General features: G+C 70.3%; 95 protein-coding genes, 3 tRNA genes and 8 pseudogenes (1 of these 106 only partly in view). 49 read left to right on the top strand and 57 right to left on the bottom strand.

Annotated features, from left to right (window positions below):
• Positions 1-772 carry the 5' portion of an MFS transporter gene (locus OG883_RS24230; RefSeq protein WP_266544525.1) on the bottom strand. It extends 683 nt beyond the left edge of the window, so 772 of the gene's 1,455 nt are visible here — the first part of the coding sequence; it begins with the start codon at positions 770-772; the stop codon falls past the left edge of the window.
• 52 nt (positions 773-824) lie between these two features.
• On the opposite strand from OG883_RS24230, the gene dusB reads away from it, so the two are divergent.
• The 3 genes from dusB to OG883_RS24215 all read left to right on the top strand — a co-directional run bounded on the left by dusB (position 825) and on the right by OG883_RS24215 (position 6,681).
• Entirely contained in the window at positions 825-1,976 is a 1,152-nt protein-coding gene (gene dusB, locus OG883_RS24225) for a tRNA dihydrouridine synthase DusB (RefSeq protein WP_266544522.1), read from the top strand.
• A gap of 394 nt (positions 1,977-2,370) precedes the next feature.
• Positions 2,371-5,079, top strand: a complete 2,709-nt coding sequence (gene ppdK, locus OG883_RS24220; protein ID WP_266544519.1) for a pyruvate, phosphate dikinase — start codon at positions 2,371-2,373, stop codon at positions 5,077-5,079.
• A gap of 582 nt (positions 5,080-5,661) precedes the next feature.
• Positions 5,662-6,681, top strand: coding sequence for a helix-turn-helix transcriptional regulator (locus tag OG883_RS24215; RefSeq protein ID WP_266544516.1), 1,020 nt, complete (start codon positions 5,662-5,664; stop codon positions 6,679-6,681).
• On the opposite strand, the gene OG883_RS24210 is transcribed toward OG883_RS24215, so the two are convergent.
• A complete protein-coding gene (locus OG883_RS24210) occupies positions 6,651-7,808 on the bottom strand; it encodes an alkaline phosphatase PhoX (RefSeq protein ID WP_266544514.1) in 1,158 nt (385 codons plus the stop codon). The two genes, OG883_RS24215 and OG883_RS24210, sit on opposite strands and share 31 nt — an antisense overlap.
• A 315-nt stretch (positions 7,809-8,123) precedes the next feature.
• On the opposite strand from OG883_RS24210, the gene OG883_RS24205 reads away from it, so the two are divergent.
• A complete protein-coding gene (locus OG883_RS24205) occupies positions 8,124-8,540 on the top strand; it encodes a VOC family protein (RefSeq protein ID WP_266544504.1) in 417 nt (138 codons plus the stop codon).
• Between the two features lie 73 nt (positions 8,541-8,613).
• Here OG883_RS24205 and OG883_RS24200 read toward each other — a convergent pair whose 3' ends face one another.
• The 6 genes from OG883_RS24200 to OG883_RS24175 all read right to left on the bottom strand — a co-directional run bounded on the left by OG883_RS24200 (position 8,614) and on the right by OG883_RS24175 (position 15,242).
• Positions 8,614-9,375: an SDR family NAD(P)-dependent oxidoreductase gene (locus OG883_RS24200; RefSeq protein ID WP_266544501.1), complete on the bottom strand. Its 762-nt coding sequence runs from the start codon at positions 9,373-9,375 to the stop codon at positions 8,614-8,616.
• 189 nt (positions 9,376-9,564) lie between these two features.
• A complete protein-coding gene (locus tag OG883_RS24195) occupies positions 9,565-10,149 on the bottom strand; it encodes a TetR/AcrR family transcriptional regulator (protein WP_266544498.1) in 585 nt (194 codons plus the stop codon).
• A gap of 33 nt (positions 10,150-10,182) precedes the next feature.
• Complete coding sequence (locus OG883_RS24190) at positions 10,183-10,959, bottom strand: AraC family transcriptional regulator (protein ID WP_266549389.1); 777 nt, start codon at positions 10,957-10,959, stop codon at positions 10,183-10,185.
• 134 nt (positions 10,960-11,093) lie between these two features.
• Complete coding sequence (gene nirD / locus OG883_RS24185) at positions 11,094-11,453, bottom strand: nitrite reductase small subunit NirD (RefSeq protein ID WP_266544496.1); 360 nt, start codon at positions 11,451-11,453, stop codon at positions 11,094-11,096.
• Positions 11,450-14,047 (bottom strand): nitrite reductase large subunit NirB, encoded by a 2,598-nt coding sequence (gene nirB / locus OG883_RS24180; protein WP_266544493.1) that lies wholly within the window; start codon positions 14,045-14,047, stop codon positions 11,450-11,452. The genes nirD and nirB overlap by 4 nt, the downstream gene beginning before the upstream one ends.
• A gap of 1 nt (position 14,048) precedes the next feature.
• The gene (locus OG883_RS24175; RefSeq protein WP_266544490.1) at positions 14,049-15,242 is read right to left on the bottom strand and encodes an NAD(P)/FAD-dependent oxidoreductase; all 1,194 of its coding nucleotides are present in this window, start codon (positions 15,240-15,242) and stop codon (positions 14,049-14,051) included.
• Between the two features lie 178 nt (positions 15,243-15,420).
• Between OG883_RS24175 and OG883_RS24170 the strand changes: the two genes are divergently transcribed.
• From OG883_RS24170 to OG883_RS24160, 3 genes are read left to right on the top strand one after another with little or no spacing between them, the layout of a single operon-like run.
• Complete coding sequence (locus OG883_RS24170; RefSeq protein WP_266544487.1) at positions 15,421-16,014, top strand: hypothetical protein; 594 nt, start codon at positions 15,421-15,423, stop codon at positions 16,012-16,014.
• A 21-nt stretch (positions 16,015-16,035) separates the two neighbouring features.
• Positions 16,036-17,289 carry a sensor domain-containing protein gene (locus tag OG883_RS24165; protein WP_266544484.1) on the top strand — a complete coding sequence of 418 codons (1,254 nt, stop codon included), beginning with the start codon at positions 16,036-16,038 and terminating at the stop codon, positions 17,287-17,289.
• A gap of 12 nt (positions 17,290-17,301) precedes the next feature.
• Positions 17,302-17,952 carry a response regulator transcription factor gene (locus tag OG883_RS24160; RefSeq protein WP_266544482.1) on the top strand — a complete coding sequence of 217 codons (651 nt, stop codon included), beginning with the start codon at positions 17,302-17,304 and terminating at the stop codon, positions 17,950-17,952.
• A gap of 265 nt (positions 17,953-18,217) precedes the next feature.
• Here OG883_RS24160 and OG883_RS24155 read toward each other — a convergent pair whose 3' ends face one another.
• Positions 18,218-19,018: a putative protein N(5)-glutamine methyltransferase gene (locus OG883_RS24155; protein ID WP_266544479.1), complete on the bottom strand. Its 801-nt coding sequence runs from the start codon at positions 19,016-19,018 to the stop codon at positions 18,218-18,220.
• Between the two features lie 310 nt (positions 19,019-19,328).
• On the opposite strand from OG883_RS24155, the gene OG883_RS24150 reads away from it, so the two are divergent.
• A complete protein-coding gene (locus OG883_RS24150) occupies positions 19,329-20,114 on the top strand; it encodes a TSUP family transporter (protein ID WP_266544476.1) in 786 nt (261 codons plus the stop codon).
• On the opposite strand, the gene OG883_RS24145 is transcribed toward OG883_RS24150, so the two are convergent.
• Positions 20,111-20,266 carry a 2-dehydropantoate 2-reductase N-terminal domain-containing protein gene (locus OG883_RS24145; protein WP_266544469.1) on the bottom strand — a complete coding sequence of 52 codons (156 nt, stop codon included), beginning with the start codon at positions 20,264-20,266 and terminating at the stop codon, positions 20,111-20,113. The genes OG883_RS24150 and OG883_RS24145 overlap by 4 nt on opposite strands.
• Entirely contained in the window at positions 20,263-21,282 is a 1,020-nt protein-coding gene (locus OG883_RS24140; RefSeq protein WP_266544466.1) for a zinc-binding dehydrogenase, read from the bottom strand. The genes OG883_RS24145 and OG883_RS24140 overlap by 4 nt, the downstream gene beginning before the upstream one ends.
• 90 nt (positions 21,283-21,372) lie before the next feature.
• On the opposite strand from OG883_RS24140, the gene OG883_RS24135 reads away from it, so the two are divergent.
• Positions 21,373-21,720, top strand: coding sequence for a helix-turn-helix transcriptional regulator (locus OG883_RS24135; protein ID WP_266544463.1), 348 nt, complete (start codon positions 21,373-21,375; stop codon positions 21,718-21,720).
• Positions 21,721-21,828: 108 nt separating this feature from the next.
• Here OG883_RS24135 and OG883_RS24130 read toward each other — a convergent pair whose 3' ends face one another.
• Both OG883_RS24130 and OG883_RS24125 read right to left on the bottom strand, forming a co-directional pair.
• Positions 21,829-22,455: a class F sortase gene (locus tag OG883_RS24130; RefSeq protein WP_266544460.1), complete on the bottom strand. Its 627-nt coding sequence runs from the start codon at positions 22,453-22,455 to the stop codon at positions 21,829-21,831.
• 92 nt (positions 22,456-22,547) lie between these two features.
• Positions 22,548-22,760 (bottom strand): hypothetical protein, encoded by a 213-nt coding sequence (locus OG883_RS24125; protein ID WP_266544457.1) that lies wholly within the window; start codon positions 22,758-22,760, stop codon positions 22,548-22,550.
• A gap of 429 nt (positions 22,761-23,189) precedes the next feature.
• On the opposite strand from OG883_RS24125, the gene OG883_RS24120 reads away from it, so the two are divergent.
• The 5 genes from OG883_RS24120 (at position 23,190) to OG883_RS24100 (ending at position 28,504) form a co-directional block, all read left to right on the top strand.
• Positions 23,190-23,891: an NADPH-dependent FMN reductase gene (locus OG883_RS24120; protein WP_266544453.1), complete on the top strand. Its 702-nt coding sequence runs from the start codon at positions 23,190-23,192 to the stop codon at positions 23,889-23,891.
• 12 nt (positions 23,892-23,903) lie between these two features.
• Entirely contained in the window at positions 23,904-25,637 is a 1,734-nt protein-coding gene (locus OG883_RS24115) for an ABC transporter ATP-binding protein (RefSeq protein ID WP_266544450.1), read from the top strand.
• Positions 25,634-27,487: an ABC transporter ATP-binding protein gene (locus tag OG883_RS24110; RefSeq protein ID WP_323180959.1), complete on the top strand. Its 1,854-nt coding sequence runs from the start codon at positions 25,634-25,636 to the stop codon at positions 27,485-27,487. Before OG883_RS24115 ends, OG883_RS24110 begins: the two co-directional genes overlap by 4 nt.
• Positions 27,488-27,692: 205 nt before the next feature.
• Positions 27,693-28,052 carry a divalent-cation tolerance protein CutA gene (gene cutA, locus OG883_RS24105; protein ID WP_266544447.1) on the top strand — a complete coding sequence of 120 codons (360 nt, stop codon included), beginning with the start codon at positions 27,693-27,695 and terminating at the stop codon, positions 28,050-28,052.
• Entirely contained in the window at positions 28,049-28,504 is a 456-nt protein-coding gene (locus OG883_RS24100) for a gamma-glutamylcyclotransferase family protein (protein WP_266544444.1), read from the top strand. The genes cutA and OG883_RS24100 overlap by 4 nt, the downstream gene beginning before the upstream one ends.
• On the opposite strand, the gene OG883_RS24095 is transcribed toward OG883_RS24100, so the two are convergent.
• From OG883_RS24095 to OG883_RS24085, 3 genes are all read right to left on the bottom strand, one after another.
• Positions 28,494-30,857, bottom strand: a complete 2,364-nt coding sequence (locus tag OG883_RS24095) for a molybdopterin oxidoreductase family protein (protein WP_266544440.1) — start codon at positions 30,855-30,857, stop codon at positions 28,494-28,496. The genes OG883_RS24100 and OG883_RS24095 overlap by 11 nt on opposite strands.
• 208 nt (positions 30,858-31,065) lie before the next feature.
• A complete protein-coding gene (locus OG883_RS24090; RefSeq protein WP_266544437.1) occupies positions 31,066-31,647 on the bottom strand; it encodes a TIGR03086 family metal-binding protein in 582 nt (193 codons plus the stop codon).
• 144 nt (positions 31,648-31,791) lie between these two features.
• Complete coding sequence (locus OG883_RS24085) at positions 31,792-32,406, bottom strand: vancomycin high temperature exclusion protein (protein ID WP_266549387.1); 615 nt, start codon at positions 32,404-32,406, stop codon at positions 31,792-31,794.
• A gap of 278 nt (positions 32,407-32,684) precedes the next feature.
• On the opposite strand from OG883_RS24085, the gene OG883_RS24080 reads away from it, so the two are divergent.
• The 6 genes from OG883_RS24080 to OG883_RS24055 all read left to right on the top strand — a co-directional run bounded on the left by OG883_RS24080 (position 32,685) and on the right by OG883_RS24055 (position 41,365).
• Positions 32,685-33,509 (top strand): hypothetical protein, encoded by an 825-nt coding sequence (locus OG883_RS24080; protein ID WP_266544434.1) that lies wholly within the window; start codon positions 32,685-32,687, stop codon positions 33,507-33,509.
• A 430-nt stretch (positions 33,510-33,939) separates the two neighbouring features.
• On the top strand, positions 33,940-34,836 hold the full coding sequence (locus OG883_RS24075; protein ID WP_266544430.1) for a sirohydrochlorin chelatase: 897 nt from the start codon (positions 33,940-33,942) through the stop codon (positions 34,834-34,836).
• Positions 34,837-35,005: 169 nt separating this feature from the next.
• Positions 35,006-36,346, top strand: a complete 1,341-nt coding sequence (locus tag OG883_RS24070; RefSeq protein ID WP_266544428.1) for a deoxyguanosinetriphosphate triphosphohydrolase — start codon at positions 35,006-35,008, stop codon at positions 36,344-36,346.
• Positions 36,347-36,546: 200 nt separating this feature from the next.
• On the top strand, positions 36,547-37,809 hold the full coding sequence (locus OG883_RS24065) for an NAD(P)/FAD-dependent oxidoreductase (RefSeq protein ID WP_266544425.1): 1,263 nt from the start codon (positions 36,547-36,549) through the stop codon (positions 37,807-37,809).
• Between the two features lie 34 nt (positions 37,810-37,843).
• Positions 37,844-39,754 carry a DNA primase gene (gene dnaG, locus OG883_RS24060; protein ID WP_266544422.1) on the top strand — a complete coding sequence of 637 codons (1,911 nt, stop codon included), beginning with the start codon at positions 37,844-37,846 and terminating at the stop codon, positions 39,752-39,754.
• 339 nt (positions 39,755-40,093) lie between these two features.
• On the top strand, positions 40,094-41,365 hold the full coding sequence (locus tag OG883_RS24055; protein ID WP_266544419.1) for an RNA polymerase sigma factor: 1,272 nt from the start codon (positions 40,094-40,096) through the stop codon (positions 41,363-41,365).
• 105 nt (positions 41,366-41,470) lie between these two features.
• Here the strand turns inward: OG883_RS24055 and OG883_RS24050 are convergent, their stop codons facing one another.
• The 5 genes from OG883_RS24050 to OG883_RS24030 all read right to left on the bottom strand — a co-directional run bounded on the left by OG883_RS24050 (position 41,471) and on the right by OG883_RS24030 (position 47,389).
• Positions 41,471-41,764: a hypothetical protein gene (locus OG883_RS24050; protein WP_266544417.1), complete on the bottom strand. Its 294-nt coding sequence runs from the start codon at positions 41,762-41,764 to the stop codon at positions 41,471-41,473.
• 39 nt (positions 41,765-41,803) lie between these two features.
• Positions 41,804-43,759 (bottom strand): ABC transporter ATP-binding protein, encoded by a 1,956-nt coding sequence (locus tag OG883_RS24045; protein ID WP_266544416.1) that lies wholly within the window; start codon positions 43,757-43,759, stop codon positions 41,804-41,806.
• Positions 43,756-45,489: an ABC transporter ATP-binding protein gene (locus tag OG883_RS24040; RefSeq protein ID WP_266549385.1), complete on the bottom strand. Its 1,734-nt coding sequence runs from the start codon at positions 45,487-45,489 to the stop codon at positions 43,756-43,758. The genes OG883_RS24045 and OG883_RS24040 overlap by 4 nt, the downstream gene beginning before the upstream one ends.
• A 118-nt stretch (positions 45,490-45,607) precedes the next feature.
• Positions 45,608-47,053, bottom strand: coding sequence for an FGGY family carbohydrate kinase (locus OG883_RS24035; RefSeq protein ID WP_266544413.1), 1,446 nt, complete (start codon positions 47,051-47,053; stop codon positions 45,608-45,610).
• A 36-nt stretch (positions 47,054-47,089) separates the two neighbouring features.
• Positions 47,090-47,389 carry a YtxH domain-containing protein gene (locus OG883_RS24030; RefSeq protein WP_266544410.1) on the bottom strand — a complete coding sequence of 100 codons (300 nt, stop codon included), beginning with the start codon at positions 47,387-47,389 and terminating at the stop codon, positions 47,090-47,092.
• A gap of 174 nt (positions 47,390-47,563) precedes the next feature.
• Here OG883_RS24030 and OG883_RS24025 point away from each other — a divergent pair.
• From OG883_RS24025 to OG883_RS24015, 3 genes are all read left to right on the top strand, one after another.
• Positions 47,564-47,636: transfer RNA gene (locus tag OG883_RS24025), tRNA-Asn, on the top strand.
• A 5-nt stretch (positions 47,637-47,641) separates the two neighbouring features.
• A tRNA-Asn gene (locus OG883_RS24020) sits at positions 47,642-47,714 on the top strand.
• Between the two features lie 178 nt (positions 47,715-47,892).
• A tRNA-Ile gene (locus OG883_RS24015) sits at positions 47,893-47,969 on the top strand.
• 152 nt (positions 47,970-48,121) lie between these two features.
• Here the strand turns inward: OG883_RS24015 and OG883_RS24010 are convergent.
• From OG883_RS24010 to OG883_RS24000, 3 genes and pseudogenes are all read right to left on the bottom strand, one after another.
• Positions 48,122-48,880, bottom strand: coding sequence for a tyrosine-type recombinase/integrase (locus OG883_RS24010; RefSeq protein ID WP_323181025.1), 759 nt, complete (start codon positions 48,878-48,880; stop codon positions 48,122-48,124).
• 506 nt (positions 48,881-49,386) lie between these two features.
• Positions 49,387-49,777 (bottom strand): annotated as a pseudogene (locus tag OG883_RS24005) (endonuclease/exonuclease/phosphatase family protein).
• 4 nt (positions 49,778-49,781) lie between these two features.
• On the bottom strand, positions 49,782-49,907 hold the full coding sequence (locus tag OG883_RS24000) for a hypothetical protein (protein ID WP_266544406.1): 126 nt from the start codon (positions 49,905-49,907) through the stop codon (positions 49,782-49,784).
• Positions 49,908-50,236: 329 nt separating this feature from the next.
• Here OG883_RS24000 and OG883_RS23995 point away from each other — a divergent pair.
• Positions 50,237-50,515 (top strand): annotated as a pseudogene (locus OG883_RS23995) (Tn3 family transposase); the annotation flags it as partial.
• 26 nt (positions 50,516-50,541) lie between these two features.
• Here the strand turns inward: OG883_RS23995 and OG883_RS23990 are convergent.
• The gene (locus tag OG883_RS23990) at positions 50,542-51,660 is read right to left on the bottom strand and encodes a serine hydrolase (RefSeq protein ID WP_266544404.1); all 1,119 of its coding nucleotides are present in this window, start codon (positions 51,658-51,660) and stop codon (positions 50,542-50,544) included.
• A 185-nt stretch (positions 51,661-51,845) separates the two neighbouring features.
• Between OG883_RS23990 and OG883_RS23985 the strand changes: the two genes are divergently transcribed.
• Positions 51,846-52,505 carry a TetR/AcrR family transcriptional regulator gene (locus tag OG883_RS23985; protein ID WP_266544402.1) on the top strand — a complete coding sequence of 220 codons (660 nt, stop codon included), beginning with the start codon at positions 51,846-51,848 and terminating at the stop codon, positions 52,503-52,505.
• 37 nt (positions 52,506-52,542) lie between these two features.
• Here OG883_RS23985 and OG883_RS23980 read toward each other — a convergent pair.
• A pseudogene (locus OG883_RS23980) lies at positions 52,543-52,713 on the bottom strand (IS30 family transposase); the annotation flags it as partial.
• On the opposite strand from OG883_RS23980, the gene OG883_RS23975 reads away from it, so the two are divergent.
• Positions 52,639-53,607 (top strand): recombinase family protein, encoded by a 969-nt coding sequence (locus OG883_RS23975; protein WP_266544399.1) that lies wholly within the window; start codon positions 52,639-52,641, stop codon positions 53,605-53,607. The pseudogene OG883_RS23980 and the gene OG883_RS23975 sit on opposite strands and share 75 nt — an antisense overlap.
• Positions 53,608-53,916: 309 nt before the next feature.
• On the opposite strand, the gene OG883_RS23970 is transcribed toward OG883_RS23975, so the two are convergent.
• Positions 53,917-55,899 (bottom strand): galactose oxidase early set domain-containing protein, encoded by a 1,983-nt coding sequence (locus tag OG883_RS23970; protein WP_266544397.1) that lies wholly within the window; start codon positions 55,897-55,899, stop codon positions 53,917-53,919.
• 343 nt (positions 55,900-56,242) lie between these two features.
• Between OG883_RS23970 and OG883_RS23965 the strand changes: the two genes are divergently transcribed.
• Positions 56,243-58,504 (top strand): Dyp-type peroxidase, encoded by a 2,262-nt coding sequence (locus OG883_RS23965; RefSeq protein WP_266544394.1) that lies wholly within the window; start codon positions 56,243-56,245, stop codon positions 58,502-58,504.
• Between the two features lie 437 nt (positions 58,505-58,941).
• Here the strand turns inward: OG883_RS23965 and OG883_RS23960 are convergent.
• Positions 58,942-59,669: pseudogene (locus OG883_RS23960) on the bottom strand (helix-turn-helix transcriptional regulator); the annotation flags it as partial.
• A 162-nt stretch (positions 59,670-59,831) separates the two neighbouring features.
• Positions 59,832-60,269 (bottom strand): hypothetical protein, encoded by a 438-nt coding sequence (locus OG883_RS23955; RefSeq protein ID WP_266544391.1) that lies wholly within the window; start codon positions 60,267-60,269, stop codon positions 59,832-59,834.
• A 557-nt stretch (positions 60,270-60,826) separates the two neighbouring features.
• Here OG883_RS23955 and OG883_RS23950 point away from each other — a divergent pair.
• Positions 60,827-62,596, top strand: coding sequence for a sodium:proton antiporter (locus OG883_RS23950; protein ID WP_266544388.1), 1,770 nt, complete (start codon positions 60,827-60,829; stop codon positions 62,594-62,596).
• A 57-nt stretch (positions 62,597-62,653) separates the two neighbouring features.
• On the opposite strand, the pseudogene OG883_RS46835 reads toward OG883_RS23950, so the two are convergent.
• Positions 62,654-62,773 (bottom strand): annotated as a pseudogene (locus OG883_RS46835) (glycoside hydrolase family 15 protein); the annotation flags it as partial.
• Positions 62,774-63,054: 281 nt separating this feature from the next.
• Here OG883_RS46835 and OG883_RS23945 point away from each other — a divergent pair.
• A complete protein-coding gene (locus OG883_RS23945; protein ID WP_266544385.1) occupies positions 63,055-64,353 on the top strand; it encodes a DUF2254 domain-containing protein in 1,299 nt (432 codons plus the stop codon).
• Between the two features lie 190 nt (positions 64,354-64,543).
• Here OG883_RS23945 and OG883_RS23940 read toward each other — a convergent pair whose 3' ends face one another.
• Complete coding sequence (locus OG883_RS23940) at positions 64,544-65,911, bottom strand: cellulose binding domain-containing protein (RefSeq protein WP_266544383.1); 1,368 nt, start codon at positions 65,909-65,911, stop codon at positions 64,544-64,546.
• A 122-nt stretch (positions 65,912-66,033) separates the two neighbouring features.
• On the opposite strand from OG883_RS23940, the gene OG883_RS23935 reads away from it, so the two are divergent.
• Entirely contained in the window at positions 66,034-67,659 is a 1,626-nt protein-coding gene (locus OG883_RS23935; protein WP_323180958.1) for a glycosyltransferase family 2 protein, read from the top strand.
• Positions 67,660-67,672: 13 nt separating this feature from the next.
• A complete protein-coding gene (locus tag OG883_RS23930) occupies positions 67,673-67,867 on the top strand; it encodes a hypothetical protein (RefSeq protein ID WP_266544378.1) in 195 nt (64 codons plus the stop codon).
• A gap of 253 nt (positions 67,868-68,120) precedes the next feature.
• Here the strand turns inward: OG883_RS23930 and OG883_RS23925 are convergent, their stop codons facing one another.
• A complete protein-coding gene (locus OG883_RS23925) occupies positions 68,121-68,591 on the bottom strand; it encodes a molybdopterin-binding protein (RefSeq protein WP_266544375.1) in 471 nt (156 codons plus the stop codon).
• 122 nt (positions 68,592-68,713) lie between these two features.
• Between OG883_RS23925 and OG883_RS23920 the strand changes: the two are divergent.
• Both OG883_RS23920 and OG883_RS23915 read left to right on the top strand, forming a co-directional pair.
• Positions 68,714-69,142: pseudogene (locus OG883_RS23920) on the top strand (TOBE domain-containing protein); the annotation flags it as partial.
• 431 nt (positions 69,143-69,573) lie between these two features.
• Positions 69,574-71,559 carry an RICIN domain-containing protein gene (locus tag OG883_RS23915; RefSeq protein WP_266544372.1) on the top strand — a complete coding sequence of 662 codons (1,986 nt, stop codon included), beginning with the start codon at positions 69,574-69,576 and terminating at the stop codon, positions 71,557-71,559.
• Positions 71,560-71,588: 29 nt separating this feature from the next.
• Here the strand turns inward: OG883_RS23915 and OG883_RS23910 are convergent.
• From OG883_RS23910 to OG883_RS23900, 3 genes and pseudogenes are all read right to left on the bottom strand, one after another.
• Positions 71,589-72,385 (bottom strand): annotated as a pseudogene (locus OG883_RS23910) (VOC family protein).
• Positions 72,386-72,577: 192 nt separating this feature from the next.
• The gene (locus OG883_RS23905) at positions 72,578-72,973 is read right to left on the bottom strand and encodes a DUF5994 family protein (protein ID WP_266549381.1); all 396 of its coding nucleotides are present in this window, start codon (positions 72,971-72,973) and stop codon (positions 72,578-72,580) included.
• A gap of 207 nt (positions 72,974-73,180) precedes the next feature.
• Positions 73,181-73,327 (bottom strand): hypothetical protein, encoded by a 147-nt coding sequence (locus tag OG883_RS23900; RefSeq protein WP_266544369.1) that lies wholly within the window; start codon positions 73,325-73,327, stop codon positions 73,181-73,183.
• A 269-nt stretch (positions 73,328-73,596) separates the two neighbouring features.
• On the opposite strand from OG883_RS23900, the pseudogene OG883_RS23895 reads away from it, so the two are divergent.
• Together OG883_RS23895 and OG883_RS23890 are read left to right on the top strand one after the other, a co-directional pair.
• Positions 73,597-74,127: pseudogene (locus OG883_RS23895) on the top strand (MFS transporter); the annotation flags it as partial.
• A 10-nt stretch (positions 74,128-74,137) separates the two neighbouring features.
• Positions 74,138-75,940: a hypothetical protein gene (locus OG883_RS23890; RefSeq protein ID WP_266544366.1), complete on the top strand. Its 1,803-nt coding sequence runs from the start codon at positions 74,138-74,140 to the stop codon at positions 75,938-75,940.
• A gap of 396 nt (positions 75,941-76,336) precedes the next feature.
• Here OG883_RS23890 and OG883_RS23885 read toward each other — a convergent pair whose 3' ends face one another.
• Complete coding sequence (locus tag OG883_RS23885; RefSeq protein WP_266544364.1) at positions 76,337-77,245, bottom strand: oxidoreductase; 909 nt, start codon at positions 77,243-77,245, stop codon at positions 76,337-76,339.
• A 70-nt stretch (positions 77,246-77,315) separates the two neighbouring features.
• Here OG883_RS23885 and OG883_RS23880 point away from each other — a divergent pair, with 70 nt between their 5' ends.
• Positions 77,316-78,323 (top strand): DUF5937 family protein, encoded by a 1,008-nt coding sequence (locus tag OG883_RS23880; RefSeq protein ID WP_266549379.1) that lies wholly within the window; start codon positions 77,316-77,318, stop codon positions 78,321-78,323.
• Here the strand turns inward: OG883_RS23880 and OG883_RS23875 are convergent.
• The 4 genes from OG883_RS23875 to OG883_RS23860 form a co-directional block, all read right to left on the bottom strand.
• On the bottom strand, positions 78,320-78,973 hold the full coding sequence (locus OG883_RS23875; RefSeq protein ID WP_266544361.1) for a LysE family transporter: 654 nt from the start codon (positions 78,971-78,973) through the stop codon (positions 78,320-78,322). The genes OG883_RS23880 and OG883_RS23875 overlap by 4 nt on opposite strands.
• Before the next feature lie 121 nt (positions 78,974-79,094).
• Entirely contained in the window at positions 79,095-80,303 is a 1,209-nt protein-coding gene (locus OG883_RS23870) for an IS110 family transposase (RefSeq protein WP_266534610.1), read from the bottom strand.
• Between the two features lie 323 nt (positions 80,304-80,626).
• The gene (locus OG883_RS23865; RefSeq protein WP_266544358.1) at positions 80,627-81,670 is read right to left on the bottom strand and encodes a rod shape-determining protein; all 1,044 of its coding nucleotides are present in this window, start codon (positions 81,668-81,670) and stop codon (positions 80,627-80,629) included.
• Between the two features lie 142 nt (positions 81,671-81,812).
• Positions 81,813-82,406: a hypothetical protein gene (locus tag OG883_RS23860; protein WP_266544355.1), complete on the bottom strand. Its 594-nt coding sequence runs from the start codon at positions 82,404-82,406 to the stop codon at positions 81,813-81,815.
• Positions 82,407-82,529: 123 nt separating this feature from the next.
• On the opposite strand from OG883_RS23860, the gene OG883_RS23855 reads away from it, so the two are divergent.
• Complete coding sequence (locus tag OG883_RS23855) at positions 82,530-83,273, top strand: hypothetical protein (RefSeq protein ID WP_266544353.1); 744 nt, start codon at positions 82,530-82,532, stop codon at positions 83,271-83,273.
• Between the two features lie 86 nt (positions 83,274-83,359).
• On the opposite strand, the gene OG883_RS23850 is transcribed toward OG883_RS23855, so the two are convergent.
• Positions 83,360-83,803 (bottom strand): MarR family winged helix-turn-helix transcriptional regulator, encoded by a 444-nt coding sequence (locus tag OG883_RS23850; protein WP_266544350.1) that lies wholly within the window; start codon positions 83,801-83,803, stop codon positions 83,360-83,362.
• A 90-nt stretch (positions 83,804-83,893) separates the two neighbouring features.
• On the opposite strand from OG883_RS23850, the gene OG883_RS23845 reads away from it, so the two are divergent.
• Both OG883_RS23845 and OG883_RS23840 read left to right on the top strand, forming a co-directional pair.
• The gene (locus OG883_RS23845; RefSeq protein WP_266544347.1) at positions 83,894-84,913 is read left to right on the top strand and encodes an NADP-dependent oxidoreductase; all 1,020 of its coding nucleotides are present in this window, start codon (positions 83,894-83,896) and stop codon (positions 84,911-84,913) included.
• Positions 84,914-84,979: 66 nt separating this feature from the next.
• A complete protein-coding gene (locus tag OG883_RS23840; protein WP_266544345.1) occupies positions 84,980-85,408 on the top strand; it encodes an organic hydroperoxide resistance protein in 429 nt (142 codons plus the stop codon).
• Positions 85,409-85,575: 167 nt separating this feature from the next.
• On the opposite strand, the gene OG883_RS23835 is transcribed toward OG883_RS23840, so the two are convergent.
• Positions 85,576-88,134, bottom strand: coding sequence for a M14 family zinc carboxypeptidase (locus OG883_RS23835; RefSeq protein WP_266544342.1), 2,559 nt, complete (start codon positions 88,132-88,134; stop codon positions 85,576-85,578).
• A 159-nt stretch (positions 88,135-88,293) separates the two neighbouring features.
• Between OG883_RS23835 and OG883_RS23830 the strand changes: the two genes are divergently transcribed.
• Positions 88,294-89,115, top strand: coding sequence for an EI24 domain-containing protein (locus OG883_RS23830; RefSeq protein ID WP_266544339.1), 822 nt, complete (start codon positions 88,294-88,296; stop codon positions 89,113-89,115).
• A gap of 30 nt (positions 89,116-89,145) precedes the next feature.
• Here the strand turns inward: OG883_RS23830 and OG883_RS23825 are convergent, their stop codons facing one another.
• The 3 genes from OG883_RS23825 to OG883_RS23810 form a co-directional block, all read right to left on the bottom strand.
• Positions 89,146-89,862, bottom strand: coding sequence for a carbon-nitrogen hydrolase family protein (locus OG883_RS23825; protein WP_266544336.1), 717 nt, complete (start codon positions 89,860-89,862; stop codon positions 89,146-89,148).
• 196 nt (positions 89,863-90,058) lie between these two features.
• Positions 90,059-91,324 carry a pyroglutamyl peptidase gene (locus OG883_RS23820; RefSeq protein ID WP_266544333.1) on the bottom strand — a complete coding sequence of 422 codons (1,266 nt, stop codon included), beginning with the start codon at positions 91,322-91,324 and terminating at the stop codon, positions 90,059-90,061.
• A 698-nt stretch (positions 91,325-92,022) separates the two neighbouring features.
• Positions 92,023-92,934, bottom strand: coding sequence for an SGNH/GDSL hydrolase family protein (locus OG883_RS23810; RefSeq protein WP_266544330.1), 912 nt, complete (start codon positions 92,932-92,934; stop codon positions 92,023-92,025).
• Between the two features lie 260 nt (positions 92,935-93,194).
• Here OG883_RS23810 and OG883_RS23805 point away from each other — a divergent pair, with 260 nt between their 5' ends.
• Complete coding sequence (locus tag OG883_RS23805) at positions 93,195-93,689, top strand: DUF3145 domain-containing protein (protein ID WP_266544327.1); 495 nt, start codon at positions 93,195-93,197, stop codon at positions 93,687-93,689.
• Between the two features lie 728 nt (positions 93,690-94,417).
• Here the strand turns inward: OG883_RS23805 and OG883_RS23800 are convergent.
• From OG883_RS23800 to OG883_RS23780, 5 genes are all read right to left on the bottom strand, one after another.
• Entirely contained in the window at positions 94,418-95,680 is a 1,263-nt protein-coding gene (locus OG883_RS23800; protein WP_266544324.1) for a beta-ketoacyl synthase, read from the bottom strand.
• Positions 95,681-95,759: 79 nt separating this feature from the next.
• Positions 95,760-96,008 carry an acyl carrier protein gene (locus OG883_RS23795; protein ID WP_024490626.1) on the bottom strand — a complete coding sequence of 83 codons (249 nt, stop codon included), beginning with the start codon at positions 96,006-96,008 and terminating at the stop codon, positions 95,760-95,762.
• Positions 96,009-96,063: 55 nt separating this feature from the next.
• Positions 96,064-97,068 carry a ketoacyl-ACP synthase III gene (locus OG883_RS23790; RefSeq protein ID WP_266544320.1) on the bottom strand — a complete coding sequence of 335 codons (1,005 nt, stop codon included), beginning with the start codon at positions 97,066-97,068 and terminating at the stop codon, positions 96,064-96,066.
• An 18-nt stretch (positions 97,069-97,086) separates the two neighbouring features.
• Positions 97,087-97,998, bottom strand: coding sequence for an ACP S-malonyltransferase (locus OG883_RS23785; RefSeq protein ID WP_266544317.1), 912 nt, complete (start codon positions 97,996-97,998; stop codon positions 97,087-97,089).
• Positions 97,999-98,087: 89 nt separating this feature from the next.
• The gene (locus tag OG883_RS23780) at positions 98,088-99,272 is read right to left on the bottom strand and encodes a CdaR family transcriptional regulator (RefSeq protein WP_266544315.1); all 1,185 of its coding nucleotides are present in this window, start codon (positions 99,270-99,272) and stop codon (positions 98,088-98,090) included.
• A gap of 139 nt (positions 99,273-99,411) precedes the next feature.
• On the opposite strand from OG883_RS23780, the gene OG883_RS23775 reads away from it, so the two are divergent.
• The gene (locus tag OG883_RS23775) at positions 99,412-100,068 is read left to right on the top strand and encodes a pirin family protein (RefSeq protein WP_266544312.1); all 657 of its coding nucleotides are present in this window, start codon (positions 99,412-99,414) and stop codon (positions 100,066-100,068) included.
• Between the two features lie 162 nt (positions 100,069-100,230).
• On the opposite strand, the gene OG883_RS23770 is transcribed toward OG883_RS23775, so the two are convergent.
• Together OG883_RS23770 and OG883_RS23765 are read right to left on the bottom strand one after the other, a co-directional pair.
• Positions 100,231-101,043, bottom strand: coding sequence for a serine hydrolase (locus tag OG883_RS23770; RefSeq protein WP_266544310.1), 813 nt, complete (start codon positions 101,041-101,043; stop codon positions 100,231-100,233).
• A gap of 20 nt (positions 101,044-101,063) precedes the next feature.
• Positions 101,064-101,534, bottom strand: a complete 471-nt coding sequence (locus OG883_RS23765; protein ID WP_266544308.1) for a GNAT family N-acetyltransferase — start codon at positions 101,532-101,534, stop codon at positions 101,064-101,066.
• A gap of 86 nt (positions 101,535-101,620) precedes the next feature.
• Between OG883_RS23765 and OG883_RS23760 the strand changes: the two genes are divergently transcribed.
• Positions 101,621-102,085, top strand: a complete 465-nt coding sequence (locus OG883_RS23760; RefSeq protein ID WP_266544306.1) for a MerR family transcriptional regulator — start codon at positions 101,621-101,623, stop codon at positions 102,083-102,085.
• Positions 102,086-102,091: 6 nt separating this feature from the next.
• Positions 102,092-103,108 (top strand): aldo/keto reductase, encoded by a 1,017-nt coding sequence (locus OG883_RS23755; protein ID WP_266544304.1) that lies wholly within the window; start codon positions 102,092-102,094, stop codon positions 103,106-103,108.
• Between the two features lie 257 nt (positions 103,109-103,365).
• Here OG883_RS23755 and OG883_RS23750 read toward each other — a convergent pair whose 3' ends face one another.
• From OG883_RS23750 to OG883_RS23740, 3 genes are all read right to left on the bottom strand, one after another.
• Positions 103,366-104,316 (bottom strand): DUF4429 domain-containing protein, encoded by a 951-nt coding sequence (locus tag OG883_RS23750; protein WP_266544302.1) that lies wholly within the window; start codon positions 104,314-104,316, stop codon positions 103,366-103,368.
• A 75-nt stretch (positions 104,317-104,391) separates the two neighbouring features.
• Complete coding sequence (locus tag OG883_RS23745) at positions 104,392-105,603, bottom strand: alpha/beta hydrolase (RefSeq protein WP_266544300.1); 1,212 nt, start codon at positions 105,601-105,603, stop codon at positions 104,392-104,394.
• 207 nt (positions 105,604-105,810) lie between these two features.
• The gene (locus tag OG883_RS23740; protein ID WP_266544298.1) at positions 105,811-106,449 is read right to left on the bottom strand and encodes a TetR family transcriptional regulator; all 639 of its coding nucleotides are present in this window, start codon (positions 106,447-106,449) and stop codon (positions 105,811-105,813) included.
• A 111-nt stretch (positions 106,450-106,560) separates the two neighbouring features.
• On the opposite strand from OG883_RS23740, the gene OG883_RS23735 reads away from it, so the two are divergent.
• The 3 genes from OG883_RS23735 to OG883_RS23725 all read left to right on the top strand — a co-directional run bounded on the left by OG883_RS23735 (position 106,561) and on the right by OG883_RS23725 (position 109,204).
• On the top strand, positions 106,561-108,174 hold the full coding sequence (locus OG883_RS23735; protein ID WP_266544296.1) for an MFS transporter: 1,614 nt from the start codon (positions 106,561-106,563) through the stop codon (positions 108,172-108,174).
• 268 nt (positions 108,175-108,442) lie between these two features.
• Complete coding sequence (locus OG883_RS23730; protein WP_266549377.1) at positions 108,443-108,832, top strand: peptidase inhibitor family I36 protein; 390 nt, start codon at positions 108,443-108,445, stop codon at positions 108,830-108,832.
• 63 nt (positions 108,833-108,895) lie between these two features.
• The gene (locus tag OG883_RS23725) at positions 108,896-109,204 is read left to right on the top strand and encodes a small hydrophobic protein (RefSeq protein ID WP_266544295.1); all 309 of its coding nucleotides are present in this window, start codon (positions 108,896-108,898) and stop codon (positions 109,202-109,204) included.
• A gap of 137 nt (positions 109,205-109,341) precedes the next feature.
• Here the strand turns inward: OG883_RS23725 and OG883_RS23720 are convergent, their stop codons facing one another.
• The gene (locus OG883_RS23720) at positions 109,342-110,127 is read right to left on the bottom strand and encodes a potassium channel family protein (protein WP_266544293.1); all 786 of its coding nucleotides are present in this window, start codon (positions 110,125-110,127) and stop codon (positions 109,342-109,344) included.
• Between the two features lie 144 nt (positions 110,128-110,271).
• Complete coding sequence (aceE, locus tag OG883_RS23715) at positions 110,272-113,004, bottom strand: pyruvate dehydrogenase (acetyl-transferring), homodimeric type (RefSeq protein WP_266544291.1); 2,733 nt, start codon at positions 113,002-113,004, stop codon at positions 110,272-110,274.
• Positions 113,005-113,479: 475 nt separating this feature from the next.
• On the opposite strand from aceE, the gene OG883_RS23710 reads away from it, so the two are divergent.
• Positions 113,480-113,917 carry a DUF3052 domain-containing protein gene (locus tag OG883_RS23710; protein ID WP_266544289.1) on the top strand — a complete coding sequence of 146 codons (438 nt, stop codon included), beginning with the start codon at positions 113,480-113,482 and terminating at the stop codon, positions 113,915-113,917.
• 112 nt (positions 113,918-114,029) lie between these two features.
• Positions 114,030-114,488, top strand: a complete 459-nt coding sequence (locus tag OG883_RS23705; protein WP_266544287.1) for a peroxiredoxin — start codon at positions 114,030-114,032, stop codon at positions 114,486-114,488.
• Positions 114,489-114,496 lie beyond the last annotated feature (8 nt).

Here is a 114,496-nt window from a genome sequence, read left to right as displayed (position 1 = left end):
GATCGATGAGGGGCTCGGCGCGCCTGGGTTCGTACAGCAGCAGTCCGGCGAGCGAGAGGACCGTGACCACACCGAGGGTGAGGATCAGCGGCGAGGTCCAGCCTGCCGTGGGCGCTTCGATGATCGCGTACGTCAGTGAGCCGAGCAGCGCGATGACCAGCAGCTGGCCGACCGGGTCGGAGCGGCGCGGCCGGGGCGCGCGGGACTCCTGTACATAGCGCCAGGTGAGCAGCATCGCCGCGATTCCGACGGGCAGATTCACCCAGAAGACAGAGCGCCATCCGACGGTGTCGACCAGGATTCCGCCGACGAGCGGCCCCGCGGCCATGGAGATGCCGACGACCCCGCCCCACACTCCGATGGCACGGGCGCGCTCGCGCGGCTCGGTGAAGGTGTTGGTGATGATCGACATCGCGACGGGGTTGAGCATCGAGCCGCCGACGGCCTGCACCATGCGGAAGACGACGAGCGATTCGAGGCTGGGGGCGAGGGAGCAGAGCAGCGAGCCGAGGGTGAAGAGAGCGAGCCCGGTCTGGAAGACCTTGCGACGGCCGATCCTGTCGGCGGTGGAGCCGGAGAGCATCAGCAGGGAGGCGAGGACCAGGGTGTAGGCGTCGATGGTCCACTGCATGCCGGCGACGGAGGCGTTCAGCTCCTTCTGCATCGCGGGCAGGGCGGCATTGAGGATGGTGTTGTCCAGGCTGACGATCAGCAGGCTCATGCAGCAGATCGCCAGCACCAGCATCCGCCGCCGGTGTGTGAGCTCGGGCATACGCGGATCGTACGTCTGACGAACGACTCCGGCAGTGCGCGACAATGGGCGGATGACCACGCTCGCCCCGTCCACGTCCTCGATGCTCAGGATCGGCCCGCACGCCGTCCAGCCGCCGGTGGTGCTCGCGCCCATGGCCGGCATCACGAATGCGCCCTTCCGCACTCTCTGCCGTGAGTTCTCCGGCGGCAAGGGGCTGTTCGTGAGCGAGATGATCACGACGCGGGCGCTGGTCGAGCGCAATGAGAAGACCATGCAGCTCATCCACTTCGACGAGACCGAGACGCCGCGCTCCATCCAGTTGTACGGAGTGGATCCCGCGACGGTCGGCAAGGCCGTACGGATGATCGTGGACGAGAACCTGGCGGACCACATCGATCTGAACTTCGGCTGCCCGGTGCCGAAGGTGACGCGCAAGGGCGGCGGCTCCGCCCTTCCGTACAAGCGGCCGCTGCTGCGCGCGATCCTGCACGAGGCGGTCACCGGTGCCGGGGATCTGCCGGTGACGATGAAGATGCGCAAGGGCATCGACGACGACCACATCACGTATCTCGACGCGGGCCGGATCGCGGTCGAGGAGGGCGTGACGGCGATCGCGCTGCACGGGCGTACGGCGGCGCAGCACTACGGCGGTACGGCCGACTGGGACGCGATCGCACGGCTGAAGGAGCACGTCCCGGAGATCCCGGTGCTGGGCAACGGCGACATCTGGTCGGCGGACGACGCGCTGCGGATGATGCGCGAGACGGGCTGCGACGGGGTGGTCGTGGGGCGCGGGTGCCTGGGGCGGCCGTGGCTCTTCGGCGATCTGGTGGCGGGCTTCGAGGGGACGGGGACGTACGCGACGCCGACGCTCAAGGAGGTCGCGGTCGTGATGCGGCGGCACGCGGAGCTGCTGGGGGAGTGGATCGGCGACGAGGCGCGCGGCGTGATCGACTTCCGTAAGCATGTGGCCTGGTACCTCAAGGGGTTCTCGGTCGGTTCGGAGATGCGCAAGAAGCTGGCGATCACCTCTTCGCTCGCTGAGATAGACGCTCATCTGAGCGAGCTCGATTTGGACCAGCCGTGGCCGGTGGGCGCGGACGGGCCGCGCGGGCGCACGTCGGGCAACAACCGGGTCGTGCTCCCGGACGGCTGGCTGAAGGATCCGTACGACTGCGCCGGTGTCGGTGCGGACGCGGAACTCGACACGTCAGGCGGCTGACCGGCCCCGGCGCGGGTCCGGATGATGGAATTTCGCCCGGCCGAGCGGCGTGATTCTCGCCACCCTTGATAGGGGGTCCGCTCAGATGAGCACTTTGCGGACGGCTGCATCTCTCAAAGGGTGGCACTGAGTGCCATCCCTTTGGTCTTCAGATGATCGATCAAAATGTGACGCTGCGTATGCGGTATCGGTTGATCATGCCACCGCACGTAGTGATGTCTTCAAGAGTTGAATCAAAGGGTCCATGCCTTCGCCCTCCCCAGGTGCTTTCGATCTGCTGGCGGACGAGTGGTTAAGGCCGTATGACGCTCGAGTGGACATACCCAGACGCCTTCGATCTGGGTATGTTCCTCGCCGTCAGGGCAGCCACCGAGTCCTCGAGGAGTCGAGACCCGTGTCGGAAAACAAAGATCAGAAGTTCGTCTACGACTTCACCGAGGGCAACAGGGACCTCAAGGACCTGCTCGGCGGTAAAGGTGCGAACCTCGCCGAGATGACCAACCTTGGGCTCCCCGTCCCTCCCGGCTTCACGATCACCACCGAGGCGTGCAAGGGCTACCTCGACAGTGGTGACGAGCCCGCCGCGCTGCGCGACGAGGTGAGCGCCCACCTGGACGCCCTCGAGCAGACCATGGGCAAGAAGCTCGGCCAGGCCGACGACCCGCTTCTGGTATCCGTACGTTCCGGCGCGAAGTTCTCCATGCCCGGCATGATGGACACCGTTCTCAACATCGGGCTCTCCGACGAGTCGGTGGCCGGGCTCGCGCAGCAGGCCGGCGACGAGCGCTTCGCGTGGGACTCGTACCGCCGCCTCATCCAGATGTTCGGCAAGACCGTGCTGGGCGTCGACGGCGAACTCTTCGAGGAGGCGCTCGAGGAGGCCAAGGCCGCCAAGAAGGTCACCGTCGACACCGACCTCGACGCCGGCGATCTGAAGAAGCTGGTCAAGCAGTTCAAGAAGATCGTCTCCCGCGACGCCGGGCGCGACTTCCCGCAGGACCCGCGCGAGCAGATGGACCTCGCGATCCGCTCGGTCTTCGAGTCGTGGAACACCGACCGCGCCAAGCTCTACCGCCGCCAGGAGCGCATCCCCGGCGACCTGGGCACGGCCGTCAACATCTGCTCCATGGTCTTCGGCAACCTCGGCCCCGACTCCGGCACCGGCGTCGCCTTCACCCGCGACCCCGCCAGCGGCCACCAGGGCGTCTACGGCGACTACCTGCAGAACGCCCAGGGCGAGGACGTCGTCGCGGGTATCCGCAACACCGTGCCGCTCGCCGATCTGGAAAGCATCGACAAGAAGTCGTACGACCAGTTGATGCAGATCATGGAGACCCTCGAGACGCACTACAGGGACCTGTGCGACATCGAGTTCACCATCGAGCGCGGCCAGCTGTGGATGCTCCAGACCCGCGTCGGCAAGCGCACCGCCGGTGCCGCCTTCCGTATCGCCACCCAGCTGGTCGACCAGGGCCTCATCGACGAGGCCGAGGCGCTCCAGCGCGTCAACGGCGCGCAGCTGGCGCAGCTGATGTTCCCCCGCTTCGACGACCAGGCCAAGACCGAGCTGCTCGGCCGCGGTATCGCCGCCTCTCCGGGCGCGGCCGTCGGCAAGGCCGTCTTCGACTCGTACACCGCGGTCAAGTGGTCGCGCTCCGGCGAGAAGGTCATCCTCATCCGCCGTGAGACCAACCCCGACGACCTCGACGGCATGATCGCCGCCGAAGGCATCCTGACCTCGCGCGGCGGCAAGACCTCGCACGCCGCCGTCGTCGCCCGGGGCATGGGCAAGACCTGTGTCTGCGGCGCCGAGGAGCTCGAGGTCGACACCAAGCGGCGCCGGCTCACGGTCGGCGAGACCGTCATCGAGGAGGGTGACGTCGTCTCCATCGACGGCTCCACCGGCAAGGTCTACCTCGGTGAGGTACCGGTCGTGCCGTCCCCGGTCGTCGAGTACTTCGAGGGCCGGATGCACGCGGGCGCCGACGACGCCGACGAGCTCGTCGCCGCCGTGCACCGGATCATGGCGTACGCGGACCGAGTACGGCGGCTGCGCGTACGCGCCAACGCCGACAACGCCGAGGACGCGCTGCGCGCACGGCGGTTCGGCGCGCAGGGCATCGGCCTGTGCCGCACCGAGCACATGTTCCTCGGTGAGCGCCGCGAGATGGTCGAGAAGCTGATCCTCGCCGACACCGACGACGAGCGCGAGCAGGCGCTGGGCGCCCTGCTGCCGCTCCAGAAGAAGGACTTCATCGAGCTGTTCGAGGCGATGGACGGGCTGCCCGTCACCGTCCGGCTGCTCGACCCGCCGCTGCACGAGTTCCTGCCGGACATCACCGAGCTGTCGGTACGTGTCGCCCTCGCCGAGGCCCGCAAGGACCACAACGAGAACGACCTGCGCCTGCTTCAGGCCGTGCACAAGCTCCACGAGCAGAACCCGATGCTGGGCCTGCGCGGCGTACGTCTGGGTCTGGTCATTCCCGGCCTGTTCGCGATGCAGGTACGGGCGATCGCCGAGGCCGCGGCCGAGCGCAAGAACGCCAAGGGCGACCCGCGGCCGGAGATCATGATCCCGCTGGTGGGCACCGTCCAGGAGCTGGAGATCGTCCGCGACGAGGCCGAGCAGGTCATCGCCGAGGTCCAGGAGGCCACCGGCATCGACCTCAGGCTCAAGCTCGGCACGATGATCGAGCTGCCCCGCGCCGCGCTGACCGCCGGTCAGATCGCCGAGGCCGCGGAGTTCTTCTCCTTCGGGACGAACGACCTCACCCAGACCGTGTGGGGCTTCTCCCGCGACGACGTCGAGGCGAGCTTCTTCACCGCGTACCTGGAGAAGGGCATCTTCGGGGTCTCCCCGTTCGAGACGATCGACAAGGACGGCGTCGGCAAGCTCGTACGGGACGCGGTGGAGGCCGGCCGGGCCACCCGCCCCGATCTGAAGCTGGGCGTCTGCGGTGAGCACGGCGGCGACCCCGAGTCGGTGCACTTCTTCCACGAGGTGGGCCTGGACTACGTGTCCTGCTCGCCGTTCCGTATCCCGGTGGCGCGGCTGGAGGCGGGCCGCGCGGCGGCCCAGTCGACCGGCAGCGACTCCCGGTAGACCGCCGGAGCCGTCACCGGGGTCCAGGGGCCTGCCCCCGGATGACCGGTACCTCAACCCTCACCGGTCCGGTGGCGGCTCCGGAACACCAAAGAGGATGGGGCGGGCGCCTGTGCGGGGCGCCCGCCCCATCCGCTTGTCCTGCCGCTTGTCCTTTTGCGGCGCGGCCCCGGTCGCGACGGCCCGATTCGCTACAGGCTGATTCGCCGGCACACGCCGATTCCCTGTTGAATTACGTACGTCCAACAGCAATCGAATTTCTGCCATTCATTGCGCAAAGAACTGGGCGGAGCGCGGCCTGCGGATCCCCACCCGCCGACCGCGCCCCATTACCCGTGCCGGACACGGAGCCGCAACCTCCGTCAACCGCCGCCGGACGCGCAAAGCCCCCCACGGCCTTCGCGACGTCACATCGGTGACACAGGTTTCGTGCCCGACGTCGTACAGCCTTTCGGTTGGACACCTGACCCCGCGAGGCGTTTCAACTGTGGCTGAAACTCCGTGGTGACGTCCTGTGATGGCATGCATACTCAGTGATCGGGGCGATTGCGGATGCAACAGATGCAACCAGGTGGGGGTTCGGTGCTGCGTATCCATTTCACTGCGGACGACCTAGCGAGAGTGAGGATGGCGGCCAGACCGGATGTTTTGTGGGAAACGATTCTCAGCTTTCACCGATTGAGGGACCGGCGCGGCGCCACCGTCTTCGGGGAATGGCGCTCGGAAACGCGCGCCCGGTTGAATGGTGAAACACGCTTGCTTGCCGCGCTGGTTCCCCCACGGGGCTATTTCCCGGACTTTCTGACGCCCCCCGAGGCGCGGCACGGGCTCGACGCGGGGCTGGAGGCGCTGCGTGCCACGGCACCCGGGCGCCTGCACACCGAGCTCGCTCTGGTGGCCGCGCGCCGCGGCTCCGTGCCAGTACTGCCCGGCCGGCTGGCCGCCCTCGCGGAGGGCAGGTCCGAGCCGCTCGCGCGGCTCATCGGAGTGCTGCGCAGCTACTACCGGGCGGCCGTGGAGCCGTACTGGCCGCATCTCCAGGCCAGGGTCGAGGCGGACCGCGCCGTCAGGGGCCGCGCGCTGCTGGACGGTGGCGCGGACGAACTGCTCGCCTCGCTGCCCCCGGTGCTGCGCTGGCGGCCGCCGGTCCTGGAGGCCGACTACCCCGTCGAGCGCGAACTGCATCTGAACGGGCGGGGTCTGCTGCTCCAGCCGTCGTTCTTCTGCCGCGGCACCCCGGTGGTCTACCGCAACTCCGCGCTCCCGCCGGTCCTGGTCTACCCCGTCGCCCACGCCTGCGAGCCGGCGTTCGGCGAGGCCTGCGGCACTTCGCTCGGCAAGCTCGTCGGCCACACCCGCTCCGCCGTCCTGCAGGCCATCCGCAACGGCGGTACGACCAGTGAACTGGCCCGCAGGGCAGGAGTGTCCCTCGCCTCCGCCAGCCAGCATGCGGCGGTCCTGCGCGAGGCCGGCCTGGTGGTGACGCTGCGCCACGGCAACGCCGTCCTGCACACGCTCACTCCGCTGGGCGCCGCCCTCCTGCGGGGCGGCGCCGCACCGGAGGCCGCGGGCTACGCCCGGAACGGTCCGGTCACCTCGTAGGTGATGCCGCCCGACGACGAGCCGCTCGTGCCGCGCTGGCTGGAGAAGTACAGCCGTGTGCCGTTGGGCGAGAAGGCCGGTCCGGTGATCTCGGACCCGGACTGGCCGTTGATCCGCAGGAACGGCGCGACGACGTCGTCCGGCGTGATGATGCAGATCTCCATGCTGCCGCCGTCCTCCGCGACGTACAGATCGCCGGAGGAAGCGCCGGTGATGTTGTCGACGCCGGTCAGCGGTGCGCTGCCGCTGACCAGTGAGTCGTCGTAGGCCAGCTCGTAGGTGCTGTTCGTCAGATTCAGCTGCCAGACACGGTTGTCGCCCTTGGTGGTGAACCACACCTTGTCGTCGGCGTAGTGGCAGCCCTCCCCGCCGTTGAACTTCTTGGAACCGGAGACCTGGCTGCGGGTCGCGGTCGGGGAGCCGTCGGGGTCGGGCACGTTCGCCCAGGTGAAGCTGCCCGAAGTGGCCGTGCCGGCCTTGAGTACCTGGAGCGTGCCGAAGGCGAGGCTGCCCCAGGTGGTGGGGACGAACCGGTACAGGCAGCCGTTGGACTCGTCCTCGGTCAGATAGATCACCTGGCGGACCGGGTCGGCGGCGGCCGCCTCGTGCTTGAACCGGCCCATCGCGTCACGGCGGACGGCGGCGTTCACACCCCACGGGTCGGCTTCGTAGACATAACCGAGGCTGACCTCCTCGCAGGACAGCCAGGTGTTCCACGGCGTCTTCCCGCCCGCACAGTTCTGCCGGGTGTTCGACAGGATGCGGTACGCGCCGGTGATGGCCCCGGAGGAGGAGAACCTGATCGCGCCGGCGCCGCCGGAGGGGTTGATCTCCGAGTTGGAGACATAGATCCAGCCGGAGCCGTCGGTGTAACAGGCGCCGCCGTCGGGTGCGTTGTGCCAGGTGTACGCGGTGCCGCTGACGGTCTGCCCGGAGCGGGCGACGACCCTGCTGGTGAACCCGCCGGGCAGCTGGATGCCGTTGGCGTCCGCCGAGCCGAGTGCCCCGTAAGGACCGGCGCCCGGCTGGGCGGGGTCGGCGTGCGCCGCTCCGCGCCACAGGGTGCCGCCGAACGCGGCGGCGGAGGTGCTGATGACCGCTCCGCGCAGGAAACTGCGACGTTCCACTTGTCACTCCAGGGGGCTGGTGACCGCCCCGCAGCACCGGCCGGCGCGCGGGGTCGCGCGCTTCCGGAACCTAAGACTGCCGAATTGACAGAGCCTCAACAACCGGTGACATGCAGCGGTCGAGTCATCGGGGTCCCGGCGCCGTCCCGCCGTCCCGTCGCGCCGGCCGTGGCAGTGACAGTGACTACGTGGCGACGTGGCGACATGACGACATGACGAGGTTCTTTCGGGGTGAGCGATGAGTCTCGCGCCGCCCCGCGGTCTACCCCTTCGACGGCAACACCAGAGCACGCCGATGAGAGAAGAGAGACAGCCATGTCCCAGCTGATTTTCGTCAACCTGCCGGTGAACGACCTCGAGACCACCAAGTCGTTCTGGAGCAAGCTCGGCTACTCCTTCAACCCGCAGTTCAGCGACGAGACCACGGCATGTCTGGTCATCAGCGACACGATCTTCGCCATGCTGATCACCCAGCCGCGGTTCAAGGAGTTCACCAAGAAGGAGATCGCGGACGCCTCCACGTCCACCGAGGTCATCCTCTGTCTGAGCGCCGACAGCCGCGAGAAGGTCGACGAGCTGGCCGACGCGGCCCTTGCTTCCGGCGGCTCCCCCGCCAACGAGCCCATGGACCACGGCTTCATGTACGGCCGCTCGTTCCAGGACCCCGACAACCACCTGTGGGAAGTCGTGTGGATGGACGTCGAGGCGGCCACGGCCGAAGGCCAGTGCTGACACCCCCGCCGGCCGGTCGCCCCCACGGGTACGAGGGCCTCAGGCCATGAGGCCCTCGTACGTCACCGTGTGGTCAGGCCGAGGAGCCACTGTCGACGACGAGGTCGGTGCCGACGGCCGCACCCGCGTCCGGCGAGGCGAGGTAGAGCACCGCGGCCGCCACCTCGGCCGCCTCCGCGGCCCTGCCCAGCGGGGTCTGCGACTTCATCCGCTCGGCGCGGTCCGCCTCGCTCTCGCCGGACCGCAGCGACATGGGGGCGACGGACGCGCCGGGGCTGACCGCGTTGATCCGGATGCCCTGGTGGATGTGGTCGAGCGCGGCGGCGCGGGTCAGCGCGGTGACGGCGGCCTTGGAGGTGATGTAGGCGGCGAGGTTCGGGATCCGCAGATGCGTGCCCAGATTGGAGGAGATGTTGACGATCGAGCCGCCGCCGTTCTCCTTCATGTGGGCGATCTGGTGCTTCATGGCGAGCCAGACGCCGGTGACATTGGTGCGCAGCACGGCGTCCCAGTCCTCCTCGCTCACCTCGCCGACGGGCACGGTGCCGCGCAGGATCCCGGCGTTGTTGACGGCGATGTCCAGCCCGCCGAAGCGGTCGACGGTGGCCCGCACCAGGTCGCGTACATCGTCGGAGCGGGTGACGTCGGCGATGACGGCTGCGGCCGTGCCGCCCTCCTTCTCGATCAGCGCGACGGTCTCGCCGAGGGTGCCGGCGCTGCGGCCCGCGGCGACGACCGAGGCCCCTTCGGCGGCGAAGGCGAGAGCGATGGCGCGGCCGAGACCGGTTCCGGCGCCGGTGACGAGGACGGTCCTGCCGGTGAAGCGAGCGGACATATCGGTAACTCCCCTGGTGGATATGTGTATGTGTATGTGGATGTGTGTATGTGATGCGCAGGTACGGAAGTGCGGAGGTGCGGGCGGACGAGTGCGGAGAGGAGGGTGAAGGCAGCCGCGACCTCCCCTTTTTTGACTGATCGTTCCATTATTGGGGCAGACGAAAAGGCGCCCGATGGCGTCCGTCGATCAGTCCAGCAGGGTCAGTGCCTGCTCGGCCGCGTCCCCGACCCTGCCCGGGTCGCCGGACGTCTTGCCGACCACCCGCATGCCCTGCATGAGAACGAGCAGCATCCGGGCGAGCGCCCGCGGTTCGCGGTCCTTGTCCAGCTCCCCCTGGGCCTGGGCCCGCACCAGCGCCGAGTGGATCAGTGTCTCGATGTTCTCCCAGCTGATCTCGACCCGGCGGGCCGCGTCCGCGTCGTGCGGGCCCAGTTCGGCCGCGGTGTTCGTCACGAAACAGCCGTTCCGGCGGCCCTCGTCGGCGGTGGACTCGGTAGCGAACCGCCGCACCACCGCGCGCACGGCGGGCAGCGCGGGCCCGGGCTGTGAGAGTTCGTCGAACAGTTGCGGGTGGCACGTCTCGGCGTACCGGTCCATCGCCTTCAGGTACAGCGCGTGCTTGTTGCCGAAGGTGGCGTAGATGCTGGCGCGGCCGATGCCGAGATGCTCGACCAGGTCCGCCATCGACGTCGCTTCGTATCCGCGCCGCCAGAACAGCTCGAGAGCCGCCTGGAGCGCGGCGTCCGGATCGAATTCCTTGGTCCTGGCCACGGAAGGAACCGTAGCCCTATCTGGAACGAGCGGTCAAGATAGATGGGCCTTCCGGTACGCGCCCGGGGTCACCCCGAAGCAGCGCACGAACCAGCGGTGGAAGTGACTCTGGTCGGTGAAGCCGGATGCTGCCGCCGCATCCGCGGCCGAACTGCCGCCCGCCAGCAGCCTGCGCGCCCGGCGCAGCCGCAGCAGCCGCTGACAGTCGCTGGGCGACATGCCGTACTCGGTGTGGAAGGCGCGGTACAGCGCGAAGCGGCTGCAGCCGGCGGCCTCGGCGAGCCGCTGGGCCGGGATCTGCTCCGCGTACGCCTCGTCGAGCAGCGCCCGCGCCCGGCGCGCGGCAGTCCGGGTCCGGCCGCCCTGCGCCGGTTCAGGCGCCCGCAGCGGACGCGTCGCGCTGCGCCGGACCATCGCCGTGACGGTCGCGGTCAGCCGCTCGTCCCGTACCAGCGGATCCGCCTCGCCGACGAGCGCGGTGTGCAGCCTCAGCAGCGCGGTCCGCAGCTCGGGGTCGTGCAGCGCGGGCTGCGCGAACAGCGGCATCGCGCCCCGGCCTTCGGTCGCGTCGGCGAGTACGTCGCGTACGAGATCGGGGCCGATGTGCACGATCCGGTACTGGTATCCGAGGTCGGCCGCTGCCCGCCCGTCGTGTGCGTCGTCCGGGTTGAACGCCATGACCATGCCCGCGCCGCTGATGTGCGCCCCGCCCCGGCAGCTGAAGCGCTGGGCACCCGCCTCGGTGATCCCGAAGGAGTACGCGTCATGGCTGTGCGGGTGGTAGACGTGCTGGAAGAAGTGCGCGTGCATGGCCTCCAGCGGGCGGTCCGGGTCGCGCCAGTACCGAGCCCAGCCGTCGCCTCGTGGTGGGGTCTTCGCGGTGTCCACCCGCCCATTGTCGTCGCCGTGCCGGCCCGACGACGGCGTGAGGGGTGTGCCGCTTTTCACCCCATCCGCACCTCGTAGGCGGTCACCGATACCGTCTCGTCGTCCAGGCAGCGGCCCGTCTCCAGGTCGAAGCGCTGCTTGAGCAGTGGCGAGGCGACAAAGGGGCGGCCGGACGACGAGCCGACCAGCCCCCGGGACAGCACCCGGGCGCCGGAGAACGGGTCGCGGTTGTCGATGGCGTACGGTGTGCCCGCGCGGTCCAGGAAGACCGCCACCTGGCGGCCGTCCGGCAGCAGGGCCGCGACCCCGCGGCCCGGGGTGAGCTGGGACAGTGCGCAGAGCGGGAACCACTCCCCGCCCAGGCGGAGCTGGACCTGTGTATCCGTCTTCTCGGGCTTCTCAGCGGCGATCGTCATCGGGCGGCGGTACCTTCCAGGGCTTGCAGCGGACGGATGGACAGCAGCGGCAGATCGGGCTTGACCTGGTCGCGCTCGGGCACGAACTTCACTGTCGGGTCGGGGACTTCGGGTGCGTTGACGAAGGAGACGAAGCGGCGCAGCCGCTCGGGGTCGTTGATGGTCTCGGACCACTCGTCGCGGTAGCCGGCGACATGGGCCGCCATCAGCGCCTCGAGCTCCGCGCAGATGCCCAGCGAGTCATGGACGACCACGTCCCGCACATGGTCGAGGCCGCCCTCGATCCGCTCCAGCCAGGTCGAGGTGCGCTCGAGACGGTCGGCGGTGCGGATGTAGAACATCAGGAACCGGTCGATGAGCCGGACCAGTTCGGCGTCCGAAAGATCCTGGGCGAGCAGATCCGCGTGGCGCGGGGTCGCGCCGCCGTTGCCGCCGACGTACAGGTTCCAGCCGTTGGCGGTGGCGATGACCCCGAAGTCCTTGCTCTGCGCCTCCGCGCACTCGCGCTGGCAGCCGGAGACCGCGGACTTCAGCTTGTGCGGGGAGCGCAGGCCCCGGTAGCGGAGCTCCAGGTCGATGGCCATCTTGACCGAGTCCTGCACGCCGTAGCGGCACCAGGTCTGCCCCACACAGGACTTGACCGTACGCAGTGCCTTTCCGTACGCATGCCCCGACTCGAAGCCGGCGTCCACCAGCCGAGCCCAGATCTGCGGGAGCTGGTCGACGCGTGCGCCGAACAGGTCGATCCGCTGGCCGCCCGTGATCTTCGTATAGAGGTTGTAGTCGCGGGCCACCTCACCGATCACGATCAGTTTCTCGGGGGTGATCTCGCCGCCCGGGATGCGCGGCACGATCGAGTACGAGCCGTTCTTCTGCATATTGGCGAGGAAGTGGTCGTTGGTGTCCTGGAGCGCGGCCTGCTCGCCCTCCAGTACGTAGCCGTCGGCGCCGATCGTCGGCGCCAGCGAGGCGATGATCGAGCCGATGGCCGGCTTGCAGATCTCGCAGCCGTTGCCGCCGCGGGCCGGCTCGCGGCCGTGCGAGTCGAGAAGCTGCTCGTACGAGGTGATGCGCAGCGCCCGGACGATCTCGTACAGCTCCTGACGGGTCTGGCCGAAGCAGCCGCACAGGCCCTTGTCGACCTCGACGCCCGATGCCTCCAGCTCGGCGTTGACCAGCTGGCCGAGCACCTTGACGCAACTGCCGCAGCCCGTACCGGCCTTGGTGCACTTCTTCACCTCGGGCACGGTCGTGCAGGAGTGCTCGGTGACCGCGCCGCGGATGGTGCCCTTGGTGATGTTGTGGCAGGAGCAGATGACCGCGTCGTCCGGCAGCGAGGACGGGCCGAGAGCGGCGGGTGCGCCCGCGCCGGCCGGCAGCACCAGCTGCTCGGGGGAGACGGGCAGCACGGACCCGGTGAGCGGGCGCAGCATGCCGTACGAGTCGGCGTCGCCGACCAGCACGCCGCCGAGCAGCGTGCCCTCCGGGTCGACCACCAGCTTCTTGTAGATGCCGGAGCGGGAGTCGGAGTACACGACGTCGAGGCAGCCCTCGGCCGTGCCGTGCGCGTCACCGAAGGAGGCCACGTCCACGCCGAGGAGCTTGAGCTTGGTCGACATGTCGGCACCGGTGAAGGTCTTGACCTCGCCCTCCAGCGCGGCGGCCGCGGTCTCGGCCATCTCGTAGCCGGGCGCGACCAGTCCGTACACCCGGCCGTCCGATGCCAGCGCGCACTCGCCGATCGCGAACACCGCGGGGTCGGACGTACGGCACTGCTCGTCGACCACGATGCCGCCGCGCTGACCCACCTCCAGGCCCGCGTCGCGGGCGAGCTGGTCGCGGGGCCGTACGCCCGCCGAGAAGACCACAAGATCGGTGGCCAGGACCGAACCGTCCGACAGGGCCATGCCGTTGACCGCCCCCGTCTCGTCGACGGTGACCTCCTGGGTGCCGGTGCCCGTGTGGACGCTCAGCCCCATCCGCTCGATGGTGCGCAGCAGCGCCGCGCCGCCTCCGTCGTCCACCTGCACCGGCATCAGCCGGGGCGCGAACTCCACGACGTGCGTCCGAAGGCCCAGGCCCTTGAGGGCACCCGCCGCCTCCAGGCCGAGCAGCCCGCCGCCGACGACCGCGCCGGTGCGGGCCGTCTTGGCGTACTCCTCGATCGCGAGCAGATCCTCGATCGTGCGGTAGACGAAACAGCCCTCGGCGTCCTTGTTCGGCACCGGCGGCACGAAGGGGTACGAGCCGGTGGCGAGGACGAGCGTGTCGTACGTGAACGTCCGGCCGGCCCGCGAGGTGACCGTGCGGGCCGCCCGGTCGAGGGTCTCGGCCGGGTCGTCGAGATGCAGCTCGATGCCGTGGCGCTCCATGAAGTCCCCCTCGACGAGGGAGAGATCGTCGGGAGTGCGGCCCGAGAAGTAGGAGGTGAGCTGGACCCGGTCGTAGGCCGGGCGGGGCTCCTCACAGAGTACGACGATCCGGGCTCGCCCGGCCACGCCCCGCTCGGCGAGGGCCTCGAGGAATCGCTGGCCGACCATGCCATGGCCGACGACCACGATGGTGGGAGTCGTGGGGGTGGACATCGCAGGCATGTCAGAGGCCTCCATCATTGGTGAGCAGGTGGAGCAGGGGCACGGAGTCCGGCAGGGCCTCGTCGCCCTCCCAGGCACGGGCGAGCGCGCCGACTGCGGCGAGATCCCCGAGCAGTACCCCGCCGACGAGCCGGTCCCCGCGGACGACGACCTTGCGGTACGCGCCCCGGGTGGCATCGGCGAGCTGGACGACGTCGTCCCCGGGGCGGGGCGTCGGATCGCCGAACGCGGCGAGATCGAGCGGGCCGGCGGAGGCGGCACCCTCCCCGGTGAGGGTCAGCCGGGTCAGGGCGCGGGTGCCGGTGTAGCGGGCGGCCGTCCCGGTGAGCACGGACGCCAGGACGTCCGCCTGTTCCAGCGCAGGGCCCGCCAGGCCCTGGACGACCCCCGCGTGTTCCGCGCAGTCGCCGATGGCGTGGATGCAGGGGTCCGAGGTGCGCAGCTCGTCGTCGACGACGATGCCTTTGCGGACGTCCAGCCCGGCGTCCAGCGCAAGGGTGACCCGGGGACGTACGCCGCATGCCAGCACGACGAGTTCGGAGGCGAGGACGTACCCGTCGGCGAGCTCGACGTTCGTGCCGTGCAGGCCGCGTACGCGGCACTCCGTGTGGATCTCCACACCCAGCGCTTCGAGGTGGTCACGCAGCAACACCGACGCGGAAACGTCGAGTTGGCGCTCCATGAGGTGCTCGCCCTGCTGGGCGAGCACCACCTTGGCGCCGCGCGAGGCCAGGGCGCGGGCTGCCGAGACACCGAGCAGCCCGCCGCCGACGACGACCGCGCGGATGCCCGGTCGTACGGCCGCCGACAGCGCCGCGCAGTCGTCGAGAGTACGGAAGGGATGCACGCCGTCGGGCAGCCCGCCGGAGATTCCGCGCAGCGGCGGCAGCACCGGGTTGGAGCCGGTCGCGAGCACCAGCCGCTCGTACGGAACCGAGGTGCCGTCCGCGCAGTGCACCAGCCGCAGGTCCCGGTCGATGGAGGTCGCCCGCACACCGCGCCGTACCGGCACCTCGGGCAGAGCGATCACCTCGGGGCCGTACCGCCCGGCGAGGACCTCCGCGAGCAGCACCCGGTTGTACGGGGCGTGCGGCTCCTCGCCGAGAACGGTGACGGAGATGCCCGCGCCGCCGAGCCGGCGCGCCAGCTGTGCGCCCGCCGTCCCGCCGCCGATCACCACGATCTCTGAAGCCATGCCTGCAGCGTGCGTCGTCGGTGTTACCCGGCAGGTCCCCGTCTGTTTCCCGCGGGGAACGCTGCCCTCAGCATGCCGGGGGCTCGGGTGTGAGGGCGGCGGGGGTTCGGTTTACCCCACCTGCCACCTCCGTACTGGCACGATCGATGCGGGGCCGCCCGGGCGGGAACCTTGGCGCATGGACACCACACAGCAGCCGCCGGCCGTCGAGAGCCGGACGCGCGAGATCCTCCGCGCCCCTTTTACGGCCGACACCTGGAAGAGGGTCGCGTACGTCGTGCTCGCCCTTCCGGTCGGCATCCTGTGCATCCCCCTCGCCCTCGTCGGCGGCCCGGCCGGGCGCATACAGCGGGGGCTCGCCGGGCGACTTCTCGGACTGGAGACCGGGGAGCCGGCCCGCACCGGCCCGCTCGCCCTCGCGCACGCGGTGATCAGCCTGCCGATCAATGTCGCAGCAGCCACGGTCACCTGCTATTTCTGGCTGGTCGTGGCGATCAACCTCGGCTTTCCACTGCGGCCCGACAACGACCCCACCCAGTCGTGGGGCGGCCCCACCATGGCCGGCGCCTGGGCCGTGCACGGAATCAGCGGCGGCGTGCCCTTCCTGTTCCTCACACCGTGGGTCGTCAAGGGGTTCACCACGGTGCAGGCGCGGCTGGTCACCGGCCTCCTCGGCACGGACCGCTCCGGACTCTTGCGGACCACCGGGATCGCGCTGGGCATCGCCGCGCTGTGCTCCGTCCTGTCCGTCCCCATCATCCACCAGTTCTAGGTCAGTTCTAGGTTGAGCCTCATGCATCGACTGCGTGCCCTCCTCTACGCCCTCCTGGCACTGCCCCTCGCCCTGGTGGGCATGCTGCTCGTCCTCGTCGGGCTGCTGGTGGGCGGCCTGCTGTCGGTGACGCCGCTCGGGCCGTGGCTGATCGCCCTGAGCGTGCGCGGCGCGCTGGCCCTCGGCGCGCTCCAGCGCACGCTTGCCCGCGCCCTGCTCGGGCTCGACATCGAGCCGCCCGTACGACGCGACGAGCCGGGGGCGTTCGGCTGGCGGCGGGCGGTGCTGGGGGACCGGGCCGGGTGGCGCGCGGTCCGATGCGCGCTGGCCGCGCCGCTGACCGCAGTGCTGCCGTTCGCCGCCGTGGTGGCCGGCTGTGTATACGGGCTGCTGTTCCTTCTCCATCCGATCCTCAAGCACTGGAACTACACGACCGTGCGCGAGCCGGACGGCTCCGTACGCCAGGTGTCGCTCCAGTTCTTCGGCGTGCAGTTCGACTCCTGGCCACGGTGGCTCGCGGTCGTCGCGGCGGGCGCGCTGCTGCTGTACGCCGCTCCCTGGCTGCTGCGCCACGCCCTCGTCCCGCACCGGCTGATGCTGAGCTCCCTGCTCGGCCCGGACGGGACGGGCCGGCGCATTCGCACACTGGAGGAGACCCGGGCGCTGGCCGTCGACGACGCGGCGGCGACCCTGCGCCGCATCGAGCGGGACCTGCACGACGGCACGCAGGTGCGGCTCGTCGGGCTCGGGATGCACCTGACCCTGATCGGCGAGCTGATCGCGGCGGACGCGGACCGGGAGCGGGTGCTGGGCGTGGTGGAGACGGCCCGTACGAACGCGACGCAGGCGGTCGCGGATCTGCGGCATCTGGTGCGGGGCATCCATCCGCCGGTCCTGGACCAGGGTCTGGACGCGGCGCTGGCCACGCTCGCGGCGGATGTCGCCCTGCCGGTCTCGCTCACCGCACACATCCGTGAACGGCCTTCCCCCGCGCTGGAGTCCATCGCCTACTTCTGCGCAGCGGAACTCCTCGCGAACGTGGTCAAGCACGCGCACGCCACGCAGGGGGAGATCGAGGTGTCGTGCGGGAACGGTGAACTGCGGCTGTCCGTACGGGACGACGGGCGCGGGGGAGCGGCGGTGGGCGCGGGCAGCGGGCTGACCGGGCTGCTCGCCCGGGCCCGTACCGTCGACGGGGCGCTGACCTGCGACAGCCCGGCGGGAGGCCCTACGGTGGTCACCGTCGTACTTCCGTACCGCCTCCCGGACCGATGAAGGATGCCGCCCATGCGCGTGGTCATCGCCGAGGACTCCGCGCTGCTGCGCGAGGGACTCGTCCAACTCCTCACCCTGCGGGGGGTGGAGGTGGCCGCGGCGGTGGGCGACGCGGCCTCACTGCTGGCCGCGGTCGCCGAACACCGCCCGCAGGCGGCGGTCGTCGACATCCGGCTGCCCCCGGACCACACGGACGAGGGCCTGCGGGCGGCTGTGGAGATACGGCGCTCATGGCCGGGGGTCGGGGTGCTGATCTTCTCCCAGTACGTGGAGACGAGGTACGCGACCCAGCTGCTGGGCAACGGTGGCGCGGGCGTCGGCTACCTGCTGAAGGAACGGGTCGTGGACATCGGCGAGTTCGTGTCGGCGCTGGAGCGGGTCGCGTCGGGCGGCACGGCGCTCGATCCGGAGGTCGTCGCCCAGCTCTTCGGCGCGAGCCGCCGCACCTCGGCACTGGACACGCTGACGCCGCGGGAGCGTGAGGTGCTGGGCCTGATGGCCGAGGGCCGTACGAACCACTCGATCGCGGAGAGCTTCGTGGTGTCGGAGCGGGCGGTGGAGAAGCACATCGCGAACATCTTCACCAAGCTGGGCCTGCCGCCGGGGGAGTCGGGGCACCGCAGGGTCCTTGCGGTGCTGCGGTACCTGGACGCCCGCCCCTGAAACTTCGCCCCGCCCCTGAGCTTTGCGCGGCCCTGAGCTTCTTGGGCCCCTGAGCTTTGCGCGGCCCTGAACTTCCTGCGCCTCTGAACTTCCTGCGCCCCTGAGCTTCTTGGGCCCCTGAGCTTCTTGGGCCCCTGAGTTTCTTGGGCCCCTGAGTTTCGTCCCGCTCCTGAGCTTCGCCGGCCGCTTGCCGCTGGTTGCCGTCCGTGCTCAGGTGCAGGAGGCACGGGCGGCGATCACCGGGAAGACGGGAAGGCGCCGCCGGTCAGGGCTTCGTCGAGGGCCTCGTTGCGATGACGACGGTGGCGTACAGCTCGTCGGAAGTGACCACGCGCGGGATCAGCCCGCTGCGGGCGACGGTTTCGACCGCGTGCGGCGCCTGGCGCTCGCTCGTCTCGAACAGCAGGCTGCCGCCCGGTGTCAGCCACCGCGACGCTGCGGCGGTCACCCGCCGTAGGACGTCCAGCCCGTCCGAGCCACCGTCGAGCGCCACCCGCGCCTCGTGGATGCGGGCCTCGGCGGGGAGCAGCTCGATTTCTTCGGTGGGTACGTAGGGCACGTTGGCGAGCAGGACGTCGACGCGGCCCCGCAGTGCGGCGGGCAGGGGCTCGTAGAGATCCCCCTCGTACACCTGGCCACCGGCGGCAGCGACATTGCGGCGGGCGCACCGTACGGCGGCGGGGTCGATGTCGGCGGCGTACAGCTCGACCCGGTCCAGGGCCGCGGCCAGTGCCGCGCCCAGCGCGCCCGAGCCGCAGCACAGGTCGACGACGACGGCGCGGGGCGGGGCGAGGACGGCGGCTCGGCCGACGAGGAACTCGGTGCGTCGCCGGGGTACGAACACACCGGGGTCCATCATGATCCGCAGACCGCAGAACTCGGCCCAGCCCAGGACGTGTTCGAGGGGCAGGCCATCGACCCGCCGGTCCACCATGGTGGCGAGGTCGTCCGGTGTCCGTGCCGTGGAGATGAGCAACTGCGCCTCGTCCTCGGCGAATACGCAGCCGGCGGCACGAAGCCTGGTGACGATGACGGAGTGGGGGAGAAGTGAGGGTGAAGCCGACATAAGAGCCTTCCGGGGCGCCTGAGGGCGCTCCCGCGGTCACCTAATGCCGGATGAACCGCGCGGCCGTGAGGGGGAGCACCCAGCCTGATACAGCGGTAATGGGTCCCACCTCCTCGGTCGTTCACTGCTGAAGTCGGCAACACTACCCGATCGCGGGGGTACGGGAAGTGAGGATTCCGTGGCCGTTGCCCGGGCCACTCGTCGCTCGCGGCCCACCCGCCCCGCGGGCCCGCCGCAGGAACCTCAGAGGCCGCTCAACTCTCCCGGGATCGATGGACGGCACACCGATCCGCTTCGTAGGGTCGCGATCATGCCCGACATATCGCTGACCACCCTCGTGTTCCTCTGCCTCGCCGCAGCCGTGGCGGGCTGGATCGACGCGGTGGTGGGCGGGGGAGGGCTGCTGCTCCTGCCCGCCCTCCTGCTCGGCCTGCCGCAGGTCCCGGCCGCGCAGATCCTCGGCACCAACAAGGCCGTTGCCATCGTCGGTACCTCGGGCGCCGCCGTCACCTATGTCCGCAAGGCGCCGGTGCAGGTGAAGACGGCGGTACGGATCGGGCTCGCGGCCCTTGCCGGCTCGATGGGCGGCGCGTTCTTCGCGGCCGGCATCAGCAGCGACGTACTCCGCCCCGTGATCATGGTGGTGCTGCTCGGCGTCGCGGCCTTCGTCATGCTGCGCCCCTCTTTCGGCACCGCGGCGGACACGGGCAAAGGCCCTGTCACCCGGGCCCGCGCCATCACGGCGATCGTCCTTGTCGGCGGCGGGATCGGCTTCTACGACGGTCTGTTCGGGCCCGGCACCGGCACCTTCCTGGTCCTCGCGCTCACCGCCGTACTCCATCTCGACCTGGTGACCGCCTCAGCCACCGCCAAGATCGTCAACGTCTGCACCAATGGCGGGGCGCTGGGGATGTTCGCCTACCAGGGCACGGTGATGTGGCAACTGGCCGCGGTGATGGCGGTGTTCAACCTGGCGGGCGGCATGTTCGGCGCCCGCATGGCGCTCAGGAAGGGCAGCGAGTTCGTCCGTGGCGTGCTGCTCGTCGTCGTCTTCTCACTGGTCGCCAAGCTGGCCTTCGACCAGTGGACTGCCTAGGTGTTCTGTCCGGGGATCTTCGCGGCGCGGGTGTCGGCGCGGGTGTCGGCGCGGTGCGGGCGGACCGGGAAGGTGACATCCCGTCCTGCCCGGACGAGGCGGGCGCCTGAGAAGCCTCCCGTGGCTGCGGCGCCGACGACCAGGATCCTCATGCGGGTGATCCTTCCGCAGCGGGCCCGGCGTCGGCGACCCGCAGCAGCAACTTGCCGGTGGAGGTGCGCCCGCCCATCAGCGTGTGGGCCGCCGACGCCTCCGACAGAGGGAACTCCGCGGTGACCGGAAGCTCCACGACTCCGTCGACGACGGTGCGGAACGCGCGCTCGGCGAGAGATCGCACTGCCTCGGGAGCCGACTGGGCGAGCGCCAGGATGGAGAAACCCGCGACCGAACGGCCCCGCGCATAGAGCTCGGGCGGCCCGGCCTGCCACGGCTCTGCCCCACTCGCGTTGCCGAAGGACACCAGGCGTCCGAAGACGGCCAGCGCGTCGATGCCGCGGCGGAGGGTGTCGCCACCCACCGGGTCGAGCACCAGGTCGACCCCCCTGCCGCCGGTGGCGCGGCGGATCTCCTCGCCGAGACCGTCCGTGAAGGAGTCGCTCACGAACACCTCGTCGTAGCCGTACTTGAGGGCGTGCCCGGCCTTGGCCGCCGAGGAGACCACGCCGTACACCGCGCCCGCGCCCGCCGCCCGGGCCAACTGCCCGGCCACCGTGCCGACAGCGCCTGCCGCGCCGTGCACCAGCACGCTCTCTCCGGCGCGCAGCCGCCCCACCTCGTGCACCAGCGCATGCGCGGACGGCAGCACGGTGGGGAGTGTGGCCGCGGTCCGCAGGTCGACGCCCTCCGGGAGGGGGAAGACGGTGACGGCCTCGGCAACCACGACCTCCGCGTACGCGCCGCCGCCGGTGAGGGCGGCGACTTCCTGCCCCGGCCGCAGCCCCTCGACGCCCTGGCCGACGGACCGGATCCGTCCCGAGACTTCCAGGCCGGGGACGTAGGGCAGGGATTCCACCCGGTAGCCCACGGCCCGCGCCTTGAGGTCGGCGAAGTTCACGCCGGCGTATACGGCGTCGATGGTGACCTGGCCCGGCCCCGGCACGGGGATCTGGGCCTGTACGAGCTTCAGTACCTCGGGACCGCCGTACTCGTGGAACTCGACCGCACGCATGGCAGCACGCACCCTTCGATATGTGTTCAATGGAAAGCGAACACTCGGAGTGTAAGATCGCCATCGAACACTTCGCAAGAGGAGAGTGGAATGCCGGACCAGATGGCGGGCGGCGGAGGGCACCGCGCCGCACCGGTGCACACGGATCCCGAAAAGGTGTCCCTCGTGACCGCGCTGTCCGCGCTCGCCGATCCCGTACGCATCCAGTTGATTCGCGAGCTGGCGGGCTCGCCCGACTGGACGCGCCGCTGTGGCAGCTTCGACGTCCCTGTCGGCAAGGCGGCAATCAGCCACCACTTCACGGTGCTGCGCGGCGCCGGCCTGGTCGAACAGCGTGATGAGGGGCCCAAGCGGGTCAACCGGCTGCGCCGCGGGGAATTCGATGCGCGCTTCCCCGGGCTGCTCGACCTGGTCCTGCGCCCCGACAGCCTCGACTAGGCCTCACGCCGGGACCCATGCCGGTCCGGGGCGCATGCCGGTTTGGGGTGCATGCCGGTCCGGGCGACATCGGTCCGGGGCGACGCCGGTCCGGAGGCAGCCCTCGCCCTAGGCCGGCCGCACCCCGAGGAGATGCGCGTACGCCACCACATTGCCCTGGTGGCCGGTCTTCTTCGAGCGCCCGCCCCCGCAGGTGATCACCCGCAGCTCCGCCCGGTCCCTCGGCCCGTAGACCTTCTCGTCCGGGAAGTCGTCGGACTCGTACACCTCTACGGCGTCGATGGTGAACACCGCGGTGCGGCCGTCCTTGCGGGTCACGTCGATCCGGTGGCCCTTTTTCAGCGTGCCCAGGTCGTGGAAGACGGCGGGGCCCTGCGTGTTGTCGACGTGTCCGGCGACGATCGCCGTGCCCTTGGCGCCCGGGGGAGTGCCGTCCCCGTACCAGCCGGTGACGTTGCGGTTGCCGGTCGGCGGGACGTCCAGGCTGCCGTTCCGGCCCAGTCCCAGCCGCATCACCGGGGCGTCGACGCCGATTTCGGGTATGCGAAGCCGTACGGGCGCGGACGGCGGCATCGGGTCGGCGGCCGCATCCGTGTGGCGCCCGGGCCCGGCGGCGAAGGCCTCGGCGGCGGACGGTACCGGCGGGGTCGTCACGTCCTTGGAGCCGTTCTGCACCAGCCACACCCCGACACACAGGGCGATGGCCATGCCCCAGCCCCTGCTCTTGGCGGTCATGGCTCCTCCGGGTGAATCTCCCCCGCTCCCGCCGGCTCGGGGCCTGGCGGGAGCGGGGACATGGCGGTACGAGGGACGGTGGAGGCCTGCCCTCAACTGCCCTGCGCGCCGCTCGCCCGGCGGCGCAGGAGCATGGTCCCGCCGACGGCGGCCGCGGCCAGTACGGCCGCACCCGCCGCGATCTGGGTGGTCGCCGGGTTCACCTCCGGCGACTCGGAGTCTCCCGCGTGCGCCCCGGGGCCGGCGAAGCCCGTGCAGGCGACTGCCGACGCGGTACCGGTCAGCAGGCGGGCGGTGGTACGCATGGCGGTCCTCCGGGGAAGCGCGGTGGTGCACCGGATCGTCTTCTCTACCGAGGTAAGGCGCAGCCGTCACACCCTGCCTGCTGATGGGCAATCAGATTCACCGGCCCGGTGCGGCGTGTCGCACTGGACGGGAAGTGTCCCCGCAGGTCATCGGCGGTGACAAGGGATCGGATGGCCTGAGGGGCCAGGCGTGCTGAACGGGTGAGGGAGCGAAGGGGGAGAGGGGACGAGGTGAACGGGTGAACGAGTGAACGGGGGAAGAGGTGAAAGGGGAAGGGCGCCGGAGGCGCCGGCCGTCGGATCAGGTCCCACTCCACTGCGTCGTACGCAGCCCGCACCGTCTTCATCGGATCCGCGTCGGCCGCGTGCTCCACCTCGTCGCAAGAGCCGCTTGACCTCAACCAAGCTTCAGGTACGAGGCTCTTCTCCATGGACACCACGCCGCAGGAAAACACGCAGGAAATCACGCAGGAAAGCACCGGGGAGACCATCCCGAGCGCCGCGGAAAGCGCCCCGGAAAGCATCCCGGAAGGCACCCGGGAGAGCCCCGCCACCGCTCCTCTGAAGCTCGCCGTCATCCTCAGCAGCAACCGCGAGGGCCGTTTCGGTCCCGTCATCTCCGACTGGTTCCTCTCCCGGGTCGCGGAGCGCGACGACTTCACCGTCGAGCTGGTCGATCTGGCCGCGTCGGAGCTGCCCAGCGCCCTCTCCTTCAGGCCCACCCCCGAGGTGCAGGCCGAACTCGCCAAGGTCTCCCCGAAGCTGGAGGACGCCGACGCCTTTGCCGTCATCACACCCGAGTACAACCACTCCTTCCCCGCCTCCCTCAAGTCCCTCATCGACTGGCACTTCGGCGAATGGCAGGCCAAGCCCGTCGGCTTCATCTCGTACGGCGGAATGTCCGGCGGGCTGCGCGCCGTCGAGCAACTGCGCCAGGTCTTCGCCGAAATGCACGCCGTCACCGTCCGCGACACCGTCTCCTTCCACAACGCCGCCACGCACTTCGACAGCAACGGGCAGCACAAGGACCCCGCCGCCCCCGATGCCGCCGCAAAGGCGATGCTCGACCAGATCGCCTGGTGGGGCCACGCCCTGCGGAACGCCAAGTCCACGCACCCGTACGCGGGTTGAGGGCCACGGACCATGTTGATCAGGCTCCTGGGCGAACGGCTGCGCCCCTACTCCAGGACGATCGTGCTGGTCGTTCTCCTCCAGCTGACCCAGACCCTTTCCACCCTCTATCTGCCCACCCTCAACGCCGACGTCATCAACAACGGCGTACTCACCGGCGACACCGGCCATGTGCTGTCCATGGGCGGGGTGATGGTCGCCGTCACCCTGCTCCAGATCCTGTGCGCCGCGGCAGCCGTCTACTTCGGTGCCCGCGTCGCCATGGGCGTCGGCCGTGATCTGCGCTCCGCCGTCTTCACCCGCGTCCAGGACTTCTCCGTACGGGAGATGAGCCGATTCGGCGCCTCCTCCCTCATCACCCGCACCACCAACGATGTGACACAGGTGCAGACGCTGACGGTGCTCGGCCTGACCATGCTGGTCGCCGCCCCGCTGACCTGCCTCGGCGGCATCGTGATGGCGGTCAACCAGGATGTGCCGCTCTCGCTGCTGCTCCTGATCTTCGTGCCGCTGCTCGGTGGGGCCATCGGGCTGATCATGCGGCGGATGCCGCCGCTCTTCCGCGGTATGCAGAAGCGCATCGACCAGGTCAACCGGATGATGCGGGAGCAGATCACCGGCATCCGCGTCGTACGGGCCTTCGTCCGCGACGCGCACGAGCAGCGGCGCTATGCCGACGCCAACCAGGACCTGATGACCGTCGCCCTGCGGGCCGGCAGGCTCCAGGCACTGATGTTCCCGACCGTCGTCATCGTCTGGGAACTCGCCATGGTCACGATCATCTGGTTCGGCAGTCACCGCCTCGACTCGGGCGATATGCAGGCCGGTTCGCTGATCGCCTTCCTCAGCTATCTGATGCAGATCCTGATGGCCGTGATGATGACGGCCTTCCTGCTGATGCAGGTACCGCGGGCCCAGGTCAGTGCCGAGCGCATCCAGGAGATCCTGGACACCGAGCCGTCCGTCACCCCGCCCGCCGCCGCGGTGACCGAACTGCGCGGAGCAGCCCGACTGGAGATCCGAGGCGCCGACTTCAGCTACCCGGGCGCCGAGGAGCCGGTCCTGCGCGGCGTCGACCTGATCGCCCGCCCCGGCCGCACCACCGCGGTCATCGGATCCACCGGCAGCGGCAAGACCACCCTGCTCAACCTGGTGCCCAGGCTGTTCGACGCGACCGGCGGGGACATCCGGGTGGGCGGTGTGGACGTACGGGACGTGGAGCCCGGACTGCTGGCCCGCACCGTCGGACTCGTACCGCAGAAGCCGTACCTCTTCTCCGGCACCGTCGCCTCCAATCTGCGCTACGGAAACTCCGCCGCGAGCGACGAGGAACTGTGGCGAGCCCTGGAGACCGCGCAGGCCGCCGACTTCGTACGGGAACTGACGGAAGGCCTGGACGCACCGGTCGCCCAGGGCGGCTCCAACCTCTCCGGCGGACAGCGCCAGCGCCTCGCCATCGCCAGGGTGCTCGTCACCCGCCCCTCCGTCTACCTCTTCGACGACTCCTTCTCCGCACTCGACTACGCCACCGACGCGGCCCTGCGAGCCGCCCTGGAGCGGGAGACCGCAGACTCGACCGTCGTCATCGTCGCGCAGCGTGTCTCCACCATCCGCGGCGCCGACCTGATCGTCGTCCTCGACGAGGGCCGGGTCGTGGGCTCCGGCACCCATGAAGAGCTCATGCGGTCCAACCCCACCTACCGGGAGATCGTCCTCTCCCAGCTGACCGAGGAGGAAGCCGCATGAGTGCTGTCCCCGAGCGCCGGGGGCCCGCGCCGGTGCGCGGTCCGGGAGCCATGAGCACCCCCGCCCTGGAACGCTCCCTCGACTTCCGCGGCTCCGGCCTGCGCCTGCTGCGGATGATGGCTCCCGAACGTGCTCTGCTCCTCGCCGTCCTCGCCGCCGGCACGGCAGGCGTCGCCCTCTCCGTACTGAGCCCGAAGATCCTCGGCCACGCCACCGACCTCGTCGTCTCCGGTGCCGGAGGCCCGAGCGGCGTCGACTTCCCGGCGCTGGCCCAGGTCCTGGCCGTCGTCATCGGTGTGGTCGTTGTGTCCGCCGCCTTCACCTGGGTGCAGTTGCGACTGGCGATGGTCATGGTGCAGCGCGTCGGCTACCGGCTGCGCGAGCAGGCCGAGACCAAGCTGGCGCGGCTCCCGCTCTCCTACTTCGACAAGCAGCCGCGCGGCGAGATCCTCTCCCGCACCACCAACGACATCGACAACATCACCCAGACCATGCAGCAGGCCTTCATCCAGATGGTGCGGGCCTTGCTGACCATCGTCGGCGTACTGGCGATGATGTTCTGGATCTCGCCGCTGCTGGCGCTGGTCGTGCTGGCGACCGTCCCGCTGTCGGTGCTGCTGGCGGTACGGATCGGCAGGCGGGCCCAGCCGCAGTTCGTACGGCAGTGGTCCGTCACCGGCAAGCTGAACGGCCATATCGAGGAGATGTACACCGGCCATGCCGAGGTGCTGGTCTTCGGCCGCAGGAAGGAGGCCGTGCAGACCTTCGACGAGCTCGGCGAGAAGCTGTACGAGGCGAGCTTCAGGGCCCAGTTCATCTCGGGTGTCATCCAGCCCGCGATGACCTTCGTCGGCAACCTCAACTATGTGCTGATCGCGGTGATCGGCGGGTTGCGGGTCGCCTCGGGATCGCTCTCCATCGGCGATGTGCAGGCCTTCGTCCAGTACTCGTACGAGTTCAACGGGCCGATCACACAGGTCGCGGCGATGGCCAACCTCCTCCAGTCGGGGGTGGCCTCCGCGGAGCGCGTCTTCGATCTGCTCGACGCGGAGGAGGAGTCCCCGGCGCCCGCCTTCCCGCAGCGCCCCGACCGGGTCACCGGCAGGGTCTCCTTCGAGAAGGTCGCGTTCCGGTACGAGCCGGACAAGCCGCTCATCGAGGATCTGTCGCTGAGTGTGGAGCCGGGGCACACGGTGGCGATCGTCGGGCCGACGGGGGCCGGGAAGACGACCCTGGTGAATCTGCTGATGCGGTTCTACGAGGTGACCGGCGGCCGGATCACTCTGGACGGCGTGGACATCGCGAAGATGTCGCGTGAGGAGCTGCGTTCCGGGATCGGGATGGTGCTCCAGGACACCTGGCTGTTCGGCGGCACGATCGCGGACAACATCGCGTACGGGGTGCCGGGCGAGGTCTCGCGCGAGCGGATCGTCGAAGCGGCCATGGCCACCCACGCCGACCGGTTCATCCGTACGCTCCCCGGCGGCTACGACACCGTGGTCGACGAGGAGGGCGGTGGCCTGAGCGCGGGCGAGAAGCAGCTGATCACCATTGCTCGGGCGTTCCTCACCGAGCCGTCGATCCTGGTGCTGGACGAGGCGACCAGCTCGGTGGACACCCGTACCGAAGTGCTCATCCAGCGCGCGATGTCGTCGCTGCGCCGGGGCCGTACGAGCTTTGTGATCGCGCACCGGCTCTCCACCATCAGGGACGCGGACGTGATCCTGGTGATGGAGGCGGGACACATCGTCGAACAGGGCACGCACGAGGAGCTGCTGGCGGCGGGAGGGGCATACGCCCGGCTGTACGCGGCTCAGTTCGCCGCGGCCTCAAGTCCGTCCGGCGTTTGAGGCGTCCCCTCAGGGGGCTGGGGCGAAGCCCCGGCAGGGCGGGCGGCCGGGACGTGCTCATCACGAACAGCGGGACGTGGTGCAACAGCCGTGCGTACGGTGGCGTGAGTGATCAGTAGGAGACTTGGATCCCGTCCCTGCGAGCCCTGACGACCGCTGAACCAACCTCGACGACCGCTGACGACCCTGACGAGGAGCCTGTCCTGTGTCCCTGGCACCGACCGCACCGACCGCACCGACAGTACTGGCTGCTCTGACCGTACTGACCACGACCGACAGCGCCGAGAAGGCGGAAGCGCTGGCGCGGGGCGCGGTGGAGGCGCGGCTGGCCGCCTGCGCCCAGATCTCCGCCCCGGTCACGTCCGTCTACCACTGGCAGAACGCGATCGAGACCGCCGAGGAGTGGCAGGTTCTGTTCAAGACGTCACAGGCCCGCTACGCCGAGCTGGAAGCGCATCTCGTGGCTGCCCACGACTACGACACCCCGGAGATCATCGCGACGCCGGTGGTGCGCGGCAGCGCGGCGTACCTGGCGTGGATCGACGCGGAGACCGCTGCGCCGTGACCGGGTCCACGTCGGTGTCCAGAACCGAGGGGCAGCTCCCGTTCTTCGTCTACGGCACGCTGCGTCCCGGCGAGTGCAACCACGAGCTGTTCCTGCAGGGCCGCACGGCGGTGGAGGAGCCGGCGCGGCTGGTGGACGCGGTGCTCTACGAGGGCCCGGGCTATCCGTACGCGGTCGATGATCAGGGCGGCGGCACGGTCGCGGGTGAGGTGGTGACGGCGGCGGAGGGGGAGTACGGGGAGCTGCTCGCCGTACTCGACCACCTCGAGGAGTACGTCGCGCCGGGCCACCCGCGCAATCTGTACGAGCGGGTGGCGCGCGACGTCGTCCGTCCGGACGGCACGGCGGTACGGGCGTGGGTCTACGTCGCCGCGCCGAGCGTCGCCGGGAAGCTGAGGGCGACCGGCACCCCCGTCCCCGGCGGCGACTGGAGTGGCCGGCTCAGCCGGTGACCAGGGCTTCTGCGGGTGCAGGCTGCTCCGCGCGCTCCACTCGTACCGCGCACACCTTGAACTCCGGCATCCGCGAGGTCGGGTCGAGCGCCGGGTTCGTCACCGAGTTGACCCGGCCCTCGCCCGGCCAGTGGAAGGGCATGAAGACGGTGTCCGGCCGGATCTTGGTGGTGATCCGGGCGGAGCCGACGGCCCGCCCGCGCCGCGAGACGACGGCGAGGGGCTCACCCTCGGTGGCGCCGAGGCGCTCGGCGAGCTGCGGATGAAGCTCGACGAAGGGCCCGGGGGCAGCGGCATTGAGCTCGTCGATCCGCCGGGTCTGTGCCCCCGACTGATACTGGGCGACGACCCGTCCGGTGGTCAGCAGTACGGGATAGTCGGCATCGGTCTCCTCGGCGGCGGCCCGATGCCCCACGGCAACGAACCGAGCCCGCCCGTCAGCTGTGGCAAACCGCTCGAGAAAGAGCCTGGGCGTCCCGGGGTGGGACCCGGGGCCGACACCGGGCGCACGATCGCCTGACCCGCCTGACCCGCCTGACCCGCCTGACCCGCCTGACCCGCCTGACCCGCCTGACCCGCCTGACCCGCCTGACCCGCCTGACCCGCCTGACCCGCCTGACCCGCCTGACCCGCCTGACCCGCCGCCGGGCCGGACCACGGCCCCGGGCCCCGGGGCGTCGGCGCGGGTGCCCGGATCGCCGGTCGCGGCTTCCTCCGTCGCATCCGCTTCCCCCGTCGCATGCGCTTCCTCGGGGCAGGGCCAGAACACCCCGTCCTCCTCCGCGATCCTGCGGTATGTGATGCCCGAGTAGTCCGCCGGGCCGCCCGCCGACGCCCTGCGCAGTTCCTCGAAGATCTCCTCCGCGTCCGACGGGAAACCCTTCTCGTGGCCCAGCAGCGCCGCCAGCCCGCCCAGTACCTCCAGGTCGCTGCGGACTCCCGGGGGTGCCTGTACCGCCTTGCGGCGCAGCAGGACCCGGCCCTCGAGGTTCGTCGTCGTGCCCGTCTCCTCCGCCCACTGCGTGACCGGGAGCACCACATCGGCGATCGCCGCCGTCTCGGACAGCACCACATCCGCGACCGCGAGGAAGTCCAGCGAGCGCAGCCGCCCCTCCACATGCGCGGCGCGCGGCGCCGACACCAGGGGGTTCGAGCCCATCAGCAGCAGCGACTTCACCTCCCCGCCCAGCGCGTCCAGCAGCTCGTACGCACTGCGCCCCGGCCCCGGCAGTGTCTCCGGCTCCACGCCCCACACCCGTGCAACATGCTCCCGCGCCGCCGGGTCGTCCAGTTTCCGGTAGCCCGGCAGCTGGTCCGCCTTCTGGCCGTGTTCGCGGCCGCCCTGTCCGTTGCCCTGACCGGTCAGACAGCCGTAGCCGGACAGCGGCCGCCCCGCCTGCCCCGTCGCGAGGCAGAGATTGATCCAGGCGCTGACGGTGTCCGTGCCCTTGGAGTGCTGTTCGGGGCCGCGCGCCGTGAGCACCATCCCGGTCGGCGCGTCACAGAACATCCGTACCGCTTCCCGCAGTTCGGGAACACCGACGCCGGTGATCCGCTCGACGAACTCGGGCCAGTGCGCCATCGCCGCCGCCCTGGCTTCTCCCCATCCGCTCGTACGGTCCCGGATGAACTCCTCGTCCGTACGCCCCTCCGCCACCACCACATGCAGCAGCCCGAGCGCGAGCGCCAGGTCCGTCCCCGGCCGGGGTGCCAGATGCAGATCGGCCTGCTCCGCGGTCCTGGTCCGGCGCGGATCGACGACGATCAGCTTGCCGCCGTTCCCCCGGAGCTCGGTCAGATAGCGCAGCGCGGGCGGCATCGTCTCGGCGAGGTTCGAGCCGACGAGGATCACGCAGCCGGCGCGCGGAATGTCCTCCAGCGGGAACGGCAGCCCGCGGTCGAGGCCGAACGCCCGCTGGTGCGCCGCGGCGGCCGACGACATGCAGAAGCGTCCGTTGTAGTCGATCTGCGACGTGCCGAGCACCACGCGGGCGAACTTGCCGAGCGTGTACGCCTTCTCGTTGGTCAGGCCCCCGCCCCCGAAGACGCCCACCGCATCGGGTCCGTACTCCGTCCGCGTACGCCGCAGCCCCTCCGCGACCGTCCGAAGGGCCTCCTCCCAGGTGGCCGGCTCGAGCCTGCCTGTGGCGGGGCGTCGGACCAGGGGCTCGGTCAGGCGCACCCGGGAGGAGAGCAGCGCGGGGGCTGTGCGGCCCTTGCCGCACAGCGCACCCCGGTTGACGGGGAAGTCGGGGCGCTCCACCACCTCGACCGCCTCGGATCCGCCGCGCAGATTCATGCCGCACTGCAGAGCGCAGTAGGGACAGTGGGTCGGGGTGGTCTCGTCGGGCATACAGCCAGCGTGCGACGTCTGTGTTACGCGGACGGGCGCTCCGGATTACGGCCGGGGTACGCCCACCTCCGCCGTCCCTCTCCGCTCCCGTGAGGTGCTGCCCGCCTCTGCTGCCCGGTTCGCCCGCCCCGCCCGCCGGCCGCCCCGCCTGCCGGCCTGCCCGGTAGGTCGGCCTGTCCGGTAGGTCGGTCTGTCTGTCGGCGCCGCTTCAGGCGCGGCGGCCCAACAGGGCGAGCAGCCTCGTCTGCGGGCTGTCGCCCGGTGGCGGCTCGATGGGCGCGGCGAAGAGGCCGGATTTCGACAGGCCCGCTGCGTACGGTGTGACCTCGTCCAGCGCGAAATGCACCAGCACGTCCGGCAGCCGCTCGTCCGCGCCGATCGCGCGGGACAGATCCCAGGTGTGTACGACGGCGTCCGTGATCATCTGCGCGCAGTACGCGACGGCCGGGGTCTCCCCGTACGACAGCTCGACGGTCTGCTCCAGCGCGCCCTCGGCGGCGAAGGCCTTGCGCGCGGCGCGGGCGGCGGCGTCCCAGGTGGCCCGCGGGTTCCGGCCGAGGACATCGCCGTCGTAGGAGTCGCCGATGTCCTCGATGGTGGCCCCGTCGCTCACCAGGTCGGGGACCCACAGCTGTTCCCCGGTGAGATGGTTGACGAGATCGCGTACGGACCAGTCGGTGCAGGGCGTCGGGTCGTCCCACTGGTCGGCCTGCACGGAGTGGACGCGGTCGGTGAAGAGCGCGAGCGCTTCGGTGTGCCGGGCGAGCAGGGCTGCCACATCGTTTTCCATACAGTCACTGTTCCCTGCCGGGGATGCCGGCGCGAGATCTGTCGGCCCGGTGTGGCTGTCGTGTCGCCACGGGGCATCACCGCGTCACGCCGCCTGCCGCCGCGCGCCGCCGCGGGGCACCCGTGTCACACCCTGCGCGCCGGGTCAGCGACCGGCCGCGGCGAGCGCGTCCCGCACACCCGCCTCCTCGGTCCCCAGGAACCGCGGATCCGGTGTGAGCACCGCATCCAGCGCCGCCTTGCCGGCCGCGAACAGCTCCCGCGCCCCGCCGTAGAACCAGGTCGCGTCGTGAGGCTCGGCGACCCCGACTCCGTACGATTCGACCCCTGCCGCTTGGCAGAGCGCGACGGCCCGCCGGATGTGGAATCCCTGAGTCACCAGGACCGCCCGCTCCACCCCGAAGATCTTCTTGGCGCGTACGCACGAGTCCCAGGTGTCGAACCCGGCGTAGTCGCTGACGATCCGCCCGTCCGGCACCCCGCGCTCGGTGAGATACGTGCGCATGGCGTCGGGCTCGTCGTACTCCACCCGGCTGTTGTCCCCGGTGACCAGCACGACCTTGACCTTGCCCGCCCGGTACAACTCGGCGGCGGCGTCGAGCCGGTGAGCGAGATAGGGCGTGGGGCGGCCCTGCCACAGCCCTGCCCCGAAGACGACGGCGACGTCCTGTGCCGGGACCTGCGCGACGGTACGGACGCGGCTGTCGGCCACGGCGTGCATCCAGGTCGCGGGCGCGAGCGCGAGGACGCACCCGAGCATGACCGCCTGCACGCCTCGCCGCTGGGCGCGCCGGGTGCGCGGCAGTCCCGGGAGAGCCGGCCGCTTCACTCGGGGCCTCTTCGATGTCTTCACGCCTGGTCAGACGCCGACCGGGGCGGATCGGTTCGGTCGGCGCCCACCCGAACCGGCCAACGGGAACCGCGCCGGCCGGAGACCTGTCGCGACCTGTCGCGCGGACCGCGGCAACCGGAGACCGCGGCACGCGAACCCGACCTCGCACTGGCCATCGCGGCATGCGCCGGGCCATGATCTGCTTCATGATCACGGGAATCGACAAGGACTCGTGGGTGCGTACGGCCGCCCGCAACAACGCCGAGTGGTGCGACGCCATGTGCCGTGCTCACGGGCTCCCGGGTACGTTCGGCGACCGCGCCTGGGCCAGCGCGCGGCGGACCCCGCCGCTGTACCCCGACGCCGTGACGCTGGTCGCGGACGCGTCGGAGGGGGAGGTCCTGGGCGGGATCGACACCGGCGCGCCGGGGTGCTCGGTCAAGGACAGTTTCGCGTGTCTGGACCTGGCCCAGGACGGCTTCGAGGTGCTCTTCGAGGCGGAGTGGCTGTACCGGCCGGCGGGTCTGGCGGCTCCCGTAGGGCCGCGGGGGATCCAGTGGGCGAGGCTGCGGACGGCGGAGGAGCTGCTTGCCTGGGACGCGGCCCGGGACGGCGGACAGGGCCTGACCGGCCTGTTCCGGTCGGAGCTGCTGGCCGACGTCGCGACGTCGGTTCTCGCCGCGCACGACACCGACGGGCGGATGGTCGCGGGCGCGGTGGCGAGCCGGAGTCCGGATGCGACGGGCATCTCCAATCTGTTCACCGTGAACGGCGATCCGGGCAACGGGACAGGCGACGCATCGGGCAACGAGCCCGGCGGGGGCCTGGACGGCGCCTGGGCCGGGTGTCTGGCGGCGGTGGCCCGGTGGTGGCCGGGGGTGCCGGTCGTCGGGTACGAGCAGGGCGAGGATCTGGCCGCGGCGGTTCGTCATGGCTGTGTGCCGGCCGGTCCGTTGCGGGTGTGGCTCGCATCCGGGCCGGGTGCCGGCCAGGAGGCGGGCAACGGGGGACCGGCCGCCGCCGAGTCGTAGACCGCGGTCCCGGGCCGGCCCGCCGCGAAGGCGTCCGAACCGGCGGGCAGAGAAGCGGGTCGAAGGCGTGCGCCCCGGGCGGACAGCAGCGGGCCGGGGCGTCACGGCGGCGGCCCGCGGGCCGGGCTGCTGCCCGCCACATCCGCGTTCGGCCACTCCGCGCGTCCGGGCCCCCGGCAGCGGCCGCGAACGCATCCACCGGGTATCCACCGGCTCGGTCCGGCTCGGTCCGGCTCGGTCCGGCCCATGGCGGGACCGCCTCCCCCGCCCCTCCCGTCCCGACCCCTTCCCGACTCGATGCTCCCCGTCCCGATGTCGGTCGCAGTGGGTGAGGTGTCTGACAGTGCCGCCGGGGAGCCCGTGAGGCCATGGAAAACACCCGTCACCCTCACGCAATGACCCGGCAACCTGCGCCCGGCAGGATCGGTCCATGACGGAGCCGGCACACCTTCGTGAGTCCCTGCCCCTCGACAGCACGGCGCAGCTGCTCTCGCGCATCACCACGCAGCTCGGCACCCAGCTGAGTCACGTCAGACTGAACGGAACCCGCATGCGCATGCCTCCCACCGCAGGGCCCGCCCACCGGCCGACCCTCGTCGCCGTCGCCCACGGCAGCCGTGACCCGCGCGCCCTGCACACCGTCACCACCCTCCTCGACCGGGTCCGCGAACTGCGCCCCGGTCTCGATGTCCGCCTCGGCCACATCGAACTGAACGAGCCCCTGCTGCCCGACACCCTCGCTTCGCTGGACACACGGCCCCACCGGGCCGTTCTCGTACCGCTGATGCTGGGCCGCGGCTACCACGTCAAGCACGATCTGCCGGAGGCCGCCGCAGCCGTCCCCGGTGCCGACATACGCATCGCTGCCCCGCTCGGCCCCCACCCGCTCCTCGTCGAGGCGCTCTGCTCCCGGCTGACCGAGGCGGGCTGGCGCCCCGAGGACGGCACCAGCCGTAGCGCCGGAGTCGTCCTGGCCGCCGCCGGCTCGCGCGACCCCGACTCGGCCGCCGACGCCCGGCGCACCGCCGACCTGCTCAGCGAGCGCCTCGGCGGGGTGCCCGTCGTCCCCGCGTACGCCTCCGCCGCCGCGCCCGCCGTCCCCGCGGCCGTGCGCGCGCTGGCCGCCCGCGGCCGGCACCGGATCGCCGTGGCCTCCTACTTCGCCTCCCCGGGCCTGTTCGCCACCCGCAGCGCCGCCGCCTCGCCGTGGATCGCCGCCGCCCCGCTCGGCGCGCACCCGGCCCTGGCCCGGCTGCTGCTGCACCGCTACGAGGAGGCGCTGACCACGTCGCACCCCACTCAGCACCGCGAACTCGCCTCTGCCTAGGGGGTGTCTTCCGGATCGTGCCGGGCTGCCCCCGCCTGATCCCGCCTGACCCCGCCTGTCCCCGCCTGATCCAAAGGCACCCCTGGCCACCGCACTCAGCGGCGCGAACTCGCCCGTGCGCAGCCACCACCGTCACCCGCCTGTCACCGGCTCCGGATACCGTCGGTGCATGGAAGGCACCACCAGCACCACCTCATACGATTCATACGACCCCGATGTGTACGACGAGGCGGCCACCGTCCGGTGGGCGGCCGAGCCGGACAAACGCCCCGGCCGTACCGCCTTCCAGCGCGACCGCGCGCGCGTGCTGCACTCCTCCGCACTGCGCCGCCTCGCCGGCAAGACCCAGGTGGTCACCCCCGGCACACGCACCCAGGTCTGGGACGCCAGCCCGCGCACCCGGCTGACCCACTCCCTGGAATGCGCCCAGGTCGGGCGCGAACTGGGCGCGGCGCTCGGCTGCGACCCCGATCTGGTCGAGGCCGCCTGCCTCGCCCACGACATGGGCCATCCGCCCTTCGGGCACAACGGTGAGCAGGCCCTCAACGACTTCGCCAAGGACTGCGGCGGCTTCGAGGGCAACGCCCAGTCGCTGCGGCTGCTGACCCGGATCGAGCCCAAGCGGTTCGTCCACAGCGACGCTGTGGCATCGGGTGCTGCCGCGACCGAGGGCGAGCTGGTCAGCGTCGGCCTCAATCTCACCCGGGCCACCCTGGACGCCGCCACCAAATATCCCTGGCCGCGCGGCGGGCACCCCACCGAGCCCGGCTCGGTGAAATTCGGGGTGTACGAGGACGACCTGCCGGTCTTCGAATGGGTCCGCCGGGGCGCACCCGAGCACCGCAAGTGCTTCGAGGCCCAGGTCATGGACTGGTCGGACGATGTGGCGTATTCGGTGCACGACTTCGAGGACGGCCTGCACGCCGGCCATGTCGACCCCGGCGCCCTCCTCTCCGAGCAGGAGCGCAGCGCCATCTGGGCGGTGGCGATCGGGCGGTACGTCCCCGAGGACACCGACCCGCAGGAGCTCGCCGACGCCCTCGACCGCCTCGTCGGCCAGGAGTGGTGGCCGCACCACTACGACGGCTCAGCCGTCGCCCAGGCCCGGCTGAAGGACGCGACGAGCCAGCTCATCGGCCGTTTCTGTCTTGCCGCCGAGGGCGCAACCCGCCGGGCGTACGGCACCGGGCGGCTCACCCGGTACGCCGCCGAGCTGGTCGTCCCGCTCGCCACCCGCAACGAATGCGCGGTCCTCAAGGCCGTCGCCGACCGTTATGTGATGCAGCGCTCCGAGCAGGAGGCCCTCCGCGCCGATCAGCGCATCGTGCTGGCCGAGCTCGCCGAGGCTCTCACGGCCCGCGCCCCCGAAGGCCTCGACCCGCAGTTCCGGGCCCTGTTCGAGACGGCACCGGACGACAGGGCGCGCAAGCGGGTGATCGTCGACCATATCGCCTCCCTCACGGACGCCTCGGCGCGCGCCCTGCACGCCCACCTCACGGGCCGCCGCTGACGTCGCGCCGCGCCTGATCCGCGCCGCCCCCTGATCCGCGCCGCGCTCACGTTGCGCCGCTGTCCTGATCCCCCTGGTCCACCCTGAGACCGTTATGCCCGATATGACACGCCCAGGAATCACTCCCTCTTCCGCCTTCACGCTCCGTGCGGGACGCTCGCTGAAGGCTGTGCAGCGTAGAAGCAAAGAGGAGGCATCACGTGGTCGACGCACATCGGACATTCGTCATCGTCGGCGGTGGACTGGCCGGGGCCAAGGCGGCCGAGACCCTCCGTGCCGAAGGGTTCACCGGACGAGTGATCCTCATCGGTGACGAACGCGACCACCCCTATGAACGCCCGCCGCTGTCCAAGGGCTATCTGACGGGCAAGGAGGAGCGCGACAGCGTCTTCGTCCATGAGCCGGCCTGGTACGCACAGGCCGACATCGAACTCCACCTCGGCCAGACCGTCGTCGCCATCGACCGCGACGCGAAGTCGGTACGCCTGGGCGATGCCACCGTCGTCCACTACGACAAGCTGCTGCTCGCCACCGGTGCCGAGCCGCGCCGACTCGACATCCCCGGCACGGGCCTCGCCGGTGTCCACCATCTGCGCCGGCTCGCCCACGCCGACCGGCTGCGCCGGGTACTCACCGCCCTCGGCCGCGACAACGGGCATCTGGTCATCGCGGGCGCCGGCTGGATCGGTCTGGAGGTCGCGGCGGCCGCCCGCGGCTACGGCGCCGAGGTCACCGTCGTCGAACCGGAACCCACCCCGCTCCACCAGGTCATCGGCCCGGAGCTGGGCCAGGTCTTCACCGAACTGCACGCCGAGCACGGCGTCCGCTTCCACTTCGGCGTCCGCCTCACCGAGATCACCGGACAGGACGGCGTGGTGCTCGCGGCCCGTACGGACGACGGCGAGGAACACCCGGCCCACGGTGTCCTCGCCGCAATCGGTGCCGCGCCGCGCGCCGCGCTGGCCGAAGCCGCCGGGCTCGCCCTCGCCGACCGGGCCCACGGTGGCGGCATCGCCGTCGACGCGAGCCTGCGCACCTCCGACCCGGACATCTACGCGGCGGGCGACGTGGCGGCCGCCCACCACCCGCTCCTCGATGCCCGGCTGCGCGTCGAGCACTGGGCGAACGCCCTCAACGGCGGCCCGGCCGCCGCCCGCGCCATGCTCGGCCAGGACGTCTCCTACGACCGCATTCCGTACTTCTTCTCCGACCAGTACGACCTGGGCCTGGAGTACTCGGGCTGGGCACCGCCCGGCTCGTACGACCAGGTGGTCCTGCGCGGCGACGTCGGAAAACGGGAGTTCATCGCCTTCTGGCTCAAGGACCGCCGGGTGCTTGCCGGGATGAACGTCAATGTGTGGGACGTCACCGAGCCCATCCAGCAGTTGATCCGTACCGGAGCACCGGTGAACCCCGATGCCCTGGGCGACCCGTCCGTACCGCTCACATCTCTCGACGGCTGACAGGAGTGTCACCGCGCCACCGTAGACTTCACGCGTGGCAGGCAGGATCAACGACGACGACGTGAAGGCGGTACGGGACGCGGTCCCGATCGACGCCGTCGTGTCCGAATACCTCCAGCTGCGCAACGCCGGCGGCGGAAACCTCAAAGGCCTCTGTCCCTTTCACGATGAGAAGTCCCCCTCCTTCCAGGTCAGCCCGAGCAAGGGTCTCTTCCACTGCTTCGGCTGCCAGGAGGGAGGAGACACCATCGCCTTCGTGATGAAGATCGACCATCTCTCCTTCTCGGAGACGGTCGAGCGCCTCGCCGGGACGGCGGGCATCACCCTGCGCTACGAGGAGGGCGGGTACAACCCCACCCACCAGCGGGGCGAGCGCATCCGTCTGGTCGAGGCACACAAGGCCGCCGCGCTGTTCTACGTCGAACAGCTGGACGGCCCCGAGGCGGAGATCGGCCGGAAGTTCCTCGCCGGTCGCGGCTTCGACCAGGGGGCCGCCCAGCACTTCGGCGTCGGCTACAGCCCGGCGGGCTGGGACCATCTCACCCGCTATCTGCGCGGCAAGGGCTTCAGCGACAAGGAGCTGATCCTCTCCGGCCTCTCCCAGGACGGCCGCCGCGGCCCCATCGACCGTTTCCGCGGCCGTCTGATGTGGCCGATCCGCGACATCACCGGCGAGGTCGTCGGCTTCGGCGCCCGCAAGCTGCGCGACGACGACAACGGCCCGAAGTACCTGAACACCCCCGAGACGGCGATCTACAAGAAGTCCCAGGTGCTGTACGGCATCGACCTCGCCAAGAAGGAGATCGCCAAGAGCAGCACGGCCGTCGTCGTCGAGGGGTACACCGACGTCATGGCCTGCCATCTCGCGGGCGTCACCACGGCGATCGCGACCTGTGGCACGTCCTTCGGCGGCGACCACATCAAGATCCTCCGCCGGCTCCTGATGGACAACGCCACCGCCGAGGTGATCTTCACCTTCGACGGTGACGCGGCCGGCCAGAAGGCCGCACTGCGCGCCTTCGAGGACGACCAGAAGTTCGCCGCGGAGACCTCCATCGCGATCACTCCCGGGGGCATGGACCCCTGCGAGCTGCGTCTGGCGGAGGGCGACGGCGCGGTGCAGAAGCTCGTCGAAACCCGCACCCCGCTCTTCGAGTTCGCGATCCGCCATGTCGTGACCCGCCACAATCTGGAGACGCCCGCGGGCCGTGCCGCCGCACTGGACGAGGCCGCCCCGATCGTCGCGGGCATCAAGAACATCGCCATTCAGCACGAGTCGGCCGTGCAGCTGGCCGGCATCCTCGGCATTCTCGACACCCAGTTCGTGGTCAAGCGGGTCGCCCAGCTCGCGCGGTGGGCCCGCGACCGCGGCGGCCGCGGCCCGGCGGCCCCGTCCCGCGCCACCTCCTCGTACGAGAACCAGAACGCCCAGCAGACTCCGGCAGGACCCGCCGGCCCCGCGCTCAATCTGCGCAGCCCCGCCCACCGCACCGAGCGCGAGCTGCTCAAGCTCGCCCTCCAGCACCCGGGCCTGGTCTCCCCGGCCTTCGACGCGTACGGCATCGACGAGTTCACCGCACCGCCGTACGCCGCGGTGCGCCAGACCATCGCGGAGGCGGGCGGCGCCGAAGAGGGCACCCAGGACGCCCCCGACTACCTCGCGCGGGTCCGCGAGGCCGCACCGAACGACACCGTGCGCGCCCTGGTCACCGAGCTCGCCGTCGAAGCCGTCCACGCGCGGACGGTCGACGAGACGTATGCGGGCATGCAGCTCGTCCAGGTCCGGCTGCGTGCGGTCGACCGCCGTATCCGCGACGTCCAGGGCACCCTCGCCCGCCTCGGACCGAACGCGGACCCGGAGCGCCACACGGCCGTGGCGAACGAACTGTGGGTGCTCCAGCAGTACGGCCGGTCCCTGCGCAACCAGGGCGCGGACGCTCTCTAAGGGGGTGTCGTTTGGATCTTGCCGGGCTCGCGTGCCCTGGCACGGCACCTCGCTGCGTTGTCGTCAGTCGCCGGCGCTCCGCATGGACTCTCCCCCTGCCTTCGGCGGGGGGACCCCCATCCTCCGCCTTGCGATCCTCCCCCGTAGCCCTTCGGGCACGGGAGGTGTCCCCATCGCCGGACCCCGCTCACTGATCCAGCCTGATCCAAACGACACCCCCTGAGCCTCACCCACCGCTTGAAGATCCTGCTGGGGTAACCGCCCGGTCACGCACGGGACTCAGAAAGTCACCGCACGCCCCTCGTGGCAGCGATGTGTCGTACCCCACACTGGGGTGCGGTGCCTGAGTCCCCGGAGCGCGGCCGGTCCACCCACAGTGGCCCTCTCACCCCCGCGGATCCGCTCAACGTGTACGGGACGGAATGCGGCCCGGCCGCCTCCGTCCCGCTGCCGCACACCCCCGACCCGGCAGCGATCACCCTGGAGGTCGCCCCCGTGCAGACCCAGACCCTGACCGAGACCGATACTGTCGCGGCCGTCCCCGCGCAGTCCGTCCCCGCGCAGGTCCCCGCGCAGAGCCGGGCCGTACATCACCCCGAGGCGGTGCCGGGAGCGGTCCCGGAGACCGTCGTCGAGGATCCCGTGGAAGTTCCGGAGCCTGCGGTACGGCGGTCCGGCAGCCGTGCGGACAACAGCGGGCCCTCCTCCGACCTGTTCCGCCAGTATCTGCGGGAGATCGGCAGGATTCCGCTGCTCACCGCCGTCGAGGAGGTGGAGCTGGCGCGCCGCGTCGAGGCGGGGCTGTTCGCCGAGGAGAAACTCAGCATCACTCCCGACCTGGACGACTCCCAACTCGCCGTCGATCTCGACAAGCTGGTCGTCATGGGCCGGATGGCCAAGCGCCGGCTGATCGAGGCCAACCTCCGCCTCGTGGTCTCCGTGGCCAAGCGCTACGTCGGCCGCGGACTGACCATGCTCGACCTCGTCCAGGAGGGAAACCTGGGCCTGATCAGGGCAGTTGAGAAATTCGACTACGCCCGCGGCTACAAGTTCTCGACCTACGCCACCTGGTGGATCCGCCAGGCCATGTCCCGGGCGCTGGCCGACCAGGCGCGGACCATCCGCGTCCCGGTCCATGTCGTCGAGCTGATCAACCGGGTCATACGGGTTCAGCGCCGGATGCTCCAGGAGCGCGGTTACGAACCCACTCCCCAAGAGGTCGCCGGCCAGCTGGACCTGCCCTCGGAGCGGGTCAGCGAGGTGCTGCGGCTGGCCCAGGAGCCTGTCTCCCTGCACGCTCCCGTGGGGGAGGAGGACGACGTCGCCCTCGGGGACCTGATCGAGGACGGCGACGCCGCCTCGCCCGTCGAGTCCGCCGCCTTCCTGCTGCTGCGCGAGCACCTCGAGGCCGTGCTCTCCACCCTCGGCGAGCGCGAACGCAAGGTCGTCCAGCTGCGGTACGGACTGGTCGACGGCCGGCCGCGCACGCTCGAAGAGATCGGCCGGATCTTCGGCGTGACACGCGAACGCATCCGCCAGATCGAGTCCAAGACCCTCAGCAAGCTGCGCGACCACGCCTTCGCCGACCAACTCCGCGGCTATCTGGACTGACGCGCCTCCCGCCGCGCGGGCCCGTACCACCCCGCCCCTTCCCGCAACTGGGCTCCGTCCCGGCCCCGCGCTCCAGGCGCGGGGCCCGGCCGCGGATTCCCGGGCTTACACGTCCTCGCCCGAAGCCCCCGAAGCCCCCGAAGAGTCCGAAGCCCCCGAAGCCCCCGAAGAGTCCAAAGAGCCCGAAGCGTCCGGCTCGCGCTTCTTGCGCGCCGCATCGATCCCCGCGCCGACGGCCACCCCGAGGCACATCCCCAGCCCAAGGCCCAGACCCAGGTTGTCGAAGACGAGCAGTCCGAGGACGATCCCGGCGCACAGCCCCAGCGACAGTCCCGCCGCCATAGCCGTGCCCACCGGACTCCCGTTGCCTGCCTTGCCGTCCTTCGTGCTGTTCTCCACGCTTGCGGTCCCCCGTGTTCCCCGTCATGTGCCGGTGCTTCAGTCGACCTCGGCCACCGCCTGCGCGAACTGCGCCGCGTACAGGCGCGCGTACGCGCCCTCGGCCGCCAGCAGCCCGTCATGCGTGCCCTGTTCGACGATCGAGCCATTCTCCATCACCAAGATCACATCTGCGTCCCTGATGGTGGAGAGCCGGTGCGCGATCACAAAGCTCGTACGCCCATGGGCCAGACGCGCCATCGCCTTCTGGATCAGCACCTCGGTACGGGTGTCCACCGAGCTGGTCGCCTCGTCCAGCACCAGGATCACCGGGTCGGACAGGAACGCCCGAGCGATGGTGATCAGCTGCTTCTCGCCGGCGCTCACGCCCGAGCCCTCGTCGTCGATCACCGTGTCGTAGCCGTCGGGCAGGGTCCGTACGAAACGGTCGGCGTGGGCCGCCCGCGCCGCCTCCTCGATCTCCTCGCGCGTCACCTCGCGGGCGGAGCCGTACGCGATGTTGTCCGCGATCGTGCCGCCGAACAGCCAGGTGTCCTGGAGCACCATCCCGATCCCGGAACGCAGCTCCTCACGCGACATCTTCGCGATGTCCACGCCGTCCAGAGTGATCCGGCCGCCGGTCACCTCGTAGAACCGCATCAGCAGATTCACCAGGGTCGTCTTCCCGGCCCCCGTCGGCCCGACGATCGCCACCGTGTGCCCCGGCTCCACACTCAGCGACAGATCCTCGATGAGCGGCTTGTCCGGCTCGTACCGGAACGCGACCTCTTCCAGTGAGACCTGCCCCAGCGGCCGGCCCGCCGACTCGGCCGAAGACGGGGCCTCCCCGGCGAAGGCAAAGGCAGGGGCAGCGTCGGGCTCCTGCTCCTGAGCGTCCAGCAGCTCGAAGACCCGCTCGGCCGAAGCGACGCCCGACTGCACCAGATTCGCCATCGAGGCGACCTGCGTCAGCGGCATCGAGAACTGCCGCGAATACTGCACGAACGCCTGCACATCTCCGATCGACAGTGCGCCGGACGCGACCCGCAGCCCGCCGACGACCGCCACCAGCACATAGTTGAGGTTGGAGACGAAGAACATCAGCGGCTGCATGACCCCGCTGTTGAACTGGGCCTTGAAACCTGCCTGGTACAGCGCCTCGTTCTGCTCGGCGAAGGCCTCGGCCGACTCGTCCTGCCGCCCGAAGACCTTCACCAGCGCATGACCGGAGTACATCTCCTCGACATGGGCGTTGAGCTTGCCCGTGGACTTCCACTGCTGCACGAACTGCGGCTGCGAGCGCTTGCCGACCTGCGTCGCGACGAACACCGAAACCGGCACGGTCACCAGCGCGACCAGCGCCAGCAGCGGCGAGATCCAGAACATCATCGCCAGTACGCCCACGATGGTCAGCAGCGAGTTGATCAGCTGCCCCATCGTCTGCTGCATGGTCTGCGAGATGTTGTCGATGTCGTTCGTCGCCCGGCTGAGCACCTCGCCGCGCTTGGCCCGGTCGAAGTACGACAGCGGCAGCCGCGAGAGCTTCGCCTGTACATCCGCCCGCATCCGGTACATCGTCCGGTTGATCACCCGGATCGACAGCCGTGTTGACACCAGCATCAGCAGCCCGGCGGCCACGTACACCACCAGCGCCATCAGCAGCACCTCGCGTACGGCGCCGAAGTCGATGCCGTGGCCGGGCACGAAGTCGACCCCGGAGAGCATCTCGGCCAGCCCGCCGTCGCCCTCGTCCCGCAGCGCGTCGATCGCCTGGGCCTTGCTGGTCCCGTCCGTCATCTCGCGGCCGACGACCCCCGCGAAGACCAGATCGGTCGCCCACCCCAGGATCATCGGCCCGACCACCGAGAACGCGACGCTCAGCACACCCGCCGCGAGCATCACCCCCAGCGTGGCCCGCTCCGGCGCGAACCGCCGCAGCAGCCGTCTGCCCGAGCCCTTGAAGTCCATGGACCGTTCGGCGGGGCCCATCATCATGCGTCCACCCGGCCCGCTCATGCGGCCTCCGCCTCCGTCAGCTGCGAGAGCACGATCTCTCGGTAGGTCTCGTTGCCCGCCATCAGCTCGTGATGGCTTCCGCTCCCCACGACCTGCCCCTCGTCCAGTACCACGATCCGGTCCGCGTCACGGATGGTGGACACCCGCTGGGCGACGATCACCACCGTCGCCTCGGCGGTCTCGCGCGCCAGCGCCCCGCGCAGCGCCGCGTCCGTGGCGTAGTCCAGCGCCGAGAACGAGTCGTCGAACAGATAGATCTCCGGACGCTGCACCAGGGTCCTGGCGATCGCCAGGCGCTGCCGCTGCCCGCCCGAGACATTGATGCCGCCCTGCGCGACCGGCGCGTTCAGCCCGCCCTCCAGCTCGCGTACGAAGTCGGCGGCCTGTGCCACCTCGAGCGCCTGCCACAGTTCCTCGTCGCTCGCTCCCGGTTTTCCGTACCGGAGATTGGTGGCGACGGTCCCCGAGAAGAGATACGGCTTCTGGGGCACGAGCCCCACCGTCCGCGCCATCAGCGCCGCGTCGAGCTCGCGCACATCCACCCCACCGACGAGCACCTCGCCGCCCGTCACATCGAACAGCCGCGGTACGAGCCCGAGCAGGGTCGACTTACCGCTGCCCGTCGACCCGATGATCGCGGTCGTCTCGCCCGGCCGCGCCTGCAGACCGACGCCGCGCAGGACCGACTCCTCGGCCCCCGGATAGCGGAAGTCGACGTCCCGTATCTCCAGATGGCCGTGCCGCCGCAGCTGCCCTACGGGCTCGGCCGGCGGTACGACGCTCGAATCCGTGCCCAGGACCTCCTCGATGCGCTCGGCACAGACCTCGGCACGCGGCACCATCATGAACATGAAGGTGGCCATCATCACGGCCATCACGATCTGCAGCAGATAGGCGAGGAAAGCGGTCAGAGCGCCGATCTGTATCGCACCGCTGTCGATCCGGTGGGCACCGAACCAGACCACGGCGACGGACGACACGTTCACCACCGTCATCACGGTCGGGAACATCAGCGCCATCAGCCGTCCGGTGGACAGCGACACATCCGTGAGCTCGTTGTTGGCGCCGCGGAACCGCTCCTTCTCGTACTCGTCCCGTACGAAGGCCCGGATGACGCGGTTGCCGGTGATCTGCTCCCGCAGCACCCGGTTCACCGTGTCCAGACGTACCTGCATGGTCCGGAACAGCGGCCGCATCTTCTTGACGATCAGCGACACCGCGATGCCGAGGACCGGCACCACCGCCAGCAACACGGCCGACAGCGGCACATCCTGCCCGAGCGCCATGATGATGCCGCCGACGCACATGATCGGCGCCGAGACCATCAGCGTGAACGCCATCAGGACCAGCATCTGCACCTGCTGGACATCGTTGGTCGTGCGGGTGATCAGCGAAGCCGCCCCGAAGTGCCCGACCTCGCGCGCGGAGAAGCTCTGCACCCGGTCGAAGACGGCGGCCCGGACATCCCGGCCGAGGGCGGCGGCCGTCCGCGCACCGTAGAAGACAGCCCCGATGTTGCAGAACACCTGGACGACGCTGACGGCGATCATGAGCGCGCCGAGGCGAAGGATGAGGCCCGTGTCCCCGGTCACGACACCGTTGTCGATGATGTCCGCGTTCAGAGTGGGCAGATAGAGGGTGGCGCTGGTCTGCAGCAGCTGAAGCGCCACCAGCAGGGCGATGGGTTTCCTGTACGGACGCAGATACGTCCGCACCAGTTGGATCAGCACACGAAGTCTCTCGGGGTCGACAAGATCGGGGGTCACCCCATCCTGCGACACTCCACCCCGACAACCCCAAGGGTTTTCCCCCAAGGCCGGGTCAAGAAAGGCGAGTCGGGAGGCAGGGCTACGAAGCGGGGCCGAAGGCCCCCGGGTGGATGTGGTCCCGAGTCGCGCCGTACTGCTGGCGCACCGCCTGTCCCACCGCCGCGTCCTCGCCGGGCTCGAGGATCTGCGCCGCCGCGCCCTGCCAGGCGGGCGGCGCCGCGGGAGAGAGCTTCCCCTGTGCGACACCGAGCGCCCAGGCGGCCTGCCGGGCCGCGCCCAGCGCCGCATAGTCGGCCGGCTGCGGTACGACGACCTGTGCCCCGAAGATCGCGGGTGCGGCGGCCTGCACGGCGTGCAGCTCGGCGGCAGCCCCCAGCAGAAAGACCCTGCGCACCTCGACACCGCGCCCGCGCAGCACGTCCATGGCGTCCGCGAGCGAGCAGAGCATGCCCTCGAAGGCGGCCCGCGCCAGATGCTCGGGCTTCATCGACTCGCGCCGCAGCCCGCTCAGCGTTCCGGCGGTGTGGGGCAGTTGGGGGGTGCGCTCGCCCTCCAGATACGGCAGCAGCACCAGACCGGACGAGCCCGGCGTCGACTTCATCGCCAGCGCGGAGAGCTCCTCGAGATCCTCCAGACCCAGCATCTCGGCGGTTCCGCGCAGCGCCCGTACGGCATTGAGCGTGTGGACGACCGGCAGATGCATACCGGTCGCGTCGGCGAACGACGTAATCATCCCGCTCGGATCGGCCAGCGCCTCATGGTGCACGGCCATGACGGAACCCGAGGCGCCGAGCGACACCACCGCGTCGCCGACAGCGACGCCGAGCCCGAACGCCGCCGCCATGATCTCGCCGGTCCCGGCGGAGATCAGCAGTCCCTCGGGCGTCGTCCCGGCGGCGTCGGCCGGACCGAGCACCTCCGGCAGCGCGCACTGATGGCCGAGCGCGAGCTCCACCAGATCGGTCCGGTAGGACCCCGTGCCCGCCGACCAGAAACCGGTCCCGGAAGCGCCGCCGCGGTCGGTGGTCCTGCGGGCCGGCCGGCCGAGCAGCTGCCACACCAGCCAGTCGTGCGGCTGCATCACCATGGCGACGCGCTGCGCGAGCTCGGGCTCCGAACGGGCCATCCAGCGCAGCTTCGCCACCGGCTGCGCCGCCTGCGGCACCGATCCGACGGCCTCGGCCCAGGCCTGCCGCCCGCCCAGCGCGTCGATCAGATCGGCCGCCGCGACCTGCGCCCGCCTGTCATTGCCGAGCAGGGCGGGACGTACGAGATTGCCCTGCCGGTCCAGTGCCACAAGACCGTGCTGCTGTGCGGACACCCCAATGGCCTGTACGCCCTCCAGCAGCCCGCCGGTCGCCGCCTCGCCGAGCGACAGCAGCCACGCCTGCGGATCGATCTCGGTGGCCTTCGGCTCGACAGGGTGCGGCGCATACCCCTGGCGCAGCACGGCACCCGTGTCCGTGTCACAGACGACGATGCGTGTGAAGGCAGACGAACTGTCCAACCCGGCGACTATCCCCATGTCAGCAGATTCTGCCGCACCGGCGAGGTCACGTCGTCACGTGTTGGTCGTTCCCCAGTCGTCCTCGCCGTTCGCGCTCCGCTCCCGCAGCGATCGCACCCGCTCCGCCACGGAGTCGGGCACCCGGTCCCCGACCTTGTCGCTCACCGCGTGGAACGCCTTGCCGGCCACCTGGCGGCTGCTCTGCGCCGCGGACTCGGCCGCGTTGCGCACGGCGGGGTTCTGGGAGAACTGGCGCGCGGACTTCTTCAGCTGTTCATAGCGCTCGCGGCCCGCCCGCGTGCCGATCACGTAGCCCAGGGCCAGTCCGATGACGAACGTGAGCTTGTACCGCATGGCTGCCGCCCTTCCCTTGAATCGGTGCTGGCCGCCTACCCGGAGAAGCCCGAGATCACCCGGGGCCATACCGATTGGCGGAGCACCCCCCTGCTTGCGCTAATGTATGTGTCGCAGCGAGCACACGCCCCCCGGGACGCCCCGGGGTAGGTACGTTCGGTGCACACGCAGCAATCCCCTGTAGCTCAATTGGCAGAGCAGCCGGCTGTTAACCGGCAGGTTACTGGTTCGAGTCCAGTCGGGGGAGCGCGATCCCCTGTAGCTCAATTGGCAGAGCATTCGGCTGTTAACCGGAGGGTTACTGGTTCGAGTCCAGTCGGGGGAGCAATGCGGAAAAGGGCCCCTTGGGGGTCCTTTTTCGTGTGTCCTGAGCCACTTCTGGAACCGGGCAGGGGGCAGCGCAGTCCTGACGGTTGTGCGTTGCCGACCATCCGAGGCAGGAGATCGTATGACCGGCTATGCTGCGGCAGACGGCGCGCACAAATGTGCGCGACGCGCCGTTAGGGGCGGTAGCTCAGCCGGTTAGAGCAGCGGACTCATAATCCGTCGGCCGTGGGTTCGAGTCCCACCCGCCCCACCACAGGCCAGTGGTGATGAATCGTTCTGACCAGCTTCTTTGCCGGTCGGGCGAATCATGAAGGCGATCGTGACGGGCCGTTCCTACGGCCGTCCTCCGATTATGTGGACAGTGTGTGGACAGAGGCGGCAACGACACACCTGAGCGGCGTGTCGCTATGCGGCTTCTTCGCCCGGTCCGTCGTCCGCGCCGTTGTCCTTCTGAGATCGCTCCAGCCAGCCAGCTACGTCTGGTGCAGTGACGCGGCCGATCACGAAACGCACAAGGGTGAGGTGCTGACGCTGGCCCTCAGGTACGGCCGCGTGCAGATTCTCGACTCGGACCAGTTGCAGGCTGCTTTCTGTGCAGTGCTCGCGCAGCCACTTCTCTGCGGCAGCCGCCGCCTGCTCGGGAGAGCGCACGGCGGCTCTGATCTCTCCCAGTAGTTCGCCGTCGTGTCGAATCAGGGCGCCTACCGCCCAGAGGTCGCCGTAGCTCGCCGCGTGGGCGTACACGACGGCCAGCCCGTCCCGAAACGCACTCTTCGGGATCTTCAGCGCCTGATGCACCCTGTAGGGCACTTCGCGCGGGACGACGGACAGCGTCGACTCTGCCTCTGCGCGCAGCAGCTCGGGCAGGACGCTGGTGTACGTGTCGGAGGTGATCTGCCGTGAGCTGTGGCCCAGCTTCTCCTGCACGACCTTGATGTCGTTCCCTGCGAGCAATGAAAGGCTCGCTGAGATGTGCCGGGCATCGTGGAGGCGGACCGGGGGCAATCCGGACAGCTCAACCAGGCGCTTGAATCGCCGGCTGACCCAGTCCGGGTGAATCGGCTCACCGTTTTCGTGGGTGAAGGCCAAACCGGACTCGACCCAGGCGCCGACCTCGGACCACTGTTCGCGCTCCCGCTGTTGCTTGGCCTTCCATTCGCGCAGGACCTCGGCCGACTCCAGCCGCCCCCGAGTCGAGCCCCGTCCCCACGTCCCGGAGGGTGCCGGGCCGACCCGTCAGCTGTCCGTCGGTCCGGGCATGGTCCTGGAACATCCCCGCGCGTGCGGGGCCGACTGGGGCCCGGATCACGCTCCGGGCCCCTCGACAGGAACACCCCCGCGCGTGCGGGGCCGACATCGCACGAGCGATCCGCTATAGGCATCCGCCAGGAACACCCCCGCGCGATGTCGCAGTAGTGCCCTGACCGCAGAGGCTCGCCGGATGGTGTCGGCACGGTCCGGACCGGTTGGGTGTGGAGCGGAGATCCAAGGATCCAGGTGATGTCGCCGCACCAGCGCACGTCCGTCCTGGGTGCGGGTGAGATCCCGCTCTCCATACGAGTCGGACCCGGCCGCCGTCCCACGGGGGAGGACGGCGGCCGGGTCCGATGGTGTGGACACCATAGACGGCTGACCAGCGGTTCTCACTGATCTTGAGCGAGTTTTGCAGTTCAGCCGGCGACCACCGGGTAGTGATCCGAGAGGTTGGTGTACGTGTGCACCGTGCCCCCGCTGGTCACGGACCAGGGAGCTCTGCTCCTTGATGACCTCATTGGTCCAGCCGGACGGCCGGGCGTGGCCCGCGCGGTGCAGGACGTAGTCGAGGTCCTCGCGAGGGTCGGTGGGGTAGCGCTCGGAGGCGATGGAGTTGTCGTTGGTGTCGAAGGAGTACGGGTGGCCCGTGCGGGGGGCGTCGGCGAAGCCGCCGTCCGCCGGCATCGTGGCGTACTCGGCGCTGTGCGAGTCGACGTTGAAGTCGCCCGCGACGATCACCTGCTCGCCGGCCGGGATGTTCTTGGCGTCCAGGAAGGCGCCCATCTCCACTTCTACTTCCGACCCCAACTGATCAGGTCCAGCCCTCCAGTTGTGTCTCCGCCGGCTCAGGCACCTCGGCGACACTGCCCAGGACACGGCTGTACGGTCGGCCCTGAAGCGCCTCGTGCGGCAGCTCACCGGTCAGGATACCGATCACGACTCCCGCCCCGGCGCTTTTGCCCGCCTGTACGCCGACGGCGGTCTCGCCCGCGGTGAGGATCTTTGCGACGTCGATAACGCCGGTCTTGGGTGGCGCTCCTCATCCGTGCGGTACCGCTCCGAGCGCGTCATCGCAAGGGGGCCCTGATCCCCCTACGATCACCCACGCGACCAGTACTCCAGGAACCTCGTGGTCCATGCCCTCCTGGTCAGTACCCACGGCGACCGCTAGCCGGGCGAGGCGGGCGCGTGACTCCGGGCCAGGCCTCCACGCCGAGGCCGCCGGGCCGGTCGGCGGGCCTCCACTGATGGTGCGCCTGATCGACAGAGGACCTGCTCGGCGCGCTCGGTCTCGTGCTGAATGCCGCCGTACTGTGGACGACCCGCTATCTCGACGCCGCAGTCGAGGAGTTGCGGGCCCTGCCCGCCGAGGAGCGCGAGCACGACGTCCTGGACGAGGACGTCGCCCGCGTCTCCCCGCTCAAGCACGCCAACCTCAACGTGCTCGGCCGGTACAGCTTCCGCGCCTCCACCCCGGTCGACGGCGGCCTGCGCCCGCTGCGCGACCCGGGTGCGGGCGGTCTCGACGAGGACGAAGAGGAATGAGAGCCGCCAACGGGTTCAGGGCCCGGTCAGCCGTACATCGCCACGCGGTAAAGAGTCGCAAGCGCGTCGTCGATGGGATGGGGCTGCGGCTTGCCGGAGGAGTCGAGCCTGTTCCACCTCTGCAGGTTCACCGCGACGGACATCTGCCGTTTGCCGTCGGCACGGATCATGGCCAGTGCTCCACCACCCCAGACCGTGCCGCCATGGCCCCAGAAGGTGCTCTGACCGGGACCCTCCATCGGGTGCAGGCCGAGGCCGTAGTCGATCGTCTTTCCCTCTTGGGAGATGACCGGGCCGATGCGTTGCATCTGCGCCAGCGACGACGGGCTGATGATCTCTCCGGCCAGAAGCAGGCGGTAGAAGCGGTTGAGGTCCGCGACGGTCGATATCAGGGAGCCCGCTGGCCCCGCATATGACATGTCGTAGACGCTGTAGTCGCGCGGTGGGTCGATCATGCCGAACCACGCCTCGTAGAGCTGCGAGTGCGGTCCGTCGACGTACGGTCCGGCGGGGAGTTCGGTGTCCCGGAGCCCGGCGCGCTCGATGACGTTGCGGGTGATGTACCGCTCGGCCGCAGTGCCCGTCACCTCTTCCAGGAGTTGGGCGAGGAGCAAGTAGTTGGTGTTGGAGTACACCCCCGGAGCACCGCCCGGGGCGCCGACGGCAGGTGCGGTGACCCCCATCTCTATCAGTTCAACGGGGTCGAACCGTGTGAACCGGTGGTCGTCCAGGCTCTGGGGCCGGGTGTCCGCGACGACGGGCATCCCCTTGAGGGAGGGGTAGGCGTAAGGGAGGAACTCGGCGAGGCCGCTGGTGTGGTTGATCAGCATCCGGACCGTGATCGCGTCACCGCGTGCTCCGGGAACCAGCTTCGGCAGGTACCGGCCGATCGGTGTGTCGAGACCGATCCGACCGCTCTCGACCTGCTGCAGGACCGCCGCGGCGGTGAAGGTCTTGGTGATGCTGCCGACTCGGTGCCGCATGTCGGCGGTGACAGAGCGGCCGGTGGCGACATCGGCGACCCCGGCGGCGCCGCGCCAGACCTGTTCGCCGTCTCGCACCTCGGCGAACAGGCCCGGCATCCCGGCGCGGTGGACGTTTTCGATGGCGGCGTTCAGTGCCGCGGAATCCAGTGGGTTCTTCACGTCATGCGTCCTTTCGTGTTTCCCGGGGTGAGCTCCACGTCGGTCGCCCGACCCGGGTGACAGGGCACGCCGGCACGTCGGCCCGCCTGCTGCCGGGTCGCTCGGCACGCTCATGTCCTCATTATGCACGCACTGCGTGCAACACCAAGTGCATAGGTTAGACTGAGTTCGACGAGAGGGGCGAAATGGCAGGTCGAAGGCGTTGGTCGACCGAGGAAATCCTGGATGCGGCAGCGGAGTTGCTGCGCACGAGCGACGCGGAGTCGTTCAGCGTGCGCAAGCTCGCCGCGACCCTCGGGACCGATTCCTCCAGCCTCTACCGGCACTTCCGCAGCAAGACAGAACTGCTGCGCGCAGTCGCCGATCGGATCCTCCTGGCGTCCATGGACGGCTACCGCGCCGAGGGCGACTGGAAGCAGCGCATCACCGCGCTGGCCCTGCGCGTGAGAGAGGCGTTCGGGCAGCAGCCCCAGCTCGCCGCGGTCTGGGGACGCTATGCGTCAGGCGGCGCCGGTTCCCGGCTGGTCATGGAAGAGGTGCTGCAGGCGCTGCGCGCGTCGGGGCTGCCCGACGAGGAGATTCCGGTGCGCTACCACCGGCTCGCGGTCCTCATCGCCTCGTTGATCGCCTCCGAGGCCGGAGTCAGCACCATCACCCAGGAAGAGTACGAACAGGGCATGGAGCTGTTCCGCGTCGCGGTACTCGGCGCCGACCCCGAACGCTTCCCCGCCCTGGCCCACTTCGCCCGCGACGTCCGCCCCCTCGGGGCAGACCGCCACGCCGCGTTCGAAGAGGTCCTCGCCGCCCAACTCGCCCACATCGAGGCCGCAATCCGCCCGAGCTAGCCGACCGGCTCGGGAGTGTCGGCAAACGATGGCGAGCTCAAGCGGTCAGCGCATCACCGCTGTTCAAGAGGTCAGCGTAGACCTCTGCCGGAGTGCGGTACCCATGGGTCTTGCGCGGACGATGGTTGAGCTCGTGGGCGATGGCGTCCAGGTCGGCCTGGCTGAACGTGCGGAGGTCCGCGCCCTTGGCAAGGTACTGCCGAAGCAGTCGACCGCCCGGCAGAACCTCGTCCTGGACGAGGCCGGCATCGAGGACCCGGTCGTCTTCGAGGAGGAGCCCGGGACCTCCAGCCGCCTCCACCCCCTCCAGCGGCCGAAATTCCGCGAGCTGCTCACCTACGCGCGGCCGGGCGACACCGTGCACATCTCCGAGATGTTCCGCCTCGTACGCGGCATCGGGCACATCCTCGACGTGCTCGACGTCCTGCACCGTGACCGTCTCGCCCTGCGTATCCACGACGGCGCGTTCTCCGCGATGGACCTCACCGCCCGCCACCCGCGCACCGGAGAGCTGCTGTCCACCGTGAAGTTCATGGTGCAGACCCTCGCAGCCGCCGGCGAACTCCAGCGCGACCTCCAGCGCGAGCTGACCTACGACGGGCTGCGTGCCGCCGAGGCCAAGGGCAACAAGGGCGGCCGCCGCCCGGCCATCGCGAGCGGGAACACCGACACCGTGCGCACCGCGTACCTGGACGGCCAGTCCATCGCTGCCCTGGCCCGCGAGCACGGCGTCAGCCGCGGCGCCGTGCGTACGGCCGTCGCCGACCTCCTGCCCGAGTACACGGCCGCCCCCGAGGACGTCCCGGCCCCGGAGCTGCCGGTCGCCCTCGACATGCCGGGCAAGGTCGCCGACTTCCTCCGCGTCGCCGAACCGGAGCCCGCTGAGCAGGCCGCGCTCGACCAGGGCGCGACCGTACGGCGTGGCCAGGGCTACACCCTGCGCGTCAGCGCCGTCCCCTCCGTGCACCGCGCGCTCCTGGCCCGCTGCCAACCCCTCGACGGCGCCCAGGGCGTCACGGTCGTCCCGGCCCAGCGCAAGGCCCGCCGCGAATACGCGAACCGTATCGACACCCTGGAGGCCGCGGCCGCTACCGGGGCATGATCAATCTCAGCGCCAACCACGGTTCGATTGATCCCCGAGCGCCTCTCCCGACCAGGCGCGACTGCCCTTCTTCTCCCTGCCTCACACCACACGACGGGACTGATCCCGAAGCCCGTGGCCCAGGGCGTGCTGCGCCCAGCCACGCCTTCTCCACCGGGGAGGTGGACCCCTCGACTCGATCAAGCCACTCTCAGCTCGACGAGATCACCGGGCAGGTCAGACCCGCCCGTACCCGACACCGGTGCTGTGCGGGCCGCCAGCCGTGCCCGTGACCAGGCTGGGGGCTCGTCCCGGAGAGAGCAGCGGGTGTCAGTCGCCGGCCTTCACGTCGGCGGCGGTGGCACCCGTGGCGGCGGCCGCCGCCGGGGGCTTGAGCTGGACCCAGCCGGCCTTGCTCGGTGCGCCCTCCTCGTTGAGGAGGAAGAGCATGTAGTAGCCGGGCGGGGCCGCGGCGGCGGTCGGCGGGGCTTGGAGCTCCAGGAAGTTGCCGCTGCGGCTCTTGATGCGCAGTTCGAGGTGACGCTGGCTGGTGTTGATCGAGTGGGTGGCGGTGGTCGGGGCCAGTAGTACGGCGCGGGTGACGTCGCTGGGCGTGCTGGTGCTGACCGTGATCTTCTCGTTGTAGCCGACGCTGGGGTTGAAGACCAGGCCGAGCGACGGGCGGCTGTCCTGGTGGAGGTAGGCCGGCTCGTAGATCTCGATGCTGCCGTTGTTGTTGTCGGTGACGTCGGGGTCGTTGGCGAGCTGCTGGAGTTCGTCGCCCGTGATCATGACGCGGCCGTCCGGGAGGACCACGCCGTTGGAGTGGTAGCCGCGCGGCAGCCGCTGGACGGGGCCGAGTTTCCAGTCGCCGTTCTCGTCGCGCAGTTCGATCTGGCGGTACTTCAGATCGGCGTTGGGGTTGTACGGTCCGTTGCCGTAGTCGCGGATGTCGAAGGCACCGTTGACGGTGAGCAGGTTGCCGTTCGGCAGGAGCAGGGTGTCGTCCTGGGTCCGCCCGAAGGCGCGGGGCTTCTCGGTGTTCCACTTGCCGCCGGCCAGACGGTAGGTGTTCGGGTCATTGCGGTCGCCGCCGAGGACCAGGACCGAGTCGGGACCTCTGAAGCCGGCCGGCAGGGGGACCGCGGAGCCGTAGTTGCGCCTCCACTCCCCGCCGTCCGGGCCGGGCTTGTCCTTGTTGATGTCCGGGCGGTTCGGCAGGTCGGTCTTGGAGTCGGCGACGGTGTCGAAGAGCCATTGCTGGTCCACGGAGCGGCCGAGACCGTAGATCTTCCCGTCACGCAGCGAGAACAGCTGCGGATAGTCCCACTTGAACGGGGCTTCGGTCTTGAGCTTGTCCACTCCCCAGCCGATCGGCTTGACCGACTTGTCGAACGGCACCTGTTGGGTCGCGGCGGGGAAGCGCTCGACGACCGGGGTGGGGGTACCCCAGCCGAGCTCCGACTGACCGGACATGATCACCTGACGTCCGTCGGCGCCGGTGACCACGCTCGGGTACCACCGGCCGACGGACATGTCCTTGTTCAGGTACCACTCCTCCGCCCAGGGGTCGAAGACCAAGGACAGCTTGGCGCCGGAGCCTCCGTTGCCGCCGAGGTTACCGCCGAAGACGCCGAGCATGCCGTTGGGCAGGTAGGAGTGGCCGGCGCAGAAGAACGGGGCCGGGCGGGGCTCGTTCTTGCCGTCGGGCATGTTGATGACCGGAGGCTTCTTCTCGGTGAACGCGGCGGGCCCGGTCCCCTTGGTGGGGTCCCAGATCCAGGCGCGACCGGCGTTCTCCTTGCCGATGGTGTCGGTGGGGGCGGGCTCCTTCTGCGGGTTGCTCTCGATCCGCTCGAAGGAGAACAGCAGGACCTTGCCGGTCGGTAGCAGCGCGATGTGGGCCGCGAAGTCCGGGGACTGGAAGTACTCCCGGAACCGGCCGAACTCGGCGGCGTCGAAGGACGCGTTGGCCTTCTCCTGGGAGGCGGTCAGCGCCTTGAGCCGCTCCGTACGGGTGGTCTGCGGGTACTCGCCGACGCCGGCCATGGCCGCCCGGGTACGGGCGTGCTCCTCGGCGTGCTCCTTGCCGAGCGTCGCCGCCTCCGCCGGGTCGACGGTGACCGGTGCGGTCGCCGCCCGGGAGGCCGGGCCGTAGGGAAACGCATCGCCCTCGTCTCCGTGACCGGTGTGGGCGAGTACGGGGCCGGCCGACACCAGGGCCATGGATGCGGCCATCGCGGTGGCGGCGCATACCGAGATCGCCGCGGCGAGCCGTCGGCGGGCGGGCAGGGGCGGATTACTGCGGGACATGGGACTCCTTACCGGAGGGATGAAGGCGCACCAGCCCCGACCAGGGGACGCGTCGGGGACGGGCTGAGCCAGGACTGCCACCCGTTCACGCAAAGTGACACGCTTCAGCTTTCCGGCGGGTTGCTCGGCTGTCACCCCGAGTCATGCAGGCGGGTGACCGCGAGCCGCGAAAGCGCCCCACCGCACCTCGTGTGCCCACCGACCAGCACGTTTGCGGACAACAAACGGGTGACGGACAGCTTCATCGGCCGGTCGGCCACCGGAAGCCCACATGAGTGCCGCGTACGTTGCTGACTACTCTGCGCAATAACGGCGTAAGAGCTGTCGATCTTCTGGAGTGAGCATGGACGACCTCAAGCTGCGTGACAGCGACGACATCCAGGGCGATGTGATCGCCGGCTTCAAGAAGGACCAGATGACCCTGCTGTTCCTCAAGTTCGAGGACCCGGCGCGGGCGCGTACCTGGGTCAAGACCCTGGAACCGCAGATCTCCACGACGAGGCAGGTGGCGACCTTCAACACCGCCTTCAGCAAGGCCAGGAAGGCCTCGGCCGGCGACGACCCGAAGACGCTGAAGGCCACCTGGATCAACGTCAGTTTCACCTGCGCGGGCCTGCGGGAGCTGACCGGAAAGGACCCGCTGCCCTCCGTCAAGCCCGGCAGCGGCCTGGAGGCCTTCAAGCAGGGCTCGGACAAGCGGGCACTCGGGGACACCGGCGACAGCTCGCCGGAGATCTGGCTCTTCGGCAACGGCAAGGGCCAGGTCGTCCACGCCGTCCTCACCGTCGCCTCCGACACCGTCCAGGACCTCCAGGCGACGGTCAGACAGCAGCGCGAGGCCGCCGCCGCGGCCAAGATCGTGATCGTGTTCCAGCAGGACGCCGCCACACTGCCCGGCAGCCGGAGAGGCAAGGAGCACTTCGGCTTCAAGGACGGCGTCAGCGAGCCCGGCGTGACCGGCTTCGACGAGCCGGACCCCGTCAAGCCCGAGTACGTCAAGGGCCATCACGGCACCCGGCTGATCCCGCCCGGCGAGTTCGTCGTCGGGCACGACCGTGTCGGCGGCGTGCCGCACGAGACGCCCGACTGGGCCGACAACGGCAGCTTCCAGGTGGTGCGCCGGCTCGGCCAGGACGTCCCGGGCTTCTGGTTCCAGGCCGCCGCCCAGCTGAAGGTGCTCAAGGAGGCCAAGGTGGTGCCGCCTGAGGCCACCTCGGAGTGGCTGGCCGCCCGCCTCGTCGGCCGGTGGCGGTCCGGCACCCCCGTCGCCACGTGCCCCCATGCCGACAGGCCCTCCAACGCCCTGGCCGGCGACGACAATGACTTCGGCTACCGCAACGACCCCGAGGGCTTCATCACCCCGCTCTTCTCGCACCTGCGCAACACCAACCCCCGGGACGGCCTGCAGGAGAAGCCCGGCGATCGGCCGCTCGACGAGAATCCGTTCATGGACCGCCGCCGGATCATCCGCCGCGGCGCCCCGTACGGCGCACCCTTCGACCCTGCCTCGGAGGGGCCCGGCGGGCCCGACGAGAAGCGCGGCCTGCTCTTCGTCTGCTACCAGTCGGACCTCGTGCAGCAGTTCGAGTTCATCCAGAAGGCGTGGATCGACAGCCCGGACTTTCCGCCCAACCGGACCAACAAGCCCGGCCCCGACGGAATGGTCGGCGCAGCCGGCAAGCTCAGCTACGAGACCCCCGGCAAGACCACTCAGCTGATCCTCAGCCAGTTCGTCGTCACCGAGGGGTCCGTCTACGCCTTCGTCCCCTCGCTGACCCTGCTGCGGCTGCTCGGTGACGGCCGACTCACCGACAAGCCGCCCGCCGTCGTCCGGCCGACCGACGCCTTCCTGCCCGTCCCCGGCATGCAGCGGGACCAGGGCAAGAGCTGGTACTGGGCGTACGGGGCGGGCAGCGACGGCGCCGTCTGCCGGACCATCTCCATCGCCGACGGCGACGAGCACACGGACGTCCGGGAACGCCCCGATCGACCGCTGACCGCCTGGCCGTGCTACGCCGGGGTGACGAAGGTCGACGCGATCCTGCCCGTCCCGGACGAGCAGCGGATCAACGGCCGCAGCCGGTTCTGGCTGTTCCACACCGTCGAGGGCCGCCAGGTCTACCGGCGGATCTGGATCGCCGACGGCGCCGAGTCCGGACTCCCTCCCGAGCAGGCGGCCGGGATCGACATCCCGGATCGTTCGCTCTCCGCCTGGGTCTCGTTCAGCGGCGTCGAAAGGGTGGACGCCTTCCTGCCGGTGCCCGACATGCAGCGGGTGAACGGTAAGAGCCACTACTGGGTCTTCCACACCCTCATGGGCCGTCAGGTCTACCGGCTCGTGTCGGTCGCCGACGGCAGGATGCACCAGGACGCCCTCGAGCGCGGCGACCGCGGGCTCGACCTGTGGCGATCACTGAACGGGATCACCCAGGTCGACGAATTCCTCGCGGTACCGGACATGCAGCGGATCAACGGCATGAGTCTGTTCTGGGTGTTCCACCAGGACGAGTACCGGATCATCGTGATCCGCGACGGCAGTGGCCACGAGGACCAGATCACGGTCGACGACCGGCCCCTGACCATGTGGACGTCCCTGACAGGTTGACCGTGCCTCGGACGCTCGAGAGGTGGCCCATCGCGGTCAGCGAGTTCGGCTCGGGCTCGCGGGCGGGGACGGTGGGCCTCCTGGCGGGGATTGGTCCTGCGCAACGGGCCAGGGTGAAGTGAACGAGTGAGAAGTACTCCCGCTGGTCCTCCGGGCACTGGTCGTTGAGGTTCTCACTCGCAGGATCTCGAGGTCGTTGCCGGCAGCGGCGGGGTGAACCTGACCGGCTCAACCGCCGAGGAGATTGCCGTCGCTCAGGAGGAAGTCGCCAGGGACATGGGCTGGTGACTCGCCCCGATCAGGCACGGTCGATGAGTGAGCCGCTCGCCTTCGCTGCGCGTGCACCCCAGGTCGATCGCCGGCGTCGTGGTGAGTGGTACTTCGTCCTCAGCCGGAGAGCCCGGCCGCCATGGCCGCCGGGTAGGGGTCCTGGTGTGTCAGGCATATCCGTAGGTCCTGGCCAGTACGCCTACCGTGTCGGCCATCGCTCGGCGCAGTTCCGCCGGCGCGACAACCTCGACGTCGGTGCCGAGTCGCAGCAGTTCACCGCACGCGTGCTCGGTGCTCTCGGTCGGGATGACCGCTTCGACCCATCCGTCGTCGCCGATGGCGGTCGCGGTGGAGTCGACTTCCCGCACCAGCTCCGGGGGAAGGTTGTCGGGCAGGCGTCGGCGTCCCCGTGGGGACAAGCGGATGGTGGCTGTGCCGATGTAGCGGCGCGTCCGGAAATCGTCGAGGTGGGAGGTCCAGTACGCGCCCAGGTCGAAGTCCTGCGGTCGGTCGAACCGCTCGTCGCTCAGCACCGCGTCGAGGACTTGGCCGACCCGGTAGGTCGCGATCCGGCTCACCGTAGCGGCCGCGAGATACCAGACACCGGACTTGAGTACCAGGCCGTAGGGGCGAAGGCGGCGATGCACCTCTTGCGGCGCGCGCCAACGGCGGTAGCGCACCTCCACCGCACGCCGGGTGAGCACGGCGTCGACGAACAGGGGTAGATGCGGCGTCTGTTCGGGCTCCCGGTACCAGGCCGGAGCGTCCAGGTGGAACACCGCCGCGTACGCGCCGCCTCCTCCCGCAGTTCCGCCGGCAACGCGGCCAGCAACTTCAGCCTGGCTGCCGTCACCTCCGTGGCGAGCCCCAGGTCGGCGGCGGGATCGGCCATCCCGCCTGCACCACATGCACGGAACGGTACGAAGGGGCCGCGGCCCGCCGGACGAGTGGCTTCGGTCGGGCGGTCAGCGAGTTCGGGCGGCCATGGAACGGCGGATGGCTTCGCGGGCTGGTCAACGAGACGCATCTGTAGCCCTGCAGGCGTTTCCTCAGTTGGTCAGACCCGCGCACCCGGAACATGGCGCGGCTCGGCGACCAGTCCGTAGATGACGAGCACGGACAGGGCCATGGTGACCAGCGACCACAGAGGGAAGGCGGAGAGGAAGATCAACTGGCCCACCATGCAGGCGGCTGCCAGCACGATGCCGGTGATCCGCGCGGCTCTCGACCCGACGAACACACCCACGCCGGCCAGGACCTGGGCGATGCCGACGATGATCCACACCCAGCCCCAGGCGGCATAGTTGAAGATGAGCAGCCGGTTTCCATGATCGGCGGTCGTCTCGTAGTAGCCGTGGTCCAGCAGGGCGACGAAGCCGTTGATGATGTCGAACAGGCCGCTCAGCAGGAGAAGGATCCCGGCGAACGCCACCCAGTGCGACTGCTCGAGCGGCGGTACTGCGCGGGCGTCCGAATTGGCTGGTTCTGACTGCATGGACCCACCAAACCTGGCCGCCGGAGGCGGCGCAACAGGTGATGAGCCGCTGAGGTGAGGTGCGGATTCCCCCACGGTGCACCTCATGCGTCATGGTGCTCGGCACACTCGGCACAGTTGACGGGGTGCACGCTGCGGAGGCGTCTCCTCCGAGGGTGAACCGCCTCACCAACAGCTGTCTCGGGCGGTCCCGCAGCGGTGAGCGCCGCCTGTGCGGCTGATGTGAAGCACCCGCCGGGGCGCAGGGGGAGCGGGGTGCGCAGCAGGCTTCCACGCGGAGAAGCAACCCGGAGGCACCCACACCGGCGCGGTCCGGGAGAGGCGAGCTGGAGGAATTCACCGACGCCGACACCGACCTGCGAAGTGGCGATGCGGGCGACGATGTCTGATCCCGGCGGCGGACCTGGATCAGGCACGGACCGTCAGCCGGGACGCCGGTGCGCAGGCGTGGGCCGACCGAGTGGCCCATCCCGGTGTCCTGCGCAGGAAGCGCACGGTGCTCCGCCGAAGCCGGTTGACTCCCACCTGGTGCCCGGTGATCGAGGAGAGAAGCAGCCGTGACGGACGACGAGATCCTCCTCGGCATCGCGTCGACGCTGGTGCTCGCCACTGGATCGCAGATCCTGGCGAACAAGCTGAGAGTCCCTGCCCTGATTCTCCTGCTGCCGGTCGGCTTCACCGCAGGCGCCCTGACCGACATCATCCACCCCGCGAGGCTGGTGGGGCCGGACTTCTCCGCCCTGGTGTCACTGTCGGTGGCAGTGATTCTGTACGACGCCGGCCTGGGGCTGGACCTGCGCAACCTCACCGGCCGCACCCGGGCCATCGTGGGCAGGCTGCTGGTGTTCGGCGTGATCCTGACCTTCCTTGTCGTCTCGGCGGTCGGCCCGGCGTTGTTCAGCATGCCGCTCAGGGTGGCGTCGATGGTGGGCGTAATCCTCGTGGTGTCCGGTCCCACCGTCGTGGGTCCGCTGCTCGACTTCGTACGGCCCACGGACAAGGTGCGGCGCATCCTGATCTGGGAAGGGACGCTGACCGACCCGATCGGCGGCATTCTCGGGGCACTTGTCTTCCACGCCATCGCCACGACGCACCGCATCGACATCGGCAGGGGATATCAATTCGGCCAGTTCCTGATCAGCATGGGCGTCGGTCTCGTGGGCGGGGCGGTGGGCACCGCGCTGCTCTGGCTGACGCTGCGCACCCTCCGGCTCGGCGAGACACTCGGCACGCTGGCACAACTGACCACAGTGATCGCCGTGTCGGCGGTGTGCGACATCGTCCGCGACGACACAGGGCTCATCGCCGCGATCGTCACGGGACTGGCGGTCACCAACATCCGGGGCTTCGACATGCCGGCCCGCCGCCCCTTCTTCGGAACGCTGGTCCAACTGATCATCGGATTGCTGTTCGTCTCCATCTCGTCCACCGTCACTCCGGAGTCGCTGGTGCCCGTGCTCCTGCCTGCCCTGGTTCTCATGGCGATCCTCGTCCTCGTGGTACGGCCGCTGGTGGCCTTCGCCGCCACCCGGAAGACGGGCCTCACCTTCGGGGAGCGGGCCTTCACCGGATGGATGGCACCGCGCGGCATCGTCGCCGCCTCGACTGCGTCGGCCTTCGCCGCTGCCCTCGTCGAGAAGGGGATTCCCGGCGCCGGCAGGATCCTTCCGGTCACGTTCCTGGTGATCGTGGGAACGGTCCTGCTCTACGCGCTGACCGCCGCGCCCGTGGCCCGACGCCTGGGAGTGGTCAAGCCGTCGGGCACCCGGCCGCTGCTGGTGGGCGGTCATCCGTGGGTGATCGACCTGGGAAGGGCACTGCGGTCGGCCGGGCTCGACGTGCTCATGTGGGCGGGACTCGACGAGGAACGGGAACGGATCAAGGACGCCGGGATCGAACTGGCCAAAGGAGACATGCTGGCCACGGCCACCAACCCCCGGGCACGGCTGGAGGGCGTCACGGCCGTCCTCCTGCTGACCGACGACGACGACTTCAACGCGCTCGCATCGGTCGTGGCGCAGGACAACGTGGAAGGCCCCGTCTACCGGGTCGGTCCCCCGCACGAAAGCCATGGCGTCGTCGCCCCCTACACGGGCGGCGAGATCCTCTTCGGCGCTTCACTGGTCCGGCACGTCCTGGCAGCGCGCTACGAACGGGGGGACCGTTTTCTGGTGCAGCCCGCATCCCAGCCGATCCCGCCGGACCACGAAAAGCTGTTCGTCGTCCGCGCCGACGGCCGGCTGGTCCCGGTCACCCAGACGCAGTCCGCCACCCCGCAGGAGGACGACACCGTCGTACTTCTCGGCCCGGCGTCGTCCACCGCCTGAACGGATTACGTGCCGCGTTTCCTCGTGCGGTTCAGCGTGGCGGCCAGCGGCGGCCGGCGTGATCGCCGCATCGATGTGCGCCAGGTGAGTGAATGCCTGCGGGAAGTTTCCCAACTGGCGCCCTGGCAGGTCGATTTCCTCCGAGTGCAGGCCCGGATGGTTCGCGTACGTCAGCATGGGGACCGGCCCGGGGAAGGGCTGTGGGAGACCCGAGGGGCATTCGGCCATGGGGAGCCCCTTCAGGTGCCACCCGATCAGCCAGGGCACGGAACTTCCGAAGAGCCTCCCGAGCGGGTTCGCCGGCACCTCGGCCTGCGGTTCTGCCTCTGCACCGTCCGGGCTGCGGCCTTACCGTGTGCTTGCAGGACCGTGGAGACGAACAGCCGAATCCGGAGGGTGCCCGTGGTGTCGAGCCTTGAGCCGCCGCCCGCAGAGGGCTCGATCCCCGGGTACGAGCGATGATCTCGTGGGCCCTCGCCTTCCGGCTGCGGCAGTACGCCAAGGCGAGCCTGTGGATCATCCCGCTGTTCGGATTCGTACTCGGGGTGGTACTGGCCGAGTGTTCCGCTGCTCTGGACCGAGCGGACTGGCTGCCGTACCACTGGCAGTACTCCGCGACGACGGCAAGCACTGTGCTCAGCTCTGTCGTCGGCTCGATGGTCGCGCTGCTGGGCTTCGTCGTGACCATCGGCGTTCTCGTCGTCCAACAGGCCACGGGCACACTGTCCCCGCGCTACATGCGCCTGTGGTACCGCGACCGCCTGCAGAAGGCCGTGCTCGCCACATTCACCGGAACGTTCGCGTTCGCCTACACCCTGCTGCGGAGCATCGAGTCGGACACCGTACCCGACCTGGGGGTGACCCTGGCCGGCGTGGCCGTCGCCGTCAGCCTGCTGCTCCTGCTGGTCTACCTCAACCGTTTCACCCACAACCTCCGGCCGGTGGCCATCGCGGACCTGGTGGGAGGCATGGGCGCGAAGGTGCTCGCCCACGGAGCCGCGGAGATTCGGGCACGCTCCGCGGTGCGCGGCGGCGACCCCTTGCCGCCGCCCGGTCCGGTGAGGCACATGCGATCCGAGCGTGGTGGAGTGCTCCAGGCCATCGACGCGGCCGGGCTGTTGGCCGCCGCCACCCGCCACGACTGCGTCTTCGTGATGGTCCACCCGGTCGGCGACTTCGTGGCGCCCGGCGCGACCCTCGTCGAGGTCCATGGCGGCACGTCGGCGCTCGATCCGCGCCGGGTGACCGGACACGTCGCCCTCGGCGTGGAGCGGACCATCGAACAGGATCCCGCCTTCGCCCTGCGCATCCTCGTCGACATCGCCATCCGTGCGCTCTCGCCCGCCGTGAACGACCCCACGACCGCCGTTCAGGTGCTCAACCACATCGAGGCTTTCCTGTACAGGGTCGGTCGTACCGCACTCCGCAGTCACTACGTGCTGGCCGACGACCACGGCCGGCCGCGCCTCGTGGTGCCGGGTCGCGGGTGGGAGGACTACCTCCAGGTCGGTGTCACCGAGATTCGTGAGTACGGGGCAACATCCCTCCAGATCTGCAGACGGCTGCGCGCGCTGCTGGACGGCCTGCTCGAGACCCTGTCCGCCGAGCATCTGCCGGCGGTCCGCGTGGAGCTCGAGTTCCTCGACGCGGCGGTGGAACGCGAGTTCACCGACCCCCGCCGCCACGTCGTGGCATGCACGGCCGACCCGCAGGGCATCGGCGGCGGGCGACGCCCGGAAGCCGCACCTCCGGGATGAACGCCCGCGGGTCGGGCCCGCGCGGACCGGAACGGGCCGTGCGGGCGACTCGCAGGCCCACGAACTCGACACACTCCACGCGGTCGACACGAGCTTCCTCCCGGGCATCGGAGCACCCGGTCGGGTGACGAGCTAGCCGGCCCCGGGGCCCATCGACCCGGCGCCACGGCGCCGGCGAGGGCAGACCGCGTCAGGACTTGGGCAGGGTGTTGATGTAGTTGGTGCCGGTGGAGTAGAAGCCGTCCACGGCCTTCTGGACATCCGCCGGCGACACGGCCCGACCAGCTTGGTAGTAGGTCCAGTTGACCTTCATGTCCCAGGTGCGCGGACCCGCAAAGGGCAGGTCGATGAGCCACGCGCTGAAGTGGATGCCCATGCGCTCGCGCGGGAAGTACCTGCTGTCGTTGCTGAACACCTTGCGGCCGTCCAGGGAGTAGGTGACCTTCCCGTTCTGAGCGGTGATCATCACGGTGTGCCAGCCCTTGAGGGACTTCTTCAGGCCGCGGGTGACCCTGTCCCCCTTCTGGCTGTTGCGCCAGCTCGTGGTGTCGAGTTGGGGACCCGGCGAACCCCACCCTCCGTTCGGCATGTACTCGTAGTCGAGTTCGCTGTAGTTCGGCGACGTGTCCACGGGTGAGATCGCGAAAAAGGACTCATTGATGTGGTCGCCGTCGCGGCCACTCGTGGGCTTGTCGCTGAAGTGGACCCGGGCGGCAACGGTCCCCGTGAAGAAGTCGGGTCTGGTGGTGTGCAGCTCGGCCTGCCGGGTGGCCTTCCTGGTCCCGTCGGTGTTGACCCGCAGCTGCAGCGCCTGGCCCCCCTGGGCCGTTGGCTCGGACGGGAAGCTGATGCCTGCGGCCGACCAGGTGTCGCGGATCCCCGGGCCGCCCTCGCCGGTGCGGGCCTGCCAGCCGTTGGAGGCGAGCGCGGGGTCGTCGGGGCCGCTGTAGTGGAAGTTGTCGAACATGACCCCAGCCGGTGGCGCGGCCGCCGCCGATACCGGAGTGGGCGAGTCCTTCCCCGGCGCGGGGGCGCCACCGCTCTGCTCCTCCCCCCAGACGAGCCCGCCACGGAGGTACGCGGTCACCAGCTTCGACGGCGCGTAGTGGGTCTTCTCGGCGTTGTACGAGCGGTCGTTCGCCTGGTCCAGCTTCTTGTGGTCGAGGCGATAGAGCTGAAGCCCGATCCCCTGGCTGGTTTCACCGGGCGCCAGGCTGCCTGCTCCTGGTGTGAAGCCGATCTGGACGTAACGGCTGTCGGCCTGGGTCGGCCCGGCCACTGTGCCGATCTTCACGGTGATGTTCGAGCAGCCGACATGGGTCTGGACGCAATTGGAGCCGTACTCGGAGGAGTCTTCCACGGTGAAGTAGTAGCGCAGAGTCACATCGCTCAAAGCCACGTCTTTCTTGGAAGTATTGATCACTTCCAGCCACGGCTTGGCCACGGTGGCTGTGGCCGGAACGTCGGTCCGATAGCGGACCGTCAGGTCAGTGGGCTCGGGATCGGCGGAATGCAACAGGGTATAGAGCGCGGCGCCGCCGGCGCCAAGTACGGCCACGAGAAGCAGTAATTTGAGCACGGTCCCCGCGCGACGAGGAGATTTGCGGCGGGAACGGCTCACGGAAACTCCCTCAGCGAGACGCAGGGGCGGGCGGCACCGGGTACACACGCTCGCGTCAGATGTATGACTGGGTCAAAATTCGGTGCCATCGTAACCATGGTTCACCAGAACTCGTGAGCCGCCGATTGGAATCACGGATTCCAATTAGCGGTTTGCTTTTCCCTTTCGGGGACCGGGGCGCGTGTGCCATACGTTCGGGTGGACGCGGCGAGAGGGCCGATCTCCAGAAGTGTTCTAGATCACTACTCGGCGCACCCTGCGGATTTGAAGTGTCCGACCTTGTCACGTTTTGCCAGCCGGGAGCGCGCTCGGTGTTCGGCTGTACGCCCCTTCAACGGCCCATGGCCGAGCCGGTCCTGACAGAGCGTTCGTACGCACTTACGGTACCTTCTCGATGTTTTCACAAGATCAGCACAACGTGTCGATCTTGCAGGTCCGTCTCGGGGGGAGACATCTTGTTAGGCACCACCACGCGCCCTGGGCGTCGTGCGCGTCGTGCGCGACGTGCAGGGCGGGCGCGACGCGGGCACACCGAAGCGCCGCGCACGTCGGGCAGTCGGCACCGCAGGGGCCGCATATCCCCTGATGAGGCGGGTAGCGCCGCCCTCTACGAGACCGTCGTCCTTGTCCCGGCGCGGAACGAAGAGGTCGGAGTATTCACGTCGCTGCGGTCCCTGGCCGGCCAGAGCCGACGCCCTGACCTCATCATCGTGGTCGTCAACAACTCGACCGACCGCACCGAGGACTTCGCGCGCGAGTTCGCGGACGACGAGAGCACGCCGCCGACGGTCGTTCTGAACTTCGACAACAACCCGCACAAGAAGGCGGGCGCTCTCAACTACGGCCTCCGCTGGCTCAGGGAGGCCGTCGGCGGACGGCTGACCGGCCAGGTGCGGCACGTCCTCGTCATGGACGCCGACACCGAGCTGCACCCGAAGTTCGTCGAACGGGCCCGCAACGTCATCGCGTCGGATCCAGAACTCGGCGGCGTAAGCGCCGCCTGCCTCGGCCGCACCGACCTGTGGCGCAACCCGTGGCAGCGGTATCTCCTCGGCATGCAGATCATCGAGTACGGCCGGGCCGCCAACGCCCGCTATCGCAGCGACGTCCACACCATGTCGGGGGCCGGGTCCTTCTACCGGGCAGAGGCCCTGCAGAGTCTGCTCGACTGGCGGGGCGAGGTCTTCTGGGAGGACCACGCCAATCTGGTGGAGGACTACGAGACCACGTTGGCACTCAAGGAGTCCGGCTGGAAGGTCACGGCCAACCAGCTCTGTATCGCGTACACCGACCTCATGCCCACGCTGCGCGAGCTGGTTCAGCAGCGCGAACGGTGGAGCCGCGGCACCGTGGACACCCTGCGCGCCCGCGGCTGGACGAAGTTCACCTGGCACTCCATCACCACCCTGATTCTGGGGCTCCTGGGCGCCGCCTACATTCTGGGCTGGGGCTCGACGCAACTCGTGATGGCCGCGAAGCACGGCTTCTCCCAGCAGCCGGTCTTCTGGGTGCTCTTCAGTTTCTGGATCGTCTATCCCGCACTCCGGGTACGGAGTCTCGGGTGGAAAGCGATGCTCGTCGAGGCCTTGCTGATTCCGGAGCTGGTGTTCACGGTAGTCCGGACGTATTGGCTTGTGTCGTCCATCGTGAAGTCCTATGTCACCCGCGTGTCCACGTGGAAATGAATCAAGGAGAGCAATGAATTCCCTCAAGGGTTTGGGGGTCTGCGTGGTGATCGCGGGCATCGCCTATGCGCTGACCCGAGTGGAAAACATCGACCAGGTGATTCTCGGCGCCAGTATCGCGATCATCGCCGTGTCGCTGATTACGTACATGGCATCCATAAGGCGACGCCGGAGAGATCACCGCGTTGCGCGGTCGAGGCGCTTGTAGCAGTAGAGGGCGGCGGCGAGGCCGAGAAATGCCAGGACCGCGTTCGCCTCCCCCCCGGGTTTCGTGGCCCGCCGAGCCCACTTCGTCACCTTGCGTGACGCGGACGCGGTCGTCCGCCGGGACTCGGTGGAGGGTCTGAGTGCTTGTGAGGCGTCAGAGGCTGCAAAGCGCCCGGCCGTTCGGCTCCCGGTCCCGCACTGCCGAGGCCTTTCACCTGCACGCAGGAGAGGTGGCCGGTGGGAGAGGAGAGCCGTCAGGCGGAGGCGAGCGCGATCTCGGCCGCCTTGATGAGCGCGACGACCGAGGAGCCGGTGCTCAGGCCGAGGTCGGTGACGGGGTCCTTGGTGATCGCGGCGGTGAGCTCGCCGCCCGCGACATGCACCTTGACGCTTGGCATCGCGCCGCCGGTGGCGACCGCGGCGACCGTGCCGGGGGTCCGATTGCGGATGCTCAGGCCCTCCACCGGGCCGGTGGCCGGCGACACCTCGGTGGACGTGACCAGCCCGCGGACCGCGGAACCATCGGCGATGCCCAGCCGGCGCCGTACCGCTGCCGCCGCACTGACGGCCGCCCTGCTCGTCCCGCCGGCCGCCTGCGGCAGCGACGACCGTAAGAAGGCCGACGCCGGGAAGGGCACGGGGTCCGCCACCGGCGCTTCCCGTGCCGGCCTGACCGTGCCGGCCGCCGCCTCGCTGACCGACGTCGCGGCACCGGTGGGTGTCACTGCTCGTCTCCTTCTGGGCGCTCGGTCTCTCCCTGCTGCTCGGCGTGCCGCTCGGCTGCTCGGCGTGCCGCTCGCCTGGCTGCTGGCCCGCGCCGACTTCCCCGGCAAGGCACTCTTCCGCTCTCCTCGACGAACCCCTCGCGGCCCTCGACCGGACCACCCGCGCGCATGTACGCCACACCCTGCGCAGCCACCTCGACGGCTTCGGCGGTGTCTGCCTGATCGTCACCCACGACACCGTGGAAGCCGTCTCCCTCGCCGACCGGGTCCTCGTCCTCGACGAGGGCCGTGCCCTCCAGGACGCCCCGCCCGCCGAGGTCACCCGCCATCCGCGCTCCCTGTGGGTCGCCCGGATGCTCGGCCGCAACGTCTGGCCGCGCATCGTGCGGGAGATCACTGACGGCGGAAGCCGGCTGCGTGTCCTGATCGCCTCGCGGCAGGCGCCGGACCTTGTTGCGGAGATCACGCCGCACGCCGCTGCCGAACTCGCCATCGCCGACGGGACATGGACAAGTGTCAAGGCGGCAGAAGTAACCGTCGTTACTCTGTAACACCTCTGCCTGCGAAGCGGGGGAACGAAGAGTGTTATTGCGTCAGTTGGTCTATCTCGTCGCGTTAGGTGCAACGGATGAGCGGGATCGTCCACACCTGATGGGTCCCGGTCCCGACCAGTGCGTCTGTACCACGCGCGGCCCTTTCCCATAATTGGCGCACTGTGAATGGTCGCGGTTCCAGAACTCTTGTTCCGTAGCGGTGAGTTGTGTAAGGGTGAGCCCCCTCACGTCCGAACAAGCCGACTTTGCTCAACCGTTCGAATTGCCTTTATGGTCGGCCTCTGTGAAAAGCCCGAAGCCTTGACTCGAAGGTATGTACCAATCAGACGCGCTCGTTCGATTGGCTCGACGCCTCAGCCCGCTCGACCAGGGCTGAGGCACGGCCATGCTCAACCCCCCACTGCAATGCCATGGATGGAAAGACGTCTATGCAGCAACCCCGTATGCCCGGCACCACCCCGTCCGCCCCTCCTCCGCGGCCCGGCCGCACCCCTCTGGTCTCCGACGAGGCGCTGGCCGCCACGTTGCGGGCCGGCGGCGGGAGGGAGGCGATTCATCCTGTCGCCGTGCTGCTGGCGCGGCACCGGCAGTCGGTGTTCGACTATGCGTCGCTCTGCACCTCCTCGGTGAATACCGCATCGATGCTCGCCACGGCGGCTTTCAGTCAGGTGCTGGAGAATCTGCGGCGATCCAGGACGACCGCCGCCCTGCGTCCGCAACTTCTGGTGACTGCCCGTCAAATTGCCAAGGCGTGGGCGGCCGACCCGCGTATCACCGCGCTGTTGACAGAAGTTCAGAATCCCGGCGCGCCCACGGAGAATCGACAGCTGATCTCCCGTGCTTTCCAGGCAATGCCCGGCCCCGCTCAGGTTCTGCTGTGGCATGCGGAGGTCGAGGCGGAGGGCATTTCCATACCCGCCGGTCTGCTGGCCATTGACCCCCGCACCGCAGCGGCCCAACTGGAACAAGCACGTGAACTCTTCCGGGCAGGCTGCCTGCGGGCGCACAACGAACTCGCCCCGGACCAGGAATGCCGCCACTACAGCCGGCTGCTCGACATATCCCTTCGCCGCGGCGACACCCTGATCCCGGACATCCAGCAGCACCTGTCGGTATGTGAGCACTGCCGGTACGCCGTCGAACAGCTCAGGCACTCCGAGGGCCGGCTGGCCGTGCTGCTGGCCGAGGGGGTCCTGGGCGGGAGCGCCCGAAGCTACCTCGACTCGCGGCCGGGCCGCCGCAACGCCCGCTCGCAGGAGCAGACCGGTCAATCCGGCCCCCGCGGCGGGACGGCAGGCCGCCACTCGAGAGGCGGACGCCCCCGTGCTCTGCCCCGCATCACCGCCCGGGACATGCAGCCGCGCACTCTCCTCACCGGAGCGGGACTGGTCGCGACCGGTCTGCTCGTGGTGGTCGTCGTGGCCAGTCTGTGGTCGGGCGACGACGACAGCGAGCACGCGGGACCGGGAGTCCCGAGCGGCGCGATCTCGGGCACGGCCCCCGGGCCCGGCCACGGCCCCGCCGCCGGAGCCCAGCAGCCGTCCAGCCCCGCACCGCAGCAGCCGCCCACCTCCGCCGGCCTCCCGACGGGCCCGCTGAACACCACGCTGCGCAACGCCGACTCCCGCCTGTGTCTCGACATCCGTGACGCGGAGCCGGTGTCGGGCTCCGAGGCGATGATGGCGGCTTGCTCGACCGCCGAGACCCAGAAATGGGTGTACGAACAGGACGGGCTGCTGCGCAGTTCCGCCGCCCCCGAACTCTGCCTGAGCTCCCACGAGATCGACGGTGTGGCCGTCCTCGGCTCCTGCACGGGAGGGGCGGCACCGAACGCCGGGGACGTGCGCTACGACCTGACGATCCAGGGGAACGTGATTCCCCGGTGGAACGAGGGACTGGCGGTGGTACCCGCTTCCGGAAACCCGGGGACCACCGTGGTGGTCAAGGTCCGTGACGGCTCCGCGGCCCAGCGATGGGCGACCGACACCGTGAGCGCCGCGCCCAAGGCCCAGCCGGACGGCGCGGCGGTCTCTCCGTCCACCGCGGAGGTCAACATCCCGCCGTCGGGCGACGCGAGCTGTGGGGCCGCCACCTGCTCACCCCCACCGTCCCCGCCGCCCGCGGGCGGGAACGCCGCCCCGGCTCCGGCCCCGACGCGGACGAGCGCCGAGCCGCCGGCGTACGACGTGCGGCGGGTCAGCGGCGCCACTCCCGCGGTGGCGCAGGGCCCGCCCGAGGATGCGGGGGCGGGTAAGGGCCGAGGGTCGGGTACGGGTGCTGCGGGGGCGGGTGAGGGGCGGCGCGAGCCGGGTGCCGATGCGGGCAGGGCTTTCGCGTCCGTGTCGCCGGGCACCGACGTGACAACGATGCCTCCCCTTCCCGCACTTTCCGTCCACGGGAGGGACGACGCCTGACCCGGAACCGTCCGCGTTGGGTGCCGGTGTCAGGAGAAGGTGGGCATCTCACCCTGCGTCGTCTGCAGATCGATGACGGAGAAGACCGCTCCCTGCGGGTCGGCGACCGTCGCGGAGCGGCCGAAGGGGCTGTCCATCGGGCCGAAGAGCAGCTTCCCGCCGAGCCTGGTGGTCGTGGCGATCGCGGCGTCGCAGTCCTCTACCGCGAAGTACACGGCGATGTGCGGCGGCACCTCGGGCGGGAAGTCGGCGGTCATCTTGAACCGGCCCGCCACCGGCTCCCCACCGATGCTCCACATGTGGAAGTCGATCTCGTCGGCGTCCATCTTCTTCACCTCGAAGGGGAAGACGGCGGGATAGAAGGCGTCCGCCTTCGCGGCGTCCCGCGTGGTGACCTCGCACCAGCAGTAGGCACCGGGCTCGCCGGTCTTCTCGAAGCCTTCGTGGCTGCCCGGCTGCCCGGCTGCCAGGCACTGAAGGACGCGCCGCTCGGGTCCTTGGCCGTCACCATCGTGCCGTACTCGCCGACCTCCATCGGATCCATCAGCAGCTGTCCGCCGTTGTCACGGATCTTCGATGCCGTTGCGGAGATGTCCGGCGAGGCGAAGTAGAGGTTCCAGGAGGGCGGACCGTCCATGCCCGGCATCTGCGGGACGACGGCGGCCACGGCCTTGCCGTCCGAGAGCGCCTGGGTGTAGCCGCCGAACTCTTCGGAGCTCTCGGCGAAGGTCCAGCCGAGCAGCTCACCGTAGAAACTCTTCGCGCCTTCCGGGTCGGCGAACATCGCGTCCGCCCAGCAGGGCTTGCCTTCGGGTTGCGCGGCCATGGTGGGCCTGCCTCCTGATCGGGGGAATTTCCTGCCCTTTCACGCTATTCGCCCCTGCCTGCCGGCGCCCGTCGGCGCCCGTCGAACAAGACCCGAGCACTCCGAGCCGTCCTCTGCCCCGGGCTCGAGCGGGGCGGGCCCGGGGCTCAGGCGGGGACGATGCCGGTCCGGTGTTCGGGCGCGGCCCGGGGCTCAGGCGGGGACGATGCCGGTCCGGGCGAGGATCACCTCGGCCGAGACGCTGTTGTCCTCCTGTACGGCCATGGTCATCGCGGCGTGCGCTGCCGCGGCGTCGGCCTGCGGCGGGATCACCAGGAACGCGAAGTGGTCCTCATGGCCGCGGCTGATGATCATCGTGCTGTCGTCGACGGCGTACCAGTCGATATGGATGACCCGGTCGTCGATGACCAGACGGAACGGCACCTCGTCCCAGGCGCTCGCATCCAGGCCCACGCGTGCGATGGGGCCGAGGCGTGCGGTCAAGGCGGCGATCAGGCCCGGCAGTTGGGTCGCGATATGGCGGGAGCGGGGCCACCATGCACCGTCGAACATTCCCGTACGGCTGGGTGTTGTCTCCAGCCTCACCATTGCCGAGCCGGGAACGACCGGCTGACTGCTCGTATCCGCGAGGAGCGGAAGAGGGGCCGGGGTGTTCGGAGTGGCCGGAGTCTCCATGGCTTCACATCTCTTCTCCCGGGTGCCGCAACGGCACAGCGCGGGGGCCGGTGTACGAAGCGTCCTCGGTAAGCCCAGAGTACTCCTGGCCTGGTCAGGCCACGGATTACCGAGCCGTGGTCACTGCGCCGACGGCAGGTGCTCCCCGCACTGTTCGCAGACCCGGCCGCCGGACTCCGCGAGCCGGCCGCAGGCCGGGCAGACCCGGTCGAGCAGGCATGGCGGCTCCCCGCCCTCGGTCTCCTCCGGCTCCCGCTCGTCGTCCATACGGCGATTCTACGAGCGGCCTCCGACACCGTCCGAGCCCCGGTGCGCCCCCCGGCCACCCCTGCGGTCCGAGCCCCGTCCGAACCCCGCCGCAACATCTCCCGAGCCGGGTCCGAAGCGCGCTGCCGCACGGTGCTCCCATGACTTCCACGACCACACCCTCCACACCCTCCACACCCTCCGAACCCTCCGCCCCCTCCGATCCCTCGCAGACCGCCGGGCCGCGGCAGTGGCTCGGCCTCGCCCTCCTGCTCCTGCCCGTCGCCCTCATGACCGCAGACCTCGGCGTGCTGTGGCTGGCGACGCCCTATCTGGCCGCCGATCTGCGCCCCTCCGGCGCCGAGCTCCTGTGGACCACCGACATCTACGGATTCCTCACCGCAGGCACCTTGGTGATCATGGGAACGCTGGGCGACCGCATCGGGCGGCGCAAGCTGCTGATGGCTGGTTCCGCGGCGTTCGTCGTCGCCTCGCTGCTCGCCGCGTACGCACCGAATGTGGAGGTCCTCATCGCCGCCCGCGCGGCTCTCGGTGTCGCCGGGGCGGCCGTGCTGCCCTCCACGCTCGCGCTGATCAGCCATATGTTCGCCGACCCCAGGCAGCGGGCCACGGCCATCGCGATGTGGGTGACCGCACTGTCGGTCGGACTCGCGGTCGGGCCCGTGATCGGCGGGGTGCTACTGGCGAGCTGGTGGTGGGGCTCGGTCTTCCTGATCGGGGTGCCGGTGATGGTGCTGGCGCTGATCACCGCACCCGTGCTGCTGCCCGAGTACCGCGATGCGGGCGCAGGACGCCTCGACCCTCCGCGCGATGATCGACTGGAGCTGGGAGCTGCTGAGCGAGCCCGAGCGGGTGGTGCTGAGGCGGCTCGCCGTGCATGCGGAGGGGTGCGGTCTCGAGGCCGCCGAGGAGGTGTGCGCGGGGGACGGCGTCGCGCCCGAAGACGTATTGGACCTGCTGGTACGGCTGGTGGACCGGTCGCTCGTCGTCGCCGCGGAGGGGCGGGACGGGCCGCGCTACCGGCTGCTCGAATCCGTGGCGGCGTACTGCGCGGAGCGGATGCGGGACGCCGGGGAGTACGAGCGGGTACGGGCGGGGCACCTGGCGTACTACACCGCGCTCGCCGAGCAGGCGGAGCCGGGAGTGCGCGGGCACGGACAGCGCGTATGGCTGGAGCGGCTGGATGCCGAGACGGCGAATCTGCGCTGGGCGCTGGAGACCGCGGGGGAGCAGGGGGCCGGGGAGCACGCGCTGCGGCTCGTCGACGCCCTCGCCTGGTACTGGGTGCTGCGCGGCCGGCTCGGCGAGGCCAGACGTTCGACGGAGGCGGCGCTGGCCCAGGACGGTGGCGGCCCGCGGCTCCGGGCCAAGGTCGCTGTGTGGCACAGCGGCATCGTGATCATGACGGGCGACGGTGCGGGCCGGGCGGAACGGATCGCAGCGGCGCTCAAGCCGTACGAGGACGGCCTCGACGGGCTGGATCACCTGGCCGACCCGGGTAATCGGGGCGATCCGGGTGCCCTGGGGCGGCCGGACGGGCTGGATCACCTCGTCGACCCGGGCGACCCGCGCGACGGGGGCCGTCACGGTGCCCCGGGCCACTCCGGCGACCCGGGGGGCCGTGCCTGGGCCCAGTGGTTCCTCTCCCATGCGCTGGGCGGCACCGGCGATCCGACCGAGGGCGCGGAGCTCACCGGCCGCGCGCTGGAGGGCTTCCTGGCGCTCGGCGACCGGTGGGGCACGGCGGCCGCGCTCGCGGACCGTTCCGTACAGCGGCTGCTGCGCGGCGACCTGGCGGGGGCCGAGGACGACGCCTCGCGCAGCACCGAGCTCTTCGGTGAAGTCGGCGATGCCTGCGGGCAGTTGTGGTCGGTGTACCCGCTGGCGTCGGTCGCCGAGATCCGCGGCGACTACCGGCGGTCGGGGCAGCTGCAGCGATCCGGGCTGCGGACCGCGCAGGAGTTCGGCCTGTCCACGCAGGCCGCCGACCTGCTGTCCGGCCTCGGCCGAACGGCCCTGCTCACCGGTGACCTCACCCGGGCCCGCGACTACCACGAACGGTCCCGGCGCGGCGCAGCCGAACTGGGCTTCCGCGCGGGCGAGATCAACGCGGAGCTCGGCCTCGGCCTCGGCGCGCGCAGGGAGGGGCTGCTGGACGAGGCGGAGGACCGGCTCCGTACCGTGCTGGAGTGGCACCGCCAGGTGGGCCTCGACGGGGCGAACGCGCTGATCCTCGCCGAGCTGGGCTTCATCGCCGAACTGCGCGGAGACGCGGAGAAGGCGATGTCCCTCCAGGAGGAGGGCCACGCCACGGCCCGCACGACGGGCGACCCGCGGGCGGTGGCCCTCGCCCTGGAGGGCCTGGCCGGCGCGCACGCCCTCGCGGGTTCGCCCGCCCGCGCCGCCCTGCTCCTGGGCACGGCATCGGCGGCCCGCGCCTCCACGGGCGCGCCGCTGCCTCCGGCGGAGCGCGCCGACGTGGACCGCATCACCCGGACGGCGCGTGAGGCGCTGGCCGAGGGCGAGTTCGAGACGGAGTTCGAGACGGAGTTCGCACGCGGCGAACGCCTGGACGCGGAAGCGCCGTTGAGCCGGGCGGCATCCGGCGCCTGATTTCTTGCCGCTCCGGGGGTGCCCCCTGGCCCCGACCCCGACCCCTGGCCCCGACCCCGCCCCCGGCCCCGCCCCGGCCCCGACCCCGGCCCCGACCCCGGGGCGCGGGTTGCCTCCGGCAGGTTGCCCGGCCGGCGGGTGTCTCCGGCAGGGTGCCCGGTCCCGGGGCGCGGGTTGCCTCCGGCGGGTTGCCCGGGCCTGTCGCGTGGGCGTCAGGGGCCGCTCCGGGGCTCGTGACCTGGACTGCTTTCCTCACCGCGCTTCGCGCGAGTTGCGACGCTTTACGTCCGGAACACGACCCCTGCGCGCCCCCTCACCGAGGTGTACGCAGACGACGTGCGGGTCGACCGGAGGATGAGCTCGGGGGCGTACGCCTGGGACGGGCCCTCCCCTTGCTCACGCTCCGCCCTGGTGGAGGGAGTCCAGGACGGCCAGTTCGTCCTCGGAGAGGCGCAGCGCTCCGGCGGCCACGTTTGCGGCCAGGTGATCCAGGTTGCCGGTACCGGGGATGGAGAGCACATGCGGGCCGCGGTGCAGCGTCCACGCCAGCCGGACCTGCGCCGCGCTCGCCCCATGTGCGCGCGCGACGGCAAGCACCTCATCGCTGTCGGCGCCACGCGCGCCCGTCTCGCGCCCAGCGCCGGCGATCGCATAGAACGGCACGAACGCGACACCCTGCTCACCGCAGGTGCGCAGGAACCCGTCATGCTCGGGCCGCATGCCGATGCCGTACGGGTTCTGTACGCAGACCACTGGCGCGATGGCCTGGGCCTCGGCGAGGTGTTCGGGCTGGACGTTGGAGATGCCCAGGTGGCGGATGAGCCCGGCGTCGCGGAGTTGGGCCAGTGCGCCGAAACGCTCGGCGATCGAATCGGTGCCGACGATGCGCAGGTTCACCACGTCGAGGTGGTCGCGGCCGAGCTGACGCAGATTCTCCTCGACCTGGCCGCGCAGCTGCTCCGGGGTCGCATGGGGCATCCACTCACCCGACGGGTCCCGGCCCGGACCCACCTTGGTGGTGATGACGAGATCATCCGGGTAGGGGGCCAGTGCTTGGTTGATCAGCTCGTTGGCGGAGCGCAATGGCGAGAAATAGAACGCGGCGGTGTCGATGTGGTTCACACCGAGCTCAACCGCGCGGCGCAGCACGCTGATCGCCCGGCCACGATCGCTCGGGGCGGCGTCGGCCCGCAACGCCTCGCCGTTCTGCGGCAGGCGCATCGCGCCGAAACCGATCCGGTTGATCTCCAGGTCGCCGAGCTTCCAGGTACCTGATGCGGCCGCGGTGATCGTCTCTGAGGTCATGTCCGGGATGATCGCCTCGCGGTAGCCTGGTCGCCATTGATTCAGCTATGTGTGAATCCTCGGGGTGGTCGTGCAGGCGGAGTTGGCGTTCTCGGCGAGCGATCTGGCACAGATGCGGTTCGCCGTCTCGCCGATGTGGGAGGTCGGGACCAGCTTCCGGCTGCTGCACTCCGGCTCCGCACACCCCGTGCACCGGCCCTGGGCCGAGCAGGTACGGCCACGGCTGGCGGCCGCCGGCCTCGACCGGGGCTGGCTCGCTGAGCTGATCCCGCCCTCGGGCTACGTTCCCGACTTCCTCAACCCGGCACCTGCCGGGCCGGCCCCCACACTGGCGGAGGAGCTGGCCGGAATCCTGGCCGCTTCCGTCGCCCGGGTACGCCAGGACCTCGACCGACTGAGGCACGAGCAGGGGCGTCTCGGCTCCAGGTCGCGGACCCTGTACGCGGAGCCGCGGGCCCGCCTGGTCCGGGTCGCGGAAGAGATCGAGACCTACTGGGAGCTTGCGCTCGCCCCGTACTGGGCACGGATCAGGGCAGTGCTCGATGCCGACGTCTTCCACCGGGCCCGGCAGGTCGCCGAACATGGCACGGGCCGCCTCTTCAACGATCTCCACCCCTCGCTGAGTTGGGACGACAACGCGCTGCGGCTGTCCCGCCGGCAACGCACCCTGTCCCGCAAGACAGCCGGCGCAGGACTGCTCCTGATTCCCTCGGCCTTCACCGGACCCGGCCCGCTCACCCGCGTGACACCACCGCAGCCACCGCAACTGGCCTACCCGGCACGCGGCATCGGCTCCCTGTGGGAACCCCGGCCCGTCACCAGAACCCACGCCATCGCCGCCGTACTCGGCCGCTCGCGGACCCTGCTGCTCACCGAACTGGAGACTCCGGCCTCCACCACCGAGCTGGCCCACCGTACGGGGCTCTCTCCGGCCGGGGTGTCCCAGTACCTCACCGCGCTGCGCGACGCGGGTCTGGTCAGCGCCCACCGAGCCGGTCGCTCAGTGCTCTACGCCCGCACCTCCGTCGCCGAATCCGTCCTCGCCGCCGCCTCCCCGCGTCAGGGGGGCGCGGTCTAGGGGAGGGGCAGCGCCACCTTGACCGCGTACACCGCCACCAGGCCGTAACCGATCCGGAAGGTCCACGCCCGGGCGGCTTCCGAGATGCGGGCGCCCGCGAAGGAGCTGACGGCGACGAGGAGTTGCTGCCAGAGGAGCGAGGCGGCGAAGACACCGCCGACGAAGACGATCCCGGCCGTTCCCCCGGTCAGCTCCGCGCCCTGAGCGGTGGTCAGGGCGGCGAAGTACAGGGCGGTGGTGGGGTTGATGAGGGTCAGCGCGGCAAACCGGGTGAACGTACGCACCGGGCCGCCGCCCGGGGTGCCGCTGCCCGGTGTACCGCCGTCCGGTGTGCCGTCGCTCTCCAGGCGGGGACCGGTGTCCCGTGAGGCGAGCAGGCCCCGTACCGCGATCACCCCCAGCACGGTCGCCGACACCAGCCGGACCCATGCCTCCACCCCCGAGAGTGCCGAGGCGACGAGGGGGCCGAGTGCGGTGGCCACCGCCGCGTACGCGAGGTCGACCACCGCCACCGCGGCGGCGGCCGCGACGGCCCCGCGCCGGTCCCGCATGCCCTCCTGGATGAGCAGCACGCCCATGGCCCCCACCGGCACCGCCACACCCAGGCCGGCTGCCGCGCCGGCCAGCCCCGTCGTCCACAGCTCGCTCATGGCGCACAACTGTCGGGCCCGGGCGGTGCCCCGCGCGACCGATTTATGGTCGGGGCGCGTGCTCGAGGGGGCGTCGGCTCAGCGGGGGGTGCCTCTATGTCCTTCGTCAAGCCTGAGCAGGTCATGCGGTGGCTGTCTCGGGGGTGCGGGATTCGTAGAAGGTGCCGTCGCGGAGCATGGCGAACAGCACGCTGATGCGGTGGCGGGCGAGGCGGAGCAAGGCCTGTGTGTGGGTCTTGCCGCGGGCTCTTTGCCGTTCGTAGTAGGTGCGGGAGGCGGGGTCGTGCAGGGCGGCGAACGCGGAGAGGAACATGGCCCGTTTCAGGAGCCGGTTGCCTGTTCTGGGGGCGTGTTCGCCGTGGATGGAGGATCCGGAGGACCTCGTTGCCGGGGCGAGGCCGGCGTAGGAGGCAAGGTGGGCGGCAGTGGGGAACGAGGTGCCGTCGCCGATGGTGACCAGCAAGGTGGCGGCGGTCCTGACACCGACTCCGGGCATCGAGGTCAGGACCTGGGAAAGAGGGTGCGACTCAAGCAGCTCGCCGATCTGGGCTTCCAGAGCGCGTCGTTGTTCGTGGACGGCGGCCAGCGAGCGGGCCAGCGAGGGCACGACCACGTCCAGGGTGCCGGTGCCCGGGACCACGACGGTCTGTTCGTCGAGCGCGTCGAAGATGTCGTCCACCAGGCGTTCGGCCATGCGCGGGGCCTTGGGCCGTATCAGGTTCACGAGCCTGCGGCGTCCGGCCTTACGCAGGGCGGCGGGCGAGCCGAAGCGTTCCAGCAGGTGCGTCACAGCCTGGTGGTCCAGGCGGGGCCCCAGTACTCGCTCCAGGCTCGGGTGGAACTGGGTGAGCAGGCCGCGGAGCCGGTTGCTGGTGCGGGTAGCCTCGGCGGCGAGGTCCTGGTCGAAGCCGGTCAGGACGGTAAGCTGGGCCGCGGTCTCGTCGGCCAGTTCCAGGGCCCGCAGGGTGTGAGGCATGGTGCGGGCGGCGTCCGCGATCACGTGCGCGTCGCGGGCATCGGTCTTGGCCTCACCGGGATACAAATCGGCGATCCGCCGCATCGCCAGCCCTGGCAGGTAGGCCACGTGGCAGCCGGCGTCCCGGGCCACCGCGAGCGGCAGGGCGCCGATCGATGCGGGCTGGTCCACGATGACCAGCACGCGGCCGAACCTGGCCGTGAGCTTGTCGAACACGGCCCGCAGTTTCGGCTCGCTGTTGGGCAGCCGCTTGTCGTAGACGGTCTTGCCGCCCGCTGTCAGGCCGTGGCCGTGGTGGTCGCCCTTGCCGACGTCCAGGCCGAGGAAGACCGCGATTTCACCGGTGTCGAGCACCGCACCCCCCGAGGGTGGTCGTTCCGTCCCGGCCTCACCCACCGGCACCGAGCGCGCGCATCCACGTTACGCAGACCTGCCACCCTTCAACGGCCGGGCGTTGCGCTCGGCCGGGTGACGGTCGGGCCTCTCATCAGCGGTCAGACGGTGCCCCGGACCCGGTGACACCACCCCCCAGGTCATCGCTTCGACAGGGGGCAACAGTCATGCCGGGCCCGGAGGCCAGGAGCCCCGTTTCAGGGCCACGAAGAAAGTAACGGGGCCTGCCAGACGAGCGTTGTGCCCTGCTTCCTGCTCCCCGTTGTCCCGCTGCCGCCCCGCCCTCAGTCGGCGCCGGTGAGCGGATTGAGGACCAGCGGCTGGATCTGGCCCTCCAGCATCGCACCGAGGCCGAGGATGGCGCAGACGTCCGGCCGTTCGGCAATGTGCACCGGCATCCCGGTCGCGTCGCGCAGCATCTGGTCGAGGCCCGGCAGCAGGGCGCTGCCGCCGACCATCATGATTCCGCGGTCGGCGAGATCGGCGACCAGATCCGGCGGGCAGTCCCGGAGCACCTTGCCGATGCCGTCGAGCACCGAGGTGAGCGGGGTGTGGATCGCGTCCCGTACGGCGGCCGTGTCCACACGCACCGAGCGGGCCAGACCTGTGGCCACGTCCCGGCCGTGGATCTCCGTCGAGACGGGTCCCTGAGGGGTGAGGCCGTTACCGTGCAGTGCCAGCTGGAGGGGGCGTACGGACTGGCTGGGCAGCATCAGTTCGTGCTGGTGGCGCAGATGCTGGATCACCGCGTGGTCGATGGCGTTGCCGCCCACCGGGATCCGTGACGCGGTGACGATCGCGCCGAGCGAGAGCACCGCGACCTGCGTCGTCGCCGCGCCGCACACCAGGATCATGGTCGCGACGGGCTGCTCCACCGGCAGACCGCAGCCGACGGCCGCGGCGATCAGGGTGTCGACGAGCTCCACCCGGCGTGCGCCGAGACCGACGAGGGTCTCGACGGCGGCGCGCTGGGCGAGCGGGTCGCTGTCGTGCGGGGTGCAGGCGGCGGCGCGCAGCCGCGGCTTGCGGCGCAGCTGGCGGCGGAGCTTCTCACCGAGGAGGTGACGGAGCATCCGCTGGGCCATCTCGATGTCGACGACGGTGCCGCCGGCGATGGGGCGGGCGACGCGGATGTAGTCGGGCGTACGACCCGTCATCTTCTCGGCGAGCGCGCCGACCGCGATCAGCGCGCCGGTGCGGGTGTTCACGGCGGCGACGCTCGGCTCGTCGACGACGAGCCCGGCCCCCTTGACGAAGACCCGAGTCCTGGCGGCTCCCAGGTCGACGGCGACATGGCAACGGCGCAACTGGTCCAGGCTGACGGTCACAGCAGATCCTCCCGAGTGCGGTACTTGCTTCGCATCGTGCGATCGCCGCGGGCGGTGCGCGCGCTGGGTGGGCCGGTCGGGGGTACGGAGCTGACGATCCGCCAGATCTTGTAGGCCGGTCGTGTGACGCGGATGACGCGGGTTACCCCAGTGCCGCCCAGGGGCGGCCCACCATCACCCGCTGCAGCAGCCCCCACGTGAACTCCGCGACACACTTCTCACCGCCGGGCAGAGTGAAGCCCAGGCCCCATCTCGTCGGCGCCGAGCCCTCCATGGGTCTCGCCGGGGCGAACGCTTCGGCCACTTCGTCCACCGTGCACGACCAGGGCGTCAGATCCTCGGCCGTACGCAACTCGGGGCCCGCCGCACCCGGGGCGCGTACCAGCCACTCGTTCCAGACCTGCCCGCCGTCCGTCGCCAGCACCTCGAAGCGCAGATCGGGCCAGAGCGGCAGGCGCCACAGCAGCGCGTCGCACTCGAGATCGCCGATCCGCCGCCGTACTACCTGCTCGGGCTCGCCGAGCACCGAGCGGTAGCGGGCGAGAGCGCCGCGGCCCCGCGGCGCGCGGACCATCGCCTGCCACCGGCGGTTGGCCTCGCGCATGTCGGCGGGCGAGGCGCCCAGAGCGATGCGGGCGTCCTCGACCAGGCCCGGCTGATGGTCGGCCATCCGGTGCAGCAGTACCAGCTGGAAACCGAGCGGCCCGAAGGGTGCGGCAGTGGTCATGCCCGACATCCTGCCCCTTCACCGGGCGTCAACCTCAGGAAGTCGCCGCGCCGCGGAAGTGAAGATTCCACACAGGATCCTCACAGCGCCATCGTCCTCCGGTGCCCCCGCGCCGCATGATCTGCGGGCGCCATGGATTACTGCCTGCCGTGCCAACGGCACCTCAACGGCGCTCTGGCCTGTGCCGGGTGCGGTACGCCCGTTGAGGAGCTCCGGCGTCACTACACGAGCGCGCCCGCGGCGGACAACGTCCTCGAACTGGACGAGGTGTCCGAACCCGCGGGCCATCGCCGTGCCCGTCGGCCGGCCCCGCCGCGCCGCAAACCCGCGGGCACGCGCCGGGCCCGCAAGCCGCGCGGCCGCAAGGTGATGCTCGGCACCTTCGGCCTGGTGCTCGCGGCGGGCGCGCTGAGCCTGGCCGAACTGGCCCTCGAGAACCCGGGCGACGACGGCGCCGCCACCTCCGTGAAGGATGAGACGCCCGTCGAGACGGAAGAAGCCCTGGAGCCCACGGGGCCCACCGAGACACCGCAGGGTCCGGATCCGGTGACGGAACCGGCCGTCTCGACGTCCAGTTCCGTACGCCCCACGGGCACGGGCACGGGAGTCGGCACGGGAGACGGCGACGGTACGGGCGGAAGCGGCGCGGGCAGCGGCAGCAGTGGCGACGGGAAACCGTCCGCGACGGGGCCCGCCGAAGCCTCCCCGTCCCCCTCGTCCTCCGCCGGTGATCCCTCCCGCAGCGCGCCCCCGCCGCCCTCGGACGCGCCGCCCGATGGCGGCGCGGGCGACGAGCCCACGCAGCCTCCCGCGGAGCCTGCGCCGGATCCGACCCCGACGGAGACCTGCGAGCCGTTCCTCTGGTGGTGCATCTGATGCTGGTGCATCCGAAGGGTGATGCATCCGAAGGCTGATGCCTTCGAGGGTGGTGCCTTCGAACGGACGGGTGCGCGGGGCGATGCCTACGGGGCGCCAGGCGCCTCCACGCCCAGCATCCGCTTGAGCAGGTCGCGCAGCACCGTCCGCTCCTGAGCGGAGAGCTCCGCCAGCGGCTCACGCGCGAAGTCCAGCGAGTCCCGCAGTCGGCGCGCCGTGCCGAGCCCTTCCTCGGTGGGGACGGCGAGCTTGATCCGGCGGTCATTCGGGTCGGGGCGCCGCTCCACCAGGCCGCGCGCCTCGAGCCGGTCCACGATGCCCGTGATGTTGGACGGCTCGCACTTCAGCTTCTGCGCTATATGACGCATGGGCATCGGCTCCAGGGACAGCAGTCCCAGTACCCGAGCTTGCGCTCCGGTGAGCGCGTGCGTGGCCGCGGCCTGCTCGTACTCCGCGTAGTAGCGGGCCACGACAGTGCCGATGAGCTCGACGACTTCGAGGGTCAGAGGATCTGCGGGTGAGGTGGCCATGGGCACCAGGATACCCAGTTACTTGACAACATGAAATATCCAGGAGCATGGTTGTTTCAGATAGTGAAGCTTTTCTAGGAGGCAGTGAGCATGTCCGTACTTCCCGCATCCAGCCGTGAATGGCACCTTGTCGCCCGCCCGCACGGCTGGCCCAAGGCGGAGGACTTCGCTCTGCGTGAGGTGCCGGTGACCGAGCCGGCCGAGGGGCGCATCCTTGTCCGCAACCTGCACTTCTCGGTCGACCCGTACATGCGCGGCCGGATGAACGACGTGAAGTCGTACATCCCGCCCTTCAAACTCGACCACCCGATGGACGGCGGCGCGGTCGGTGAGGTCATCGCCTCCAACGCCGAGGGCTTCGCCGTCGGCGACCACGTCCTGCACGGTCTCGGCTGGCGCGAGTACGCCGACGTGCCCGCCAAGCAGGCCACCAAGGTCGACGCCTCGCTCGCCCCGCTGTCCGCCTACCTCGGTGTGCTGGGCATGACCGGTCTCACCGCCTACGCCGGACTCTTCGAGGTCGCCTCCTTCAAGGAGGGCGACGCGGTCTTCGTCTCCGGCGCGGCCGGCGCGGTGGGCAGCCAGGTCGGCCAGATGGCCAGGATCAAGGGCGCCTCGCGCGTCATCGGCTCGGCCGGCTCCGACGAGAAGGTCAAGCTCCTCGTCGAGGAGTACGGCTTCGACGCCGCCTTCAACTACAAGAACGGCCCGGTCCGTGAGCAGTTGACAGAGGCCGCCCCCGACGGCATCGACGTGTACTTCGACAACGTCGGCGGTGACCACCTCGAGGCCGCGATCTCCTCGCTCAACGTGCACGGCCGCGCGACCATCTGCGGCATGATCGCCGGGTACAACGACACCGAGCCGAGCCCGGGCCCGCGCAACATGGCCATGATCATCGGTAAGCGGCTGCGCCTGCAGGGCGTCCTCGTCGGCGACCACGCCGCGCTCCAGCCGCAGTTCGTCCAGGATGTCGCCGGCTGGATCGCCTCCGGCGAACTCAAGTACAACGAGACCGTCGTCGACGGCATCGAGAACGGCTTCGACGCGTTCCTCGGCCTCCTCCGCGGCGAGAACACCGGCAAGATGATCGTTTCGCTCACCCGTTAGGCTCGTCGCCAGAACGCCGCGATCGTGGGCGCGAGTCGCGGCGACACTTCAGGAGGAAGCCTCAGTATGTCCATCCAGAACATAGACGTCCTCTACACCGCCGTTGCCACCGCGGAGAACGGCCGTGACGGCCGTGTCGCCTCCCACGACGGCAACCTCGACGTGGTCGTCAACCCGCCCAAGGAGATGGGCGGCAGCGGCGCCGGCACCAACCCGGAGCAGCTGTTCGCCGCCGGCTACAGCGCGTGCTTCCAGGGCGCGCTGGGCGTTGTCGCCCGCCGGGAGAAGGCCGACATCTCCGGCTCGACCGTGACCGCCTCGGTCGGCATCGGCAAGACCGAGGCCGGCGGCTTCGGCCTGGAGGTCGCGATCACCGCCTCCATCCCGAACGTCGACGAGGCCACCGCCAAGGATCTGCTGGAGAAGGCGCACCAGGTGTGCCCGTACTCCAACGCCACCCGCGGCAACATCAAGGTCGAGCTCGCCGTCGCCTGACGACGACCGCGCCGAACCGGCTGAACCCGTTCTGAAGGCCGAGGGCCGCACCCCCCACCAGGGGTGCGGCCCTCGGTCTTTCACCGTGCCACCGCATCAGCAGCCGGATACCGCAGCAGCGGCCGGCCACTGCAGCAGCAGCCGGGCCCCTGCATCAGCAGCTGCGGCTACAGCAGCAGCGCCCGGCCGATCTGCGCGAACACACCCTTGGGGTGGTCGCGGAACAGCGGCTCGGTGCCGAACAGGACGACCGGTGCGCCCGCCTTCGCCGTACCGCTGACGACCGACGCCTTCCCGGCCGCGTCCTTCGGTCCGCCCGTGCCGTCTTCCGACGAGCGCCAGTGGCCCGCGACGAGCGGGTTCCCGGAGCCGTACGACTGCTCCACACGCACCCCCTTGCCGAGGCCGGTGAACCAGAGCGGGGAGTACACAAAGGTGTGCGCAGGCGCGCCGTCGGTCACCGGGCTGCCGGCCGCGTTGGCCACCCGGACCACGCCGTTCGCGTCCCCGTTCCCCGCCACCGGCTTGACCGCGAGCAGCCCCGCCCCGGCGTTGAAGGCCGCACCCTGCGAACCGAGGGCGACCACTCCGCCGCCGCCCGCGAGGAAGGCATGCAGCGCACCGCGGGCGGCCGGGTTCAGCTTGTCGTACTCCAGCCCGCTCGACACGTACAGCGCCTCGGTCTTCGACCAGTCGTAGCCCGCGTTCAGAGCGGCCGTGGAGACCGGCTTGACCTCGAAGCCCATCTCGCGCAGCGCGAACAGCTCACCGGGCGTCACGGCCGCGGCGACCCTGGTCCGGTGCAGGGCGCCGGTGCCCCGCTCCTTCGTGGCCGGGAAGGCGACCCCCAGGCGGTCGGCGAGCACGGACGCCACACCGCGGGCCGACGCCGGCACGATCGCCGAACCGTCCCCCGCGCGCCGTACCTTCACGCCCTGCGAGAGCAGGGAGTTGAGAGCGGCGATCTCCTTGGGATCCTTCAGCCGCAGCTGCATGTCGCCGAACGGGGCGACGTACCCGGTGGGCGAGGCGGCGTGGACCGTACGCGCCGGCACGCGCAGATCGCCCTTGGCGCCCTTGTCGATCTTGTTGACGGTTGCGCCCCACAGCAGCCCCAGGCTCCAGCCCGAGATGTCGTACATCGTGGAGACGTCCGCGCTGATGTCCCGTCCCTCGGCCAGGATCACGTTGGCGATACCGCGCTTGGGCTGGCGCATGTCCACGACGTACGACCCTGCCGGGTAGCTGCGGCCGGCCAGCCGGAAGGGCAGGATCGCCCGCTTCACCCGCACGTCGTTGGCGACCAGATGGTCCACCAGGCGGGCCGCCGCGGTCGCCGACCGCTGCCTGCCTCCCGCCGGAATGACGTACGCCCGCGGGAAGGTCGTGGTGTACACGTCCTCGGGCCCGATGCCCGGCACCCCCGGCACGGTCTTCTCCGACACCGGCCGCTGCGCCTCGCCCGCCGCGCCCCGCCGGAACGTCTCGATCTGGTCGGCGATCACCGAGGTGCGGTGCGCATGGGTGTACGTGAGCGTCGCGCGCATCGCCGCGCGCGCGATGTCGGTGTTGATCGCGGACCGGCGGCGCAGCTCGGCGACCGGCAGGGAGTCGTACTCCTCGTTGTTGACCGTCATCGGGAACTCGATGGTGTGCGAGGCGACCGCGCCCTGGAAGGGCATGTACTGCGGGGTGAAGATCGGCGGCCAGTCGTCCCACCCTTCCTTCTCGTCCCGGAAGGGGATGACGGCGGGCCGCACGCCGTCCTTGCCCGGGGTGTAGCCGAGACCGTTGACCGCCTTCTCCATGCCGAGCGCGTTGGCGTACGCGTTCTTGAGGAAGAGGTCGTACTCGTAGTTCTCGCCGTGCGGCGGTGTCGTCGGCTCGATCAGCGTGCCGTTGACGTATCCGTGCAGGTCGAGCATGACGGCGGGCTGTTTGTCGATGGCGATCTGCCGGATGGCGCGCGCCTCGGGCTGGGAGGCGGTGATGAAGTCCCGGTTCAAGTCGAAGCCATTGGCGTTGGCACGGGTCCCGGCGATCCGGCCGTCCGGGTTGGCCGTGACATTGAGATAGATCCGGTTCTTGGACAGCAGCTCCCTGCTTCTGCCGTCCTTGGCCTTCGCCAGCTCCTCGATGAGCTTCAGGGCGGCGTCCGTGCCCTCCCACTCATTGCCGTGGATGTTGTTGTTGATGAAGACGGGCGTCTTGTATGCGGACTTGATGCGCTTGTCCTTGGCGGCGGCGGAGGGGGAGTTCTCGATCAGCTCCCGCATCCGCTCCTGCTCGCGCGCCTCGCGGGAGCTCTCGGGCGCGGTGACGGTGACGAGATACAACTCGTGCCCGCCGGCGGAGTGCCCGGCGACCTCGACGCTGACCCGGTCACCGAGCTTCTGCAGCGCGTTCAGCCGCGGCGCGAGCGAGTGGTACGGCGCGAGACCCAGTTTTATCGACTTATCGCCAAGGTTCTCGGGCGGGGTGTCGAGGACGGTCCGGCGCGGATAGCCGCCGTTCGTGGAAAGTCCGGGCGCCAGGGTGGCGCCGAGGGCGTTGGCGGCGGCCGCAAGGGGGGCCTTGGCAGCCCCGGCGTCGCGCCCGCCTCCTTCCCGTACGGGATGCGGCTGCGGTTCGTCTCTACCGGGAGCGGCGCTCGCGGGCGCGGGCGCGAGAAGCGCCGCCCCGACCAGGGCGGCGGTGGCGATCAGAACCGGACGGGACAGGCCCATGCGTACATAACCTCCGGAGTATCGGAAGGAACCAGCGCAACGAATAGAGATCGTTACGCAGGGTCTATCGGTTCAACAGCCGAACAACAAGGGGGGCCTGGGAGCTTGTGGGGCGGATGGAGAGCCGGAGACGTCGGCGCACCCCGATAAACTGTGCGTATGCGTGATCTTGGGGTGGGCTTCGGCTACTTGATGAAGGGCCAGCGCTGGGTCGGCGCGCACGGCCGGTGGTTCGGTTTCGGGCTGCTGCCCGGGCTGGTGACCCTGGTGCTGTACGCGGCCGCGCTGGTCGGCCTCGGCTACGGCGCCGACGACCTGGCCGCCTGGGCGACGCCGTTCGCCGACGACTGGTCATCGCCCTGGCAGGGCTTCTTCCGCGGTTTCCTGACCGCGTTCGTCTTCGTTTTCGGGCTGTTCCTCGCGGTGATCACCTTCACCGCGGTGACCCTGCTGGTCGGCCAGCCCTTCTATGAGTCGCTCTCCGAGCAGGTCGACCGCAGCGAGGGCGGCGACGTCCCCGAGTCCGGGCTGCCGCTCTGGCGGGAGCTGTGGATCTCCGCGCGTGATTCTCTGCGGGTGGTGGCACGGGTGGTGATGTACGGCGTGCTGCTCTTCGCGCTCGGCTTCATCCCGGTCATCGGCCAGACCGTGGTTCCGGTGCTCGGCTTCTGCGTCTCCGGTTTCTTCCTCGCGGAGGAGCTCACGGCGGTGGCCCTGCAGCGCCGTGGCGTCGAGCTGAAGGACCGCCTCGCGCTGCTGCGGGGCCGCCGGATGCTCACGCTCGGCTTCGGGGTGCCGCTCGCCCTCGCCTTCATCGTCCCGTTCGTTGCAGTCTTCCTGATGCCGGGCGCGGTGGCCGGCGCGACGCTGATGGTGCGGGATCTCGCTCCGCCGGAGAGCCGGGACCCGCAGCAGCCCCCGGCCGCGGCGCCGGCCGCGACTCCCGGCCCGGCTCCGGACAGGCTCAGCAAGGACTGGTAGGGCCGGCGGGAGCTACGGGAGCTACGGGAGCTAGAGGGGCAGCTCCGCCATCGCGAGACCGGGCGTCGCGGTGCCCGCGTCGGCGAGCACCGCACCGTCCGGGCCCCAGACGGCGCTGCCGCCCCGGCAGTCCCCGGCGTCGCTGAGTCCCACGGCGTTGCCGAGGATCACGTACAGACCGTTGTCCCTGGCCCGGACGGGGTAGAGGGTCTCGAAGGAGTCGTTCTCCACATCGAGCGCCGAACTTGCCACGTACACCTGGCAGTTGTCCGTCCGGGCGCGCTCGGCGAGCTCCGGGAAGCGGTTGTCGTAGCAGATCGCCAGGGCGAACCGGACGCCGTCGAGGGTGAACCGGCCGTCGGTGGCGCCTGCCGTGAAGACGTCGTTCTCGGTCTTGTGCACATGCTGCTTGTCGTAGCGGGTGAGCAGCTCGCCGTCCGGGCCGAAGACGAGCGAGGTGATGGTGGGCCGAGCCCCGTCCTTACGCGCCGCACAGTTGACGACGGCGGCGGTGGAGGTGTCACGGCAGGCCTCGCGCACAGGGTCGAGCCGAGGGTCGCCCTCGGTCACCCACAGCCCCGGGTCCTTGGCGATCAGTCCCAGCTCGTACCCGGTCAGAGCCAGCTCGGCAAAAACGACGACCCGACCGCCCTGCCCGGCCGCCGTGCGAACGAGACCGTCCATGGTGCGCGCGTTGGCTCGGACATCACCCGGTGCGGGAGTGAATTGCGCTGCTGCGATGATCATGCCCTTCATCATCGCCGCACCCATGCCCCGAATGAACCCCCCGGTCCTCATTTGGCCGAGAGCCCGCGCCGGCCGAGCGTGCGGTTGCCCCGGCGGGGGCTCGCGGAGCGGCCGGTCAGGGGTTGTGGGGGGCCTGCCCCCGCCCTTCAAGGCGCGTGGGTGGCGGCAAGCCCGCCGCAGGTGGCCGCCCGTCCCGTCAGCCCGACGTCTCCGCCGTCACGCGGATGATCTCCCGTACCTGGTCGATGATGTCCAGCCGGTTCCGTACGAACTCGGGGTCCGTGATCTCCGTCGTGTTGCCCGTCCCGAACTGCAGCACCGGCGTGTGCACATGGCCGCCCGGGATGGTCAGCCCGAGCCGGTCGCGCAGCAGCGTGGCACGGTACGCGATCTCGTTGGAGAGGTAGTCCCCGCCGCCCCCTGCGCGCGCCGTCGAGCCGGGCGTCGGTCCTCCCGGACGTACCACCGGCGCGGTCTGGCCCGCCGGGATCTCGGTCACCGAGGTGTTGTCGTACACGGGGAAGCGTCCGGTGTCCGCGGCCACGATCTCCTGGTACGGGAGCGTGGTCCTCGTCCACTGCGGCTGCGTGGCGGGGTCGGCGACCGGCACGGTCTCCGTCCGGGAGATGTTCTCGTTGTCCCCGAAACCGCCGCGCCAGGCGCCGTTGAAGCGCTCGATGTCGATACGGCCCACCCGGCCCTGGCTCACCGTGGTGAACAGATCGGCCTTCGGCAGCTGCCGGCCCAGCGCCCGCTCGACCGTGCCGTCCGCGAAGTCCTGCCAGCGGACGGGGAAGACCGCGGTCTCGATCCGGGCGGGCCCGTCGGCTGTACGGATCCACGTGCCGTCCAGTGCCAGTGCGGTGGCCCCGGACGGATTGCTGATCCGGATGTCGCGGTCCAGGGTGAACGGGTCGAAGCCCGTCATCACGATGCGCCTGACGCCCTTCCCTGCCGGGAAGTCCATCGAGTCCTGGCCGCGCGAGGCGGACTCGAGGCGCTCCAGCAGCCGCACCCGCGCATCGCCGGAGAGCCCGAACTCCGGCTCCCACCGGCGCAGTTCGCTCGTCAGCGAGAGCCGCGCCCAGTACAGCGGCCGGTCGTCGTCCCGGCTCAGATCGCCCCGCACGGGCCCCCGCCCCTGCGCCCGGTCCACGGCCCGGTCCCACAGCCGCGCACCGTGCCGTACGACAGCCTGCTCGGCCTGCCCGTACGACCGCGCCCCCGCCAACGCGCGCGTGAACTGCGGTGCCACGGTGTCGAATCCGCTGCGCCGCAGGATCTCCTGGGGGACGGCCTTGTCCAGCCGCGCCTCCTCCACGGTGAGCGGCTGTGCGGAAGCCGGAACCGGAGCCGGAGCGGGAGCCGGAGCCGGCTGGGCGGCGGCGAGCGGTGAGGCCGCGAGGGTGAGGGCGACGAGGGCGACGCCAAGTACGTCCAGGCGGGCGCGTATCCGGGACACGGGAATCCTTCCGTCGGGTGGCGGAAGTATCGCGGCCGGGCCGTGGCCCTGGCTAGCGTGTCACTTCGGCCACCCCGGCCCCAGCAACCCCCAGAGTCCCGGAACGCCCGGGCATGTCCACCGCGTCCGGGGCCGGCAGCCATTGCTACTGCGGCCCGTCCATGACGGCGGCGGCCAGGAGGGCGCCGCCGGCTCGGGGGTGGGCCCGCCGGGCAGTCCGTCGTCGCCGTACTCCGCCTGCTCCTTGGCCGGATGACCCTCGGTCACACTTTTGCCGAGTGGCGTGGCGAAGGTCTGCACGAGCCGAGCAGCGTGGCGAAGGTCTGCACGATGCCGGGGTGCATCGCGTTGCACTCCGCACGGAGCTCCGTGCGAGCGTGGCCGGGCCGTCCTCACCGAGGGTGAGCCGGTCGCGGCCTCCCTCCGCCACCGTGTCAACAAGGAGGCGGACGCGCCACTCACCGACGTAGTGTTCTCCCACACCCCACCTCGGCCCGCGGCGCGACGCCGACGCACTGCCCGCCGCAGGCCGTCGACACGCCCATCGTCATGGTCGCCACCACCGAGCGTGTCGAGTCCGAGAGCTCCGACCGCAAGGATCCGAGGCTGCCGGCCGTCAGGACGATCTCGTGGAGGACCGGCAGACCGGAGGACCGGAGAGGGGACCGGAAGACCGGAGAGGGGACCGGAGGACCGGTTCAGGACCGCGGCGGCTCGGCGGCCGTGACATTGCGGTACGCGATCTCCGCGAGCCGCTCCTGCCCGTTCTTGCTGGGGTGGAACCAGTCCCAGCGGCTCAACTGTTCGCCGCTGAACCGGTAGTCGAAGACCGCTCCGCCGTCGTAGCGACAGCGCAGATCCTTGGCGCAGACGTCCTTCAGCACCTGGTTGTACGCCATGACCCGCTCATGCACCCGGGTCCGCCGCTGCTGCGCCTTGGTGCTCTCGTCGTCCGCGTCGCCGAGTATCGAGGCGCAGATCCCCAGCTTCCAGATCTGCTTGCCCAGCGGATTGCCACGCCCTGTCGACCAGAGCCGCTTGAGATCCGGCACGCTCGACACGTACACCTGCGCCTTGGGCGCCGTACGCCGCAGCCGCTTCATCGAGACCTCTAAGGACGCCCGGAACTCCTCGACCGGAGTCATCCGGTCCGCCGTGTCCGCGCAGGCGTCATTGGCGCCGACCATCACCGTGACCAACTCGGGCTTCCTGGCCGCCGCCTGCGCCATCTGCTCGGGCAGCTCCCCGGCATCGGCCCCGGAGCGCGCGTAGTTCCAGCTGCGCTCCGTCACCGCGCGCTCGCCGAGCAGCCGCAGCGCCAGGCTGCGTACCCCGGTGTCCGTGCCGGTCGCCCACGACACCTCGGGGCAGTCCGAGAGCACCACGCAGGCGTCGAAACCACGGGTGATGGAGTCGCCGACGGCCGCGATCGAGTCCGGACTGCGATCCCAAACGGGTGCGGGGGCGGGGCGGCGCGTGGCGGGAGAGCCGTTTCCTCTGGAATCCGACGGAGAGTCACATCCGGCCAGGACGCCGGACGTGAGGAGGACGGCTGCGGTCAGGGCGGCCGCGCCGCGGCGCGAACGGCGCGTGCAACTGGTCTCCCGCATCCCCTGTTCCCCTCCGTGTCACCGGTCTCTGACGTCCTGCCGGGTGAAAGCTTGGTGCGTACGGACCCCTGGACCGACAGTACGTCACCCCTCGACCACCTACTCACGGTAGCTTTTCCCCGTCGACCCAGAGGCATCGTGCCCATCGGCTCCGGTAAATTACATCACGTCACATGCTGTCCCTTTTGTGGAGTTTGACTCCCGATGATGTTTACTGAGGCCGCTGGGAAGACGATCCTCGTCCCACACTGGAGGTCCCGGTGACGACACGCGGCGTTCTGTACGTTCACTCCGCACCGCGCGCGCTGTGCCCGCACGTCGAATGGGCGGTCGCGGGTGTTCTTGGTGTGCGGGTGCAGCTCGACTGGATCCGGCAGCCGGCATCGCCGGGCACCTGGAGAGCCGAGTTCTCCTGGAAGGGCGAGGTGGGCACGGCCTCCAAACTCGCCTCAGCGCTGCGCGGCTGGCAGATGCTGCGCTTCGAGGTGACCGCTGAACCCTGCCCCACTGCGGAGGGCGAGCGTTACAGCGCCACGCCCGAACTGGGCATCTTTCACGCGGTCACCGGGATGCACGGCGACATCCTGATCCCCGAGGACCGGCTGCGCGCGGCCCTGGCGCGCTCCTCCCAGGGGGAGACGGACCTCGAGGCGGAGATCTCCAAGCTGCTGGGCAAGCCGTGGGACGACGAGTTGGAGCCGTTCAGATACGCGGGCGAGGGCGCACCGGTCCGCTGGCTCCACCAAGTGGTGTAACCCCCAAGACTGGTCCCCGACAGGCGCCCCCGGCTGACGCCCGCCCGAGACCTCACGCCGTCCCGCCTCTGCCTGCACGGGGCACACCCCGATCTGCGCCCGCCGCGCCCTTCCCCGGCCGGGGGACACCGCCGGCCCCCGCGGCGCCCCACGCCATCTCTCCCCGAACTTGGACACCCCGGAGCCCTGTCCGAGCCCGGCCGTGCGGCGCGTGTCATGGCACTGGGCCTCTGCCCTCGTGGCGGCACATCCCCGGCCCGCGCCCTCGCCTGTCGCGGACCCCGAACCGTGGATACCCCGGGCCCTGTCCGCGCCCGTCGCGCAGCGTGGCACCCGCCCGGCCTCTGCCCTCGTCGCGGCACGTCCCGGGCCCAGTCCGCCCGCGCCCTCGTCCGCGCCCTCGCCCGCGCAGCGCGCCTCATCCCACCCGGCCCACCCGGCCCACCCGGCCCACCCGGCCCACCCGGCCCACCCGGCCTCTTCCCGAGCGGGTGACATCCCCGCCCCGCCGCGCTCGCCGCGTCACCTCGGCCCGTCTCTCCCCGAACAGGGGGCATCCCCAGCCACGCCCCCACCGCCGTGCGGCGAGAAGCTGCCGCGCAGGGAGACCGGGGGTACGAAGTGCCCCCGGAAACAAGGGCGGGTGGGTGGGGAGAGAGCACCCCGCGCCGGACACGGCTGAGGCCCGCCCCCTTGAAGGGGGCGGGCCTCAGTCATGAGCCGGCGGGTCAGACCGTACGGAACGCCAGCACCACGTTGTGGCCGCCGAAGCCGAACGAGTTGTTGATCGCGGCGATCGTGCCCTCGGGCAGCTTGCGCGGCTCGTCACGCACGATGTCCGCGTCCACGGCCTCGTCGAGGTCATCGATGTTGATCGTGGGCGGGGCCGTGCGGTGGTACAGCGCGAGGACCGTGGCGACGGTCTCGATGCCGCCCGCACCGCCCAGCAGGTGACCGGTCATCGACTTCGTGGCGGAGACCGCGACATGGTCGAGCTCGTCACCCAGGATCTTGCGCAGGGCCTTGATCTCGGCGATGTCGCCCTGCGGGGTGGACGTGGCGTGCGCGTTGAGGTGCGCCACCTCGGACGGCTTGAGGTCCGTCGCGTCCAGCAGGTTCTGCAGCGCGGTCGCGATGCCGCGGCCGGTCGGCTCGGGCTGGGCGATGTGGTGGCTGTCCGCGGACAGGCCCTGGCCCAGGACCTCGCAGTAGACCTTCGCGCCGCGCCGGGCGGCGTGCTCGGCCGACTCGAGGATGACGACGCCCGCGCCCTCGCCGAGGATGAAGCCGTCACGGGCCTTGTCGTACGGACGCGAGGCCTTGCCCGGCTCGTCGTTGTTCTTGGACATCGCCATCATGTTGGCGAACGCCGCGATGGGCAGCGGGTGGATGGCCGCCTCGGTGCCGCCGGCGACGACCACATCGGCACGGCCGGTACGGATCATCTCGACGGCGTAGCCGATGGCCTCGGCGCCGGACGCGCAGGCGGAGACGGGAGTGTGCACGCCCGCCTGGGCGTTCACCTCCAGGCCGACGTTGGCGGAGGGGCCGTTCGGCATGAGCATGGGAACGGTGTGCGGGGAGACGCGGCGTACGCCCTTCTCCTTGAGCACGTCGTACTGGTCGAGCAGAGTCGTTACTCCACCGATGCCGGAGGCGATGACGGTACCCAGACGCTCAGGAGCGATCTTGGCGTCCTCGCCGGCCGGAGCGGTGTAACCGGCGTCGGCCCAGGCCTCGCGCGCGGCGATCAGCGCGAACTGCGCCGAACGGTCCAGCTTGCGGGCCAGCGGGCGCGGCAGAACCTCGCCCGGGTCGACCGCGGCGGGTGCCGCGATACGGACCGGGAGGTCGGCGAAACGCTCGCCCTCGAGGGCCTTCACTCCGGAACGCCCGGCAAGCAGGCCTTCCCAGGTCGATGCGCTGTCGCCACCCAACGGTGTGGTTGCGCCGATACCGGTGACGACCACGGTGCGATTGGTCGAGCTCACTGGAATTCTTTCTCCACGTGTAGAGGGTGCTGAATCTTCACGGCGCCACCGCCGGGTGGCGACTAACGCTGCGGCCTGATCAGGCCTGGTGCTTCAGGATGTAGTCGGCAGCATCGCCGACCGTCTTGAGGTTCTTGACGTCCTCGTCCGGGATCTTCACGTCGAAGCGCTCTTCGGCGGCGACGACGACCTCGACCATGGACAGCGAGTCGACGTCCAGGTCGTCGGTGAAGGACTTGTCCAGCTGGACGTCCTCGACCGGGATACCGGCGATCTCGTTGACGATCTCGGCGAGACCGGTAACGATTTCTTCCTGAGTGGCGGCCATGTGGCGCTCCTTCGGTTTGTTCTCAGAGGGTGTGGTGTCCGGAAGATCCGGTCGCCTAAGGGAGGGTAACGACCGTCGCGGCGTAGACGAGACCCGCCCCGAAGCCGATGACGAGCGCGGTGTCGCCGCTCTTCGCCTGTCCGGTCGCCAGGAGCCGCTCCATCGCGAGCGGGATCGAGGCGGCCGAGGTGTTGCCGGTGGTCTCCACGTCACGGGCGACCGTGACGTGCTCCGGCAGCTTCAGAGTCTTCACCATCGAGTCGATGATCCGCATATTTGCCTGGTGCGGAATGAAGACGTCCAGGTCGTCCGCGCTGATTCCGGCCGCGTCCAGCGCCTGCTGGGCGACCTTCGCCATCTCGAACACGGCCCAGCGGAAGACCGCCTGGCCCTCCTGCGTGATTGCCGGAAACTTCTCGACCGTACCGTTGCGGTAGTCGTCCCACGGGACGGTCTGCTTGATGGTCTCGGACTTGTCGCCCTCCGAGCCCCAGACGGTCGGGCCGATCATCGGCTCCTTGGCGGGGCCGACGACTACCGCGCCCGCACCGTCGCCGAACAGGAAGGCCGTCGCACGGTCCTCCAGGTCGGTCAGGTCGCTCAGCCGCTCGACGCCGATGACCAGTACGTACTCCGCCGAGCCCTCGACGACCATGCCCTTGGCCAGGGTCAGGCCGTAGCCGAAGCCCGCGCAGCCCGCAGAGATGTCGAACGCGGCCGGCTTGTTCGCGCCGATCTTGTCCGCGATCTCGGTGGCGACGGCAGGGGTCTGCTTGAAGTGCGAGACGGTGGAGACGATCACGCCATCGATCTGCTGCGGAGTGAGACCGGCATCGGCGATGGCCTTGCCGGCCGCCTCGATGGACATCGCCGCGACGGTCTCCTCGGGAGAGGCCCAGTGGCGGGTGGCGATGCCGGAGCGCGAGCGGATCCACTCGTCGGAGGAGTCGATCGTCTCGAGGATCACCTCGTTGGGCACGACCCGGACAGGGCGGTAGCCGCCGACGCCCATGATGCGTGCGTACGGGGCGCCCTGGCTGGGCTTGATCTTCGTCGACATGCTCTCTACGGCTCCTTGTCAGGCTTGGTGCTCGGCGAGCAGCGTGCGGGCCGCGTCGAGATCGTCGGGGGTCTTGAGCGCGAGCGTCTGCACGCCCGGCAGGGCGCGCTTGGCGAGGCCGGTGAGCGTGCCGCCGGGGCAGACCTCGATCAGGGCGGTGACGCCCCGCTCCTTGAAGTTCTCCATGCACAGGTCCCAGCGGACCGGATTGGCGACCTGGCCGACCAGCCGCGAGATGACCTCCGCGCCGGTGGTGACGGTCTGCCCGTCCTTGTTCGAGACGTACGGAACAGCCGGGTCGGCGACCGCGAGTTCGGCGGCGGCCTCCTGCAGCTTTGCGACCGCAGGCTCCATGTGGTGCGTGTGGAACGCGCCGGCCACCTTCAGGGCGATGACACGGGCCTTCTCGGGCCTGTTCTCGGCCAGCGCGGCGAGCTGCTCGGCGGTGCCCGCGGCGACGATCTGGCCGGCACCGTTCACATTCGCCGGGGTCAGCCCGAGCTTCTCGAGGTGGGCCACGACCTGCTCCGGGTCGCCGCCGAGGACGGCCGACATGCCGGTCTCGGTGACCGCGGCGGCCTCGGCCATGGCCAGGCCGCGGGTGCGTACGAAACCGAGCGCGGCGGTGTCCTCGAGGACGCCCGCGAAGACGGCCGCGGTGATCTCGCCGACGCTGTGACCGGCGACGGCGCCGGGCGCCACCTCACCCAGCGCGGCGGCCGACAGCAGGCCGGCGGCGACGAGGAGAGGCTGTGCCACGGCGGTGTCGCGGATCTCGTCCGCGTCGGCCTTGGTGCCGTAGTGGGCAAGGTCGAGCCCGATGGCACCGGACCAGGCCGCGATGCGGTCGGCGGCGCCGGGGAGGTCGAGCCAGGGAGTCAGGAAGCCGGGCGTCTGAGCGCCTTGGCCGGGAGCGACGAGTACGAGCACCCTCACACTCTCTCTTGTGGACGGCTCCAACCGCCCGTGGGGACAGGGACGAAGAACCGTCAGGGGAATTGTCGGTGTTCGACAAAAGTCTAGGACTGCGTATCCGCCTGGGCCAGACGCCCCAGGATGAGGGCGATTCGCAGAGTGAACGCGGAGCGGACATCGGAGGGTGACCAGCCGGTGACGTCGGTCACACGTCGAAGCCGGTAGCGCACGGTGTTGGGGTGCACGAAGAGCATGCGGGCGGCGCCCTCGAGGCTGCTTGCCTGCTCCAGGTAGACACTCAGAGTTTCCAGCAGCGCCGAGCCGGCTTCCTCCAGTGGTCTGTAGATCTCCTCCACCAACTGGTCGCGTGCTGCAGGGTCCGAGGCAATCGCACGCTCCGGCAGCAGATCGTCGGCGAGAACCGGGCGCGGGGCGTCCTGCCAGGCGGAGCACGCCTTGAGCCCCGCGGCCGCGGCCTGCGCTGACCTGGTGGCGGCGAGCAGGTCGGGGACGATGGGGCCCGCGACCACCGGGCCTGCCGCATAGGGCCCGATCAGGCCCTTGGCGACGTGCAGCGGATTGTCGCTGCCGCCCGCGATGACGACGAGCCGGTCGCCGAGCACTCCGGTGAGGACCTGGAGCTTGGCGTGCCGGGCGGCCCGGCGGATCGCCTCGACGGTGAGCTCACTGTCGCCGTCGGGGGCGGTGCCGAGGATCACGCAGACATGTTCGGGGGAGTTCCAGCCGAGCGCGGCGGCGCGGGAGACCGCGCCCTCGTCGGCCTCGCCCGACAGCACGGCGTTGACGACCAGGGACTCCAGGCGGGCGTCCCAGGCGCCGCGGGCCTCGGCGGCCTGCGCGTACACCTGGGCGGTGGCGAAGGCGATCTCCCGGGCGTAGACGAGCAGCGCCTCGCGCAGGACCGACTCGTCGCCGGGTGCGGCGACCTCCTCGATCGCCGACTCCATGACCTCGATGGTGGTGCGCACCATCTCGACGGTCTGGCGCAGGGTGATCGCGCGGGTCAGCTCGCGCGGAGCCGTGCCGAAGACATCGGTCGAGATCGCCTGCGGGGTTTCCGGATGCCGGAACCACTCGGTGAACGCGGCGATGCCGGCCTGGGCGACCAGGCCGATCCACGACCGGTTCTCCGGGGGCATCGCCCGGTACCAGGGCAGCGTCTCGTCCATACGTGCGATGGCGTTCGCGGCGAGCCGGCCGGAGGACTGCTCCAGCCGGCGCAGGGTCGCGGTATGCGGGTGGGAGGGCTTCGCTGCAGGTTCGGGCACGGGACAAGACTGCCTTATCGGGACGGGGGAGCGGAGTGGCGGGGGCTCCTGTTCCCCGTTCCGCCTCCGTGGCGACATCGGCCGCCGACGCGACGGGCGGCCTGCGAGCCCGGCTGCCCGGCGGGGCTACGGTGGACCCGTGACTGACGTACGGCGCTCCGCCGACCGCTACCGCGGCGGCGACCCCGCCTCGGGCATCGAGTCCCTGCACGCCTTCTCCTTCGGGCGCCACTACGACCCCGACAACCTTCGCTTCGGCGCGATCCTCGCCTGCAACGAGGAGCGGCTCGAGCCCGGCGCGGGCTTCGACGAGCATCCGCACAGTCACACCGAGATCGTCACCTGGGTCGTCGAGGGCCGGCTCACCCACCGCGACTCGGCGGGCCGTGCGACGGTCGTCGGGCCCGGGGACGTCCAGCGGCTCAGCTCGGCCGGCGGGGTGCGGCATGTGGAGCGCAACGACGGGGACGCGCCGCTGGTGTTCGTGCAGATGTGGCTCGCGCCCCTGGCGCCCGGCGGTGACCCCTCGTACGAGATCGTGCACGGCATCGCGGACTCGACGCCGTACGCCCTCCCGCAGGCCGGCGCGATGCTGCACGTCCGCCGGCTCACCCCGGGCGAGCGCACCGCCGTCCCGGACGCGGGCGCCGTGTACGTCCATGTGGTGCGGGGTGAAGTCCGGCTCGGGGGCGCGGAGTTGGGGCCGGGCGACTCGGCGCGGATCGAGGATGCCGAGGGCCTGGAACTGGCGGCGGGGGCGGCCGGGCCCGCCGAGATCCTCATCTGGGAGATGTGACCGGGCAGGTGTGATCCGGGAGAGGTGACCGGACAGGCGTGACCCGGGAGAGGTGACCCGGCAGAGGTGATCCGGGAGAGGTGACCCGGCAGAGGTGATCCAGAGCTCCGTCCGTTCTCCGGTGGGCCCCCCGGCCCGGTCGGGGCGCGCCGGTGTCCGGCCTCAGCCCAGCTCGGCGAGGACCGCGTCCGTGAACGGCGGCCATGCCTCGACCGCCCACGGCCCGAACGCCCGGTCCGCGAGCGCCACGCACGCCGCGCCCGCGACCGGGTCGATCCACAGGAACGTGCCGGACTGGCCGAAGTGGCCGAAGGTGCGCGGCGAGGACGAACTGCCCGTCCAGTGGGGGGACTTGCCGTCCCGGATCTCGAAGCCGAGGCCCCAGTCGTTGGGCTTCTGGTGGCCGTAGCCCGGGAGGATGCCGGACAGTCCGGGGTGGACGACCGACATCGCCTCCAGGACCGTACGGGCGTCAAGCAGCCGCGGGGCCTGCACCTCGGCGGCGAAGCGGACCAGGTCGTCGACCGTGGAGACGCCGTCCTTCGCCGGGGAGCCGTCCAGGGTCGTCGCCGTCATGCCCAGCGGCTCCAGCACCGCCTGCCGCAGATACTCCGCGAACGGAATGTCCGTCGCCTTGGCGATGTGGTCGCCGAGCACCTCGAAGCCCGCGTTGGAGTAGAGCCGGCGGGTGCCGGGCGCGGCGGTCACCCGGTGCTCGTCGAAGGCCAGGCCCGAGGTGTGGGCGAGCAGATGACGGACCGTGGAGCCCTCGGGACCGGCGGGCTCGTCGAGCTCGACCGCCCCCTCCTCGTACGCCACCAGCACCGCGTAGGCCGCGAGCAACTTGGTGACGGAGGCGAGCGGGAAACGGCGCGAGACCGGGCCGTACGACCCGGCCACGGTGCCGTCCGCTCGTACGACGGCGGCCGCCGCGGTCGGTACCGGCCAGTTCTCGATCATCGCCAGGCTTTGCATGCGTACGAGCCTAAACGGTTCTACAGAGTGAGCCGCATGGCCGGGTCGGGGGTGCGGGCGAAGCCGAGGGAGGCGTACAGCGGCTCGCCCTCGGAGGAGGCGCGCAGGTCGATCCTGCGCACGCCGCGCTCGCGGAACCAGTCGATCAGTGCCTCCATGCAGGCGCGGGAGTGGCCGCGGCGGCGCATGTCGGGGTCGGTCGCGACGCTGAAGACATAGCCGCTCGCGCCCTGCGGATTGCCCGGTCCGCCGAGCCGGTACTCGATGGTGCCGACCGCGCAGGCCGCCAGACCCCCGGGGCGCTCGACCACGAAGGCGGTGAGGTCGGCGGCCGGGTCGGCGAGCTTCTTTCGGAGGGTCTCCACGGCGGTGGGCTGCCAGTCGGCATCGGGGTCGGCGCCGGCCTGCGAATCCAGCATGACCTTGCGGAGGCGCACCAGCTCTTCGGCGTCGTCGGGCGCTGCGAGGCGTGCGGGGCGTGCGGGGCTCATGCGCCGGAGGCTAATCGGCGGTACACGAAAACTTCCATCCGTTTCTCCTTGCTTCGAGTGCACTCCAGGGTTTTAGCGTTGAGGGCATGACGTTGATCGAGAGCACGCCTGCACGGCCCGCACGGACGGACATCTGCGCCGCGGCTCCCCGGGCGCATCCCCGCCCCGAGGGGCAGGACCGCTACACGATCAGCGAGGTCGTCGCCTTCACCGGACTCACCGCGCACACCCTGCGCTGGTACGAGCGGATCGGGCTGATGCCGCACGTCGACCGTTCACACACGGGGCAGCGGCGCTTCACCAACCGCGACCTGGACTGGCTCGCCTTCGTCGGCAAGCTGCGGCTGACCGGAATGCCGGTCGCGGACATGGTCCGCTACGCCGAGATGGTGCGGGAGGGCGAGCACACCTTCGAGGCGCGGCAGGAACTGCTGGAGCAGACCCGGCGCGACGTACTCGCGCGGATGGCGGAACTCCAGGACACCCTCGCCGTACTCGACTACAAGATCGACTTTTACGCGGACGCCCGGCGGGCGTCGGAGAGGCTCTGAACCCTGATGAGCAACAGCAAGATCGCACAGGTACGGCTCGGGACCGGCGGACCGCAGGTCGGCGTGCAGGGCCTGGGCTGCATGGGCATGAGCGAGTTCTACGGAGAGACGGACCCGCAGGCGGCCCGGGACACCCTGGAGGCGGCGCTGGCGGCGGGCGTCACACTCTTCGATACCGCCGATGTGTACGGGCGCGGGGCCAACGAGGAGTTCCTGGCGCCCTTCGTCGGCGCGCACCGCGACGAGATCGTCCTGGCCACGAAGTTCGCCATAGAGCGGACCGACGACCCGCACTACCGGGGCATCCGCAACGACCCCGCGTACATCCGCCAGGCCGTCGAGGACAGTCTGCGGCGGCTGAAGACCGACGTCATCGACCTGTACTACATGCACCGCCGCGACCCGGCCGTGCCGTTCGCCGAGTCCGTCGGCGCGATGGCCGAGCTAGTACGGGAGGGCAAGGTCAAACACCTCGGGCTGAGCGAGGTCACCGGCCCGGAGCTGCGCGAGGCGCACGCCGTGCACCCGATCGCGGCGCTGCAGTCGGAGTGGTCCCTGTTCAGCCGGGACGTAGAGCGCAGCGCGGTGGGCGTGGCGGCCGAGCTGGGCGTCGCCTTCGTGCCGTACTCGCCGCTCGGACGCGGCTTCCTGACCGGCGCGTTCGCGGACGCCGCCAAGGAACTGGCGGCGGACGACTTCCGTAAGTTCCAGCCGCGCTTCACCGGCGACAACGCCAGGGCCAACGCCGCCCTCCTGGAGCCCGTCCACAAGATCGCGGCCGCGCACGGCGCGACGGCGGCGCAGGTCGCCCTCGCCTGGGTGCAGCAGCGGGCCGAGGTGCACGCCCTTGCCGTGGTCCCGATCCCCGGGACCCGCAAGAGCAGCCGGCTGCTGGAGAACCTCGGCGCGACCCGGCTGACGCTGACCGCGGAGGAGCTGGCGGTTCTGGAGCCGATCGCCGGGCTGGTGGAGGGGGACCGCTACCCGGACATGTCCTCGACCTCGGCGGCACGCGAGGCCTAGGGGGAAGGACGCGAAGCCCGCCGCGTGCAGCGCTGCTGCTGCGCGGAGGGTCTTCGTCGCCTGCGGGGCCGAGGCCGCACGCGTACCGCCCGGGCGTAGAACGGCATCCGGGCCGGAGAGGAGCCGGCCGGGGGAGTGGGGGCGCCCGGCCGGCGGCCCCGGGACCGTACCGGGAAACGAACCAGGAACCGCCGCCGCGCCCGGCGGGTGTGCCGGCAGCCCCGGCTCGTTGCCGCGGAGGTGTCGGGCCGCGGCTCTCACAGCTCCGCGAGCAGCTGCGTCTTCTTCGTGCTGAACTCCTCGTCCGTCACCAGCCCCGCCTGGTACAGGTCCCCGAGATGCCGGATCCGCTCCGCGATGTCGGCCGGGTCCCGGCGGTCCGCCGGCCGCATCGCCAGGGCCGGCGCCGTGCCCGCGTTCCGTACGGACTCCAGCACCGCCGCCGCGAAAGGCAGCGACTCGTGCACCGGCCCGTACCCGAGCCCGAAGACCACCGCCGCCGGGTCCTGGTCCGCTTGTGCGGGCCGCGGCCCGTGCGGCCCGTCGTCGGACCCGGGCCCGGAACCGGAGGGCGAGCCGGGGGCCGAGCCCGAACCGGCTGCCGCGCCCGCCCCCGCTCCAGAACCGTTTCCGCGCGGCAGCAGTCGCAGATAGCCGTCGAAGACCTCGGGCGAGCGCCACTCCACCCCGCTCAGCTCCGACACCGGGAAACTCTGGTCGCCCGCCTTCCACTTGGCCGACGACGCACCCGTCCAGAACCAGCGGAAGGTTACGTGCGAGCCGTCGAAGGAGGCTTTTCCGTCGTACGCCTTGAAGTTGAGCGGGGCCTCGGGCGCCGCCACGGTGTACCGCTCGGCGGGTTCGTCCGCGTCCGCCGGGAGAAGGGCCCGCAGTTCGTCGCGGTAGTACTCGGCGAGCGTCTCGCGATCCGCGGGCAGCACCAGCCGGTACGGGTCGCAGCCTTCCTTGAGCTGCCCGGCCGCTGCCTCCATCAGAGGATCCGCGCCGGGTCTGGGCACAGCGTGCAGCACCACCGTCCCGCGCTTGCCCGGCGAGAGCGTCACCGCCGTCAACGCTTCGTGGGGGATGCGGCGTTCGCCGAGCGCAGAGAAGAGCTTCGGCGTGCGGATTCCCCGTTCGAAGCGGATGAGCAGGGAGTCGGTCTCGAACTCCCAAGTGGCTTGAATTCCGGCCAGCACATCACCCATGGGCCTCATCGTAGGCGCCGTGCGCCCGCGCGTCGCCCCTCGGCGCTCACCCCGGTCCACGACGCTCTACGCGCGTCAGGCCGTGCCGTCGCCGTAAATACCACCGCGGCACGTGTCATTGGCGCTCGCACAGCTCACGCTGCGGTACGAACCGACCCCTATCTCGGCGAAGTTGCTGACGCTCTCGGTACCCGGCTCGAAATAGCCGGTGTGGCCGACAGCGCCCGCCGAGGACAGCAGCCGCGCCCCGAACTCCGGTGTCACCGGGTCCTCGCCGTGACCGATCCCGCCGACCGCCATGTGCGGCACGCCCTGGATCCAGTCGTCGCCGTCCCGCATCGCCCACACCCGCGCCCGGGAGTGCAGCCCGGCCACGTTCTCGGCGCGCATGCCCGGGCTGCCGGCCACCGCTATGTCGCCGACGCGGTCGGGCAGATGACGGGCGGCGACGCCGCACACCACGGAGCCGTAGCTGTGGCAGAACAGCGCGACGCTCGAGTCGCCGGGCAGCGCGCCGGTGAGTGCGGTCAGCCGTACCGCGCCGTTCTCGGCAAGGCGGCCGATGGCCGAGTCCACGCCCACGCCGACGGGCGCGGTGTAGTCGGCCCAGGCGATGACGGCGGTACGGGTACCGGGAGAGGCGGCCCGCTGAGCGGCGTACAGGGACTGGGCCATGCCGACGGGCGCCGTGTACTTGCGGGCGGTCCGCTGGAAGGTGAGCAGATTGGTGTCGACGCCGGGGACGACCACGGAGACGCGCTCGGCGTCGTCGAGGTCGCCGAAGACCTCGGCGACCTTGCCGGATCCCGAAGGGTCGAAGGCGAGTATCTGCCGGTCGGGGTGCATCAGCGCCTCGAAGCGGTGCATCCGCCGGACCGCGTCGTGGCGGCCGTCCGGGCTGAGGTGGGCGTCGTTCACGCGCACGCGCTCCGTATCGAGCGATTTAGCGAGCGACTGGCGGTTTGCGTGGTAGCGCAGGGTGACCGGGGCGCCGTTGAGGTTTCCGACGACGAGCGGGAACCGGTCGGCGAGGCGGGCGCGTTGGCCGCTGCCGAGCGAGGAGAAGAAGGTGGCGAGCTGCTGCGGCGGCGAGTCGGGGCCGGGCAGTGCGCGCGCACCGATGCGGGCCTTCCCCCAGGCGGTCAGCTCGGCCTCGAGAGCGTCACGGGGACCGTTCTGATGTCGTATCGCTGTCCAGCCGGTCGTCGCCAGCATGACGAACACGACGGCGAGGGCGAGCAGAGTGCGCCATGCGGTCAGGGTGGGGGAGGAGTCGAAGGAAGTCACTGCGGGACACCCTAGAAGAAGCGCGAGGGGCGTCGTGAAGACCGTGAGTGAGATCACGTGTCCTGCGGGGAAAGAGGGGGAAAGTGGTCACACTGCGTGCACCTGAGGCGTACGCTCCGCCGCTTTCGTGTCGTGGGAACGTCGCGCCCTTATGCCGCATTTACGCCGGGCGCCGTTCTCGATTCGTGCGGGGCGCCGGTTCTCGATTCATGAGGTGCGCCAGTTCTCGGCGAGCGCGGGTCCGAGGTGGTCGAGGTAGGCCTCCGTCAGCCCCCGGAGCGACTCCATGCTGGCGTCCACGCCCTGCCCCCAGAGCCGGCCCGTCACTCGCATCACCCCGCTGAATGCGGCGACGGCGATACGCGGCCTGGGGTCCGCGTCCACGTCGAGCCCCTCGCGCTCGGCGATCAGCTCGGCGATGGTCTCCTCCACCTCGGTGGAGCGGCGCAGATGGGCGGCGAGCAGCACGGGCGTCGACTCGATCATCTGGTAGCTGCGCATGTGCAGCTCGACCGGCACGATCTCCTCGATGGCCTCGCCGATGGTGTCCCAGGCGGACAGCACCGCGTTGCGCAGGGCTTCGAACGGCCCCTCATCGGCGGGTCGTTCGCGCAACTCCGCGATGAAGTGGGTCTCGACGAGCTCCTGGACGGCGAAGGCGGCCTCCTCCTTGCTGGCGAAGTACCGGAAGAAGGTGCGCTGGGAGACCTCGACCGTTTCGACGATCTCGTCCACGGTCGTCTGCTCGTACCCCTTGGCGGTGAAGAGTTCGAGGGCGACGCGCAGCAGGGCGTCGCGCGTGCGCTGCTTCTTGCGTGCACGCAGTCCGGTCGGCTCGGCCGTCACTTCATGGTCCCTTTCCGGCTTTGACCCGCTCAGCTGCCTGTGAGCTACGTGACAGTTACCGACTTGTGAATGGGTTTGTCAACTGTCAGTCGCTGTCATAACCTCGCATGCATGACTAGTCAGACCACCGTCGAAGAGGCGCCGCAGGGTCCGCAGGGGCTCGGGCCGACGCCGGTCAAAGGGCTGCGCGGCCACCCCTGGCTGACGCTTCTCTCCGTCGCCGTCGGCGTGATGATGGTCGCGCTGGACGGCACGATCGTCGCGATCGCCAACCCCGCGATCGCGAAGGATCTCCAGGCGTCGTCCTCCGAGGTCCAGTGGATCACCAACAGCTACCTCCTCGCGCTCGCCGTCGCGCTGATCACCGCCGGCAAGCTCGGCGACCGCTTCGGCCACCGCCAGACCTTCCTGCTGGGCATCGCGGGCTTCGCGGCGGCCTCGGGGGCCATCGGTCTGTCGGACAGCATCGGCCTGGTGATCGCCTTCCGGGCGCTCCAGGGTCTGTTCGGTGCCCTGCTGATGCCGGCCGCGCTCGGTCTGCTGCGCGCCACCTTCCCCGCCGAGAAGCTGAACATGGCGATCGGTATCTGGGGCATGGTCATCGGCGCCTCGACCGCGGGCGGCCCCATCGTCGGCGGTCTGCTCGTCGAGCACGTCAGCTGGCAGTCGGTGTTCTTCGTCAATGTGCCGGTCGGCGTTCTCGCGCTCGTCTTCGGCCTGCTGGTCCTCAAGGACTACCGGGCCGAGAACGCGCCGAAGTCCTTCGACATCGTCGGCATCCTGCTGCTGTCGGGCGCGATGTTCGCCCTCATCTGGGCCATCATCAAGGCCGGCGAGTCGTGGGGCTGGGGCAGCGGCAACACGTGGGCCTGGCTCGCGGCCTCGGTGATCCTCTTCGCGGTGTTCGCCTTCTGGGAGACCAAGGTCAAGGAACCGCTCATCCCGCTCGGCATGTTCCGCTCGGTGCCGCTGTCGGCGGGCACCGTGCTGATGGTGCTCATGGCCTTCGCCTTCATGGGCGGCCTGTTCTTCGTGACGTTCTACCTCCAGGGCGTCCACGGCATGACCCCGGTCGACAGCGGTCTGCATCTGCTGCCGCTGACGGCCATGATGATCGTCTCCTCGCCGGTCGCGGGCGCACTGATCACCCGGTTCGGGCCGCGTATCCCGCTGGTCGGCGGCATGGTCTGCACCGCGGTCGCCATGTTCGGCATGACCACTTTGACGACGGAGACCGGCACGCTGCCGATGTCCATCTGGTTCGCCCTGCTGGGCCTCGGCCTGGCTCCGGTCATGGTCGGCGCCACCGAGGTCATCGTCGGCAACGCCCCGCTGGAGCTCTCCGGTGTCGCCGGCGGCCTCCAGCAGGCCGCGATGCAGGTCGGTGGCGCGCTGGGTACGGCAGTCCTGGGTGCGGTCATGGCGTCCAGGGTGAGCACGGACTTCCCCGTCAACTGGGCGGACGCGGGTCTTCGCACGCCGCCCGACCCGAAGCTGGAGGAGGCCGCCAAGCTGGGCGCGGTCCCGGAGCAGCTGGCCAAGGCGCCGGGCGTGACGCCGGATGCCTTCGACAGGATCGGTGGCGTCATCCACGACACGTTCATGTCGGGCATGGGCCTGGCCTTCACCGTGGCGGGTGTGGTCGCGGTCGTCGCGGCGGTGGTCGCCATTTTCACCAAGCGCGGCGAGAACGCCGACCAGGGCGCGGGCGGCGCCCACATCTGACACGTTCGCGTGACACCCGCACCCGAGCCCACCCCCGCCTGCGGCGCATGCGCCGTCGGGTGGAGAGGGCCGGGTGCGCCATGCGGCCGGGCAGCCTTCGTGCGCGCGGTGGTTGCGTTTCGGGCCCGACCGGGCACTGCGGGTGCGCCCGTGCCACTGTCGCCTATGTCGCCTATCCGGGTGGCGTGCGTCCGACCCTCTTCCCTGACGTGGGATCCGCAGGTCAGTGTGCGGTCAAGTGATCCGTACGACACGGGGGTTGACCGATATGCGCAAGACCGTCACGGCCACAGTCCTGGCCGCAGCAGCACTCATGCCCCAGCTGCTCCAGCTGCCTCACCTGCCTCGGGCGGCAGCCGCAGTCGCCGCACCGGGCCTCGGACAGTGCGCCACCGGCGAGCTCTGCCTCTGGGAGAAGGGTGACTTCAGGGGGACCCGCCGGACCCACGAGCTCGCCGGGCTCGACATCGAGAGCTGTGTGCCGCTGCCGCCCGGCACCTCGGCACAGGCGCTCGCCAACCGGACCGGGCGGCCCGTCACCACCTACCAGTCCGAGGAGTGCGCGGAGACCGGAGAGTTCGAGACCTACCCGGGCGGCGGGACATGGGTACCCCAATCCCCGTACCGGGTGCGGGCCTTCAAGGTCTGGGAGAGCTGAACCGGGGTACCCGCAGTCCGAGCCGCGAATCGACAACCCGCGAATCGACAACCTCAGGGAGTGATGATGGCGGGCTTCGGACACACCACGCGCAAGCACCCCCGCTCACGAGGCCGGACGTGGTCGCGGAGCGGGCCGGACCGCGCGGCACTCGGAATCGCCGGGCTGATCTGTGCGATCGCGGGATTCTTCGTGCTGGGGATCGTCCTCGGCCCGATCGCGATCGTCTGCGGCCGGCTCGGCATGGGGCGCCGCTGGAACGGCGCACAGCCGATTCCGGCGCTGGTCGCCGTCGTGCTCGGTGCCATCGACACCGTGCTGGCGATCGTCTGGCTGGCGGGAGCCTCCCCCATGGGCAACGGTCTCTTCTGACTCCGACGGCCCACGCCACACGGCCCACGCCACACGGCCCGTGCCACACGGCCCACGGCCTACACCACACGGCCTACGCGGCCCCACGGCAAACGGCCCGCCCGGCCGATGAGCCTGAGCGCGGCCGGGCGGACAGTTCAGACGGCCGCGTTGTCGGGCCCGGAGGCGTCACCCTGCGCCGGTACGGCGGGGGCCGCCGCCGGGCCCGTCAGCCGCCCGACCTCCGCCCGCAGTTCCTTGACCTCCCGGGTGAGCGCCTCCAGGAGCGCCGTGCGACGGCGCTCCTCCGCGTCGTCCCGCTCGAAGCGGGAGATGAACCACGCCGCGATATTGGCGGTGACGACACCGAGCAGTGCGATCCCCGAGAGCATCAGCCCGACCGCGAGCATCCGCCCGAGCCCGGTTGTCGGCGCGTGGTCCCCGTACCCGACCGTCGTCATCGTCGTGAACGACCACCACACCGCGTCACCCAGCGTCTTGATGTTCCCTTCCGGCGCGTCCCGCTCCACATGGAGCACGGCCAGCGACCCGAACATCAGCAGCCCGACCACCGCGCCCCCGACATACGTCGTCAGGGTGATCTGCGGCGCCATTCTGGCCCGCCGGCCCACCAGCAGCAGCGTCGAGACGAGCCGCAGCAGCCGTAGCGGCTGCACGAGGGGCAGCAGCACCGCGATCAGATCCAGCGGATGGCTGCGTACGAAGAGCCACGCGGACGGTGCCAGCACCAGCCGTACGAGGTAGTCGACGGCGAACGTCCCCCACACCACCCACTCGGTGATCTGACATACCGCGTGCACCCACGGGTCCGCGCCGGGCACCACGATCGGGACGGCGTACGCGACGGCGAACGCAAGGGCGAGCGAGAGCAGGGGCGTATGCATGCGCTCTTCCCACCGGACCTGTGCTGTTCGCTGCTTCATGTCCGCATCGTAAGGAGACCGAAGGGCGGCAGGACCCCATGGGGTCCTGCCGCCCTTCGAACCGTTACCGAGACGCCTTCGCGTGCCCGGACACCTGCGCGAGATGCCTACGCGTGCCCGAGATGCTTCCGCGTACCGAGGTGCCTACGCGTCGCCGCCTGCCGCGCCCGGGTCGGCCGCCGCCACATCCAGCAGCTGGTAGCGGTCCACCGCCTGCTTCAGCAACGAGCGGTCGACCTTGCCGTCCCGCGCGAGCTCGGTGAGCACCGCGAGAACGATCGACTGCGCGTCGATGTGGAAGAAGCGACGGGCCGCACCCCGCGTGTCCGCGAAGCCGAAGCCGTCCGCGCCCAGCGACTGGTAGGTGCCGGGGACCCAGCGCGAGATCTGGTCCGGAACGGACCGCATCCAGTCCGAGACCGCCACGAACGGGCCGCCGGAGCCGGAGAGCTTCTGCGTCACATACGGCACGCGCTGCTCCTCCTCCGGGTGCAGCAGGTTGTACCGCTCGACGTCGACGGCCTCGCGGCGCAGCTCGTTCCAGGAGGTCGCCGACCAGACATCGGCCTTGACGTTCCACTCCTCGGCGAGGATCTTCTGCGCCTCGACCGCCCACGGCACGGCCACACCGGACGCCATGATCTGCGCGGGGATCTCACCGGCCTCGCCCGCCTTGAAGCGGTAGATGCCCTTGAGGATGCCGTCCACGTCCACGTCGGCGGGCTCCGCCGGGTGCTGGATCGGCTCGTTGTAGACGGTCAGGTAGTAGAAGACGTCCTCGGCGTTCTCGCCGTACATCCTCCGCAGACCGTCCTTGACGATGTGCGCGATCTCGTAGCCGAAGGCAGGGTCGTACGCGACACAGCCCGGGTTGGTCGACGCGAGCAGCTGGGAGTGGCCGTCCGCGTGCTGGAGACCCTCACCGGTCAGAGTCGTACGTCCCGCGGTCGCGCCCAGCACAAAGCCGCGCGCGAGCTGGTCGGCCATCTGCCAGAACTGGTCGCCGGTTCGCTGGAAACCGAACATCGAGTAGAAGACGTACACCGGGATCAGCGGCTCGCCGTGCGTCGCGTACGCCGAACCGGCCGCGATCAGGGACGCGGTGCAGCCGGCCTCGGAGATGCCGTCGTGCAGCATCTGCCCGGTCGGCGACTCCTTGTACGCGAGCAGCAGGTCACGGTCCACCGCTTCGTACTGCTGGCCCAGCGGGTTGTAGATCTTGGCGGTCGGGAAGAACGCGTCCATGCCGAAGGTGCGGTACTCGTCCGGGGCGATCAGCACGAAGCGCTTGCCGATCTCCTTGTCCCGCATGAGGTCCTTGAGGATGCGGACGAACGCCATGGTCGTGGCGATCGACTGCTGGCCCGAGCCCTTCCTGGCGGTCGCGTAGGTCTTGTCCTCCGGCAGGACCAGCGGCTTCGCACGCACGACACGGGTCGGGACGTACCCGCCCAGCGACTTGCGGCGGTCGTGCATGTACTGGATCTCTTCCGAGTCACGGCCCGGGTGGTAGTACGGCGGCGCGCCGTCCTCGAGCTGCTTGTCGGTGATCGGGATGTGCAGACGGTCGCGGAAGCCCTTGAGGTCGTCGACCGTCAGCTTCTTCATCTGGTGGGTGGCGTTGCGGCCCTCGAAGTTCGGGCCGAGGGTCCAGCCCTTGACCGTCTGGGCGAGGATCACGGTCGGCTGGCCCTTGTGGGCCTTGGCCGCCGCGTATGCCGCATAGACCTTCTTGTGGTCGTGACCGCCGCGGCCCAGGTGCAGGATCTGCTCGTCGGTCATGTTCTCGACCATGGCGCGCAGCCGGGTGTCGTCGCCGAAGAAGTGCTGACGGATGTACGAGCCGGTCTCGGTCGCGTACGTCTGGAACTGGCCGTCCGGCGTCGTGTTCAGCTTGTTGACCAGGATGCCGTCGCGGTCCTGTGCGAGCAGCGGGTCCCAGGAGCGGTCCCAGACCAGTTTGATGACGTTCCAGCCGGCGCCGCGGAACTGCGACTCCAGCTCCTGGATGATCTTGCCGTTGCCGCGCACCGGGCCGTCGAGGCGCTGCAGGTTGCAGTTGACGACGAAGGTCAGGTTGTCCAGGCCCTCGCGAGCCGCGATGGAGAGCTGGCCGAGCGACTCGGGCTCGTCCATCTCGCCGTCGCCGAGGTAGGCCCAGACATGCGACGTGGAGGTGTCGGCGATGCCGCGCGCCTCCATGTAGCGGTTCATCCGCGCCTGGTAGATCGCGCCGAGGGGGCCGAGGCCCATGGAGACGGTCGGGAACTCCCAGAAGTCCGGCATCAGCCGCGGGTGCGGGTAGCTGGACAGACCGTTGGGGGCCTTGGACTTCTCCTGGCGGAAGGCGTCGAGCTGGGCCTCGCTGAGGCGGTCCAGCATGAAGGCGCGGGCGTAGATTCCGGGCGAGGCGTGGCCCTGGAAGAAGATCTGGTCGCCGCCGTCGCCCTGGTCCTTGCCACGGAAGAAGTGGTTGAAGCCCACGTCGTAGAGGGACGCGGAGGAGGCGAACGTGGCGATGTGGCCGCCGACACCGATACCCGGGCGCTGCGCGCGGGAGACCATCACCGCGGCGTTCCAGCGGGTCGCGTTGAGAACCTTGCGCTCGATCTCCTCGTTTCCGGGGAAGAACGGCTCGTCCTTGGTGGCGATGGTGTTGACGTAGTCCGTGCTGCGCATCTCGGGCACGGCCACGCGCTTCTCGCGGGCCCGCTCGATCAGGCGGAGCATCAGGTAGCGGGCACGCTCCCGGCCCCGCTCGTTGACGGCGGCGTCGAGAGAGTCCAGCCACTCCTGGGTCTCTTCAGGATCGAAGTCCGGGACCTGGCTGGGAAGGCCGCCAATGATGATCGGGTTGCGATCGGATCCGGAAGCCACGCTATTCCTTCGCTGTTCGGGGTACTGCCTCTACGGGACGTAAAGGTCGTACGGGACATACGGGATGCTCTGCGAGGTGTCGCACCGCCTCCATCGTGTACCGCGGGGAGGCAAACGTCATCTCTACCGGGGGGTAACCCCGGTAGTCCGGGACATCCGTTCCGAACTCCGGTTCCGGGTTCGGTCAAATCGCAACCTTACGCCCGAGCCGCCAATGTGTTCCGTTCGGCTGTTCGGTTCCGATTGGCGTACCGAAAGGGAGGAAAGGCGCAAATATGGCCGAATGGTGTGCCATGAATCGCGAGAGGGCCTCGAGCGTGCCTGGAGTTGCGTCGAGACGGCCGCAAACGTCACCGTTTCGGCGGTCTGAACGGCCGGGTACTTGCGCGATCCGTCCCGCCCGTGTGGACTACGGCCAACGCCGCGCGTACGCGCGCGGCCGCAGCATTTTCCGAAAACGATCAGGAGGCAAGCCGTGAGCGCGACCGCGGACCACGCGGAGGAGCGGACCAACCCAGCCGCAAGGCTGGGGTTCGAGCCCGGACAGGTGGTCCAGGAGATCGGCTACGACGATGACGTCGAGCAGGAGCTCCGTGAGGGCATCGAGGCCGTGACGGGCCAGGAAATCGTCGACGAGGACTACGACGACGTCGCAGACGTCGTGTTGCTGTGGTTCCGGGACGAGGACGGCGACCTTACGGACGCACTGGTGGACGCCATCGGTCTGATCGACGAAGGTGGAGCCGTCTGGCTGTTGACGCCCAAGACCGGCCGTGACGGGTATGTCGAGCCCAGCGACATCAATGAGGCCGCACAGACCGCGGGACTCTCCCAGACCAAGAGCATCAACGCCGGTAAGGACTGGACCGGCAGCAGGCTGGTGACTCCCAAGGCGGCGAAGTCCAAGCGCTGAGCCGCAGCACAGCATGTCCACCTACGCAGATGGCCCCCGCCGACGTCAGTCGGCGGGGGCCATCTGCGTAGGGTAGGGATCACTGGATCGGCCTACCGAAGGGATGCATGTCATGGCGATCGAGGTCGGCACCAAGGCCCCGGACTTCGAGCTGAAGGACAACCACGGCCGCACCGTGACGCTCTCCGAGTTCCGCGGCGAGAAGAATGTGGTGCTCCTCTTCTATCCCTTCGCCTTCACCGGGGTGTGCACGGGCGAGCTCTGCGCGCTCCGTGACGAGCTGCCGACGTTCGTCAACGACGACACCCAGCTGCTCGCCGTCTCCAACGACTCGATCCACACCCTGCGCGTCTTCGCCGAGCAGGAGGGCCTGGAGTACCCGCTGCTGTCGGACTTCTGGCCGCACGGCGAGGCCTCGCGCGCGTACGGCGTCTTCGACGAGGAGAAGGGCTGCGCCGTGCGCGGCACCTTCATCATCGACAAGGAGGGCGTGGTCCGCTGGACCGTCGTCAACGCCCTGCCCGATGCCCGCGACCTGAACGAGTACGTCAAGGCACTCGGCACCCTCTGATTCTCCCG

The sequence above is a fragment of the Streptomyces sp. NBC_01142 genome (assembly GCF_026341125.1).
GTDB lineage: Bacteria > Actinomycetota > Actinomycetes > Streptomycetales > Streptomycetaceae > Streptomyces.
The sequence above is the reverse complement of the archived record's forward strand: the minus strand, read 5'-3'. Positions and strand labels throughout refer to the sequence as shown.

What these genes read in the sequence shown, in the direction of transcription:
- dusB (WP_266544522.1), top strand. Translation starts at nt 825, where the DNA reads ATGACCACGCTCGCCCCGTCCACGTCCTCGATGCTCAGGATCGGCCCG.
- OG883_RS24205 (WP_266544504.1), top strand. Translation starts at nt 8,124, where the DNA reads ATGTCCCAGCTGATTTTCGTCAACCTGCCGGTGAACGACCTCGAGACC.
- OG883_RS24200 (WP_266544501.1), bottom strand. Translation starts at nt 9,375, where the DNA reads ATGTCCGCTCGCTTCACCGGCAGGACCGTCCTCGTCACCGGCGCCGGA.
- OG883_RS24190 (WP_266549389.1), bottom strand. Translation starts at nt 10,959, where the DNA reads ATGCACGCGCACTTCTTCCAGCACGTCTACCACCCGCACAGCCATGAC.
- nirD (WP_266544496.1), bottom strand. Translation starts at nt 11,453, where the DNA reads ATGACGATCGCCGCTGAGAAGCCCGAGAAGACGGATACACAGGTCCAG.
- nirB (WP_266544493.1), bottom strand. Translation starts at nt 14,047, where the DNA reads ATGCCTGCGATGTCCACCCCCACGACTCCCACCATCGTGGTCGTCGGC.
- OG883_RS24175 (WP_266544490.1), bottom strand. Translation starts at nt 15,242, where the DNA reads ATGGCTTCAGAGATCGTGGTGATCGGCGGCGGGACGGCGGGCGCACAG.
- OG883_RS24170 (WP_266544487.1), top strand. Translation starts at nt 15,421, where the DNA reads ATGGACACCACACAGCAGCCGCCGGCCGTCGAGAGCCGGACGCGCGAG.
- OG883_RS24165 (WP_266544484.1), top strand. Translation starts at nt 16,036, where the DNA reads ATGCATCGACTGCGTGCCCTCCTCTACGCCCTCCTGGCACTGCCCCTC.
- OG883_RS24160 (WP_266544482.1), top strand. Translation starts at nt 17,302, where the DNA reads ATGCGCGTGGTCATCGCCGAGGACTCCGCGCTGCTGCGCGAGGGACTC.
- OG883_RS24155 (WP_266544479.1), bottom strand. Translation starts at nt 19,018, where the DNA reads ATGTCGGCTTCACCCTCACTTCTCCCCCACTCCGTCATCGTCACCAGG.
- OG883_RS24150 (WP_266544476.1), top strand. Translation starts at nt 19,329, where the DNA reads ATGCCCGACATATCGCTGACCACCCTCGTGTTCCTCTGCCTCGCCGCA.
- OG883_RS24145 (WP_266544469.1), bottom strand. Translation starts at nt 20,266, where the DNA reads ATGAGGATCCTGGTCGTCGGCGCCGCAGCCACGGGAGGCTTCTCAGGC.
- OG883_RS24140 (WP_266544466.1), bottom strand. Translation starts at nt 21,282, where the DNA reads ATGCGTGCGGTCGAGTTCCACGAGTACGGCGGTCCCGAGGTACTGAAG.
- OG883_RS24135 (WP_266544463.1), top strand. Translation starts at nt 21,373, where the DNA reads ATGCCGGACCAGATGGCGGGCGGCGGAGGGCACCGCGCCGCACCGGTG.
- OG883_RS24130 (WP_266544460.1), bottom strand. Translation starts at nt 22,455, where the DNA reads ATGACCGCCAAGAGCAGGGGCTGGGGCATGGCCATCGCCCTGTGTGTC.
- OG883_RS24125 (WP_266544457.1), bottom strand. Translation starts at nt 22,760, where the DNA reads ATGCGTACCACCGCCCGCCTGCTGACCGGTACCGCGTCGGCAGTCGCC.
- OG883_RS24120 (WP_266544453.1), top strand. Translation starts at nt 23,190, where the DNA reads ATGGACACCACGCCGCAGGAAAACACGCAGGAAATCACGCAGGAAAGC.
- OG883_RS24115 (WP_266544450.1), top strand. Translation starts at nt 23,904, where the DNA reads ATGTTGATCAGGCTCCTGGGCGAACGGCTGCGCCCCTACTCCAGGACG.
- OG883_RS24110 (WP_323180959.1), top strand. Translation starts at nt 25,634, where the DNA reads ATGAGTGCTGTCCCCGAGCGCCGGGGGCCCGCGCCGGTGCGCGGTCCG.
- OG883_RS24095 (WP_266544440.1), bottom strand. Translation starts at nt 30,857, where the DNA reads ATGCCCGACGAGACCACCCCGACCCACTGTCCCTACTGCGCTCTGCAG.
- OG883_RS24090 (WP_266544437.1), bottom strand. Translation starts at nt 31,647, where the DNA reads ATGGAAAACGATGTGGCAGCCCTGCTCGCCCGGCACACCGAAGCGCTC.
- OG883_RS24085 (WP_266549387.1), bottom strand. Translation starts at nt 32,406, where the DNA reads ATGCTCGGGTGCGTCCTCGCGCTCGCGCCCGCGACCTGGATGCACGCC.
- OG883_RS24080 (WP_266544434.1), top strand. Translation starts at nt 32,685, where the DNA reads ATGATCACGGGAATCGACAAGGACTCGTGGGTGCGTACGGCCGCCCGC.
- OG883_RS24075 (WP_266544430.1), top strand. Translation starts at nt 33,940, where the DNA reads ATGACGGAGCCGGCACACCTTCGTGAGTCCCTGCCCCTCGACAGCACG.
- OG883_RS24070 (WP_266544428.1), top strand. Translation starts at nt 35,006, where the DNA reads ATGGAAGGCACCACCAGCACCACCTCATACGATTCATACGACCCCGAT.
- OG883_RS24045 (WP_266544416.1), bottom strand. Translation starts at nt 43,759, where the DNA reads ATGAGCGGGCCGGGTGGACGCATGATGATGGGCCCCGCCGAACGGTCC.
- OG883_RS24035 (WP_266544413.1), bottom strand. Translation starts at nt 47,053, where the DNA reads ATGGGGATAGTCGCCGGGTTGGACAGTTCGTCTGCCTTCACACGCATC.
- OG883_RS24030 (WP_266544410.1), bottom strand. Translation starts at nt 47,389, where the DNA reads ATGCGGTACAAGCTCACGTTCGTCATCGGACTGGCCCTGGGCTACGTG.
- OG883_RS23985 (WP_266544402.1), top strand. Translation starts at nt 51,846, where the DNA reads ATGGCAGGTCGAAGGCGTTGGTCGACCGAGGAAATCCTGGATGCGGCA.
- OG883_RS23970 (WP_266544397.1), bottom strand. Translation starts at nt 55,899, where the DNA reads ATGTCCCGCAGTAATCCGCCCCTGCCCGCCCGCCGACGGCTCGCCGCG.
- OG883_RS23965 (WP_266544394.1), top strand. Translation starts at nt 56,243, where the DNA reads ATGGACGACCTCAAGCTGCGTGACAGCGACGACATCCAGGGCGATGTG.
- OG883_RS23955 (WP_266544391.1), bottom strand. Translation starts at nt 60,269, where the DNA reads ATGCAGTCAGAACCAGCCAATTCGGACGCCCGCGCAGTACCGCCGCTC.
- OG883_RS23945 (WP_266544385.1), top strand. Translation starts at nt 63,055, where the DNA reads ATGATCTCGTGGGCCCTCGCCTTCCGGCTGCGGCAGTACGCCAAGGCG.
- OG883_RS23935 (WP_323180958.1), top strand. Translation starts at nt 66,034, where the DNA reads ATGTATGACTGGGTCAAAATTCGGTGCCATCGTAACCATGGTTCACCA.
- OG883_RS23930 (WP_266544378.1), top strand. Translation starts at nt 67,673, where the DNA reads ATGAATTCCCTCAAGGGTTTGGGGGTCTGCGTGGTGATCGCGGGCATC.
- OG883_RS23915 (WP_266544372.1), top strand. Translation starts at nt 69,574, where the DNA reads ATGCAGCAACCCCGTATGCCCGGCACCACCCCGTCCGCCCCTCCTCCG.
- OG883_RS23905 (WP_266549381.1), bottom strand. Translation starts at nt 72,973, where the DNA reads ATGGTGAGGCTGGAGACAACACCCAGCCGTACGGGAATGTTCGACGGT.
- OG883_RS23900 (WP_266544369.1), bottom strand. Translation starts at nt 73,327, where the DNA reads ATGGACGACGAGCGGGAGCCGGAGGAGACCGAGGGCGGGGAGCCGCCA.
- OG883_RS23890 (WP_266544366.1), top strand. Translation starts at nt 74,138, where the DNA reads ATGATCGACTGGAGCTGGGAGCTGCTGAGCGAGCCCGAGCGGGTGGTG.
- OG883_RS23885 (WP_266544364.1), bottom strand. Translation starts at nt 77,245, where the DNA reads ATGACCTCAGAGACGATCACCGCGGCCGCATCAGGTACCTGGAAGCTC.
- OG883_RS23875 (WP_266544361.1), bottom strand. Translation starts at nt 78,973, where the DNA reads ATGAGCGAGCTGTGGACGACGGGGCTGGCCGGCGCGGCAGCCGGCCTG.
- OG883_RS23860 (WP_266544355.1), bottom strand. Translation starts at nt 82,406, where the DNA reads ATGTCGGGCATGACCACTGCCGCACCCTTCGGGCCGCTCGGTTTCCAG.
- OG883_RS23855 (WP_266544353.1), top strand. Translation starts at nt 82,530, where the DNA reads ATGGATTACTGCCTGCCGTGCCAACGGCACCTCAACGGCGCTCTGGCC.
- OG883_RS23850 (WP_266544350.1), bottom strand. Translation starts at nt 83,803, where the DNA reads ATGGCCACCTCACCCGCAGATCCTCTGACCCTCGAAGTCGTCGAGCTC.
- OG883_RS23845 (WP_266544347.1), top strand. Translation starts at nt 83,894, where the DNA reads ATGTCCGTACTTCCCGCATCCAGCCGTGAATGGCACCTTGTCGCCCGC.
- OG883_RS23840 (WP_266544345.1), top strand. Translation starts at nt 84,980, where the DNA reads ATGTCCATCCAGAACATAGACGTCCTCTACACCGCCGTTGCCACCGCG.
- OG883_RS23835 (WP_266544342.1), bottom strand. Translation starts at nt 88,134, where the DNA reads ATGGGCCTGTCCCGTCCGGTTCTGATCGCCACCGCCGCCCTGGTCGGG.
- OG883_RS23830 (WP_266544339.1), top strand. Translation starts at nt 88,294, where the DNA reads ATGCGTGATCTTGGGGTGGGCTTCGGCTACTTGATGAAGGGCCAGCGC.
- OG883_RS23825 (WP_266544336.1), bottom strand. Translation starts at nt 89,862, where the DNA reads ATGATCATCGCAGCAGCGCAATTCACTCCCGCACCGGGTGATGTCCGA.
- OG883_RS23810 (WP_266544330.1), bottom strand. Translation starts at nt 92,934, where the DNA reads ATGCGGGAGACCAGTTGCACGCGCCGTTCGCGCCGCGGCGCGGCCGCC.
- OG883_RS23795 (WP_024490626.1), bottom strand. Translation starts at nt 96,008, where the DNA reads ATGGCCGCCACTCAGGAAGAAATCGTTACCGGTCTCGCCGAGATCGTC.
- OG883_RS23790 (WP_266544320.1), bottom strand. Translation starts at nt 97,068, where the DNA reads ATGTCGACGAAGATCAAGCCCAGCCAGGGCGCCCCGTACGCACGCATC.
- OG883_RS23770 (WP_266544310.1), bottom strand. Translation starts at nt 101,043, where the DNA reads ATGCAAAGCCTGGCGATGATCGAGAACTGGCCGGTACCGACCGCGGCG.
- OG883_RS23765 (WP_266544308.1), bottom strand. Translation starts at nt 101,534, where the DNA reads ATGAGCCCCGCACGCCCCGCACGCCTCGCAGCGCCCGACGACGCCGAA.
- OG883_RS23760 (WP_266544306.1), top strand. Translation starts at nt 101,621, where the DNA reads ATGACGTTGATCGAGAGCACGCCTGCACGGCCCGCACGGACGGACATC.
- OG883_RS23755 (WP_266544304.1), top strand. Translation starts at nt 102,092, where the DNA reads ATGAGCAACAGCAAGATCGCACAGGTACGGCTCGGGACCGGCGGACCG.
- OG883_RS23750 (WP_266544302.1), bottom strand. Translation starts at nt 104,316, where the DNA reads ATGGGTGATGTGCTGGCCGGAATTCAAGCCACTTGGGAGTTCGAGACC.
- OG883_RS23735 (WP_266544296.1), top strand. Translation starts at nt 106,561, where the DNA reads ATGACTAGTCAGACCACCGTCGAAGAGGCGCCGCAGGGTCCGCAGGGG.
- OG883_RS23730 (WP_266549377.1), top strand. Translation starts at nt 108,443, where the DNA reads ATGCGCAAGACCGTCACGGCCACAGTCCTGGCCGCAGCAGCACTCATG.
- OG883_RS23725 (WP_266544295.1), top strand. Translation starts at nt 108,896, where the DNA reads ATGATGGCGGGCTTCGGACACACCACGCGCAAGCACCCCCGCTCACGA.
- OG883_RS23720 (WP_266544293.1), bottom strand. Translation starts at nt 110,127, where the DNA reads ATGAAGCAGCGAACAGCACAGGTCCGGTGGGAAGAGCGCATGCATACG.
- OG883_RS23705 (WP_266544287.1), top strand. Translation starts at nt 114,030, where the DNA reads ATGGCGATCGAGGTCGGCACCAAGGCCCCGGACTTCGAGCTGAAGGAC.